Origin of the sequence: Fictibacillus sp. 7GRE50, from assembly GCF_015903875.1 — a bacterium.
GTDB classification, from domain to species: Bacteria; Bacillota; Bacilli; order Bacillales; family Fictibacillaceae; genus Fictibacillus; species Fictibacillus phosphorivorans.
The window spans coordinates 1-115,098 of the sequence record NZ_JACZDW010000003.1; the positions used below are offsets into that span (position 1 = coordinate 1).

Annotated in this window: 120 protein-coding genes, 1 other RNA gene, 1 pseudogene, 6 riboswitches and 2 other annotated features (1 of these 130 only partly in view); of the genes and pseudogenes, 84 read left to right on the forward strand and 38 right to left on the reverse strand. The window is 38.2% G+C overall.

The features are described from left to right. Positions 1-120 precede the first annotated feature (120 nt). Entirely contained in the window at positions 121-903 is a 783-nt protein-coding gene (locus IHV12_RS11215; RefSeq protein ID WP_197190920.1) for a class I SAM-dependent methyltransferase, read from the forward strand. Positions 904-934: 31 nt separating this feature from the next. Here IHV12_RS11215 and IHV12_RS11220 read toward each other — a convergent pair whose 3' ends face one another. Next, positions 935-1,489 carry an NUDIX hydrolase gene (locus tag IHV12_RS11220; protein WP_197190921.1) on the reverse strand — a complete coding sequence of 185 codons (555 nt, stop codon included), beginning with the start codon at positions 1,487-1,489 and terminating at the stop codon, positions 935-937. 82 nt (positions 1,490-1,571) lie between these two features. After that, on the reverse strand, positions 1,572-2,120 hold the full coding sequence (locus tag IHV12_RS11225; RefSeq protein ID WP_197190922.1) for a GNAT family N-acetyltransferase: 549 nt from the start codon (positions 2,118-2,120) through the stop codon (positions 1,572-1,574). 88 nt (positions 2,121-2,208) lie between these two features. On the opposite strand from IHV12_RS11225, the gene IHV12_RS11230 reads away from it, so the two are divergent. Both IHV12_RS11230 and IHV12_RS11235 read left to right on the forward strand, forming a co-directional pair. Next, positions 2,209-3,597: a bifunctional metallophosphatase/5'-nucleotidase gene (locus tag IHV12_RS11230; protein ID WP_197190923.1), complete on the forward strand. Its 1,389-nt coding sequence runs from the start codon at positions 2,209-2,211 to the stop codon at positions 3,595-3,597. A 149-nt stretch (positions 3,598-3,746) separates the two neighbouring features. Further along, positions 3,747-4,256 carry a hypothetical protein gene (locus IHV12_RS11235; RefSeq protein WP_197190924.1) on the forward strand — a complete coding sequence of 170 codons (510 nt, stop codon included), beginning with the start codon at positions 3,747-3,749 and terminating at the stop codon, positions 4,254-4,256. Between the two features lie 290 nt (positions 4,257-4,546). On the opposite strand, the gene IHV12_RS11240 is transcribed toward IHV12_RS11235, so the two are convergent. From IHV12_RS11240 to IHV12_RS11250, 3 genes are read right to left on the reverse strand one after another with little or no spacing between them, the layout of a single operon-like run. Continuing rightward, a complete protein-coding gene (locus IHV12_RS11240; protein WP_197128074.1) occupies positions 4,547-5,626 on the reverse strand; it encodes a Ger(x)C family spore germination protein in 1,080 nt (359 codons plus the stop codon). Further along, a complete protein-coding gene (locus tag IHV12_RS11245; RefSeq protein ID WP_197190925.1) occupies positions 5,619-6,713 on the reverse strand; it encodes a GerAB/ArcD/ProY family transporter in 1,095 nt (364 codons plus the stop codon). Before IHV12_RS11245 ends, IHV12_RS11240 begins: the two co-directional genes overlap by 8 nt. A 16-nt stretch (positions 6,714-6,729) precedes the next feature. Next, on the reverse strand, positions 6,730-8,241 hold the full coding sequence (locus IHV12_RS11250; protein ID WP_197190926.1) for a spore germination protein: 1,512 nt from the start codon (positions 8,239-8,241) through the stop codon (positions 6,730-6,732). 158 nt (positions 8,242-8,399) lie between these two features. Beyond that, positions 8,400-8,517, forward strand: a riboswitch (SAM riboswitch). A gap of 114 nt (positions 8,518-8,631) precedes the next feature. Between IHV12_RS11250 and IHV12_RS11255 the strand changes: the two genes are divergently transcribed. From IHV12_RS11255 to modB, 3 genes are all read left to right on the forward strand, one after another. After that, positions 8,632-9,432, forward strand: coding sequence for an alpha/beta hydrolase (locus IHV12_RS11255; protein ID WP_231620725.1), 801 nt, complete (start codon positions 8,632-8,634; stop codon positions 9,430-9,432). A 47-nt stretch (positions 9,433-9,479) separates the two neighbouring features. After that, positions 9,480-9,599: riboswitch (SAM riboswitch) on the forward strand. Positions 9,600-9,728: 129 nt separating this feature from the next. Next, positions 9,729-10,550, forward strand: a complete 822-nt coding sequence (locus IHV12_RS11260; protein ID WP_197190928.1) for a MetQ/NlpA family ABC transporter substrate-binding protein — start codon at positions 9,729-9,731, stop codon at positions 10,548-10,550. 314 nt (positions 10,551-10,864) lie between these two features. After that, the gene (gene modB / locus IHV12_RS11265; RefSeq protein ID WP_197190929.1) at positions 10,865-11,521 is read left to right on the forward strand and encodes a molybdate ABC transporter permease subunit; all 657 of its coding nucleotides are present in this window, start codon (positions 10,865-10,867) and stop codon (positions 11,519-11,521) included. A gap of 153 nt (positions 11,522-11,674) precedes the next feature. Here modB and IHV12_RS11270 read toward each other — a convergent pair whose 3' ends face one another. Continuing rightward, the gene (locus tag IHV12_RS11270) at positions 11,675-12,238 is read right to left on the reverse strand and encodes a hypothetical protein (RefSeq protein ID WP_197190930.1); all 564 of its coding nucleotides are present in this window, start codon (positions 12,236-12,238) and stop codon (positions 11,675-11,677) included. Positions 12,239-12,357: 119 nt separating this feature from the next. Here IHV12_RS11270 and IHV12_RS11275 point away from each other — a divergent pair, with 119 nt between their 5' ends. The 4 genes from IHV12_RS11275 (at position 12,358) to IHV12_RS11290 (ending at position 16,363) form a co-directional block, all read left to right on the forward strand. Further along, positions 12,358-13,455 (forward strand): DUF3626 domain-containing protein, encoded by a 1,098-nt coding sequence (locus IHV12_RS11275; protein WP_197190931.1) that lies wholly within the window; start codon positions 12,358-12,360, stop codon positions 13,453-13,455. Between the two features lie 87 nt (positions 13,456-13,542). Beyond that, complete coding sequence (locus IHV12_RS11280) at positions 13,543-14,055, forward strand: MarR family transcriptional regulator (RefSeq protein ID WP_370568667.1); 513 nt, start codon at positions 13,543-13,545, stop codon at positions 14,053-14,055. Between the two features lie 8 nt (positions 14,056-14,063). Continuing rightward, positions 14,064-14,292, forward strand: a binding site (T-box leader). A gap of 72 nt (positions 14,293-14,364) precedes the next feature. Then, the gene (tyrS, locus tag IHV12_RS11285; RefSeq protein WP_197190932.1) at positions 14,365-15,615 is read left to right on the forward strand and encodes a tyrosine--tRNA ligase; all 1,251 of its coding nucleotides are present in this window, start codon (positions 14,365-14,367) and stop codon (positions 15,613-15,615) included. Positions 15,616-15,664: 49 nt separating this feature from the next. Beyond that, complete coding sequence (locus IHV12_RS11290; RefSeq protein ID WP_197190933.1) at positions 15,665-16,363, forward strand: GNAT family N-acetyltransferase; 699 nt, start codon at positions 15,665-15,667, stop codon at positions 16,361-16,363. Between the two features lie 317 nt (positions 16,364-16,680). On the opposite strand, the gene IHV12_RS11295 is transcribed toward IHV12_RS11290, so the two are convergent. The 3 genes from IHV12_RS11295 to IHV12_RS11305 form a co-directional block, all read right to left on the reverse strand. Beyond that, on the reverse strand, positions 16,681-17,664 hold the full coding sequence (locus IHV12_RS11295) for a DUF2268 domain-containing protein (RefSeq protein ID WP_197190934.1): 984 nt from the start codon (positions 17,662-17,664) through the stop codon (positions 16,681-16,683). Positions 17,665-17,772: 108 nt separating this feature from the next. Beyond that, a complete protein-coding gene (locus IHV12_RS11300; protein ID WP_197190935.1) occupies positions 17,773-18,696 on the reverse strand; it encodes a S66 peptidase family protein in 924 nt (307 codons plus the stop codon). Between the two features lie 111 nt (positions 18,697-18,807). Beyond that, complete coding sequence (locus IHV12_RS11305; RefSeq protein WP_197191325.1) at positions 18,808-19,893, reverse strand: nitric oxide synthase oxygenase; 1,086 nt, start codon at positions 19,891-19,893, stop codon at positions 18,808-18,810. Positions 19,894-20,009: 116 nt separating this feature from the next. Here IHV12_RS11305 and IHV12_RS11310 point away from each other — a divergent pair, with 116 nt between their 5' ends. From IHV12_RS11310 to IHV12_RS11325, 4 genes are all read left to right on the forward strand, one after another. Further along, positions 20,010-20,480 (forward strand): NUDIX hydrolase, encoded by a 471-nt coding sequence (locus IHV12_RS11310; protein WP_197191326.1) that lies wholly within the window; start codon positions 20,010-20,012, stop codon positions 20,478-20,480. A gap of 21 nt (positions 20,481-20,501) precedes the next feature. Continuing rightward, positions 20,502-20,972, forward strand: a complete 471-nt coding sequence (locus tag IHV12_RS11315) for an HIT family protein (RefSeq protein ID WP_197190936.1) — start codon at positions 20,502-20,504, stop codon at positions 20,970-20,972. Positions 20,973-20,990: 18 nt separating this feature from the next. After that, positions 20,991-21,551 carry a GNAT family N-acetyltransferase gene (locus tag IHV12_RS11320; RefSeq protein ID WP_197190937.1) on the forward strand — a complete coding sequence of 187 codons (561 nt, stop codon included), beginning with the start codon at positions 20,991-20,993 and terminating at the stop codon, positions 21,549-21,551. A gap of 61 nt (positions 21,552-21,612) precedes the next feature. After that, a riboswitch (purine riboswitch) is annotated at positions 21,613-21,716 on the forward strand. Positions 21,717-21,887: 171 nt separating this feature from the next. Next, positions 21,888-22,751 carry a 5'-methylthioadenosine/S-adenosylhomocysteine nucleosidase gene (locus tag IHV12_RS11325; protein WP_197190938.1) on the forward strand — a complete coding sequence of 288 codons (864 nt, stop codon included), beginning with the start codon at positions 21,888-21,890 and terminating at the stop codon, positions 22,749-22,751. Between the two features lie 38 nt (positions 22,752-22,789). Here the strand turns inward: IHV12_RS11325 and IHV12_RS11330 are convergent, their stop codons facing one another. Continuing rightward, a complete protein-coding gene (locus IHV12_RS11330) occupies positions 22,790-23,218 on the reverse strand; it encodes a MarR family winged helix-turn-helix transcriptional regulator (RefSeq protein WP_197190939.1) in 429 nt (142 codons plus the stop codon). 167 nt (positions 23,219-23,385) lie between these two features. Between IHV12_RS11330 and IHV12_RS11335 the strand changes: the two genes are divergently transcribed. Then, on the forward strand, positions 23,386-24,627 hold the full coding sequence (locus tag IHV12_RS11335; protein ID WP_197190940.1) for an MFS transporter: 1,242 nt from the start codon (positions 23,386-23,388) through the stop codon (positions 24,625-24,627). Positions 24,628-24,922: 295 nt separating this feature from the next. On the opposite strand, the gene cyoE is transcribed toward IHV12_RS11335, so the two are convergent. The 4 genes from cyoE to IHV12_RS11355 form a co-directional block, all read right to left on the reverse strand. Further along, positions 24,923-25,837 (reverse strand): heme o synthase, encoded by a 915-nt coding sequence (cyoE, locus tag IHV12_RS11340; protein WP_197128058.1) that lies wholly within the window; start codon positions 25,835-25,837, stop codon positions 24,923-24,925. 195 nt (positions 25,838-26,032) lie between these two features. Beyond that, positions 26,033-26,500, reverse strand: a complete 468-nt coding sequence (locus tag IHV12_RS11345) for a DMT family transporter (protein WP_197190941.1) — start codon at positions 26,498-26,500, stop codon at positions 26,033-26,035. An 18-nt stretch (positions 26,501-26,518) separates the two neighbouring features. Next, positions 26,519-26,947 (reverse strand): DMT family transporter, encoded by a 429-nt coding sequence (locus IHV12_RS11350; protein WP_197190942.1) that lies wholly within the window; start codon positions 26,945-26,947, stop codon positions 26,519-26,521. A 63-nt stretch (positions 26,948-27,010) separates the two neighbouring features. Beyond that, entirely contained in the window at positions 27,011-27,328 is a 318-nt protein-coding gene (locus IHV12_RS11355) for an ArsR/SmtB family transcription factor (RefSeq protein WP_197190943.1), read from the reverse strand. Between the two features lie 129 nt (positions 27,329-27,457). Between IHV12_RS11355 and IHV12_RS11360 the strand changes: the two genes are divergently transcribed. The 14 genes from IHV12_RS11360 to IHV12_RS11425 all read left to right on the forward strand — a co-directional run bounded on the left by IHV12_RS11360 (position 27,458) and on the right by IHV12_RS11425 (position 37,174). Next, positions 27,458-27,712, forward strand: coding sequence for a hypothetical protein (locus IHV12_RS11360; RefSeq protein WP_197190944.1), 255 nt, complete (start codon positions 27,458-27,460; stop codon positions 27,710-27,712). A 948-nt stretch (positions 27,713-28,660) separates the two neighbouring features. Further along, on the forward strand, positions 28,661-28,906 hold the full coding sequence (locus IHV12_RS11365; RefSeq protein ID WP_197190945.1) for a hypothetical protein: 246 nt from the start codon (positions 28,661-28,663) through the stop codon (positions 28,904-28,906). A 61-nt stretch (positions 28,907-28,967) separates the two neighbouring features. Beyond that, complete coding sequence (locus IHV12_RS11370; protein ID WP_370568817.1) at positions 28,968-29,384, forward strand: MarR family winged helix-turn-helix transcriptional regulator; 417 nt, start codon at positions 28,968-28,970, stop codon at positions 29,382-29,384. Continuing rightward, positions 29,375-29,722, forward strand: coding sequence for a DUF3147 family protein (locus IHV12_RS11375; protein WP_197190946.1), 348 nt, complete (start codon positions 29,375-29,377; stop codon positions 29,720-29,722). Before IHV12_RS11370 ends, IHV12_RS11375 begins: the two co-directional genes overlap by 10 nt. Positions 29,723-29,757: 35 nt before the next feature. Beyond that, a complete protein-coding gene (locus tag IHV12_RS11380) occupies positions 29,758-29,952 on the forward strand; it encodes a DNA-binding protein (RefSeq protein ID WP_197190947.1) in 195 nt (64 codons plus the stop codon). 37 nt (positions 29,953-29,989) lie between these two features. After that, the gene (locus tag IHV12_RS11385) at positions 29,990-30,919 is read left to right on the forward strand and encodes a GNAT family N-acetyltransferase (protein ID WP_197190948.1); all 930 of its coding nucleotides are present in this window, start codon (positions 29,990-29,992) and stop codon (positions 30,917-30,919) included. 33 nt (positions 30,920-30,952) lie between these two features. Then, positions 30,953-31,864, forward strand: coding sequence for an alpha/beta fold hydrolase (locus IHV12_RS11390; RefSeq protein ID WP_197190949.1), 912 nt, complete (start codon positions 30,953-30,955; stop codon positions 31,862-31,864). Positions 31,865-32,009: 145 nt separating this feature from the next. Next, entirely contained in the window at positions 32,010-32,570 is a 561-nt protein-coding gene (locus IHV12_RS11395) for an AAA family ATPase (protein ID WP_197190950.1), read from the forward strand. Positions 32,571-32,744: 174 nt separating this feature from the next. After that, on the forward strand, positions 32,745-33,470 hold the full coding sequence (locus tag IHV12_RS11400) for a hypothetical protein (protein WP_197190951.1): 726 nt from the start codon (positions 32,745-32,747) through the stop codon (positions 33,468-33,470). A gap of 20 nt (positions 33,471-33,490) precedes the next feature. Next, on the forward strand, positions 33,491-33,898 hold the full coding sequence (locus tag IHV12_RS11405; protein ID WP_197190952.1) for a GntR family transcriptional regulator: 408 nt from the start codon (positions 33,491-33,493) through the stop codon (positions 33,896-33,898). Further along, entirely contained in the window at positions 33,895-34,749 is an 855-nt protein-coding gene (locus IHV12_RS11410) for an ABC transporter ATP-binding protein (protein ID WP_197190953.1), read from the forward strand. Before IHV12_RS11405 ends, IHV12_RS11410 begins: the two co-directional genes overlap by 4 nt. Before the next feature lie 6 nt (positions 34,750-34,755). Next, positions 34,756-35,685: an ABC transporter ATP-binding protein gene (locus tag IHV12_RS11415; RefSeq protein WP_197190954.1), complete on the forward strand. Its 930-nt coding sequence runs from the start codon at positions 34,756-34,758 to the stop codon at positions 35,683-35,685. Then, positions 35,678-36,928, forward strand: a complete 1,251-nt coding sequence (locus IHV12_RS11420; RefSeq protein WP_197190955.1) for an ABC transporter permease — start codon at positions 35,678-35,680, stop codon at positions 36,926-36,928. Before IHV12_RS11415 ends, IHV12_RS11420 begins: the two co-directional genes overlap by 8 nt. A gap of 57 nt (positions 36,929-36,985) precedes the next feature. Then, the gene (locus IHV12_RS11425; RefSeq protein WP_197190956.1) at positions 36,986-37,174 is read left to right on the forward strand and encodes a hypothetical protein; all 189 of its coding nucleotides are present in this window, start codon (positions 36,986-36,988) and stop codon (positions 37,172-37,174) included. A 116-nt stretch (positions 37,175-37,290) separates the two neighbouring features. Here the strand turns inward: IHV12_RS11425 and IHV12_RS11430 are convergent, their stop codons facing one another. Beyond that, on the reverse strand, positions 37,291-38,145 hold the full coding sequence (locus IHV12_RS11430) for an RNA polymerase sigma factor (RefSeq protein WP_231620727.1): 855 nt from the start codon (positions 38,143-38,145) through the stop codon (positions 37,291-37,293). A gap of 240 nt (positions 38,146-38,385) precedes the next feature. Between IHV12_RS11430 and IHV12_RS11435 the strand changes: the two genes are divergently transcribed. Further along, positions 38,386-39,156 (forward strand): serine hydrolase, encoded by a 771-nt coding sequence (locus IHV12_RS11435; protein ID WP_197190957.1) that lies wholly within the window; start codon positions 38,386-38,388, stop codon positions 39,154-39,156. 15 nt (positions 39,157-39,171) lie between these two features. Beyond that, on the forward strand, positions 39,172-40,092 hold the full coding sequence (locus IHV12_RS11440; RefSeq protein ID WP_197190958.1) for an aminoglycoside phosphotransferase family protein: 921 nt from the start codon (positions 39,172-39,174) through the stop codon (positions 40,090-40,092). Between the two features lie 28 nt (positions 40,093-40,120). Here the strand turns inward: IHV12_RS11440 and IHV12_RS11445 are convergent, their stop codons facing one another. Beyond that, positions 40,121-41,032 carry an NAD(P)-dependent alcohol dehydrogenase gene (locus IHV12_RS11445; protein WP_197190959.1) on the reverse strand — a complete coding sequence of 304 codons (912 nt, stop codon included), beginning with the start codon at positions 41,030-41,032 and terminating at the stop codon, positions 40,121-40,123. A 150-nt stretch (positions 41,033-41,182) separates the two neighbouring features. Between IHV12_RS11445 and IHV12_RS11450 the strand changes: the two genes are divergently transcribed. The 5 genes from IHV12_RS11450 to IHV12_RS11470 all read left to right on the forward strand — a co-directional run bounded on the left by IHV12_RS11450 (position 41,183) and on the right by IHV12_RS11470 (position 44,033). Then, positions 41,183-41,473, forward strand: a complete 291-nt coding sequence (locus IHV12_RS11450; RefSeq protein ID WP_197190960.1) for a hypothetical protein — start codon at positions 41,183-41,185, stop codon at positions 41,471-41,473. A 174-nt stretch (positions 41,474-41,647) separates the two neighbouring features. Continuing rightward, positions 41,648-42,127 (forward strand): DUF5662 family protein, encoded by a 480-nt coding sequence (locus IHV12_RS11455; protein ID WP_197190961.1) that lies wholly within the window; start codon positions 41,648-41,650, stop codon positions 42,125-42,127. Between the two features lie 82 nt (positions 42,128-42,209). Further along, positions 42,210-42,716, forward strand: a complete 507-nt coding sequence (locus IHV12_RS11460; RefSeq protein ID WP_197190962.1) for a sigma-70 family RNA polymerase sigma factor — start codon at positions 42,210-42,212, stop codon at positions 42,714-42,716. Next, positions 42,700-43,743 (forward strand): anti-sigma factor, encoded by a 1,044-nt coding sequence (locus IHV12_RS11465; protein WP_197190963.1) that lies wholly within the window; start codon positions 42,700-42,702, stop codon positions 43,741-43,743. Before IHV12_RS11460 ends, IHV12_RS11465 begins: the two co-directional genes overlap by 17 nt. Then, the gene (locus IHV12_RS11470; protein WP_197190964.1) at positions 43,728-44,033 is read left to right on the forward strand and encodes a hypothetical protein; all 306 of its coding nucleotides are present in this window, start codon (positions 43,728-43,730) and stop codon (positions 44,031-44,033) included. The genes IHV12_RS11465 and IHV12_RS11470 overlap by 16 nt, the downstream gene beginning before the upstream one ends. Before the next feature lie 48 nt (positions 44,034-44,081). On the opposite strand, the gene IHV12_RS11475 is transcribed toward IHV12_RS11470, so the two are convergent. Then, on the reverse strand, positions 44,082-45,734 hold the full coding sequence (locus IHV12_RS11475) for an ABC transporter substrate-binding protein (RefSeq protein ID WP_197190965.1): 1,653 nt from the start codon (positions 45,732-45,734) through the stop codon (positions 44,082-44,084). A 100-nt stretch (positions 45,735-45,834) separates the two neighbouring features. Between IHV12_RS11475 and IHV12_RS11480 the strand changes: the two genes are divergently transcribed. Further along, positions 45,835-47,100, forward strand: coding sequence for an MDR family MFS transporter (locus IHV12_RS11480; RefSeq protein ID WP_197190966.1), 1,266 nt, complete (start codon positions 45,835-45,837; stop codon positions 47,098-47,100). Between the two features lie 259 nt (positions 47,101-47,359). Here IHV12_RS11480 and IHV12_RS11485 read toward each other — a convergent pair whose 3' ends face one another. Further along, positions 47,360-47,680 (reverse strand): hypothetical protein, encoded by a 321-nt coding sequence (locus IHV12_RS11485; protein ID WP_066394515.1) that lies wholly within the window; start codon positions 47,678-47,680, stop codon positions 47,360-47,362. Positions 47,681-47,851: 171 nt separating this feature from the next. Here IHV12_RS11485 and IHV12_RS11490 point away from each other — a divergent pair, with 171 nt between their 5' ends. Genes IHV12_RS11490 through IHV12_RS11500 form a run of 3 tightly spaced genes read left to right on the forward strand, consistent with a single transcriptional unit; the run spans position 47,852 to position 49,053 of the window. Beyond that, entirely contained in the window at positions 47,852-48,094 is a 243-nt protein-coding gene (locus IHV12_RS11490; RefSeq protein WP_197190967.1) for a zinc ribbon domain-containing protein, read from the forward strand. Between the two features lie 26 nt (positions 48,095-48,120). Beyond that, entirely contained in the window at positions 48,121-48,411 is a 291-nt protein-coding gene (locus IHV12_RS11495; RefSeq protein ID WP_231620728.1) for a hypothetical protein, read from the forward strand. Between the two features lie 33 nt (positions 48,412-48,444). Then, positions 48,445-49,053, forward strand: coding sequence for a pyridoxamine 5'-phosphate oxidase family protein (locus IHV12_RS11500; RefSeq protein ID WP_370568801.1), 609 nt, complete (start codon positions 48,445-48,447; stop codon positions 49,051-49,053). Between the two features lie 8 nt (positions 49,054-49,061). Here the strand turns inward: IHV12_RS11500 and IHV12_RS11505 are convergent, their stop codons facing one another. Then, positions 49,062-49,847, reverse strand: a complete 786-nt coding sequence (locus IHV12_RS11505; RefSeq protein WP_197190968.1) for an aminoglycoside 6-adenylyltransferase — start codon at positions 49,845-49,847, stop codon at positions 49,062-49,064. 239 nt (positions 49,848-50,086) lie between these two features. Beyond that, positions 50,087-51,424 carry an FAD-binding oxidoreductase gene (locus IHV12_RS11510; RefSeq protein WP_197190969.1) on the reverse strand — a complete coding sequence of 446 codons (1,338 nt, stop codon included), beginning with the start codon at positions 51,422-51,424 and terminating at the stop codon, positions 50,087-50,089. 277 nt (positions 51,425-51,701) lie between these two features. Here IHV12_RS11510 and IHV12_RS11515 point away from each other — a divergent pair, with 277 nt between their 5' ends. The 6 genes from IHV12_RS11515 (at position 51,702) to IHV12_RS11540 (ending at position 57,151) form a co-directional block, all read left to right on the forward strand. Then, positions 51,702-53,891: an FUSC family protein gene (locus IHV12_RS11515; RefSeq protein WP_370568802.1), complete on the forward strand. Its 2,190-nt coding sequence runs from the start codon at positions 51,702-51,704 to the stop codon at positions 53,889-53,891. A gap of 302 nt (positions 53,892-54,193) precedes the next feature. Beyond that, positions 54,194-54,634, forward strand: a complete 441-nt coding sequence (locus IHV12_RS11520; protein ID WP_197190970.1) for a GNAT family N-acetyltransferase — start codon at positions 54,194-54,196, stop codon at positions 54,632-54,634. Beyond that, on the forward strand, positions 54,618-55,043 hold the full coding sequence (locus IHV12_RS11525) for a flavoprotein (RefSeq protein WP_197190971.1): 426 nt from the start codon (positions 54,618-54,620) through the stop codon (positions 55,041-55,043). Before IHV12_RS11520 ends, IHV12_RS11525 begins: the two co-directional genes overlap by 17 nt. Before the next feature lie 9 nt (positions 55,044-55,052). Beyond that, entirely contained in the window at positions 55,053-55,541 is a 489-nt protein-coding gene (locus IHV12_RS11530) for a dihydrofolate reductase (RefSeq protein WP_197190972.1), read from the forward strand. Positions 55,542-55,638: 97 nt separating this feature from the next. Then, positions 55,639-55,858: a binding site (T-box leader), on the forward strand. 41 nt (positions 55,859-55,899) lie between these two features. Further along, entirely contained in the window at positions 55,900-56,355 is a 456-nt protein-coding gene (locus IHV12_RS11535; RefSeq protein WP_197190973.1) for an HIT family protein, read from the forward strand. Beyond that, the gene (locus IHV12_RS11540; RefSeq protein ID WP_197190974.1) at positions 56,348-57,151 is read left to right on the forward strand and encodes a protein phosphatase 2C domain-containing protein; all 804 of its coding nucleotides are present in this window, start codon (positions 56,348-56,350) and stop codon (positions 57,149-57,151) included. Before IHV12_RS11535 ends, IHV12_RS11540 begins: the two co-directional genes overlap by 8 nt. A 33-nt stretch (positions 57,152-57,184) precedes the next feature. On the opposite strand, the gene IHV12_RS11545 is transcribed toward IHV12_RS11540, so the two are convergent. Further along, a complete protein-coding gene (locus IHV12_RS11545; RefSeq protein ID WP_197128015.1) occupies positions 57,185-57,556 on the reverse strand; it encodes a cyclic-phosphate processing receiver domain-containing protein in 372 nt (123 codons plus the stop codon). Positions 57,557-57,928: 372 nt separating this feature from the next. Here IHV12_RS11545 and IHV12_RS11550 point away from each other — a divergent pair, with 372 nt between their 5' ends. The 17 genes from IHV12_RS11550 to IHV12_RS11630 all read left to right on the forward strand — a co-directional run bounded on the left by IHV12_RS11550 (position 57,929) and on the right by IHV12_RS11630 (position 77,093). After that, entirely contained in the window at positions 57,929-60,211 is a 2,283-nt protein-coding gene (locus IHV12_RS11550; RefSeq protein WP_197190975.1) for a DEAD/DEAH box helicase, read from the forward strand. Continuing rightward, positions 60,195-61,460: a ribonuclease H-like domain-containing protein gene (locus IHV12_RS11555; protein ID WP_197190976.1), complete on the forward strand. Its 1,266-nt coding sequence runs from the start codon at positions 60,195-60,197 to the stop codon at positions 61,458-61,460. The genes IHV12_RS11550 and IHV12_RS11555 overlap by 17 nt, the downstream gene beginning before the upstream one ends. Before the next feature lie 412 nt (positions 61,461-61,872). Next, entirely contained in the window at positions 61,873-62,433 is a 561-nt protein-coding gene (locus IHV12_RS11560) for a DUF1273 domain-containing protein (protein WP_197128012.1), read from the forward strand. 82 nt (positions 62,434-62,515) lie between these two features. After that, complete coding sequence (gene gpsB, locus IHV12_RS11565) at positions 62,516-62,830, forward strand: cell division regulator GpsB (protein WP_197128011.1); 315 nt, start codon at positions 62,516-62,518, stop codon at positions 62,828-62,830. A gap of 75 nt (positions 62,831-62,905) precedes the next feature. Further along, positions 62,906-63,314, forward strand: an RNA gene (rnpB, locus tag IHV12_RS11570) — RNase P RNA component class B. Positions 63,315-63,448: 134 nt separating this feature from the next. Next, positions 63,449-64,597 carry a THUMP domain-containing class I SAM-dependent RNA methyltransferase gene (locus IHV12_RS11575; RefSeq protein ID WP_197190977.1) on the forward strand — a complete coding sequence of 383 codons (1,149 nt, stop codon included), beginning with the start codon at positions 63,449-63,451 and terminating at the stop codon, positions 64,595-64,597. Positions 64,598-64,986: 389 nt separating this feature from the next. Further along, the gene (locus IHV12_RS11580; RefSeq protein WP_197190978.1) at positions 64,987-65,199 is read left to right on the forward strand and encodes a hypothetical protein; all 213 of its coding nucleotides are present in this window, start codon (positions 64,987-64,989) and stop codon (positions 65,197-65,199) included. Between the two features lie 95 nt (positions 65,200-65,294). Next, positions 65,295-66,815, forward strand: coding sequence for a carboxypeptidase M32 (locus IHV12_RS11585; RefSeq protein ID WP_197191330.1), 1,521 nt, complete (start codon positions 65,295-65,297; stop codon positions 66,813-66,815). A 185-nt stretch (positions 66,816-67,000) separates the two neighbouring features. After that, positions 67,001-67,408: a CoA-binding protein gene (locus tag IHV12_RS11590; RefSeq protein ID WP_197128007.1), complete on the forward strand. Its 408-nt coding sequence runs from the start codon at positions 67,001-67,003 to the stop codon at positions 67,406-67,408. A gap of 227 nt (positions 67,409-67,635) precedes the next feature. After that, positions 67,636-69,576, forward strand: a complete 1,941-nt coding sequence (gene parE, locus IHV12_RS11595) for a DNA topoisomerase IV subunit B (protein WP_197128244.1) — start codon at positions 67,636-67,638, stop codon at positions 69,574-69,576. 13 nt (positions 69,577-69,589) lie between these two features. After that, positions 69,590-72,034, forward strand: coding sequence for a DNA topoisomerase IV subunit A (gene parC / locus IHV12_RS11600; RefSeq protein WP_197190979.1), 2,445 nt, complete (start codon positions 69,590-69,592; stop codon positions 72,032-72,034). A 305-nt stretch (positions 72,035-72,339) separates the two neighbouring features. Next, entirely contained in the window at positions 72,340-72,846 is a 507-nt protein-coding gene (locus tag IHV12_RS11605) for a metal-dependent hydrolase (protein WP_197190980.1), read from the forward strand. Positions 72,847-72,929: 83 nt separating this feature from the next. Continuing rightward, positions 72,930-73,445 (forward strand): type 1 glutamine amidotransferase domain-containing protein, encoded by a 516-nt coding sequence (locus IHV12_RS11610; RefSeq protein ID WP_197128004.1) that lies wholly within the window; start codon positions 72,930-72,932, stop codon positions 73,443-73,445. A gap of 113 nt (positions 73,446-73,558) precedes the next feature. After that, positions 73,559-74,383, forward strand: coding sequence for an EcsC family protein (locus IHV12_RS11615; protein WP_197190981.1), 825 nt, complete (start codon positions 73,559-73,561; stop codon positions 74,381-74,383). Positions 74,384-74,582: 199 nt separating this feature from the next. Next, on the forward strand, positions 74,583-74,816 hold the full coding sequence (locus IHV12_RS11620; protein WP_197190982.1) for a hypothetical protein: 234 nt from the start codon (positions 74,583-74,585) through the stop codon (positions 74,814-74,816). 85 nt (positions 74,817-74,901) lie between these two features. Next, positions 74,902-76,395 (forward strand): amidase, encoded by a 1,494-nt coding sequence (locus IHV12_RS11625; protein WP_197190983.1) that lies wholly within the window; start codon positions 74,902-74,904, stop codon positions 76,393-76,395. A gap of 140 nt (positions 76,396-76,535) precedes the next feature. Beyond that, entirely contained in the window at positions 76,536-77,093 is a 558-nt protein-coding gene (locus IHV12_RS11630) for a cysteine dioxygenase (protein ID WP_197128000.1), read from the forward strand. A gap of 52 nt (positions 77,094-77,145) precedes the next feature. On the opposite strand, the gene IHV12_RS11635 is transcribed toward IHV12_RS11630, so the two are convergent. Beyond that, positions 77,146-77,769, reverse strand: a complete 624-nt coding sequence (locus IHV12_RS11635) for a sterol desaturase family protein (protein ID WP_231618145.1) — start codon at positions 77,767-77,769, stop codon at positions 77,146-77,148. Then, a pseudogene (locus IHV12_RS22660) lies at positions 77,759-78,457 on the reverse strand (GntR family transcriptional regulator). The gene IHV12_RS11635 and the pseudogene IHV12_RS22660 overlap by 11 nt, the downstream one beginning before the upstream one ends. A gap of 228 nt (positions 78,458-78,685) precedes the next feature. Between IHV12_RS22660 and IHV12_RS11650 the strand changes: the two are divergent. The 3 genes from IHV12_RS11650 to IHV12_RS11660 all read left to right on the forward strand — a co-directional run bounded on the left by IHV12_RS11650 (position 78,686) and on the right by IHV12_RS11660 (position 82,659). Beyond that, complete coding sequence (locus IHV12_RS11650) at positions 78,686-80,188, forward strand: spore germination protein (RefSeq protein WP_197190985.1); 1,503 nt, start codon at positions 78,686-78,688, stop codon at positions 80,186-80,188. Beyond that, positions 80,185-81,396: a Ger(x)C family spore germination protein gene (locus tag IHV12_RS11655; protein ID WP_197190986.1), complete on the forward strand. Its 1,212-nt coding sequence runs from the start codon at positions 80,185-80,187 to the stop codon at positions 81,394-81,396. The genes IHV12_RS11650 and IHV12_RS11655 overlap by 4 nt, the downstream gene beginning before the upstream one ends. Before the next feature lie 147 nt (positions 81,397-81,543). Continuing rightward, positions 81,544-82,659 carry a GerAB/ArcD/ProY family transporter gene (locus tag IHV12_RS11660; RefSeq protein WP_197190987.1) on the forward strand — a complete coding sequence of 372 codons (1,116 nt, stop codon included), beginning with the start codon at positions 81,544-81,546 and terminating at the stop codon, positions 82,657-82,659. On the opposite strand, the gene IHV12_RS11665 is transcribed toward IHV12_RS11660, so the two are convergent. After that, entirely contained in the window at positions 82,653-84,491 is a 1,839-nt protein-coding gene (locus tag IHV12_RS11665; RefSeq protein WP_197190988.1) for a terpene cyclase/mutase family protein, read from the reverse strand. The genes IHV12_RS11660 and IHV12_RS11665 overlap by 7 nt on opposite strands. Before the next feature lie 149 nt (positions 84,492-84,640). Between IHV12_RS11665 and msrA the strand changes: the two genes are divergently transcribed. Then, positions 84,641-85,165, forward strand: a complete 525-nt coding sequence (gene msrA / locus IHV12_RS11670; RefSeq protein ID WP_197190989.1) for a peptide-methionine (S)-S-oxide reductase MsrA — start codon at positions 84,641-84,643, stop codon at positions 85,163-85,165. Between the two features lie 93 nt (positions 85,166-85,258). Here the strand turns inward: msrA and IHV12_RS11675 are convergent, their stop codons facing one another. Continuing rightward, positions 85,259-85,768 carry a TetR/AcrR family transcriptional regulator gene (locus IHV12_RS11675; RefSeq protein ID WP_197190990.1) on the reverse strand — a complete coding sequence of 170 codons (510 nt, stop codon included), beginning with the start codon at positions 85,766-85,768 and terminating at the stop codon, positions 85,259-85,261. A 95-nt stretch (positions 85,769-85,863) separates the two neighbouring features. Between IHV12_RS11675 and IHV12_RS11680 the strand changes: the two genes are divergently transcribed. After that, positions 85,864-86,205: a VOC family protein gene (locus tag IHV12_RS11680; RefSeq protein ID WP_197190991.1), complete on the forward strand. Its 342-nt coding sequence runs from the start codon at positions 85,864-85,866 to the stop codon at positions 86,203-86,205. A 26-nt stretch (positions 86,206-86,231) separates the two neighbouring features. On the opposite strand, the gene IHV12_RS11685 is transcribed toward IHV12_RS11680, so the two are convergent. The 3 genes from IHV12_RS11685 to IHV12_RS11695 all read right to left on the reverse strand — a co-directional run bounded on the left by IHV12_RS11685 (position 86,232) and on the right by IHV12_RS11695 (position 88,084). Continuing rightward, on the reverse strand, positions 86,232-86,939 hold the full coding sequence (locus IHV12_RS11685) for a DUF421 domain-containing protein (protein WP_197190992.1): 708 nt from the start codon (positions 86,937-86,939) through the stop codon (positions 86,232-86,234). A gap of 134 nt (positions 86,940-87,073) precedes the next feature. Next, positions 87,074-87,253: a hypothetical protein gene (locus tag IHV12_RS11690; RefSeq protein ID WP_197190993.1), complete on the reverse strand. Its 180-nt coding sequence runs from the start codon at positions 87,251-87,253 to the stop codon at positions 87,074-87,076. A gap of 69 nt (positions 87,254-87,322) precedes the next feature. Then, positions 87,323-88,084, reverse strand: a complete 762-nt coding sequence (locus IHV12_RS11695; RefSeq protein ID WP_197190994.1) for an SDR family NAD(P)-dependent oxidoreductase — start codon at positions 88,082-88,084, stop codon at positions 87,323-87,325. Positions 88,085-88,192: 108 nt separating this feature from the next. Here IHV12_RS11695 and IHV12_RS11700 point away from each other — a divergent pair, with 108 nt between their 5' ends. Then, positions 88,193-88,561 (forward strand): MerR family transcriptional regulator, encoded by a 369-nt coding sequence (locus IHV12_RS11700; RefSeq protein WP_197190995.1) that lies wholly within the window; start codon positions 88,193-88,195, stop codon positions 88,559-88,561. Between the two features lie 21 nt (positions 88,562-88,582). Then, positions 88,583-89,647: a P1 family peptidase gene (locus IHV12_RS11705; protein WP_197190996.1), complete on the forward strand. Its 1,065-nt coding sequence runs from the start codon at positions 88,583-88,585 to the stop codon at positions 89,645-89,647. Between the two features lie 75 nt (positions 89,648-89,722). Here the strand turns inward: IHV12_RS11705 and IHV12_RS11710 are convergent, their stop codons facing one another. From IHV12_RS11710 to IHV12_RS11735, 6 genes are all read right to left on the reverse strand, one after another. After that, positions 89,723-91,069, reverse strand: a complete 1,347-nt coding sequence (locus tag IHV12_RS11710; protein WP_197190997.1) for a GntP family permease — start codon at positions 91,067-91,069, stop codon at positions 89,723-89,725. A 17-nt stretch (positions 91,070-91,086) separates the two neighbouring features. Then, complete coding sequence (gene gntK, locus IHV12_RS11715) at positions 91,087-92,625, reverse strand: gluconokinase (protein ID WP_197191332.1); 1,539 nt, start codon at positions 92,623-92,625, stop codon at positions 91,087-91,089. Positions 92,626-92,668: 43 nt separating this feature from the next. Further along, entirely contained in the window at positions 92,669-93,400 is a 732-nt protein-coding gene (locus IHV12_RS11720) for a GntR family transcriptional regulator (RefSeq protein ID WP_197190998.1), read from the reverse strand. 195 nt (positions 93,401-93,595) lie between these two features. After that, positions 93,596-94,384, reverse strand: a complete 789-nt coding sequence (locus IHV12_RS11725; protein ID WP_197127984.1) for a polysaccharide deacetylase family protein — start codon at positions 94,382-94,384, stop codon at positions 93,596-93,598. A gap of 187 nt (positions 94,385-94,571) precedes the next feature. After that, on the reverse strand, positions 94,572-95,885 hold the full coding sequence (locus IHV12_RS11730) for a homocysteine synthase (RefSeq protein ID WP_197190999.1): 1,314 nt from the start codon (positions 95,883-95,885) through the stop codon (positions 94,572-94,574). Between the two features lie 116 nt (positions 95,886-96,001). Next, positions 96,002-96,106: riboswitch (SAM riboswitch) on the reverse strand. A gap of 42 nt (positions 96,107-96,148) precedes the next feature. Continuing rightward, on the reverse strand, positions 96,149-97,048 hold the full coding sequence (locus tag IHV12_RS11735; RefSeq protein WP_197191000.1) for a sulfite exporter TauE/SafE family protein: 900 nt from the start codon (positions 97,046-97,048) through the stop codon (positions 96,149-96,151). Positions 97,049-97,261: 213 nt separating this feature from the next. Beyond that, positions 97,262-97,366, forward strand: a riboswitch (SAM riboswitch). Between the two features lie 347 nt (positions 97,367-97,713). Here IHV12_RS11735 and IHV12_RS22665 point away from each other — a divergent pair. The 11 genes from IHV12_RS22665 (at position 97,714) to metH (ending at position 109,971) form a co-directional block, all read left to right on the forward strand. Beyond that, complete coding sequence (locus tag IHV12_RS22665; protein ID WP_231620749.1) at positions 97,714-97,809, forward strand: YezD family protein; 96 nt, start codon at positions 97,714-97,716, stop codon at positions 97,807-97,809. 95 nt (positions 97,810-97,904) lie between these two features. Then, complete coding sequence (locus IHV12_RS11745) at positions 97,905-98,612, forward strand: phosphoadenylyl-sulfate reductase (RefSeq protein WP_197191001.1); 708 nt, start codon at positions 97,905-97,907, stop codon at positions 98,610-98,612. A 26-nt stretch (positions 98,613-98,638) separates the two neighbouring features. Next, positions 98,639-99,835: a sulfate adenylyltransferase gene (gene sat / locus IHV12_RS11750; protein ID WP_197191002.1), complete on the forward strand. Its 1,197-nt coding sequence runs from the start codon at positions 98,639-98,641 to the stop codon at positions 99,833-99,835. Further along, positions 99,801-100,400 carry an adenylyl-sulfate kinase gene (cysC, locus tag IHV12_RS11755; RefSeq protein ID WP_197191003.1) on the forward strand — a complete coding sequence of 200 codons (600 nt, stop codon included), beginning with the start codon at positions 99,801-99,803 and terminating at the stop codon, positions 100,398-100,400. Before sat ends, cysC begins: the two co-directional genes overlap by 35 nt. Before the next feature lie 24 nt (positions 100,401-100,424). Then, entirely contained in the window at positions 100,425-102,053 is a 1,629-nt protein-coding gene (locus IHV12_RS11760; protein ID WP_197191004.1) for a nitrite/sulfite reductase, read from the forward strand. Between the two features lie 14 nt (positions 102,054-102,067). Next, complete coding sequence (locus tag IHV12_RS11765; protein ID WP_197191005.1) at positions 102,068-102,289, forward strand: DUF3906 family protein; 222 nt, start codon at positions 102,068-102,070, stop codon at positions 102,287-102,289. Between the two features lie 12 nt (positions 102,290-102,301). Further along, on the forward strand, positions 102,302-103,087 hold the full coding sequence (cobA, locus tag IHV12_RS11770) for a uroporphyrinogen-III C-methyltransferase (protein ID WP_197191333.1): 786 nt from the start codon (positions 102,302-102,304) through the stop codon (positions 103,085-103,087). After that, positions 103,088-103,840, forward strand: coding sequence for a sirohydrochlorin chelatase (locus tag IHV12_RS11775; protein ID WP_197191006.1), 753 nt, complete (start codon positions 103,088-103,090; stop codon positions 103,838-103,840). It begins immediately after the preceding gene. A 15-nt stretch (positions 103,841-103,855) separates the two neighbouring features. Then, positions 103,856-104,494, forward strand: coding sequence for an NAD(P)-binding protein (locus IHV12_RS11780; RefSeq protein ID WP_255552593.1), 639 nt, complete (start codon positions 103,856-103,858; stop codon positions 104,492-104,494). 1 nt (position 104,495) lies between these two features. Continuing rightward, positions 104,496-104,611: riboswitch (SAM riboswitch) on the forward strand. A gap of 64 nt (positions 104,612-104,675) precedes the next feature. Next, positions 104,676-106,526, forward strand: coding sequence for a bifunctional homocysteine S-methyltransferase/methylenetetrahydrofolate reductase (locus IHV12_RS11785; RefSeq protein ID WP_197191008.1), 1,851 nt, complete (start codon positions 104,676-104,678; stop codon positions 106,524-106,526). Then, on the forward strand, positions 106,519-109,971 hold the full coding sequence (metH, locus tag IHV12_RS11790) for a methionine synthase (protein ID WP_197191009.1): 3,453 nt from the start codon (positions 106,519-106,521) through the stop codon (positions 109,969-109,971). Before IHV12_RS11785 ends, metH begins: the two co-directional genes overlap by 8 nt. 39 nt (positions 109,972-110,010) lie before the next feature. Here metH and IHV12_RS11795 read toward each other — a convergent pair whose 3' ends face one another. Further along, positions 110,011-110,139 carry an NAD(P)-binding protein gene (locus IHV12_RS11795; protein WP_197191010.1) on the reverse strand — a complete coding sequence of 43 codons (129 nt, stop codon included), beginning with the start codon at positions 110,137-110,139 and terminating at the stop codon, positions 110,011-110,013. Positions 110,140-110,283: 144 nt separating this feature from the next. On the opposite strand from IHV12_RS11795, the gene IHV12_RS22885 reads away from it, so the two are divergent. Together IHV12_RS22885 and IHV12_RS22890 are read left to right on the forward strand one after the other, a co-directional pair. After that, positions 110,284-110,778, forward strand: a complete 495-nt coding sequence (locus tag IHV12_RS22885) for a serine hydrolase (RefSeq protein ID WP_197191011.1) — start codon at positions 110,284-110,286, stop codon at positions 110,776-110,778. A 29-nt stretch (positions 110,779-110,807) separates the two neighbouring features. Beyond that, positions 110,808-111,092 (forward strand): serine hydrolase, encoded by a 285-nt coding sequence (locus tag IHV12_RS22890; protein WP_197191012.1) that lies wholly within the window; start codon positions 110,808-110,810, stop codon positions 111,090-111,092. A 44-nt stretch (positions 111,093-111,136) separates the two neighbouring features. On the opposite strand, the gene IHV12_RS11810 is transcribed toward IHV12_RS22890, so the two are convergent. Beyond that, positions 111,137-112,399, reverse strand: coding sequence for a YeeE/YedE family protein (locus IHV12_RS11810; protein WP_197191013.1), 1,263 nt, complete (start codon positions 112,397-112,399; stop codon positions 111,137-111,139). Between the two features lie 163 nt (positions 112,400-112,562). On the opposite strand from IHV12_RS11810, the gene IHV12_RS11815 reads away from it, so the two are divergent. Continuing rightward, entirely contained in the window at positions 112,563-113,210 is a 648-nt protein-coding gene (locus IHV12_RS11815; RefSeq protein WP_197191014.1) for a hypothetical protein, read from the forward strand. A 350-nt stretch (positions 113,211-113,560) separates the two neighbouring features. Here IHV12_RS11815 and IHV12_RS11820 read toward each other — a convergent pair whose 3' ends face one another. After that, complete coding sequence (locus IHV12_RS11820) at positions 113,561-113,761, reverse strand: endonuclease (RefSeq protein WP_197191015.1); 201 nt, start codon at positions 113,759-113,761, stop codon at positions 113,561-113,563. 122 nt (positions 113,762-113,883) lie between these two features. Continuing rightward, positions 113,884-115,098: the 3' portion of an aldehyde dehydrogenase gene (locus tag IHV12_RS11825; RefSeq protein ID WP_197191334.1), read on the reverse strand. The gene runs 171 nt beyond the window's last position; only the last 1,215 of its 1,386 coding nucleotides appear in the window; its start codon lies off the right edge, out of view — the gene reads right to left on this strand; its stop codon occupies positions 113,884-113,886.

A 115,098-nucleotide genomic window follows, 5' to 3' on the forward strand; every position in this document is an offset into this window, starting at 1 on the left:
ATTTTTATAGGCTCTTTTTTTTCTGCCATTAGACGGCTGTTCATTTATATCTAATGAAGGATTTTTATACCTTATTATGGAATGTTTACTATGACTATACAAAGAGTAGGAGATCTAAAGATGAATACCGTTAAACACAATAGCAAAGCTTGGGACAAAAAAGTTGAAGATGGTGTGAGCTATACGAAGGCTGTATCTAAGGACATAATTGACAGAAGTAAGTTAGGAGATTGGCGTATTACCGTTACAACAGAAAAACCAGTTCCTAGACGGTGGTTTCCGGAATCGTTGACAGGACTAAAGGTTCTCTGTCTCGCTTCTGGAGGCGGACAACAAGGCCCCGTGTTAGCTGCCGCAGGTGCAGACGTTACTGTAATGGATATCTCAAAGAAACAGTTAGAAAATGATGAGATGGTAGCAAAAGCAAATAATTTGAGTCTGACGGCTATCCAAGGAGATATGTGTGATCTCTCCATGTTTAGCGAAGGGGAGTTTGACTTGATCGTTCATCCAGTGGCCAATGTATTTGTAGAGGATATTTCTCCTGTATGGAAAGAAGCATCACGTGTGTTAAAAGATAGAGGGGTACTCATATCTGGTTTTACAAATCCATTGTTGTTTATTTTTGATGATGAAGAAGATCAAAAGGGAAATCTAGTCGTCAGTAACAGGATTCCTTATTCAACGCTCGATTCTATGACTGAAAAAGAGAAGTCTGACTATCTTATGTCTGATGAAACGATAGAATTCGGGCATACCTTAGAGGATCAAATACAAGGACAGATTGATGCAGGCTTTGTGATTGCTGGATTATATGAAGATGACTTTGGTGGAAGAAGACCGATTGATACTTATATTAAAAGTTTCGTTGCAACACGTGCTGTAAAAATGAAGGTTGAATAAAGAAAAGAGGACTAGCTTAGATGTAATATTACTAAGCTAGTTTTTCTTTGGAAAGGTAGTTCTTTGCTAAAAAATAAGCACTTATTGTAAACAACTGTGTAATTTTTTTATCTTCTATTAATCCTTCCATCTCATGAAAAGGGATCAGCTTAAGCGTTAAATCTTCATTTTCATCTAAGTTTTGAGAAGAAGACTGGAAAGCATCCAAGATTAGAAATGTTATAACCTTGTTGGTTTGGGTAGCAGGGTTCACCATGAATTCTCCGAGTACAATTGGTTTGTAAAGGGAAGTAAAACCTGTTTCCTCTTGAACCTCTCTGATAATGCCTTCCTCAAAGGATTCACCTTGTTCGACTTTTCCAGCTGGAACTTCTAAAAAGAAGTCTTTACCTGGATGACGGTATTGTTCTACAAGTACGACTTGTTTATTTTTCGTTAGAACAAATGCATTTACCCAATTTGGATACTCATGAACATAATAGTTATCGATTTTCTGCCCGTTCGGCAGTTCACAACTGTCATTTCTTAAATGACCAAACGGCGTTTTGTAGATATAATCTGAAGTTATGGTTTTCCATGTTGCCAAGAATTTTGTCCCTCCTCATGGTTAGATAAATTACGAAAAAATAAATGAAACAACCGGATAGTCTATTAGAATCTCCCTGGTCTTATCCTCCTAATATGGTTGACTCCCACTCTTCTCGCAGAATTCCCATACGAATCGAGTCATAATATTCTCCGTTATAATAGCGGCACTTTCTCATTCTGCCTTCCATTTTCATGCCAAGCTTTTCGCCAACTTTAATCATTCGCTCATTTCCTGACCATGTTGTGTAACCAACACGGACGAGTGGTAGCGAGTTAAACAGATGATTGATCCACAGAATAATAGCTCTTGTTCCATATCCACCGCTCCAATAGGTAGGATTGTAGATACCGATGCCCATCTCTAACCAGTGGGAGGGCTCGTGTTCCCAATAGTAACTCACTGTTCCGATCAACTCACCAGCCACTTCAATTGCCCAGCGCTGATCGTGATTGACATAGTGATCTTTGTTCCACATAAATTCATCAAAAGGAATTTGTTTGTGCTCAAAATATGGAGCGTCCCATTTTTTCCATTCAGGAGCTTTGTCGCTATATATTAGTTCCCAAAGTCTTGGAAGGTCTTCGTTAGTAATCGGTCGAATCTTTAAATCGTTATCTTGATATGACATTCAATTCCTCCGTATTTTTTGAACATTTACTTTTTATTTTATGATACCATTATTTGTAAAGGTAATCTTATATAATTTTGGGGGATTTATGAAATTAAAAATCATACATACGAACGATCTTCACAGTCATTTTGATAACTTTGCGAAAGCAGCAACGATAATTAATCAACATAAAGACGAAAACACTATACTAGTTGATGCAGGTGATTTTGCAGATTTTAAAAGTATTGAACTACAAGGAACAAGAGGAATGGCCGCGGTCGAGCTTCTAGATGCAGTTGGCTATGATGCTTTAACGATCGGCAACAATGAAATGTTTAATGGGGCAGAGACGTTAGAACATATGGCTGTTCAAAGTTCCGTTCCGTTTATCAGCAACAACCTATTTAGAAAAGACGAGACTGCGATTCCTGGTGTTCGTTCAAGTGTAATCCTTTCTAAAAATGGACTACGAATTTTCGTAACTGGCGCATCACCTGACTTAGGTGCTTTTAATGAAGGCTTAGGGTTTCATAGTGAAAACTATATCATCGCCATTGCAGAAGAGTTGGAGCGTAATCGAGGAAAGTACGATCTGTGCATCCTTCTGAATCATGTCGGAACGGTAGCGGATATGGATCTAGCAAAAGAGATTTCTGGCATTGATGTAATCGTGTCCTCACATGATCATGTTCTCTATCAAGAAGCGAAGGTTGTTAATGATACATTCATCGTAAGTGCTGGAAACTTTGGTGAACATATTGGTGTATTAGAAATTGAAGTGAAGAAATCATATAAAACCCTTTTACAATCTGCCGTCTATAACACAAAAGATTCCAAGCCAGACGAAGAAATTGTAGCTATCCTTAAGAGAAGTAAAGAAACAGCGATCGAGATATTAGGAAAACCACTATATACGATTAATGAACCGGTATGGCACGATGTGATCGGTGAGAATCCGATCACAAACCTTATCGCAGATGGATTAAAAGACATGCTGAATACTGACATAGGCATGATAAACAGTGGCATTGTTAACGCAGGAATCTTTTCTTACGTTTCTAATAAAAAATTGATTGAGATCTGTCCATCTCCCTTAAATCCAACTTCCTTCGAGATTCAAGGTAAATACATATTGGAAGCCATTCAACAATCACTTGATGTTCAACACTGCTTATTAGATGGAAGAGGGCCTGGCTTCAGAGGGAAGTATATAGGGAGACTGCATATTTCAGGTGCACAAGTGGTATATGATGGATTGAAAGTGGTCGAAATGAGGATTGGCGGTGAACGAATAGAGAAAGAAAGATGGTATTCCGTTGCATCTTCAGATTATCTTCAACGTGGATCAGGCTATCCTTCACTAGCCCACAACCGAAATGAGTTCTACCGACCAGAAGAGATCAAAGAAGTGATTAAAATGTATGCCATCAAGCCCGAATTTGTAAATCGTGCTTATGATAAAAGGATTAAAGAACTACTTAAGATTAAGGGGTAATCAAGATGGAATGGTTAACTTTTTTAATGGCTGCAACAGCCTTCATTTTTGTGTTTCAAGAAATAGAAAAGCGAAAGAAAATTGAAAAACGACTTCAGCAGTTGGAGGAACAACAAAAATAAGATCGATATTGAAGCGGGGTGGCTGCTATGGAAAGATGTGTGTATTTTAAAGATACCTTTTTCTCGTCAGGCAGAACGGATATTTACAATGCAGAGCAACAGAAACGAGGAGTTCTCGATCTAAAAAGCGCCTTTTCTTCAGGCGTGAGTATCGAGAATGAATCTGGAAGGGTCCTCGTTGAAGGTAGTTTTCCTTTCATGTCAGGAAAATGGATCGTGAAGCAATCTGATGATAAGGAATTAGGCGTGGTAAAATCTGCATTTGCTTTCTTCTCCAAACGTTATCGGTATATAACGAATGGCCATACATATGAAATTGAAGCTCCCGCTTTTTCAAAAGAATATACCATCTTTGATGAAAGTAAGTCGGAAATTGCGACGTTTAATAAAGTAAATGGATTTTTCCAAGCTCCTGCTTATGAGCTAAAAAACAACTCAGATGCTTTATTAACAGAAGAGCTAATCGCTGTTGTAATGGGAGTCAACGCGATCGAGAAACGCAACCAATCTTCTGCAGGAGCAGGAGCTGGGAGTTAATATCGATTAATTAAGATAGCTTTTATTCAACTAAACTAATATGTTGAATAAAAGCTTTTTATTTTATATCGTGATGTCCATATGAAGTAGACATCACCATGAAATGTGCACACGATAAAAACACTTTGATAGTTGTCAATCATATATCCATGGTAATTGGAAAAAATTTCACGGTAAACGCCAATATATTCACGGATAAACGCTATATATTCACGAATAAAATTTTTTAAACGATTTTCGACAAAAAAGCCATTTCCCCACTCAAGAAATGAACGATAAAATTAACAACGTTACTCTGTAATCCCTGCCTGAGTAATTTCCACCTTCATATTAACGTTGATCGGCATGTCAGGGTACTGTTCATCCCACCGTTTAAAATCAAATCCTCTTGTTCTGCTCCTCGCCAAATCGCCTAACCCGATCGTATCTACATTCAATTTTTGAAGTTTTTCTACAATCTTGTTCGTTCGCCTATCCATTGCTTTCTCGGTTGCTCTTTCTAGTTGTTCGATGAGTGACGGATCGCTTACAGGAATCTTCGGCGCTTCACTTACGCGTCCTTTTATTTTAACGAAAATGTCTACGGATGGAGATCGTTTCACGTCTTTAAAACGATATTCTACTTTAGATGACAAATTTTGAATCGTAAAGAATTGATCGTTTTTAAATTTCACTTCATAGATGCCTTTTTCAAAAGGTTCCATCAGTAGCTTTAAGAGAAAGGAATCTTCGAGCTTCAGTTGCCCGACCATTTTGTCGTCTTTTAAGAGGGCTGTACCTTTTACTCGTATTCGATCCCCCTGCATTTCCAAGAGTGGCAAGTTGGGATCCATGCCTTTTCCGTAATACGTATACAAAAAATCATGTAGATTTGACTTTGGTATGTTCGCGTTCATATTTTGATTTAGAAGCTGGAGCAAATACTTTGATGGCGTTTCACTAAGCGGATACTGCTCTTTTAACAATGTTTTCGTACTTCCTTTAACGACTGCCAAATATAGGTCTCGACCTAAGGAAGGATCACGCTGAAGTGTGTCAACTAGATCATATATGCCTTTTTCAGCTAATCGGTCATTATAAAGAGCAATTTCTAAGCGACCGATCTCAAATGGTTTTGGAGATTCAGCTTGTTCTAGAGCTCTTGCCATCTTGCTCGTATTCGTGGTTGCTGTAAACACTTGAGAAATTGGAGGAACATCTTCTCCTCGCTGTGGAATGGCTACCATCCCGTTCAACTCTACTTGGTTATTCGATTTATAATCATATCCAACTGCTGATACGAGTTGAACATCTTCTAGGATTTTTTTGCTTGGAAAGCAGCCAGTTAATAGCATTAATGTGAAGATAATGAGAAGCTTCTTTTTAGTCATTTTTTGTTTTCCTCACTTTTCCTGAAATCAGCTGGATCACAAATAAAAACGGTATATAAGCATAGAGAATATAAAAACCTACTTGAGAAACTTTCGTATTTAGTATGTCTACTTGTTGGCGATCAACGACTAAGATGCAACATATGAAAATAACGAAAAGCATTGTGCGCAGCGCACTTTTTTGTTTGATCTTATATAAACGGTGAATTCCGCGGCTCACAGACCACAAACCTATACAGATGTTAGGAAGAACGACGAAAAGCCAAAGAGCGATACCGGCATATTCGAATCGCTGTGCGAATGGGAGGTCTACAATTTTCCATAGTGTTAGTGTCGCCCAAATCGTATGTTGAAGTTGTTCTTGATTAAAATAGACAAAAGATACGAATACAGTAATGAGGTAAGTGAACATGGTAAATAGATTTCCTAAGTGAGCCCACTTTTGTGATTTTTCAGGTTGTTTTAAAAAAGGTAAATACAACAGTATGAGCTCGAATCCTAAATAATCAAGAGTAACTCCTTTAGTAGCAGCCATGAGGTCGCTAAATGAATGATCTAAAATAGGAAAAAGATTTGTATAGTGTGCATTTTTAAGTGCGTAATATTTTAATAAAAATAGAGGGAGGGTGATAAAAAAGCCTAGTACGGATAATCCTGCGACAACGCGGATTCCTCCAATAACATACGAATAAGCTAATCCTAAGAGGATGATGGCTATAACAGCCGTATTCAGCTCGGGAAACACCCAGATTTGGATTACTTCAATATAAGTCCTAAGTACGGTTAGAATCGTAGAACTAAAATAAATCAAGAGAAGAAAACTTAATGAGCCGCCAATCCATCTGCCGAACAAGTTTTTATGTACGCCAATGATATCACCGTTCTCTTTTGAAAGAACACGATAGATCATCCAGATCAGTACATTAAATGAAAGACCTCCGATGATTACAGAAATCCATGCATCATGTCCTGCTGATTTAGCGATATAACGCTCAAATCCTAGAATTCCCACTCCAATCTGCATGGTTGTAACCATATAAAAAGCCATATAAGGTGATATCTGCTTGTTTTCACTGATCTGAGACATAAATACCCCTCATTTTTTAGTCCTCAATGTCATGCTTTGCTGTTGCCCGCTTTTTATTCATCCTTGCCTTATCCTGTGGTCTTAATAAAGATGGTCGGCTATTTTGCATACTGAACGGCAGTCGTACAAGAGCATCTTTTAGATCATTTGCACGAAGCGGATATAATGGTGCGATATAAGGTCTTCCTAGAGATGTTAGTTTCAGCAGATGAGAAACGATAAAAGCGAAACAGATACCAACACCTAGAACCCCTAAAAACTGGGCAAACAATAAAAAGGGAAAACGCAATAAACGAATCGTGTTACTCATCTGATAGACAGGTGTTGTAAAAGAAGCAAGAGCGGCTAAAGCAACAATTATTAACAAAACGTTACTTGTTAATCCTGCTTGTACCGCTGCCGTTCCGATAACGATACCTCCTACAATACCGATTGTTTGACCGACCTTAGAAGGCAGCCTGGCACCAGCTTCTCGAAGCAACTCGATGGAAAGTTCTAGTACGATAGCTTCCAGTATAGGTGGGAAAGGAATATCATTACGTGAAGCAACGAGTGTAGCTAATAGATTTTCCGGAATCATTTCATAATGAAACGTTAATACTGCTACATACAGAGGCGTTGATAACACGGAAAACATGACAGCCATGAGTCGAATCAATCGAAAGGCAGAAGCGAGCGTCCAATTTAGAAAATAGTCTTCGAAAGCGGAGAAAAATTCCACGATGGTTGTTGGACCCGTTAACGCATGGGGAGATCCGTCAGCCATAATCGCCACTTTTCCTTCAGATAAAACACTCGCTACCCGGTCTGGCCGTTCTGTATCAATGAGCTGTGGAAAAGGAGAGTTCTCATTGTCGGAGATCATTTGATTGATATAAGAACTATCTACAATATGATCGTACTCGATATCATTGACTCGCTGAATCGCCGTGTTCACATTTTCTTCATCCGCGATTCCGTCGATATAAATGATGGCTACTCTCGTTTTTGAGAGTTTCCCAACCCGTACTTCCTTAACTGTGAATTCAGGAATAGGAAGTCTTTTACGAATAAGGTTTAAATTTGTGTCTAGTGATTCAACAAAAGCTTCCTTTGGACCTACAACACTAAACTCAGTTTCAGGGATAGAAATCTGCCTGTTTTCGGTCGATAGACTTGGAACAAGCAATCCTTCTGGGTCCTCTTTATTCATTTGAATAAGAATAAACCCTTCTGTTACTTTGTTAGCGATGTCATGCACATCATTCGTTTTGACCATCCCATCTAACGGCAAATGCTTTTGTATGTCATCTAAGTTCTTTAATTGAATGTCTGTTATATAGGGTAATAAATCCCGATGAACAAATTCGGGATTTACAAGTGTTTTATAATAAGAGATATAAAATGTGCTGAGTGATGATTGCTTAACGGTAGAAAAGTCTGCTGAAGCTCTTAGCTTTTTCATGAGCTCTGGGAATGTCAATGTACCTTTTGTAGGATCTGTATTTGATTCTTGTTGTTTTTTCTTTTTCTTCTTAAAAAATATCATTGAAATCACCCGTTCGTTGTTACGTCATGAACTACTACATTTCTTTATCATCTCCTCGTCATTTAATAATATTCTGTTGGCAAACTTGATCATGGTTTGTTTTTTTATTGACAACAATTAGCAAGTAGCCTATGATTATCCTTAAATTAATAATGAAACTCTTATTAAGAGCAGGCGGAGGGAATTAGCCCAATGAAGCCCGGCAACCATCGGATGAACTATGTTTTGACCGAAACGGTGCTAAATCTAACAGCAGTTATTGCTGAGAGATGAGAGAACGAACGGATTGTATGTATGGAACCGTGTTCTCTAAGGGAACACGGTTTTTTTGCGTTTATCATACTGGTTAAGTGAATTTCAATAGAGAGAAAAGGAGTGGGTGATATGGTTATGTCGGATTGTATATGGTGGAAAGACAGAAAATTGGCTCACACCATTCATTTTCCTAATTGGAGTGATGCAGGTGAAAAGAAGTTTCCGCTGATCATTATTTGTCACGGTTTTACGAGTACACGAATTGGAGTAGATCGTCTGTTTGTTAAAACGGCTCAAGAACTCGTTAAACTTGGGTTTGCTGTATTGAGATTTGATTATGCTGGCTGTGGTGAAAGTGAAGGGGAATATGGAGATAATGAGTTTGCTTGTTTTATCGATCAGACGAAGGAAGTTATTTCTTTTGGTAGCAAACTACCTAACATTGATCAAAATGCAATAACGTTAATCGGACATAGTTTAGGCGGTGCGGTAGCGATTTGCACTGTAGCTGATGATGATAGGATTGGGAATGTGATCACTTGGTCTGCAGTAGGGAATCCATTTGAAGATATTAAAGAAATAGTTGGTTATAACGGAGAGCACCCCGTGATTGATCATCTAGGGTATGCGATAACCGAAGAATTTTTACTTTCGCTTCAAGCTTATTCACCGTTAGAAGACATCAAACAGTTTCGTGGTAACGCACTGTTCATCCATGGCTCGGACGATCCAGTAATATCTTCAAGATATTGCTCTCACTATTTTGAAGAATCAAGAAAGAGGAAAAATGGTAGAAGCTCAATAGTACTAATAGAAGGTGCCAATCATACGTATTCTTCAATTGTCCATTTCGATAAATTAATTTCTTCCACTTCTGAATGGTTAGTAAAGAATGTTAAAGTTTCTGTTCAGAATAATTTGAAAAAAAGTGTTTGACATTTTACAAAATTCCTGTGATAATACAAAGTAATTTGATAGGAATACTCTTATTAAGAGCAGGTGGAGGGAATTAGCCCTATGAAACCCGGCAACCATTCATGTTGAATAATAATCAATATGAAAACGGTGCTAAATCTAACAGTGGTCACACTGAGAGATGAGAGGATTATCGGAATCGTTTTTCGAGAAGCCTTCTGTCTCTGTTATGAGAACAGGAGGTTTTTTTGTACCACCTCTTAAAGAGCATCTATTATCAAAGAACTTATAGAAACTAAAGGATAGGGGATCAGATCATGAAAAGAATCATCGAAGTATTACTCGCAAGTTTCGCAGTATTTTTATTAGCGGCTTGTGGCTCATCAACAAGTGATGGAGAGAAAACAGAAAAGCTAGTAGTTGGAGCATCAAATGTACCACACGCAGAAATTTTAGAGGAAGCGAAGCCGCTTTTAGAGGATAAAGGCATTGAATTAGAAATCGTTAAGTTCCAAGACTATATCTTACCGAATAAGTCTTTATATGAAAAAGAAATTGATGCGAACTATTTTCAGCACATTCCATATCTAACACAGCAAGTGAAAGATAACCCGAAGTATAAGTTTGAAAATGCAGGAGCTGTTCACTTAGAGCCGATGGGCGTTTATTCGAAGAGACATAAGTCATTAAAGGACCTACCAGAAGGCGGGAAGGTTATCTTAAGTAATTCAATTGCTGAGCACGGGCGTATCTTGTCAATCTTTGAAGCAGAGGGACTGATCAAACTAAAAGAAGGAAAGGGCTACGAAGCTCAAATAAGCGATATTGTAGAAAATCCGAAAAACTTAGAGTTTGTGGCAGACATTGATCCAGGGCTGTTGACTAAAGCATACGAGAATGATGAAGGCGATGCGATTGTGATCAACACAAATTATGCAATCGATGCGGATTTGAACCCGAAGAAAGATTCCATCGCACTTGAAGGTTCAGATTCACCATTTGCGAATATTATCACAGTTCGTGAAGGCGACAAAGAGAAGAAATCTATCAAAACCTTGTTAGAAGTGCTTCATTCGAAAGAAATTACCGATTTTATTGATAAAGAGTATAAAGGTTCAGTGCTAGCTGTTAAAGAATAAGGATGAATGAGCTGACTAGATGGTGATATCCACTCATCTAAGCAGCTTTTTTCATTTACAGATGTTTTTAAGGCATCCGATTAACACCTTTTTTGAAAATTAAGTCTAAATAAGAAAAATTAAGTCTTACTCAGAAAAATTAGGTCGTTCTGATCATCAATTAAGTCAAACTAGACATGAATTAAGTCTAAACTCAAAAATAAAGGCCCTTCGACAATATCCGCATCTTTCATCACCAACAATTGGCGATATGATATGATGAAGACAGATGAATACAGCATATAAATCAATGGAATAAGCGGGTGGAAAAGGAAATGGCAATAGATTTTTGGTCACCTGTCAAATTATCACTTGGCATAGCGGTGACAGCTTCACTGATTGTAATCCTAGCCGGCTTGTTTTTCGGAAGGATCATGGCTCACCAGAAGTTTAAAGGGAAAACGTTAATCGAAACAATATTCCTACTTCCACTCGTACTACCCCCAACTGTGGTAGGTTTCTTGTTAATCGTTTTGTTCGGTCGAAATGGTCCCGGGGGACAGCTCGTAGAGTGGCTCTTTAATCAGCCGATCATGTTTACATGGTGGGCAGCCGTTATTGCGTCTGCAGTTGTGGCATTTCCACTCATGTATCAATCCGCAAAAGCGGGGTTTGAATCTATTGACGCAGACATCGAAAATGCAGCGCGAGTAGATGGAGCCAACGAGTGGGATGTATTGCGAAAAATCTCTGTTCCATTATCTGTTAGAGCTATCACATCAGGTGCTATTTTAAGTTTTGCTCGCGCATTAGGTGAGTTTGGTGCAACATTAATGTTTGCCGGAAACATACCTGGAAAAACACAGACGATATCCACCGCAATCTATATCGCGATCGAATCAGGAAATATGGATCTTGCATGGATGTGGGTAGGAAGTGTTATTGGTATATCATTCTTAATGCTTGTTGCTGTAAATCGCATAAGAGCTTAGTAGAAAAAAGAATCTGTAATGATTGTATTTTGAAACTACAAACATGGGTATGGTAGGCGGTTCTGCATTAGTATTAAAACCAGTGAATAAAGAAAACACAGCTTCTCTAAAGAGGGCTGTGTTTTTTTTAGTTCAAAATCCCATGTGAAATACTTATTCGTTTTTTTCTATACTTACCGCAAACTTACTATGAGAAAGGTATTTTAATCGAATGGATTTGCCTTTGAAATGATCTTTGTAAGACTTAGCCGTTATATTCAAATGTGCAACATTAACTTTTTTACTATCAATCATTATGGAAGAGACATAGTCAGGACCATTTTTCGAGCCATACGTTAAGGTTGAAGGAATTCCTTCTATCACGTTGAATTTTCTAGCTTCATAGTCACCAATATCTTCGTAGAGTTGAAATACGGTGTGTGAAAAAGTAATCGCAGCTGCAATGGATCCAATGACTACAACCGGAATAAGTAGGCGTTCTACCCAGTTGTGTATTCTTGAATAACTGGCAACAAAGCCAATAAATAATGATAGTAGAGACATGGCTAAAAAAAGGAAAAGCTCCGTCAAAACAAGGTGATCTTGAAATACTGTCGAAGATAAAAATAAACTTATAGCAGAGAATAGCAGAATCACCAAAAGTAAGATGAGAGGAAATGTACTCGGAGTCCTAAAGCTTCGAGATCCTGTAATTCTTTTCTTTTTTCGATAACCCATAATGATCCTCTCCTTTATAAAATATATTCCTTAAAGCTAAACCACTATTCATGAGCGTGAAGAGTCACTTCATTGGTTCTTGAATAACATCATTTACCGACGGAAACGGAGATTATTATATGAAATTAACTGGAGCCCAACAATCTGCAATAGATTATGTTGAGCGTTATGCTGCAAGACATAAGGACGATGCTCAAACGACGATTCAACATTTATTAAGAATGTCTAATATAACCACTGAAGTATTTCATAAGGCAGTCCATAATGTTAAAGAGCATGCCCGAATTGCTCTTCACTTTCATCCGGATCGGCCAAACTCTTCAATGAATTGTATTGCCGAAGCGTTACATCAAGAAGGAATATACAAGAGTCAGTTTGAAACGTTGCTTTCAAACGGAAGTGTATCTGCCTATCCCGGAGGTTTACGTGATCGGTGGGAAGAACAATTATTTGGAGGAGCTTACCAGATAAAAGGAACGACCCTTAATGAGCGAGCAAAATATGGTGCGTTAAACATTATGATGCATGCCGATGGGCCAGCGCCACGGTTTGGTTCGTGCTACTTCTTACTCAAGCCTGAAGTTTCAAAGCGAGCTACATTTACATACCTTGATTCTCATCAAAATCCAAAAGAAAAAGGAACTTTTAGAGAGTTCGATATGATACTTGCAGCATTATTTGAGGAAATCTTCACGAGAGATTATGCGCTCGGAGAATCAAATCTTATGATAGGTTCATTGGTCCAGCATCTTGTTCAAAAAATAAAATTACCGTTTGAAGACCCAGCTAAAAAACAAGTGTATCGAAATCTAAATCATTATATCGAAGCACAAGTTCACGGTGATCTTGTATTAAAAGAAGATGTGGAAATTCTTGTTGCAGACCCTTCATTTATTGGAACGAAGGTCGGAGTTACGCTTACAAGTCTTTGTGCAAAATATGATATTAAGCTTTATTTTCATTCTGGATTTCAATTGTCTGTAGATCATGTTCCTTCAGATTTTAGAGGTTCTGAAATGCCGTCCTTAGCAAAAAGAATCGCTAAAAATCAGGTGATTGATGCATATCTTATAGGTGAAGCTGTAATGGATTTAACGAGAAATCCAGTGACATGGAGCGACAGAGGAACGCAGAAAGAAATAGTACAAGAGCTTAAACTTCTATGGCATGTGTTGGTGAAGTATGGAAAACCTTATAGGAAAAGAAGATCAGTTTGAATTGAATAACATCTTGCATTTACTATTTTTATCTGTTACTATCGTTTCAATGCTAACGATTATGAAAATTGATAAGGAGTGGATCATATCTATTCTTTTGATGAGTACGGTGAATTGTTGCCGGAAGAGAAGGACACCATCAATCAATTGACTAAAGCACCGATCGAATCACTCAATCTGCATTCTATTACAGTGGTTACAAATCTGTATCGAGCTGCTCAGGGATTGCGTAATAAGATGGAGCGAGAAGTATTAGCAAAGCATGGGTTATCTTGGACGTCATTTTCTATTCTGTATGATTTGTGGATATGGGAATCCGTTGAAACAAAAAAACTAGCATTATCCGCTGGAGTTTCAAAAGCAACCATAAGTAACATTACGAATACATTGGAAAGAAAAGAATTATGCTTTCGTAAGGTGGATAATCGCGATCGACGCATCACGTGTGTTGTTCTGACTGATAAAGGCAGAAAAGTGATGGAGGAACTGTATCCAAGGTTTCATGAAGGTGAGGTTGAAGTCGTTTCTTCCTTGTCCGTTGAAGAGCAGAAATTAATCTCAGGCTTGCTAAGAAGAGTTATTCGAGAGAACGACTTTTAAATTTAATAAAAAATGCGATGACAGGAAACGCAGTAGCAATGATCTCCCTGTTTTAGAGAGCTGGTGGTTGGTGTGAATCAGTACAAAGATCATGTGAATTACATTTCCAAGAGCTTTCTTCGTCACTTATATTAGAAACAGACGAAGAACGGGAAAACCGTTATTTAACTTGAGTGGAAGAATATTTGTTCTTCAATTAGGGTGGTACCGCGTGTGAATTTAGACCACGTCCCTTGTGTTATAGGGATGTGGTCTTTTTATAATTTCTTGAGAATTAGGTTTTTACAATAATTAGAGGAGGAAATAAGGATGATTCCAGTTTTAGAACAACTAACAGAGCAACAGCAAAATGAAGTGAAGAGGCAAATGGCAATCTATAAGCAAGGCGTTCAGGATATAATCCCTACCGAAGAGTTAGAAACAAAAGTGGCAAAGTCCATTTTAGAGAATCGTCCACTGAAAATTAAACTTGGACTTGATCCTTCAGCACCAGATGTACATCTTGGTCACACAGTGGTGTTGAATAAGTTAAGACAGTTTCAACAAAACGGTCATGTCATTCAATTGATCATTGGAGATTTTACAGGCAAGATCGGTGACCCTACAGGAAAGTCTGTTGCGAGAAAACAATTGACAACAGAAGAAGTGGAGCACAACGCGAAAACATATTTCGAACAGTTTGGAAAAATCATAGATATGGAAAAAGTAGAGCTGCACTACAATTCTAAATGGCTTTCTAAGCTGAATTTTGAAGATGTAATAAACCTTGCTGGTAAAATTACAGTGGCAAGACTGTTGGAGCGGGATGATTTTGATGAGCGTATCTCAACAGGAAAGCCGATCTCACTGCACGAATTCTTCTACCCGCTCATGCAAGGTTACGACTCTGTTAGGTTAGACTGTGATATTGAATTAGGTGGAACGGATCAACACTTTAACATACTAATGGGAAGACACTACCAAGAGAAATTTGGAAAAGAAAAGCAGGTTGCTATGCTTATGCCCCTCTTAGAAGGTTTAGATGGCGTTGAAAAAATGTCTAAATCCAAGAGAAACTATATTGGTATTGATGAAGCTCCCAATGAAATGTACGGAAAGTCGATGTCCATTCCAGATACGCTGATGATCAAGTACTTCGAACTCGTAACGGACTTAGACAAAGAAGAGATTGATACAATAAAGTCAGATGTTGCAACTGGGAAGCTTCACCCACGTGATGCAAAGATGCTTCTAGCTCGTACGATTGTCCGCATTTACCATGGCCAAGAAGCAGCGGAAGAGTCAGAGAAGGATTTTATCTCCGTGTTTCAACAAGGCTCTCTGCCATCTGATATTCCGGTCATTCAATGGGACGGCCCTTTAGAAATGTCAATTATAGACTTAATTGTTGAGTTGAAGATGCTTTCATCAAAAAGCGAAGCTCGTAGAATGATCCTCAACCGTGGTGTTAAAGTAGATAATGAGAAAGTGGAAGATGCAAGTTCTTGCCTCATCTTATCTGAGGGTATGGTCATTCAAGTTGGGAAGCGAAAGTTTGTCAAAATTACATTGAATAAATAAAGTAATAGATATTTTAACATGCTTTAAAAGAAAAAGGCGGTTATCAAAAATGGAAATCACTTGGAAAGAAGTCACTTTTTCAAATCAAGAAAATTTGAAAGAAGCACTTACTTTGTATCACAACTCTTTTCCGATTGAGGTTCGGGAACCAGAATCGGTTTTTCTTCAAAGTCTGAAGAATGCTGAAGCGAACCGGCCAAATCATTATCGTTTTCTAGTTGGATATCTGGAAGATGAGTTAATCAGTGTTGTTACAGCTCACTATTTAGCTGACGTAAATGCAGGATTTATCGTGTATCTAGTAACAAATCCTCAAATAAGAAGTAAAGGGTTAGGAGCAAAATCTCTTCAAAAGATTGAAGAAGTTCTACAACAAGATAGTATTCATGCTGGAAATGAGTCATTAAAAGCAATCGTTCTTGAGACTGAGACGCAAGAGATGGTACACAGCGAAAAAGAAAAGGAAGACTGCATAAAGCGAACGAACTTCTTTATGAAAAACGGCTTTTATAAAGTGGAGGATTTTCTCTATTTTCAGCCACCTATACATGATGATGGCGTAGATGTACCTCTTCATTTATTCATGAAACAGGAAACAGAACATGAAATATCGAAGTCTGAAGTAAAACGAATAGTTAAAGCTATGTATGTTGAAAAGTATCATCATGGTAATGGTATTGCAAAAGAGGTTCTAAATCGTTCATATAGCAAGATGAATTTGGAAAACCATAATTTGTTTTGTGATTAAAAAGCGAGGTGTCCTGGCATAAAAAAACTACTTACTATAATGGTTTGCGTTATGTTCTTATCTGCGTGTCAAAAAGAAGAAAACAGAAAGTATGTTCATTGGGGAGAAATAACGGAGAATGACAAAAAACGTTTAACTGAAAACGGAATCGATTTTAAAGTAAAAAACGAAAATCTTTACATCCCTGAAGATCAAATGAAAAAGGCTGTAGCTTGTTGTACTTGATTAAACAGTAATGACAGTTACAAGTATAAAACACAAGGCACTTCCGATTGGGAAGTTGCCTTGTGTTTTTTTGGTTAAGCTATAACATTTCGTTATCTAAATATATGATGGTATTTACTTCCTTGAACTATTTCTTCTGCTCCAAGTTTGGTCCATTCTTCAATTGAAAGATGTGAATGGTTTTCTAAGTAATTTTTTGTCATTTCATAACCTACCTTATAATTCGACCATTTGGGAATCTTTTTCACAGCATTCCCATCAAAATATTCATTATATAAATATGGATCTAATGAATTCGCATTTGTACTTAACTGGGTCAAAACATGATTAAAGTCTATCTCAGGTAAAGGCTCTGTCCAGGCTGTTCTATGATAAGGGTAGATGACAGTAGCAAAATTATCTGCTTTACCTTCAAAGATAAATTTGTCTATTATAGTGAAGTTTAAATCAGTTGTACTTTCTAAATTTTTTGTATGATGATATTCGTGTGCAATTGTATACTTTAATGCATTCTCTAAAAAAGAAGGGTCAATTTGTATTAAAATCGCATTTTCGCTTAACGTCCATCCGGTTACACCTTGCATTCCCTGAATCGCTAAAGTGCTTTCGGGATTAACCGGCATACTAAAAATCGTTTTGTTTGTTCCAGGGAGTTGTTCAGCAGATTTAATTAATGCTTCCTTAATATATGAGTTTATTACTTTTTGATTTTGAAGGAGCTTATTCGTATTATCTGCAAGTTTTTTTGTATCACTTGTAGGAGTGAAAAAATCAAAATAACCGCTCTTTATGTTTGCCTTGACTTTAGAAGCTTTGTTTTGGAACGGAATTACCACTTTTTTGTTGTATTCTTTTTTGTTGTTCATTGAGGGAGTTTTCTCTACTAGATTCGTATAATCTAATACTTCCTCATAAAGGGGAATAATCTGAAAGGTTTGATGATCATGTGAAAAATCAAATGAAGTTTGCTCTGTTAGAGAATTTTTATTACTTTTGACTTGTAATGTCTTAGTCGTACAACTTATTAATAATAAAGAAATGAGAAGTAGAAAGATTGTTTGAAATACTGTTTTCATTTATTCAAAATCCCCCATAAATAAATTACCTCAATAATACCATAAATAGGGAATTCAAATAGATACATAGCGACCGAATTTGGTCATTATAGAAAAGAATATTTCGTATTAAATGATAACCGTCGGCTCCATAACAGTCAAAGTACGATTCACCGTATTCATGTTCACATTTACACCTAGTGGGATCGCCGCTTTATAATAGCCGTGAGCACTTGTTAAATTGGTCATGAGTGGTTTGCCGAGTGGAACAAGAAATTCATCGATTACATTTTCAAATGTTACTCCATATGCAGGTTCACATTTTGTACATTCTCCTATGATGATTCCGATACAATCTTCAAATTTACCTGCGAGCTTTAAGTGGTTTAAGTATCTATAGACGGTGTTTACGGGCTCGTGAGTGTCTTCAAGAAATAATATTTTACCCTTTGTGTCAATTTCATAAGGTGTGCCTAAACAATCTACGAACGATGTTAGGTTTCCACCTACAATAACTCCTGTAACGTTGCCTGCAACTTTACTTACAAGCGGAATAGTTGATGGATTCATGATCTGCCATGGTGCAGTTGTTCGGGTGATGCTATTAAAGAATTGATTGAAATTATAAGAAGGAGTACCGGACCGGAAATCCAAGAGCATCAAGCTTTGAAACGTAACGAGATCCGATAGTTGATACAGCACATTTATGAGAATGGTTATATCACTGTAACCTGAGATGATCTTTGGATTGGTTCTGATAATATTGTAATCGAGATAGGGTAGAATGCCTGCTACTCCCACACCACCTCGCGTTGGAAGAATCATTTTCACCTGATTGTTTTGAAACATCTTCATCAAATCTGAAGCACGTTGCTGTGGGGTTCCTGACAAGAAACCATTCGTCGCGTATACATAGTCTCCTACAATCACCTGAAAACCCATATTTTTTAACATTGTGATTCCTTGATTAATTATGTTCGCTTCGAGCGGGCTACCCAATGTTACAATTCCAATAGTATCGCCTTGCTTTAATTGCTGCGGTTTGATCGACATCCTAACAGCTCCTTTCGGAGAAACGAAATCCTATTCACTATTATATTGGGTATTAGCAAATCGTATGAAAAAACGTCCAGAAAACACGTTCTGAACGTTTTGTTATATCGTCTATTTTTCTTTCGAATACGGTTTAGGCTGGTAAAAATAATTGGGTTTTACGATATCATTTTTGTAAGGTTTATGAAAAATGTGAGTTGTTGCAGGACTCATAGGTGGAATGAGCCACGCCCAGTTACCCGTTACATTTCGGCCACTCTCTGACTCTTTTTCTTCGAACTTTTTGAACTGTTGAGCTGCTGTATGATGATCTACAATACTAACACCATCTTCTCGGAATGAATGAAGCACTGCGATGTTTAACTCAACAAGCGCTTTATCTTTCCATAAAGAGATCGAACTTTTCGTATCTATGCCCATGCATGAAGCAATCTGTGGGAGCATATTGTAACGATCTTCATCAGCTAGATTTCTTGCACCGATCTCAGTCCCCATATACCATCCATTGAAAGGAGCTGCCGTGTAACGGAGCCCGCCAATCTCTAAAGCCATATCTGAAATGAGGGGAACACCGTACCATTTTAGTTGAAGATCTTGAAACCATTCAAATTCAGGGTGACGTATCTCTACTTCTAGCGTTGAAGACTTTGGAAGTTCAAATAACTTAGGAACGTTATCATTTACTTGAATTACAATGGGCAAGATATCAAATTTTCCGTATTTGGGTTCCCAACCGAGCTCTATGCACTTTTCAGTAAATTCAACAGATGATGGATCTCCAATAATTCCAGCTTCTGTCTGATACCCAGCATATCGAATCAATTGATGATTCCATATTCGCGCATGGTGTTTCTTAGTTTGGGGAGGAAAAATGGTTATTGTTGGCCGAATTCGTCCATGGTTAGTCGCATAGTTCATGTGCTCTACGATTGCCATAAAGATTTCTGCTTCTGTTTCAACATGTCTTTGATCGAACGTGGTCATCTGGTCCCAAAACAATCTTCCGATACATCGATTGCTGTTTCTCCACGCTACTTTTGCGCCGTAATCAATTTCAAAAGCTAAGTGACTGTATGTACCTATTAATTCAATTTCTTGTGCGATTTCTGAAATTCGATCATCAATCTCAATCTGCGTTCTATTTAATTCCTGATAACAGGAAGTGATAAATTCTGTTGCTTCTTGTAAAAGATTCATTTCCAAAATAAAGCCCCCAACAAAAATAAGTGTATTATTATAATAGCCTAGTTTTCGAAGAATTACCGCTTGTAAGTGTTACAAAAATAGAACATGCAGGAGGAGAGTTGATGGGAATGAGAGCACCTTACCAGGTTTTGGTTATTCCTTTTGTATTTAGAGAACTTGGTATTGAATATGCTATTTTAAAACGTTCAGATATGGATTACTGGCAAGCAATTGCTGGTGGCGGGGAAATGGGTGAAACCCCTGAACAGTCTGCCAGGAGAGAAGCCTTTGAAGAAACAGGTCTAGGTGAAGATTGCGGGTTAATCCATTTAGATTCAAAAACTTCTTTGCCAGTAGAACACGTAGTAGGTCACTTTCTTTGGGGTGAAGAAGTCTTCGTTATACCGGAATATTCATTTGGTTTAGAAGTCTATGATCAGAAATTGAATCTATCGAAAGAGCACACTGCCTACAAATGGGTTATCTATGAAGAGGCTGTCTCCGCTTTAAAATGGGATAGCAACAAAACAGCACTATGGGAACTACATACAAGATTAAACATAATAAACAGACAAAAGGAAAATTATGTTAAACTATGAAAGTTGAAGGAGGTCATAAGAATGACTCATACAGGTTGTTTAATATGTGAACGGATTGAGATGATCAATAACAGAACAAATCCTTATTTTGTAGCAGAGCTAGAGACAGGTTTCGTCGTGATTGGAGATCATCAATATTTTAAAGGGTATACGCTATTTCTTTCAAAACAACATAAGACAGAACTGCATTTTTTAGAGACAGATATGAAGAAGACATTCTTAAATGAGATGAGTTTAGTAGCTGAAGCGGTTTATAACGCGTTTAACGCTGAAAAATTAAACTATGAATTATTAGGAAATGGTGATTCACATCTTCACTGGCATTTGTTTCCTCGGAGAGAAAACGACTCACCTGTAAAAGGACCTGTATGGTGGGTAGATAGAGAAGAGATGTTTGCAGATGAAATAAGACCGTCTCAAGATGAGTTGGAAGATATGAAGAACCGTTTGAATGCCGAACTAAGCAAATTGATTTCTGTGACAATTCGTTAAAGAAAGGACATGAATGCGATGAGTGATCATCCTATAATTGAAACGAACCGCTTGATCTTAAGGAAGGTAACTCTGGATGATGCGAAGGATATGTTTTCTTATCTATCGGACTCTGAAGTTGTAAAACATATGGGCCTCGAACCTTACCAAACAGTCGAGGATGTACATGGAGAAATAGAATGGTATCAATCCATCTTAGAAGCACATACAGGGATAAGGTGGGGAATCACGTTGAAAAGTTCAGATACAATCATTGGAAGCTGTGGATTTCTAAATAGGACACAAAAGCATTTTCGAACAGAAGTTGGATTTGAACTGAATAGAGAATATTGGGGTAAAGGTATTGCACAAGAAGCGTTGCAAGCTGTTGTAATACATGGATTTCAACACATGGAACTGGAAAGGATTGAAGCACTGATTGAACCTGATAATTTTCCATCACAAAAACTAGTAGAGAATATAGGTTTTGTTAAAGAAGGATTGCTCAGACATTATGAATTTACGTGTGGCAAATTTGATGATCTTCTCATCTATTCATTGCTTAAAGAAGATGAAATCCGAACATTAAACAAATTATAATTAAAAATGTTAAGTTTTATGTTGAAAACGAAACGGATTATTGTTATATTATCAAAGTAACATACATAAAAAACGAATTACTCGTATATGCTCGGTAATATGGTCTGAGTGTTTCTACCCGGTTCCCAATGAAAGAACTGGACTACGAGTTGAAGTAACAGGTTGAGTAGTTATACTTATAAAAAAATAAGTATGTCAGCCATTGATTTAGCAAATTTCCTTTGCTTAATGATACTTTGACTCTGTCGGTCTAGAGGTAGAACATATCTACATTCTCTAGGCTATTTTTATTGCGTATATACGTGTAATCCGTGACATCTGGAGGGTAAATTTACAATGAAGAAATACGGATTATTAGCAATCGCAGCAGTTTTATTTTTATCTGCATTAGCTGGGTTTAATTTTAACCAAACAGCATCCGGAAAAGGGAAAGTAAAACGTCCGATCATCATTCAAGGACCAATGCCGATTGAGGCTGAGAATTTTGCAAAGCGCTTAAAGAACGTTAAAGAAGAAACGTCTGGGAACTTTGTTTTCTATAAAGGAACACTGAATAACTATCCGGTAATTGTGGCCAAAACAGGTAAGGGTATGGAAAACACAGCAGCAGCTACTGCTATTGCAATCGAAAAATATAAACCTGTTGCTATCATCAATCAAGGTACATCTGGTGGACATGATCCAAGCTTAAACGTATTTGATATTGTATTAGGAAAAAGAACGGTAAATCTTGGGTCTTTAAAGACACCTCATAAAGAAGCGAATGAAGGGATACACCCTACATCATGGATTCCTATGGACTTGATGGCATCAGAAGGTAGTGCTGGGGAAGATCCAAATGCGGAAAAAGCACGTTTCTTTGAAGGTGATGCAAAGCTGTTAAAAGCTGCTCACGCAGTGAAAGATAAGTATACAAAAGGAAAAGTTGTAGAGGGTACGATCGGTTCTGCAGACGTTTGGAACAATGAAGTTGACCGTATCAACTGGTTCCACGAGAACATTGGAACTTCTGTTGAAGAGATGGAAGGTGCATCAGCAGCACAAATTTCAAAAGCTTATGATGTGGCATTCCTCGGTATCCGTGTCCTTTCCAACAATAAAACCAACGGTGGCCAATACGATCCTACAACAGCAGCTGCTAATCAAGACTATGTTTATGAAGTTGTAAAAGAATACATCTCCATGAAAAAAGGTAAATAAGGATAAGGAAAACCCCGCTAAACATGCTTTAGCGGGGTTTATTTTTCTAAAATAGCCTTATTAAATTTTTTTAGGAGATGACCAAACTGTTTGCGTTCTTCCTCCGTCCAATCAACTGTAAGTACTTCAAAACGATCAAGCCGAGCTTTTTTATACTCATTAAAATCTTCAGTCCCTGATTTCGTTAACTGTAGAAAGTAAGCTCGACGATCAACATGATCTGGAACTTTGTACACATATCCTTTTTTCTCAAGTGAAGCAGCTTGTCTACTGACTGTAGAGGTATCCAGCTGCAAGCTATCAGCGAGCGTCTTCACTCCAAGAGGGCCATGAACAGACAATTGATGCAGAAGGAGATAGGCTGATCTGTCAAGATTACCGATTTTATTTTTGGATGTGATCGAAGTGACGCGCCTTACAAGCACGGCCATCTCAAGTTCGATCTTTTCAAGTATGGGATTCTTCATCGTATTTGCCACCTTTACATTCAAAACTCTACCAACATAATAACCGATTAGAACATGTTTCAACAATAGGATGTGGGTTTGACAATAAAGTAGTTGTACTATACAATCATATAGTTGTATTATACAATAAGTTGTAATCAAAATAAAATTGAAAAGGAGATGTGAGAATGTCATCAAGCACACAAAGTGTTGGCGGCGCTAAGGTTTCAGGAGTTACGCTTGATAAACAAAGTTTATTTCATCAGCCAATCTCCGTATGGGCTGTTTTTTTCGCTTGTATAACAGCTTTCATGGGGATGGGATTGGTCAATCCTGTTTTACCTTCTATCGCTGAAAATCTTCAAGCATCACCAAGTGAAGTGACGTTACTTTATACGAGTTATAATGCAGTGATGGCTTTTGCCATGCTTATAACGAGTAGCGTGTCTTCTAGACTTGGCAATAAAGGAACTCTCTTGGCAGGGGTCTTCATTATTGCGACAGTATCCGCACTAGGGGGATTTGCTGATAACATATGGACACTAGTTGGTCTTCGTGCAGGTTGGGGATTAGGTAATGCTCTGTTTGTAGCAACTGCATTAGCTGCGATCGTATCCCTTTCGAGCAGCGGTACTGCTAAGGCTATTATTTTGTATGAAGCAGCGGTTGGTTTAGGAATCTCAATCGGACCTCTACTCGGAGGTACCTTAGGTAGTATTTCGTGGAGATCGCCTTTCATAGGAGTTTCGACTCTTATGATTCTTGCATTCATGATACTGTTGGTATTGATGCCTAAACCGAATGCGCAGTTATCTTTGAAAAAGAAAAAAACACCGTTATCTGCTCCGTTTAAAGCGATGAAGCATCGTTCGCTCTTAGTACTCGGAATCGTTGCGGCACTGTATAACATTGGATTTTTCACGATCATGGCTTACGCACCATTCGTTCTAGGGTTACATCCGAAGGGACTAGGTTATGTGTTCTTAGGTTGGGGAACTTTGCTAGCGATCACATCCGTATTTATGGCACCAAAGCTAGAAAGAACATTTGGAACGGTAAAATCTATGGCAATCATGCTGTTCTTATTTGTAGCTGACCTTGTAATCATGGGATTATTCACTTCGACTCAATGGGTTATCATTTCAGCGATCGTTTTTGCTGGAGCAATATTGGGGAATACGAATACCTTAATTACAACAGCTGTTATGGAAGCAGCACCTGTTGAGCGATCGACAGCATCTGCAGCGTATAGCTTTTTGCGGTTTTTAGGAGCGGCGATCTCTCCTTACATGGCGGCAAAACTAGCAGAGATCTTCAATCCACATCTTCCATTTTATGTAGCTGCAGGATTCGTGTTTTTATCAATCGTATTCATCGGTTGGAACTACAAACATCTAGCGCACGTAGATCGAATGGATACGGCGCATTAAAAAATAGTAGCGAAAAAGCCTGCTCCAACTATTGGAGCAGGCTTTTATAATTGTGGTGGATTAACGAATCCAGGAGTTTAAGGGATTAATCCACGAGATTTGATTCTGAATCCAAAAGTTTGTGCAATTTATCCACGAGTTTTGGTCCTAAATCCAAAAGTTTATGCAGTTTATCCTCGAGTCTACAATCCTCGACGCCGTTCGACTTTAATGGTAGTTCCCAAGCACTTACTGCTCAGTCAAAATAAGAGGACCAACAAATGAAAAAGGTACGGAGCAATTCCGAACCTTTTTTCTAATTTAATATAAAAATACCAACCAACGAGTAGACGATGACTGTTGAAAACAGGATCGTCATGTGGATTAGAGAATAGATAAAGAGCAGCTTTGCCCATTTCTCAGAATCCTTGTTTTTTTTGTAGCCATAGATGCTCAACACAAGCCAACCCACGTTCATGAGTAGTGCAACTAGCGTTAACCCTAAGCTTAACGGCAGGAACAAAAAGCTCGTTAAACTTAATAACACTAGATAGATGTTTGTTTGTGTATAGGTTCTTTTAACACCTTTTACAACAGGGAGCATCGGTATACGAGCTGCCTTATATTCATCGTGTCGGCGAATGGCGATGGCATAAAAGTGAGGCATCTGCCAGATGACCTGAATGATGAACAGTGCGGCAATCGCGGGGTGTGCAAGTGTCCCTGTCATTGCTGCCCAACCGATAAGGGGAGGCATCGCACCTGAAATACTGCCTACCTCAGTGTTATAAATCGTTCTTCGTTTCGTCCACATCGTATAAGGAACGACATAAAAGAAAAGACCTAAGAAACCTAGTAATGCCGCAAGCGGTGTGGTGAACGCAAGAGCGATAATCCCAAGCACAGCCATAATGCCAGCGAGTGTAATCGCAAATTTTGTATCGATCTCACCAGTAACCGTAGGTCTGCTCTTCGTTCTTTCCATGATTGCATCAATATCGCGGTCATATACATTATTTAACGTACCAGCAGCACCTATTACTAAAATGGTTCCGATCAATGCGAATACAACATCAAGTAACTTAGTGCCAGGATCGATATCGTACGTATATAATGCCAGCGTAAGTCCGGCAAACATAGGAACGAGGTTAGATTTAATGATTCCCGTTTTCACAGTTTGTGACAGAATCGCTGACCGTTTTTGTTTTTCTACTTTCATTGTTTTTTCCATACTATAAGACACCATCTTCACAATAATTCTCTCTCTATATTATCCATATAGTGTAACCTTAAATCCACTTCTATTAAAGCACTAAATGAATTCCCAGTTCAAATAATAGAACACCTTAAGAGACTTTACACAACGGTTTTGTGAACGTTCTGTGAGGTTTATGTGATAGAAATGTGATACAAACGCTTACGTGACTTATAATCGCATCGTTTCATTACTTTGCTTTTTATTACCGATATATATAAAACGAAGTGCAATGAACATCAAAAGAATCGCGAGCATGCGTTCCCAAGTGAAGGGAACGGATAGTCCTCCAAAAAATCCAAAATGGTCGATAACCATACCCGCGGTAAGCTGTCCAATGACGGTAGCAATGTTAGTAGCGATGACACCAATGCGTGGTACAGCAACTACTGTTAAAAATAAGTAACCAACCCCGAACCAAACGGCTGCAAGCTGCCACTTAGGCGCTTCAAAGACCTTTAAGATGTTACCTTCACCAAAGAAAAGAATAAGAATGGCTAGAAGGAGTGCACCTGAGAAAAATGTTAAAAACGCAGCTTCATACGTACCGGATTTTCTGCTGAAAGCTCCATTTATTGATGATTGAGCACTAAGTAATATACCACCTATGACTGATCCTAGAAGAATTATTATGTTCATGTTGTTATCCCTTCTTTCCTAAAAAATGAGCAGCAGTGAGATGGTCATGAGCGATACTGCAATAAGTTTTTCTTTGTTAACGGAAGCCTTTGAACTCCCTAACCAGCCCTTGTGCTCGATGAGTATACTCATAGCGATCTGACCGATGATAACAGAAATCATAGCAATGCCTACACCAACAATCGGTATCGCTATAATTAAGATTGTCAGATAGATGGTACCCAGGACACCACCAGAAAGTTCCCATTTAGGAGCTTGAAACGTATAGCTTAGAGAACCTTTACCTAAGAATAGAACGACGATTCCAAGTATAATGGCACCAACAAAAAAGTTGTAAAAGCTGCTTTCTAATTTTCCGATTGTTTTTCCAAGCTCGCCGTATATCGCCCCTTCAACACTTAGCGAAACACCAGCAAGTAATGCTAAAAGATAAGTCCATATTTTCATAAACAAAACTCCTTCATATTTACATATTTCAAATTATCGATATAAAAACAAAAAAAGAAGAACCTATAATTCTTCTTGTAAATAGGTGGCTAACTTTTGAATGTTTTTTTCATTTCTCCGATAGTACGTCCATTTGCCATGACGATCTGATTCCAGCAAACCAGCTTTCTGCATCATCGATAAATATTGGGATACAGTGGATTGCGATAGATTCGCTTTCTCCTGTATATCTCCCACACAGATACCGCCTTTCTCATTAATCGTTTTTGATAGATGAGCAGTGGGTTTATCAAAGTGTTGATGTGGATCTTTGAGCCATTTCAGAATATCGAGGCGAATGTCGTTGGAAAGCGCCTTAAATACATCGATTGGATTGTTCATGTTTTATACTCTAATCGGTTTTTCTCGATATGTCAATTTGTTAACACTCCTGAAAATTGGAAAAAAATGAAACATATCGGAAATATGAATCGTATTATTAAGTAGAAACCAAATAGGAGGGAAGTAAAGATGGAATCCATTTTATCCGTTCTTGTCCTCATAACGTTGATATTCTCCATTACATACGTCATACGGCAAAGGCGTTCACAAGGAATTAAAGGTCTGAGGACAGCATTAACATCAATCTGTTTTTTCTTAATCGCGATAGTTAATCTTTTAGCCTACTGGTTTGATTTCCTTGGGATATGGAGCTGGGGAATTTCGGTTGTTCTTTTACTGTTAGGTGCTTATTTTACTAAATACTTACGACTTCTTGAATCGTAAATATTTTGTATGTGCGGATTCTCTCAACTCTTTATTATGAAGTGTTGCGTATGCAACGCTTTTTATATTTAAGTGAATAGGATAATTTTTATTAACCTAGTGTAATCACTTGAATATTTGATCTACATCGTAACTTTTTTAGCTTTTATTTGTTTCCTTAATTGTTTTGGTAAAGGAACATACTTCATGTTTGTTTTCATGAAGAAATATTTGTGGAAGAACTTTACCGATAAGTAAGCAAAAAACAAACAAAAAAATGAAAAAATAGTCAAAGGATATGCGATGGTAAGTATAGGATAAATTTTGGTAAAATACGCGTAAATAATATAACCAATGCCAAAAAGAATCATTATGAAGTAATCTCTTTTAGGATTTAGTTTTTCTTCTCCAAAATTACTATGTATGTTCGAGAATTTCTTGACTTGGTACCAAATCTGTTGGGCAACAAATAAGGAAAATATCAATAAAAATAAAAGGAAGAAAAGAATTTGAAAATAAGATAGTAAAATTTTTGGACAACGACGAAATTACATAATGAACCAACAACACCTAAGCAAGCTGTATAGAGTATGGGTTCTAATATCATGTTTTCCGTATTTCTAAGTAATATCGTAAGTGACCAAACATTAATGATTACGACCAGTGGAATGGTAATCCAAAAGGTGGGTGGGTGAGGTGCAAGAACAATAAAAATGAGGGAGATTATATCCAACAAAATAAAAGTAAAAGCAAATATGCTATGTTTGACAAAATACATTACATTTAAATGCGTCTTATAACGATCAGGTAATTTTCTATATTTAATAGAACGGTCTATTTTCAATTTCACATTCTCCCTTCCTAAGAATCACCTGAAAAATACAATTAAAATAATGCTGTATATTTCCAGTTTACCAGTTGGTTATTAGTTTTTTCAATCTGAAATGCAAACGAAAGGTGACCTAATTAATGAGAAAACATATGGGCATCGCAGCTATACTAATCCTCTTAACCACCTTACTTATTTTACAATTCGTCATTGAGAACCGATTAAGTGAAATTGGTTTTATCATCCTTTTAGTCGGGGTACTTTTAGCATTTATAACAGCTTTCATTAGTACGAAAGGTTTCTGGCGTTCAACTGCATTCAGCGGTATCGGTTTGTTCTTTATTATCTTTATTTTTGGAGTTTTATCTTTCATCGGAGTCATATAAACCTTCTTTTATATCGTGTTAAAAGATATAATCTTAATAAACGATGTAAAAAGAGGTGCTTATCTTGTTTAGTTTGTCAAAGATAAATCAATATTGGACAGACATCTATTTCCATTTACATTATCCACATGGTGAGAAAATAACTCATCAAATGGTACGGATTCTACAATTGATTGATAAAAAAGAGAGGGTAGTTGTAAATGATGTAGCGACTCATCTCGATATCTCTCACAATACGGCGTCTGAGCATGTAAAGCGGATGATTCAGAAAAACTATATAGAAAAGAAACGTGATCAGGAGGATGAAAGAAAAGTCATTCTTCGGTTAACCGATTTTGGCACAAACGTACTTCATGAAAACACGAGTCTTGATGAAGAAAAGTTAAATCATATTTTTAGTAATATGGATGAAGTTGAAAAGGAGTTAATCTCAAAGGCATTCAAACTCCTAAGTGAGCGTGCAAAATCATGTATGTAGTTATGAAAATTTTAATTTCTGCAGGAGTTATAGCAGCTGTTACCGAAATTGCTAGAAGGTTTCCTAGTTTTGGTGGGGTGGTGGCTGCTCTTCCACTTGTCAGTTTGTTAAGCATCATTTGGCTTTATGTACAAGGAGAGCCAACCAAAACGTTAAGCAAATTCGCTCTTGGCGTTCTATGGGGATTTCCGGCGACTGCCGTTTTATTAGTGATTGTATATATTTCATTAAAGCACTCATTATCATTAATCACCTGTTTAGGTTTAGGTATAAGCGGTTGGTTTCTATGTATTTTGCTTCAAGAGGTAGCTATAAAATTAATAAAAACGATAATCTGAATACCAGACATTTAATTCCGTAAAGAGGTGAAAGTATGCAAAATACAAATCTCCCCACAAAATTAGGAAAACCCGCTGAAAGAGCTTTAGCCTCTGCAGGCATATCTTCAATCGAGCAACTTACAGATTGGAGGGAATCAGATCTTAAGAAATTACACGGAATAGGTCCGAAAGCGATGGGACAACTTCTTGCTGGACTGCATGAAAGAGGACTGTCTTTTAAGAAATAACACAGTGTTTTTTATACATATAAAGGAGAACGCTTACATGTTAGATCAGACTACACTTGTAAAAGCAACAATTAACGATGCAGTACAGTTAACTGCCATTATGAAAAAAACGTTTGATGGCGAAGCAGAAAAATGGCTTACGCATCTAGATACCATCGACTTCAATATACAGCCACCAGGATACACATCTGTTGAAATGACTAAATATATGATTAGAGAATTAGAATATTTCAAAGTAATGTACGATGGTTTTCTTGTTGGAGGAATCATAGCCACCATCTCAGGAAAGTCATACGGCAGGATTGATCGAATTTTTATTGATCCAGATTACCAAGGTAAAGGGATTGGTTCTTTAGTTATAAATTTAATTGAAAAAGAATTTCCTTATGTAAGAGCTTGGGATCTTGAGACGTCGACTAGACAGCTGAATAACCATTACTTTTATAAAAAGATGGGGTATGTTGTGACCTTTGAAGGTGAAGAAGAGTTTTGTTTTGTAAAACATATTAAGCAGCCGTTTCAACATGAGAGTATGATGAAAAATCAAACCTTATCTCATCATCAATATGAAAACTCTGATCTAAGTCATTCTGAATATTACCAAGTTACGATGGAACGTTGTTCGATAAGCAACAGTAACGTAAGTCAAATACATATGAGCAATTGCAATCTAAGTCGTTCAAAGTTTCAAAATATTAACTATAGAAATACAATGTTTGCCGATTTGAATTTATCTGATAGTGAATTCATTTACGTGACGTTAAGTGGTGCCCAATTCATAGATACAAATCTTGGGGACAAAGGGAATCCTCTTCTATTTAACAGGTGCGATCTTACTGGGTCCAAACTAGTAAATTGTGATCTTAAACATGTTGAAATTGAAAAATGTGATATTACCGGTATGAAGATAGATAACATTCCTGTAGAAGATTTGCTTCACTTGTACTATCAATCTAGTAAACATTAAGAACTTCATGAAAAAAAGAAAGGCGATGAAGAAATGATAAAGCAACTAAACGGTCAAGAAATTGAAATTAGAGGCAAAAAGTTATATGTAGAACGTTACGGTACTGATGATAAACCAGCTATCCTTTATCTTCACGGAGGTCCTGGGGAAGGATGTCATGATTTTTCCTTCCATCAAGCTGAAAGATTTGGAAAGCATTTCAATCTAATTTTAATAGACCAAAGAGGAGTTTGTCGTTCTGAAAACATAGAAAAGAATGAACCCTTTGGTTTTCAAGATTTAATCGATGACTGTGAAGCTCTTCGAGAACTTTTACATATAAAAAAGTGGTCACTTATTGGTCATTCATTTGGTGGATTTTTAGCTCTAGCTTATGTTCGGCAACATCCTGAATCTATAGAAAAAGTGATTTTCGAGGGACCAACTTTTGATTTTGAACTAACATCGAGAAGTCTTATCAGAAAAACTGCACATTTACTTAAAAAGTATGGCAAACACGAACTATACGAGAAAGGTTTGTTACTTGCTGAGGGGAATCATACCATTCGTGAATTAACAGAAGAATATATGAAGTTGAGTGATGAGTTAGGTGAGAACCGTATGGAGATCTATCGGCATAATCATAATAACCCAACGGATTATTATTCATTTTATTCTGAGGAAGAATGGGACGAATTCTATGACCGTTCAGAGCACCACTACAATTTGTTAAGAGAAGAAGGCAAGATTTTTGATTCTTTGTTAGAGGACATAAAGTTTGTTGAAAATCCGATGTTGTTACTCGTTGGAAAATATGATGCTTGTACGTGTGATAAACATTTTGAGGTGTTCGAACGAGAGGCTATTAACGGAGAAGTATTGATCTTTGAAGAAAGTGGTCACACTCCTCATTACGAGGAGTCAGAAAAGTTTAAGCAAGTTGTCATAGATTATCTGCAATCTTAGGATTAGAAAGACCATGTTTCGCTGGTCTTTCTTTTAAATTTAACGGCCTTTTTAAAATCCGTCTTCTAAGCTGTTTTGAAGAAGAGGTGTTTTTCATTCGTTTGTGTAACTAGAGAATAAACATTTAACATATAGAGGTGAAGAGATGAAACTCGTATTATTATTTGGCCCGCAAGCGGTTGGGAAGATGACTGTTGGGCATGAGTTAGAGAAAGTCACAAAATTAAAGCTTTTTCATAATCACATGACGATCGATCTTGTTACACCGTTTTTTGAATATGGTTCTGATGAGGGAAGAAGACTGGTGAACTTGTTTCGTTCAGAGATTTTTCAAACATTTGCGAAGAGTGATCAATATGGAATGATATTTACATATGTATGGGCGTTTAATTATAAGGAAGATTGGGAGTTTGTTGAAGGTGTGTGCCAGGTGTTTGAGAAGGAAGGAGCAGAGATCTATTTTGTCGAACTTGAATCTGATCTAGAGACAAGACTTAAGAGAAACACGACTTCTCATCGTCTTGAACATAAACCTTCCAAACGAGATTTAACCTGGTCAGAAACGGATGTAAGAACATCAATGGAAATGTATCGATTAAACTCTTATGAAGGCGAGTTGAAAAAGAAAAATTATCTGCGTATTAACAATACAGATTTAAGTGCGGATGATGTGGCCAATCTTATCTGTCATACTTTTAACCTATAATAATACAAGTAGAGACATCTCAAATGAGTTGTCTCTACTTTTTTTTGAACTATCAGCGAATAAAGCTCATAACAAAATTCCCTTGGAAAAAGTGTGGAAAAACAATCACGAATGTTATATAGTGTGTATATAGATATAAACACTATAACAGTTACAAAAAGGTGGATGATGTTTATGAACCGGTGGCAACAAGCATTTCGGCTATCAAAATTTGAATTAATACATTCAAAGAAAAGTATTTTATTTTTACTTTTTTTATTAGCGCCATATTCGTTTTTCTTGACGATGTCTATTGGTTCTTACTTAGAAGAACACTTTATGCTTTATGATATTTTCTTTTTACTTACTTTTGGTGTTGCAGCCATATGGGCTAAACCAAAGGAATATCAATACCAAAAACTTTCTGACAATATGTGGGCACAACCTTTTACAGTATTTCTTAACCAACTTCCTATTCCAAGAGAGATTGTGGTAAGAAGCCGATTTATTATTTATTTTATTTACTCACTTCCGTTCCATCTAGCAGTATTAGTGATCATGTATAGCTTTGCTCCTGAATTGCGACAAACGTTACCGCCTCTTGAGTTTATAGCATTTTCACTCATCTGGCTTAGCTTTGGGATCTGTTATGGAAGTGTATATCCGGCGAGTGATTCAGGCGATAAAGTCACGAACGTGAAGATGGCGTTTTACGCAGTCGTTTTATTGGGAAGCTTCTCGTTAATATTATTTGCTGTTCCTTATCTCTCGAGTTACGGATTAGTTGGTCTCACTATTGTGCTTGCAAGCAAATGGCCCCTTGTTTCATCTGTGATATCCGTCATCGCAGCGGGTGTAAGTGTTGTATTTTGGATGAGTTATATGAAAAAACACATGAATAAATTGGATTATTTTCAGTAAAGAAGGGAGGAAGCATTTTAATGGAACTTCCTATTAAGCTTTCTAGAGATTCCAGGGTTCCCATCTACCACCAGATAGAAGGACAAATTAAAGCACTAATAGTTAGTGGTAAGTTACCAGCAGGTTCAACTCTTCCTTCCATTCGAGCACTTTCAAAAGATTTAGAGATCAGTGTCATTACTACTCGGCGTGCTTATCAAGATTTAGAGTACGGAGGGTTTATCAAAACAACGCAAGGAAAGGGTACTTTCGTTGCTGAAGTGGAGGTAAAAAAGATGGAAAAATTAGCTGTATCATCTGTTTCTGAAGCGATTGAAAAAGGTGTAGAGACCGCTCTTCGACACAATTACTCAGTAGATGAAATTCGATCAGTGTTTGAAGAAGTGCTAGCAAGACTTAAAGATAACGATCGAGGTGGTAGTGAATGAAGCTTTGTACACAGATTGAAAGAGTAGAGAAAACAGTAGATGATTTCACAGTGGGTCCAATAGATTTAGATATTGAACTCGGTACGATTACGGCACTAATTGGTAACAACGGTGCAGGGAAAAGCACTCTCATAAAAATGATGATGAACCTAGTGAAACCGGACAACGGCCTTCTGTTGCATTTTGGTACAAATATAAAGTCCAGCGAACATTGGAAACAAGATGTTGCATATCAACCACAATCTGTTTTAGGTTGTGATTTGTTAACTGGAAATCAACTAAGAGATTTAATGGCACCTTGGTATAAAAACTGGGATCAAGAAATGTTTATGGATCTTGTAAGAACTTTTGAAATCGACCTTAATAAACGTTTTGGAAAAATGTCTAAAGGCATGCAGCAAAAACTTAACATTGTTTTAGCTCTCTCTAAGAACACAAAACTTTTAATTTTAGATGAACCCACTGCCAATATGGATATACCTTCAAAACAAAAATTAATGAACATTCTTGTGAAGTGGATGGAAAGAGATGAGAGAGCGATCGTTATTGCTACCCACCAAGTTGATGATATTAAGAAGTTAGCAGATTATATCGTAATCATGAACGAAGGCAAAATATTAGGTAAATACGAGAAAGAAGAATTAGTGTACCGATACAAGCGCTATTGGTTTGAAGATGGGTTAGGGATTGAAAAGATTCCTGGTGAGATCGACCGTTTGAACGATCGCTTACTCATTTCTAATAATGTAGATCAAACAGACACATTCCTGAAGAAAAATGAAATAAAAATTATGCAATCAGAGGTTTTAGAAGTAGAAGAAATTATTACTTACATGCTAATGGGGAGGTAAGAGAAGATGAATGAGCGCATATTGAAAGTAGAGCGATTAGGGAAATCGTTTAAAGATAAGAGAATTATTTCTGATATCTCTTTTGAAGTTCATCGTGGTGAGATCATGGGGATTCTTGGGCCAAATGGTGCTGGGAAATCTACAACGATCCGGAACATTATGGGCATTATGTATCCAGACGAAGGATCTATTCATTTTCATGGAAATGCTGAGATTCCTCGTCATAAGATAGGCTATTTACCGGAGGAAAGAGGTTTATATAAAAACGTAAATGTGATGGATATCTTGCTTTATTTCGCTGAACTTAAAGATTATCCACAAAAAAAGGCGAAGAAGCGTGCTCTAGAGTATTTAGAGAAGTTCGGACTTGCTGGTAAAGAGAACACAAAGGTAGAAGAGCTTTCAAAAGGGATGGGGCAAAAAGTTCAATTGATCGCGGCGATTATTCACGAACCAGAACTGCTTATTTTAGATGAACCATTTTCAGGTCTTGATCCTGTAAGCCAAGAAGTATTTAAAGAAGAAATTAAAGAACTTGCAGCCAATGGCACAGCAATTCTCCTGTCATCTCATCAGATGAACATGGTCGAAGAACTATGTGATCGATTATTTATGATCCATCGAGGCAAGAAAGTGATTTATGGTGAGATGGAAGATGTAAAGAGGGAATACGCAAACTTCAAATGTACGATTATTGGTGACAACCCTGAAGAATTGTTGCGTAATATCCCCTCTGTTCATCGCGTTGAAAGTAAAGAGGATCGAGCGATTCTTTACTTAGAGCAAGACGTACACATCCCGACCTGGCTTAGAGAGCTGCCAGTTGAGTTGAATGTATATGAATTAATAATCGATCGTGTATCTCTTCATGAGATTTTTATTGATATCGCTTCTGATAAAAACATGATTGTGAAAGAAGGTGTGAAGTATGCGTAACAGCTGGAAAGTAGCTAAGTGGGAACTTAAGCGGAACATGAAAAATAAATCTTTTATTATCTCACTCCTCTTGACGCCACTATTATTTATCGTGTTCGCTAGTTTCCCTACACTCCTTGAAAAGCTGGAAGGAGAACCTGATTCAGAGAACGTTACAGTATATGTGAAGGATGAACTAAACCTTTTTGATGAAGTTAATGGTTTGGTCAAATCCCAAGATTTATCTTGGAAGATGGAAGAAGTAACAGGTGATTCAAAAAAGTTACTTAAAGAGATAGAATCATCCGAAAACCAAGCTTATGTGGCATTGACAGATAATGCGGTAAAAACAGGAGAAGTGAAGGTTTTCACAAGTAATGAAATGCCTGACACCTTTTCAAGTGAAGTGCAGTTTCTACAAGAGCCACTGCGTCAGGTGAAATTTGATCAGCTTAACCTTTCTCCTGAAGTCGTTCAATCGATAACAAAAGGGATAGAGATCAAGTCAGAAGAAGCTTCAACACAAACTGATTCAGGCTCTCTAAATCCGTCAGATAAACAGAGTGCGGATGACAGCTCAATGGAACGCATCATCCCAGGAGCATTTGCTGGTATCGTCCTTTTTTCAATCGTTATGACAGGTATGATGATCTTCCAGAGTGCCTCTCAAGAAAAGAAGGAAAAAGTAGCTGAGATTGTATTATCCTCCGTAACACCTGGAGACTTAATGCAAGGGAAAATCATCGGTTATTTCATATTAGGACTTGTTCAAGTAGGAACTTGGCTATTACTCGTTGTTCCGATTGCAGCATGGAGATATGAGCTACCAGTCATGGAATATCTCTTTGTAGCGGAACTATTGCTCTTGCTAGCGATCTCTATAGCCGGTTACTTGATGTTTGCTGCTATTTTCGTTGGTATTGGTGCAACGGTTGAAGATATGACAGCTACAAGCAATTTTCAAGGAATCGTCATGATGCTACCGTTTCTTCCGCTTATATTTCTCGGCCCTATTTTGGCAAACCCGAGCGGAATCATTGCTCAAGTTGCCACATATTTTCCACTTACATCTCCAAGCATCCTTATCCTTCGCCTTTCCTTATTGGATGAATGGCCGTGGGTTGAGATCATTATTGCATTAGTTATCTTATTAGCTAGTATTTGGCTGTTGATGAAATTAGCTGGAAAAGTGTTTAAGACAGGTATTTTACTTTATGGAAAAAATGCGACACCAAGTGAGATTTGGAAGTGGCTGCGCTACTAGACCGTTTATTGATGAAGACTCATTAAATTAATAAAAAATAAGAAAGGAGTTATGCCGATGACAAAATTATCTTATAGCGGTTTGAAGTATGGAGAAGCTGATGTTCAAATAACAATAATGGTTGATATACAAAATGATTGGTGTGAAATTACACACACCAATCAAGTGTCACAAATAATGAATAAAACAACAGGTGAATATATCCAAGTGAATCGAAATACGTTAAAGTGTGAGATTGTTTCCTAATTAAATCTATTAAACTTTGTGTGACTGGACATACCAGTCACATTTTTTTGAACTTCAAGTTTCTTTATGGTTGCATATTTAGTCTTTTAACTAAAAGAGCATTATTCCGAAATGTATCATTTCTCTTCCCAGTTAAGAGGAGGCTTATTTAATTGTGGCTTGTATCCCAATTCTTTTGAGGCAGCCACAATGAACTCTTTTCTAAAGAAAAAGCTTCTGTGGTAAACAATCTTGTTATTTTCGACTTCTTGATATTGAATATCGTGTACAAGCTGACCTTGATCCGTTTCAGCCAATACCACAATGACATGTTTACCCCATAGCTCACATTCAATAGCATGATGTCCAGGTAAGCCGTATGAAAGTGACCCATTTATGATTTCCTCTTTGTTTACTTCTAGGAAACCTAATGATGCTTCGTAATGTGCTTGATCACTTATAAGAGTTAGCACTCCTTTTAGATCACCATGATTAAATGCCTTCAAATAGGCTTGTATCGTCTTTGATTGTTGAGGTGAATTTTCAAGCTTCGGTTTAATCGAATGATCTCTATTGGTTTGTAATTTATATTTCATTCTTCTCACTGAAGCATAAACAGCGCCAGGCGTTGTTTTTACGATACTCGCAACTTCATCAGCTTGAAAGCGAAAAATCTCCAAAAGAAGAAACACTGCAGTTTGTCGTGGGGAAAAAAGGGCATCTAATTTTACTAGAGCTTCTTCTAACTCCAGATTGTCCGACAATTCTTCAAAAGCTTCATTGTTTTCATGTAGTTCGCCGAGTGTTCTTTTTTCTTTTCGACACTGGTCGATCCAAGTGTTGGTTGCGATGCGAAATACATAGGATTTTAAGTTAGTTGGATGCCATCTTGTAAAAAGACCACCAAGTACTTTTAGTATCGTTTCTTGATACAAGTCTTCACCATACCCATGGTGAACCCGTAAGATATCTGCAATAATTCCATAGTGCATCACTGAAGTCTTGGATTTCTTCGTCTAGTTTTTGACGTAAATCATTGGACTGCGCGTGAAGAGTTTTCGTTAACTGAGACATGTTATTGCTCCCTTCTATTTACCGTTCACTATGTACAACGAATATTCTACTGGAAATTATACGCTTTTTACGAAATTTTTTAAAAAAGTTAGAAATGAAGTGTGTTATTGTTGAATTGGATAAAAGTTACAATTATATTATGTGAAGGAGTAAACTAGATGCAAAATGTAGTAACATCATTAAAGACTGTTGAATCCGATCAAGTAGGTATAATCATCTATTCAACGAAACTGCAAGAAGTTGTATGTTCATTTAATCCTGACTTGATCGTTCCTTTAGCTTCGGCCGCAAAAGTAGTAGTTGGATATTGCGTAACAAAATGGGTGGAGAGAGGCTTGTTTCATTGGAATGACTTAATTGAGGATTTTCAACTCGATAAAGAGGAGAACAGTGCCATATTATTTCCACATTTTCAAGGTATACTGTCTTTGTCTTTAGGTAATCTCGTTGAAGTGATGATCACATGTCACGATAGTAAAGCTGCTGATAGCATTGTGAATTACTGTGGAGGGTGGAAGAAGTTAAATGCAGAGCTTAGTCGAGAGTACAATCACTTCAATCTCACTTCAAATCCCCGCGATCTTGAAAATAGCGGAGAAATCGGTGAAGTGCTTCATATATTAAAAGCGATATATAAAGGATATCACGCTGAACCTCAATTGTGGTTACCAGTAATGAACGGTCTAGTTCGTCCACAAGATCACCTTGACGGAATTCCAAACCATATGTTGAATCACATGAGCGGTGGTTTAGAGAATTTAGTGGTGGATATAGGAATTTTAGGAGAATTCCATCAATATCCGTTGCTCTATGTACTAGGAGTTAATGATATCCCGAATCGTTATTCAAACACTTTATCTGATGAAAGAATAGTAGAGTCTATGAAGTTGTTGTACCACGAATACACCAACAAAGAAAAGAACAGATGACAATGGAGTGATGTGATGAGTTACAAACTTCCTGATACATTCATTAAACAGATTACAGGTGTTCATGGAGAAAAGGCTAGTGAATGGTTAGGTCATTTTGAAGAGATACTCACTGACTGCGAAAAGATCTATAATCTTCACATCCAACAGCCTTTCAATCTTTCATACAATTTCGTTGCTCCGGCTTTAAGGAGTGATGGAAGTGAAGTGGTTTTAAAAATTGTGATCGATCAGAAAGAATTCGAAGCGGAATTACGCGCACTTCAACTTTTGTCTGGTGAAAGTACAGTTAAAGTGTTAGCGTTTGAGAAGGAACGAGGAATTATGATCCTTGAACGAATAAAGCCAGGACAAACATTAGCTGAATTAGAAGATGATGATCAGGCTACTATAATTGCTGCCAATGTGATGAAGAAGTTAATGATTCCTGCCCCAGTTGATTCTAATCTTCCGACGGTTATTGATCGTAAAAATAGTTTGAAACGAATCTATCAAAATTACAACAGTTATCTATCTGTTTCAAAAGCAACCATTGAAGAGGCTTTATTTATTACTGAAGGATTAAACACTTCTATAGAGAAGACATATTTACTTCATGGCGACCTTCACCACTACAATATACTAGCAAATGGAGATTCTTGGACTGTAATCGATCCAAAGGGTTTAGTCGGAGACCGTGAATATGAGGTTGTTCAATATTTGCTGAATAAATTACCTGAACAGCGAATGGAAGAGATAACAGAAAAACGAATTGAAATTTTTGTAGATGTACTGAATCTGAATAAAGAACGAGTTTTGTTAAGAGCCTATTCACATGCTGTGTTAGCTACTTGTTGGACAATTGAAGATGGTCAAATGCAGGACAGCTTTTTAAATACCATTCAGGTCTTCAAAAACTTAGTGAGTAAATACAAAAATAATAACGCACTTCTCTAGATTGAGAAGTGCGTTTTTTGGTTGGGTTTTAAACCACTCTTATGACAACATTACCTTTCTTACGTCCAGTTTCAACGTATTCATGAGCTTCTGAAATTTGGTCTAGCTTATAATAACGATCGATGACGGGTATCATTTGACCAGATTCAATTCGTTTCTTTAAGAATTCTAGATCTTCTGTACGCTCTTTTGCAATACCTTGCCCATCAACGGTTACGAATTTACCGTTAGCTGTTAATGCATTTTGACTTTTAGACGTTGATGTTTTTCCTACAGCGTCAAAAATGATATCGTATTTTTTATCCGAGTTTGTAAAATCCTCTCTTGTATAATCTACGACATGATCAGCTCCTAATGATTTAACCAGTTCTAGATTGGTTGAACCGCACACAGCTGTTACTTCAGTATCAAAAAACTTGGCAAGTTGGACAGCGGCTGTTCCTACAGCTCCAGAGGCACCATAAATCAGAACCTTTTGTCCGCTTTGAATCTTCCCTTTTCTTAAAAAATGCAGCGCTGTAGTCCCTCCAAAGGGAATGGCAGCGGCTTCTTCAAAAGTTACATTCTGTGGCTTATGTGTGACAATTCCGTCTTCAGGGAGGCATATATACTCTGCATGTGCGCCAAATCGCATTCCGGTCATGGCATACACGTCATCTCCTTTTTTAAACCGAGTAACACGTTGGCCAACTTCTTCTACAACTCCTGCTAATTCAACTCCTAAAATCGGTTTTCTCGGTTTTCGTATACCAAGGATTAAGCGCATCGGAAGCCAATATAATAGAGGACTATTAAAGCCACGAACTCTGACGTCCCCAGTTGTTACGGTAGTAGCATGGATTTTGATCAGTATCTCGTTTTCTTTATGCGATGGTTTTGGAACTTGTTGTAGGCTAAGTACTTCTGGCGTACCATACTTCAGACATAATACAGCTTTCATAGTGAACCTCCTGTTAAATTCGTTTATTCATCTTATGTTGATGATTGAATTAAAAATGCTTTATAAGTTTGAAGGTATAAGAAGGAAAAATGAGACTTTTAAGGAATGAAATATGAATCGCAGATTATAGACATAAACGGAGGACAGCTTATGAAGTCACTGAAACATTTTTTCTTTAAACGATCCAAAAACAATGTCGGAGAGCTTTGTGGACTTATTGTGATCTTAACGATTATTCAATTTGTGGATTTTGAACGTATTTGGGATGAGCCCCTTAACTTTTTCCTTTTCATTTTAGGAAGTGGGACCTTGTATCGAATACTTGACGAACTCTTTGAAAAGATCCTTGGAGATAAAAACATAGTTATAGGAAGCCGCTACACATTCGTTACAATTTTTATATTTGTATTCGTAGTGAATATGTTTGAAAATCCGCTATGAAATTAACACTTTTAGATAGTTTTTTTACGGCAAATGCTATTGTGTTCATTCAACATTTGTTTGAAGGAATGAAGTACAAAGGAACTCTATTGAAACTATTAATGATTGAAGTTATTATTTTTACGTTGATTCTATTTTATGGGAGTAAATTATTAACTTAGTGGGTGAAAAAACATGCCGGCATACGGAAAATATCTTCTTTATATCGTTGAACATAAATTGAATGTTTTTATAGAATGCTGGAAGTTAGGACTTTATGTTCAAGCGTTTACACATGATCTATCTAAGCTTCATCCAGCTGAGTTTTTTACCTATGCAAAGAAATTTTATTCAGATGAGAAGCCAAGTGAAGTGGAATGGCAATATGCTTGGCTTCATCATCAACATCACAATAAACATCATTGGAATTATTGGGTGGTTGATCCGCTTAAAAAAGAAGCGGTTCCGATTCCCCGAAAGTATGTATACGAGATGATCTGTGATTACAAATCGTTCTCAAGAAGATGGGGAAGAAAACGATCAGGACCCACCATTTCGGATCGCTTGATCGCCAATCTTCTAACGGATCGTGTAATTTTGCATCCGGACACAAGGAATGAATGTGCACAAATAATTGAAAAGTTGGAACCCAAGAATGCTCAGAAATCAATCTGAGTATTTTTTATTGAAAATAATTGTAAAATATTGCAACTTTTTTTATGGTTAAAACGTGGTTGATTTGAAAGGGGGAGCGGTTGTGGAACTGGAGGATGTATATAAACACTATATGAATGACCTGTACCGCTATTTGTATTCTCTTTCGAAAAATCACCATGTTGCGGAGGATTTGGTGCAAGAAGCATTTTACCGAGCTTATCTAACCTTGGCAGACTATGAGATTAACAACATTAAAGCTTGGTTGTTTAAAGTTGCGTATCATGCATTTATCGATCACCAAAGAAAGAATAAAAAAACGATTGTTACGGATGAGATTAAAGAAAATGTAGATATGAGAGAAAATACACCAGAAAGTAAGATGCTAGAAAAGGAATCATTTTTATTATTAATGGAGGACTTAAAGTGTTTAAAAGAGATTGAAAAACAAGCTGTTCTGTTGTGCGATTTGAATGAATTTAGTTATCAAGAAGCAGCTGAAATTTTAAACATAAAGCTGAACACGTTAAAAAGTCATATTTCAAGAGGGAGAAAAAAGCTAGTGGAACGTGTAAAGGAAAGGATGAACCTAGATGAGCGACGAGCATAAACAGAATCAAAATAATGACGAAAGTTTATATAAAGCTTACATGATGAAAACGAAAAACGACATACATACCTCACCATCTCTTTCTGAAGAAGAGCAAAGAGAGATCATTCGAGTGGGGGCAAATACAGCTCGAAATGCAACCGTTATGATTAGCCTGGCAATCTTACTTCTAATGTTACCCATCATGACATTAATCACTTACTTGTATTATGGCATTGGTGGTAAAGCAAACACGATGATCGATGTAGTAGGGAAGGCAATTTATATAACTGAACCAAATGTCAGTTTAGAAGAGATGGAAATAGAAAGTGAGATTGGGCTTTTTTCCATGAATGTGACCTTTGATACGTTTAAGCGTATTGGCAGTGAAGATTATTTAGCTGAGAAGGTGGATGTATATTTTGGATTAGATAAGCCGAAGTTTCCTGAAAAAATATCATTCTTAGAGCAGCTTCCTCCGATGGGTTATGGAATTGATGTGGTGAAGGATGGCCAGAAGATGTATCATCCCGATGCAATGATTCCATTCAATACAATTGAAGCAGAAGATGTGTTGAATAACCTTCCCGACGGTACAGTTGCCGAAGCTTACCTTTCGTTTTCAGAATTAATGAAGCCTAATGAAATTGAAAAGGCTTTACCGAAAGAAATGGAGGTACGATGGTTAGCTGTTGATACAGGATTAGAAGCAAAGCAACTGGACAAAGAAGGTGTTCCGATCACTCCAATCGGCTATCCGGCACAGGTAGATCCTACAACTTGGTCACCTTTTGACGGGGATCAAACGAATGAGGAAGTATTTCTAGATATATTAAAGTTGTTAGAGAGAAATGAACAAACTGCTGAAATTGTATCAAAGATAAAATCTCTTGAAATACAAGATCGCCGAAAATATGTGGAAAACAATGGAATCCATGTTTATGGTGCAGTTGTAACAGGACCAGTTCCAGAGTTGAGAAAATTAGAACAAGTGAAAGTAGTCCGAGCAATAAATGTAGGGGAGGTAAAATTATGGAATTGGAAATAAAAAAGAAAAGGAAAAGAAAGCTGCAGACGTTAACAGGATTTACTTCTTTTGTAATTGGATTACTCGCTCTAGCTGTATTAAACATTGGGCTATTAATAGAAACGATGGATATTCCTGATTTAATTCTGTTCCACTTACCCTTCCTTGGTGTTTTCTTAGGTTTAGTCGGATTGTTTACGAAGAATCGTTCCAAACAGTTCGCTTGGTGGGGAATAGGAATCAATCTTTTTATCCCTATATTTATTGGATTGATGTTTGGATTATCGTGGACCATAAACGCTAAACCATAAATTACGGTGAGGGAAAGGATCTGAAATCTCAGATCCTTTTTTCTTTTACTAATCCATTGTAGGCCGTAACCATAGTTTAGAAAAATCAACATATCCGAAATGCTTGATGTTCACGTTCATCAATTCAGTTGAAAAAGGAATATACCTTTTTTGATAATAAAGTGGAATCATAATGGCTTCATCAATAAGTTCTTTTTCGACTGCAATATTCAAATCGGTCCAATTCTCAAATGGTGTATGAACATATTGAGAAAGACGTTTTTGCCACCTCTTGTTTTTCCCTAAAATTAAAGGCAATGGAGCAAACCCATTTGTTAAGAAAAAATAGAAAGATAGATCTTGATTCAACTCGAAAATTTCACCATGTATAAACATGTCTGTTTGGTCAGTTAGTTGTTTATTAAAAATAGCGTCTTCAAACGATACTTTTATAACTTTAACTGGGATGTCATATTGTGCAAACGTGTCAAGAAGCCATCTGGAAACTTCTTCTGTATGCTCCGCTACCCTAATAATGAGAGGCTCTGTAAATTCGGGCCTGACTGCTTTAGGTATCGAATAGGGTAGGCGATTTCCGATCATGCAGCTGTTGTCGTTCGGTATGGCTCTTGATTCATATTCAGGTATCTTATGGCGATTCACCGCTAGTATTTGATGAATGTAATGCCGAACACCAATTTTAGAAATCTGTGATCCTTTACGGTACGCATTCATAATTAGTGCACCAAAGCCTGAATCGCTCTCTACTTGAAAGGTATCATGATGATCAGGTTCTAAAGATGAGTGATAAACGATCGGAAAATCTTTCGGAACTTTAACGAATTCTACAGCATCAAGCAATGGCCGCTCTTGAAAATGGTCTTTAAAAGCGGTAAGAGTTGTTTTTTGGTCGGTGTCCACTTCGACTAAGAACCCTCCAGTTCCATATATTCTTCCTTTGCTTTCTTTGTATATACTCGAAGTCATTGTGCTTAACAATGGAAGAATATAGCTGCAGCCTCCAGGGGACAGAATATCGACCACTAGTGGCGCTTTAGAAACAATATCCTCTATCGGTGTCCATAACTCTCTGTTTTGCTCATGAAATCTTAGTTTCTCTAAACAGTTGATTACATCTGCTGCTGTTAGAACAGATCCGTCGTGAAAGCAGACGTCTTTTCTTAAATAAAGTCGTAGTTTCGTAGGTGAAACATCCCAGCTGTGAGCAAGTTCAGGTAGGATTTCCCCTTGATCGGTTAAAGATATGAGTCGGTTAAATACATTTGATACCATATTTGCGCTATGTGCATCTGCTGCATCTAAAGGGTGTAGAGTTCTAAACGGAAAGCGCTTTGGAACGACGAGTTTGTCTTTCGCTTTCTGTACGAAACCAAATTGGGTATGAAATTTGTTCATCAATCTTATCTTCGTATCCGTCGACCAATCATACATCAAATATTTACTACTGATTTCAACCGGTTCATGATCCAACTTGAGAAGAACTTCATCTTCAAAGTTTTCTTCGATATTCTTCAGCCATTGTAGTCGTGAAACATTTCCTCTTCCTCGACCTGAAGTAAAAGTTAACCATCCTTCATCGTTCCATTTCTTTAAATATCGGGTAGTTTGCTTTTGACTGATCTGAAGTACTTCAGCAATCTCTTCTGTTCGTATATGACCTGATGGAAAGTATCTCCATAGAATGAGAAGTTTGTTATCCATGTTCTCCTCCAGTTTAAAAGTAGACATGTTTTGTTTAATTGTCCATTTTTATCTTTAGTAGTCTAGTTTAATATTACAATACAGAGAAGGAGGGGACAACATGGGATGGAGAGAATACCCCCAAAATATTAAAGTACGGTTGATCACATCGTTCTTTAATCGTGCCGTTTCATCGGCCGTCATGCCATTTATGGCCTTATTCTTTGCTACTGAAAAGGGCAAAGTTTGGGCAGGAACATTTTTAATTTTAACGGTTGTCATCGGATTTGTTGTCAATTTAATCGGTGGCTACATATCCGATCGTTTTCCAAGAAAGAAAGTGTTGATGACGACTTCTTGCTTAAATGCAATCATGTTTTTACTCATGACCGTTAGCTTACTTCCGGATCAAAATTGGATTCTGCTCTTCGCGATCGCTTATATTGGATTCATCATTACGAGCAGCTTAGGCAGACCTGCCATGCATGCGATCATCATGGATTCGACAACACCTGAAAATAGGAAAGAAGTATACACGCTTGATTATTGGATGATTAACTTGTCGATGGCGATCGGAGCCGCTTTAGGTGGATTGCTGTATGTGAGTCATCAGATTGAACTTTTCGTGATGTTGACCGTTACGTCAATCAGCATCCCTATTGCTTATGGAATTTGGCTGCGTGATGAGTTCACTGGTTTTCTGGAAAAAACACACGAGAATGTGTTTCTGGACTTGTTTCAAAACTACAGAGTGGCTTTAAAAGATTCAGCATTTGTTAAAGTCGTGATTGGTGGAACATTTATCTTTTCTGCTGAATTTACACTAAATAGCTATATTGGTATCCGTTTGGCTGAAACATTCGACTCTTTTCATATTGGTAACTTTGAGATCACTGGGGTTCGCATGCTCAGTATGCTAAACATTCAAAATATGTTGATGGTTGTTTGTTTCACGTTCTTGATCAACCGAATTATGGATCGTTTTTCTAAGAAGAATGCCTTATTGATTGGGTTGTTGTTATATGGGATCGGTTACGTGACCGTTACGTCAGCGAACGCTTGGTATGTTCTCCTTCTATTTAATGTAATCGCTACAATCGGTGAGTTGATCTACTCTCCGATTAAAGAAGCTGAAAAAGCTAACATGATCCCTAGCGATAAGAGAGGATCTTACTCTGCCTTTGCTAATGTATCATTCAGTGGAGCGGATATGCTAGCTCGTTCGACGATCATCCTTGGCGCGTTTTTAGTACCGGTAATGATGAGTGTATATATGGGAGTCGTGATCATGATCGGTGCGTTCTTCATGTATTCTGGACTTTTTTTAAGAGAAAAGGTAACCGAAAAAGCTGTGAAAAAAGAGGTAATAGCTCAAGTTGTAAAATAAACATAGTTGAATACAGGAACTTAAACAAATAATGTCCACCACAATTGAACAAAATCAATCTATGTTTGATTCGTATGTACATCTATCATTTATTACGAGGTAATAACAAATAATTACGAGGTAAATTACAATAAATACGAGGTAATTCAAGTTAATTCCGTATATAAAATTATTTATCCGATTTTCGACACACTTTGACAAGCGCCTTGAGATTAAGAATAGAAAAAGAAGCTTGGAATCTATTCCAAGCTTCAATCTTTTACGAATTTGATTCTTTTACAGAAGCGATCTCGATCTTTTCTACAAACATGTTGAAAACGCTGCGTTTCTCTTCAAGCTTTTTCAGCTGTTGCTTCAACTCATTGTACTTTTCCTCAAAAGGCTCTTGATAAGTTTTTTTGATGTTCTTGATCATTTCTTCATTGATCGTTGATTGGATGACTTGTTTGGTGATTCCAAATTTATAAGAATAGAGTTGAAGTTCTGTTTTCACTTTTTCGTATTCTTCGTCTATTTCTTTCTTTTGTTGCTCAATCTCATCTTTCCATTCAAGCAGAGCATCCTTTACATACGGCTCCATGTTTTGCCTCCTTACAGTGTTCGTGCTTCTGTCATTTCTTTTTTATGTACTCTATACACTATTAAGAGAGAACCATTCATTTATGGGGGTATTTTCACTCGTTGACTAAATTTTTCCATCAACCTATTATTGATTTAACCATGTAATTAAAGAGCAGAAAGTATTTGTTAAATGAGCAGAGTAGAAGAAGCAATCAAAAGCAGATTTAAATGTAACAAGTGTAGCCATTCGCGCTGCAGAACAAAAGAACTAGCCATGACTGGTTCGGGTTTAAGTAAATTTCTCGACATTCAGCACAACCACTTTTTATTCGTATCATGCGAAAATTGTGGATTTGTAGAGGTGTATGATCCTAATGTTCTTGAAGGGAAAAAAGGACAGTTGGGATCTGTACTGGATCTTTTATTCGGATAAAAACTCTAAAAGAGGTGTTGTGAAGCATGCCGGTATTTGGATGGATTTTCCTTGTAATCGTGTTGGGCGGAATCATAGTTGGTTCTCTCGTTCATAAGTATCGTTACCGTAGCATGAATCTCATCTATACTGCGTTTGGTCAGGAAAACTATTTTAATGTTACTGCTAAGCTCAAAGCAGATGGTGTGCCATATAAGGTGAGGATACCGGGGCAGGCATTTGGTGATAGAGAACGGTCAATCATTGATAACACGCAATACGACATTTTCGTCAATAAAGCAGATGCACATCTAGCGGCGGATGTTCTTAGAAAATAAGGGGATGAAACGAAAGTGAAAACTTTAAATTATGTGAAAAGCCAAGAGGAACTGAGGCTTATGCTCGGAACTCCAAGTCTTAGAGGGCAGAATAAAGTTATTTCTAAGATTGATGAACATTGCAAAGACTTTATCGCTCATTCACCATTTGTTACCATTGCTACATCAGATCATGAGGGGAATTGTGATAGTTCTCCAAGAGGAGATGAACCTGGATTTGTATATGTAATGGACGATCATCACCTTGTAATTCCAGATCGACCAGGGAATAAGCGAGTAGATTCAATGTTTAATATTCTTTCAAATCCGAAAGTAGGTTTACTATTTCTAATACCAGGAATGGGTGAGACGCTTCGGATTAACGGTGAAGCTTTTATTATTAAGGATGAAGAAGTACTCGTAAATATGGCAGTGGGCGGAAAAGTTCCGAGTCTTGGAATTCTTGTAAAAGTAGAACAATGCTATATGCACTGTGGGAAAGCGTTTAAACGATCCGGACTTTGGGAACCTGAACGTTGGGAAATCAAAGAATCTCTCCCGAACGCGGCAAAGATACTAGCAGCTCATGTGAATCTACCTGAAATGACTGAAGAAAGAATTGCAAATGACCTAATAGAAGGCTATAAGAACAAGCTTTACTAGTTAAAAGTTTATACGTTATTCTTTGGTTTTAACAACTCAAGTAATGAATCATCTAGTGTATATATTGAACTCTGCATTACGGTATGTATAAACAATTCTTTTAATAAAGAAGCGGATTCAACCAAATTGTCACACGTAATATCTTTTGGATAAGTTGAAAAGTATTTCTCTAGGAAGTTACTATTTAACGAGTCGTAAGCTTTAAACTGATGAAGTTTTTTATCCTCATTCAATGCCTGTACGATTAACGTATAATCTCTCATCGACTCTAGCATCTTTAGTGCATATACGAGATTCTTGCGCTTCAACTCTTTGTCTAATCTTATGTAACAATAAACAAATTCGAAAACAGGATCTTCGAAAGTAGCATACTTTACCGTTTTGTTTGAAAAAGTACGGTCCTCTTTTTCCATCTTCTCAGAGACTAAGCCTGTTTTGTCCAAAACTACTCTCCACAACGGAGATCTTACACTTAATAAATTCCTCGGAAGAATTGAAACATTGAATTCCAACGAGTTTTCTAGAATAACAATCAATAGATAAATATTTTTTGAAAACTGCTTCTCTTTGATGATAACGGGATTCAAACCTTTGTAAAATTGTTGAATATTATCTTTCGCTCTAATGACTTCATCCTCAGTGGACGAAGCTACCATTAAATCAATATCCGAGAATTCGTCTTTATAACCCGTTACACCTGAACCTAATTGAACAACACCTTCAACCATTGGTAGTACATTTAACATATCGATCGTACGCTGAAAATAAGAATCTCTCTCTGTTGGCGTATACATAAGACACCTCGCATTATTTATATCTTTTCATGTTAACATAATTTGTAAAACCCTATTATGTTTTTTATGTAATCACTATTTTCCTAAAGAGTATTGCGTCTACTTTAATCGTTGCTTTGAGTAGAAAGTACCTGTAACGGAAATGAACAACTTCCAAAAGAGTTTACGAAACCAGCCAAGTAAAAAAACAATAGTTAACCGTCATCAAAATAACGGATAACTATTGCAATTGTTAATTTTTAAAAAAGTGGTGGGACACTCTGAGGATGGTTAAATACATTCTCAGGATCATATTTTGTTTTTACTCTTTGCAGCCTAGCAAAGTTAGTTGCCCAATATGCTTTTCCGAAGTTCTGAATGTTTTCATCTGGGACGTTTACATAAGAACCTATCGTATAAGGTTTTAACTGCTGACGCACAGATTCGACTGATGCAAGACTACTCGCTTCTTCAGATTTATCAACCCATGTTGCGTTCCATTCTGTGTAAAACAAAGGATCTCGCCAATAGAAGGCTGTTTTGTCTTTAGGCACGCTGCTTATCGCACCGCCCCAATTGGTAAAATAGAAATTAGATTCTGTTCCAGGTGCTTCTTCTAAAAACTGTTTCATTACCTTAATCGGTTCTTCTGGCCAAAGATTAGTCGCCCAAGAAGATGAGAATTTAAAGTTTTGATCAGCATAAGGTGGCTCAGGTGGGTCAAGGAAATCAATACAATCTGGGTAGAAGAGCGTTTCTATGACTACTTCCGAAGGTGTCCCAGCATTAAGTAAAGGTTGTATGATTTGAATCAATTCAGGTCTTGAACCTAAGAAAAGGCCGGTTACCTGACATAATCCATTTACTTTGCTATAGATCTCTATATAACTGCCTAATCGTGAATCTACAAACGGCATTAAATTCTGCCATGCTTCGAATACAGTTTCGAGTTGTTCCCAAGGCCAAATAATGTTAAAGACCGTTGCGGTTTCAGGTGCACGATGCACTTTAAACGTATATTCGGTATTGTAGCCAAACGTACCACCACCGCCTCCTCTAGAAGCCCAAAACAAGTCTTCGTTGCAAGTTGGACTAGCTTTAAGAATCCGTCCTTTTGCATCAACGGTCTCTAGTGCAAGAAGGTTATCAGATATTACACCAATTGTACGTGAGAGTAACCCGAATCCTCCACCGGTTGTTATACCACCGATTCCAACGGTCGGACTATCGCCAAACACCGCCATAAAACCTTCTTTAGCAAGACCTTTTACAAGAGGTCCGACTCGAATTCCAGGTTGAACAGTAGCAATTCCCTTTTTCTTATCTAAGTGCACTTTATTCATATCACCTGTGTCGATAACGATTCCACCCTTGACCACATTGAACTCTTTGTCTAGAGCATGTCGGCCACTTCTGACCCTTAAGGGAACATCGTTCTCTCGAGCCCATTTAATTGCATTACTGACGTCACATGCATTTTGTGCGAATACGAATACAAGAGGATATGTGTTGACATAAGGGTTCCAGTTTCGAACGGCTTCCTTATAGCCCGGGTCACCTTTAAAGATTATTCTTCCTGTTAACTCTGTAGATCCCATTAATTCCACTCCCGGCAAAGACATATTTGTAGTTATATAAATGTATGCAGGAAATGAATAGTCGGTTAAAATCTTTTATTAAGCCGAGCTCAGTCAGAAACAGATATAAGGATTGTCCTAGAAAAAGTATAGATAGTAAGTTAGAAAAAGTGACGAATAAGGGAATGCTATAACTAGAATTAGATATCTGTAAGGGGTTTGTAAAAGCAGTTCATTTGGTGAAAAAATATCTACATGATATCATTTTCAATTATAGTTTTAGAAAAGGAGGGGAACCGTGCAACGAATATATAACAAGCACCATTGGTTAGCGAAAATGGTAGCAGCTGACCCTGGATATGTGCGGTTGCAAAAAGCAGGAAGGGCGACTGCTAGTTTAATTCTTGCTGTATTCACGACCCTTCTTGTCATGCGATACACTGGTCACTCTGGAGGCATCACACCAGCGATTGTTTCCGGTATGCTTGGGCTGATGGGCATCATGGTCGTTATGGATGATACAAAACAAGAGATGCGAATAACCACGCTATGGCTCGGAGTTTCTGCTATGTTGGGCATTACAATTGGTTCTCTTGTTGCAAACAATGCGTATTACATAGATGCAGTTTTAGTGTTAAGTGTCTTTAGCAGTTTTTATTTCTCAAGATTTGGTACACGTTATTTTTCCTTGTTCATGATCTTCTTTATGACCGTTTATTTTTCCTCTGTTTTAAAGTTATCCAGTGACCAGTTGCCGTGGTTTTATGTTGGAATATGGTTCGGTGTAGCTTATGCCTTTATCCTTAATTTCTTCTTGTTTCAAGATACGGCGAAAAATTTAAAACGAAGTATTCATTCGTTTCATATACAAAGCAACCTGACTCTTAAACTCCTGATCGAAGCGATGCAAGATAAAGAATCAAGCCTTAAACGTAAGGAAGAATTAGAGAAGAACGTTTCCAAGCTAAGAGATTATGCACTAATTGTTTCTGGTTATATCACCGAGCATGATGTAAAAAAAATATGGCCAGGTCTCTTACCAAGTCAACTTCGGCTTTACGTGTTTGATACGGGTATGTTGATTGAAACGTTAGTGGATTCGGTACGAGGATTGAAAAAGGCAGATGCTCTTCAAGTTGATGAGATTAAGCAACTTCTCATTGCTGTGACGGTTGCTGTTCGTGATGTCGAAGTACTCGCTCCACATGTGAAAGAGCAAAATATTCTTCCTGCTGAAAAATCGGTTCAGCAACTTCGCATGTTAATCATGAAACTTTTTGAACGAGAAGCGCCTCCACAAGGGTGGATCTATCTTATCCGCCGAATTGAATCAATCGCTAATCATGTGATAGAAGGTGCTGTAACGATACAGCAATCTCTCTATTCTCAATCGGAAGATAAAAAAGAAGAAGAGACCGTCGATAAAGTGGGCGAAGAAGATACGAAAACAGAGGACAAAGCGTTAAAGCCGTCTACTAAAAAAGCATATCAAGCACTCGTAGCAGCAATTCTATCTATTATTGTTGGTTTGATCATCTCACCTGCACAGCCCTATTGGGTTCTTCTTACAGCATTTGTCGTACTACTTGGGACTGAGTCCATCGGACGGATTTATACGAAAGGATATCAGCGTTCTTTAGGCACGATTATAGGGGCAGTTATCGGTTTTGTCCTTGCTAAACTTCTTTCCGGACAGACCGTTTTGGAAGTCATCTTTCTTTTTGTGGTTGTTTTTCTAGCCTTCTATTTAATGACGGTTTCGTACACATTGATGAGTGTGTTTATCACTATGTTGATCGCTTTTATGTACGATCTTTTATTAGGTGGCATTACGTTTTCACTGATTGGATCCAGAGTTCTTGATACGATTGCAGGGGCATCCATAGCGTTAGCTGTCTCATATTTGATCTTTCCGAAGAAAACGAAAGTAAAAGTTGCTGAATCGATCAACGAATTCTTAGAAGAACTTGCTCCTTTTGTGACCGAGTACGTGAGAGGATTTAGAGAAGATGTAAATGTTAAGAATTTGTCCGAAAGTGCGTTTAAGCTGGATTTAAAACTTCAGGCGATCAGGGATGAAGCGCAATCCTTTCTCCAACGCCCAGGATCACCGATTTACGCTGATATGGTAAGTTGGATGACAAGGTTAGCTGCTATCAATTATTACGCAAAACATTTGGTCGCTTCTGCTTACAGAAAAGGATTTGATTATCCTGAAGAACTGCTCGAAGGTTTTATTCAAATCGAGACGAAGATAAAGAACAATATTGATTCATTATCTAATCTTGTAACAGAGAATGAAGGTGAATATGTTCTTCAAACATTAGAGGAAGAACGAGAGAAGTTCGAGCGTCTTGCGCCTAGCCGTAAGCAATCTCAGCGTGATCTAATTCATCACCTCTATTATATATGGCGCATCAACCAATCCATTGTTGAGTTAGGGAATGAGTTGGGAGGAGTAATAGAGAACCAAAATAGAGATAAGTAATGGATGAAAAAAAGATAAAGCTGACAACAAGCTTGCGTTGATTGATAATAAAACGTTTGAGTCAGGTTTGGTATAGGTAAGCTATATTGTGTTATTGAACCGAGCAGCAACTTTTAGAGTTGCTGCTTTTCATTATTCGTGAGGGAATCTGGAAGGAATCACATAAAAGGTAAAGAAGTTATTCTGAGCATAGATTGGAGGTAGAATATTAATGAAATCGTTGAAATCAATAGATATTCAAAGAGCATCTCGAGAAGATCTGCAAATGGTTATGAGTCTATTAAAAGATTGTGCACAATGGGTTGAAAGATAGAAATATTGATCAATGGAGATTTTTGCTCGGTGGTGGTGAAGATACAGAGATCAAACGTGCAATTGAGAGAAACCATACATACAAGGTTACAAGGAATGAACAGGTGGTTGCTACATTTACCTTATCACCAGAACAAACAGAGTGGGACGAGCACATATTCGGTAAAAATGAAGTCCATGCTTCTCTCTATTTACACCGATTAGCTGTGCGTCCGTCTTTTATGAACAAGGGGATTGGTAAAGAAATTGTGAATTGGATTCAAGCAAATGTTGAACAGGGTAGAGAGTATATCAAGTTAGATTGTGTTGCAAATAATATTAAATTAAACCAGTTTTATGTTGAAAATGGATTCGAATATATAGGTGAGTTTGATAATCATAGTAAATATATGAAACCCCTTTTTAGGAGGAAAGATGAGAGAAACTTTTAATCAGTTTTACAAAGAATTTATTAAAAGTTGGAGTACCTTTTCTATCAAAGGTATAGAGGATGTAATTTCGTCAAAATACACAGCTCGGGAAATTAGAGGCAAGGATGTTTATGACTTTGGCTATGAAGAATCGATTGATGGATGGAATCATGCATTTAAGGAATTAAGTGAAAAGCAAGCAACGTGGATTCTAAAAGAAGACGTAATCTTAACTTTAAAAGAAGATGAAGTGATGGCAATTCTTTGGGAATCTCTAATTATTGATGATAAACCAATTGAAACGGCTAGTTTATTTTTCCAGACTTTTAGATGGGAAAATGATTGCTGGAAATTAGTCAGAAGTTACATAGAGGCAGGGATATCGATAGAAAAGATGCTGAGTTTAGAGATCACCTCAAAAGAAAGGTAAGATTCGGTTATGAACTTTTCAATAATAGCTGCTATGGACGAAAATAGAGTGATAGGCAAAGACAATGATTTACCTTGGAGGTTGCCAAAAGATTGGAAGTACGTACAAAAGATTACGATGGGAAAAACCATCGTTCTAGGTAGGAAAAACTTTGAATCTATTGGTAAAGCGTTGCCTGGAAGGAAGAACATTGTACTTACGAGAAAAAAAGATTTCTCACCTCAAGATTGTATCGTTGTCCATTCTATTGACGAGGTGTTGAAAACTTGTGACTGCGATGAAGAAGTCATAATTTTTGGTGGAGAGGAAATCTATAGGCAGTTTATGCCGATGGTAACTAAAATGTACCTTACAAAAATACACCATGCCTTTGAAGGAGATACTTTCTTTCCAGATTTCAACGAAAGAGATTGGAAAGAGGTTTCTAGAGTCAAAGGGATCCAGGACAAAGATAATCCGTACATCTATTATTTTCATCAATACATTAGGGAATTGTGAAAATTCAATTCATCACTAACAGCTTACATAAAATCAGAAAAAACAGACTTGACAGAAATTTCTAATCATCTTATCATTAGTAAAAGTTTTCCATCGTTTAAACGTGATGATTAGGAGTAGTAAGGATCTATTTGTTGTTTAGAGAGCTGCTGATTGGGTGCAATGCAGTCAACATATATCCTGAACTCGCCTAGGAGTGGACAGACTAAAATGAAGTCTGTACGGTTAACCTCCGTAATTAGGTTCTGAGGTTTGCATGGATTCTTTGCAAACAAAGAAGAGTGGTACCACGTTAGGAAAATCCTATCGTCTCTTTATCGAGATGATAGGATTTTTTTGTATTAAGGGGGAGATAGCAATGAGTAAGGATTGTTTTATTTGCGACAAACATAGAGGCACTATTGATACAGTTGGTGTAAAAATATTTGAAGATGATTATGTTTATGTGGGCCATATCGATAAAGGTGTTCGCCCTTCTTACCTAGGGCATATCATGATCGATCTGAAACGACACGCACCAGGTCTTGGTGATCTGACGATTGAAGAAGCCAATGCATTCGGCCAGATCATGGCTCGAGTGAGCAAAGCAGTGAAAGAGACAGAAAATGCTGAGCACATTTATGCACTCGTATCAGGTAATTCTGTTGCACATCTTCATATGCACATCGTTCCACGATATCCAAATACACCGGAAGAGTACTGGGGACCGAATGAAGTCTATAGTTGGGCAGATGCTCCGTTTGGAATGAATGAAGATGTAGTAAAAGTTTGCGAACGAGTGAGAAATTATTTGGAGGAGAATAGTGATGAATAGTCCTAATATGAAGTGGGTTGGAAGCGATAAAACATTTATAGATGAATTAGATATAACAGAAGTACAAAACGTAACCTTGGGCAGGTTCGGAGGTAATTCTAAAGCAGGTTCATATAAAAATGAAGATGGATGCTTAGTGTGGGCGAACGAAGCAGAAAACTGGGAGTTTACAATGGTACTTGATGGTCATAAAACAGCACAAAGTGTTGAATTGGTTCTAAATCACTTTGAAAAGAATGAGAATGAAATTAAGTCTGTTCTCTCTGAATCTGCAAGTGCAGCTCTTAAAAAGCTAGATTATCTTATACTTAATATCTTTCAAGATCCTGATTTTATGGATTCTTGTCGAAAAACAACAGGCGAAACGGCATGTCTGATCGTTGTTCGAAAAGGAAAATATTTGTGGTGGTTCTCAATTGGCGATTGTATTCTTCATCTTTTCCATCCTGAGCTGATTGCACTAGGTGAAAGACAGCTTGTTCAGCGTAGTTTTTATGAGTGGGTCGGTGAAGTAAACACATTTGAACTTCCAGTACCTTGTTATAGCTCAGGTAAAAAAGAAATGAGAAAGGGACTTAATCATATTTTCATGACGACGGATGGGCTGACTGAATGTCCGGGTGTTGCGTTTGAAGATGCTGGAGAGATACAAAAAGCATTGAGCCATAACGGTATGGAAGAAGGCGTTCGATTCCTATTAGATGAAATAAGAAGAAATAATGTAAGAGATAGCACGACCATCATTGCATGGTCTGTTGATATAGAGGAAACAGCTAGTTTGCCAAGTGATCTGTAAAGCTGTTTCCTCCTATTCTAGTATTGGGATTTATTATTTGATATCAATATAATGCTGAAGCACGCGTGGCGGGATATATTTTAGTGGGAGTGGGCGTAAGGAAACGATAATGGTGTGGGGCATGATTGAGTCTTTTTGAGCTTGTTTAAGGCAGTTGTACATGTTCTTGCCTCCAACAGAGTTGGCAGAATGTATGGTTATTCGGTTTGCAAATAACTTTTCATTAACCATCATTTGTACAAGCATCATGCCGTTTCTCGTTCTGCTCAGTAAATCATGATCCAATGATAAGTGTTCAATATCATGGTTCCTCAGAAGATCCAAACATTCATCTATTGTTTCAACGAAGACATATCCTTCAGGCGGGCTCCGATAATCATCCATAAAAACACTAATCTTTTTCATTTTCTTGCACTCCCTTCCTTAACGGAGGGTGACTAAGAAAAGTCAAAGGCCCTAAGTTATTTTAATATATTAATTATAACACATTATTCCAAAGCAAGTTTTACATGGGGGATTATGAAATCTAAACTAATTCTTTACTACGTTACAATAAACGTTATTTAAATATTTATGCTTATGAAATATTAAAGTATTAAATTCTTCATCAATTTCTATTTTCCTTCAAGAAACGTCTATTTTTTATCAAAAATTAACAAATAAAATTTGAAATTATACAAAATTGTTGAAATGCCTCAATTAAGACTTGAACATTCCCTTTAAGTCTCTGTTTCATTACGAACAGATATTCGTTAAAATAGAAGTGAGGTGGTAAACATGTTTCGAAAAAAATCAATCCAGCAAGTTATGGACGTTTTACGAGAGCCAGAACTAGCTAAACAAATTGTTCAATGGAAAACTATCGAGCCACGAGAGGCGGTTTCAGTGCCACTTCCTGACTCTTTGCATCCAACTATTCAATCTGCTCTTTCTAAAAGAGGGATTTCTTCCTTATATATTCACCAATTATCTGCCTATGAAGCTGCTTTACGTGGTGAAAGCTTTGTAGCTGTTACACCTACCGCGTCTGGAAAAACGCTCTGCTATAACCTTCCTGTTTTACAGGAGGTCGCAAATAATCCCGAGGCAAGAGCTTTGTATCTTTTTCCAACAAAAGCTCTGGCACAAGATCAGAAGTCAGAGATGAACGAACTGATTGATGAGATGGGTTTGGATATAAAAAGTTATACGTATGATGGGGATACTCCAGCAAATATTCGACAAGTGGTCAGAAAAGCTGGAAACATTGTTATGACGAATCCCGATATGCTTCATGCTGCTGTTCTTCCTCATCACACAAAATGGGTATCGCTTTTTGAAAATCTGAAATATGTAGTGGTAGATGAGTTACATACATATCGAGGCGTTTTCGGAAGTCATGTCGCAAATGTGATACGTCGACTGAAAAGGATCTGTGACTTTTATGGCAGTGACCCCATTTTTATCTGCACATCTGCAACTATTGCGAATCCAAAAGAGTTGGCAGAGCAACTTACTGGAAACCCGATGACTCTGATCAACAACAACGGAGCACCAGCCGGTCGTAAGCATTTTCTCTTTTATAATCCGCCCGTTGTGAATAAACCGTTAAACGTAAGGCGAAGCGCCACACTTGAAGCTAGAAATCTAGCGAAGCTATTTTTAGAAAACCATATTCAAACGATCGTTTTCGCACGCAGTCGTGTACGAGTGGAAATATTGCTTACTTACTTGCAAGAACTTGTAAAAAAAGAGTTTGGTACAAAGTCCATACAAGGTTATAGAGGGGGATATCTTCCTAAACAGCGACGCGCCATTGAAAAAGGACTTCGTAACGGAGACATCATGGGAGTCGTTTCAACAAATGCATTAGAACTAGGCGTAGATATAGGTCAGCTTCACGCTTGTATTTTGACAGGTTATCCGGGATCGATCGCTAGTGCGTGGCAACAAGCTGGACGTGCGGGGCGACGTCAGGATGAGAGCGTTGTAATCATGGTTGCTTCTTCCTCACCACTCGATCAATATGTGATACAGCATCCAGATTACTTTTTTGAACGATCACCAGAGTCTGCTCGTATGAATCCTGATAATCTCATTATTTTAGTGGATCATCTAAAATGCGCATCGTATGAACTTCCGTTTCAAGAGAATGAGAAATTTGGTGATCAAGAGATACAGGATGTTTTAGAATTTTTAGTTGATGAGCAAGTGCTCCATAAAAGAGGAAAGCATTTTTACTGGATGAATGATTCCTTTCCTGCTCATAACATTTCACTTCGCTCTGCATCACAGGAAAACGTTGTGATCATCGATCAAAGTAATGTCGCTGACGTGAAAGTGATTGGCGAGATGGATCGTTTTAGTTCGATGACACTTCTTCACGAAGAAGCGATCTACCTTCATCAAGGTACACAATATCAGGTTGAGAAGCTCGATTACGAAGAAAAGAAAGCCTTCGTTCGGGAAGTGGATGTTGATTACTTTACAGATGCAAACCTTGCTGTATCGCTAAATGTACTAGAAGTAGACAAAGAAATGACAGATGAGCAAAATGCAAAAGCCTACGGTGATGTTATGGTAGTCGCAAAGGCAACTATCTTTAAAAAGATTAAATTTGAAACACATGACAATATTGGGTCAGGACCGATTCATCTACCGGAAGAAGAGTTGCACACTTCTGCCACTTGGCTAACGTTTAAAAATAACGATTTAAGTGAAGAGAAACTCGAAGCGGGCCTCCTTGGAATCGCACACGTACTGCGACATGTCGCTCCATTATTTGTTATGTGTGATGCAAATGATCTTCATGTTGTACCGCAAGTTAAAGCGGTACATAATCAACAACCTACAATCTTTATTTACGATCGATACCCAGGAGGAATAGGTCTGAGTGAAAAAGTGTATGGCTCTTGGGATACTGTTCTTGACCAAGCGCTCTCTATGATCCAACGATGTCCTTGCGAAAGTGGCTGTCCGTCTTGCACGGGTACATTAGAAGAAGGAAACAACAGCAAGAATCTAGCTGTAAAGCTGATTTCTCAAATTAAAGGAGCGACAGAGCATGTCGATTCAAAGTAAACTAAATCGACTAAAAAAACATATGGTAAATCCGGTTTCAACGCCTCCTGTACAGAGCAAGCAACCACTTGAGGATTCATCAGGTAACAGGATTGATCATGCGGATTATTGGGAGAAATTTGGGGCGTCAGCTTATTTTTTCGAAGAGGATTATTGCATCATCCGAAAAGTAGAATATCCTCTTGACACAAAGTGGGGGCGTTATCGGTTTTCTGACGTTTTGGACGCTGTGTCGAAATGGCAGGATATTGATGCTGAGCACCCTTTACATGCAAGGGATTTAGAAGCCTCTGACCTTTTGTTCTTTGATACAGAAACAACTGGTTTAAGTGGTGGAGCTGGGAATACGATCTTTATGCTCGGTATGAGTCAGATCAAGGGAGATCACGTTTTAGTGCACCAGTTCTTCCTACCAGGACCAGGATCTGAAGTTGCTCTTTATCATTACTTCTTAAATCATGTGAAAGAACTGAGGAATCTAGTAACGTATAACGGAAAATCCTTTGATTGGCCACAAGTGAAAACGCGGCATACTTTAATTCGTGATTTTGTACCTTCATTGCCAGAGTTTGGTCACTTTGATCTTCTTCATGGCGCTAGGAGGCTTTGGAAAGATACGTTACCTGCGGTTAAGCTTTCTGTAGTGGAGAAAGAGATACTTGGCGTGAATCGGATTCATGATACGCCTGGTTATCTTGCGCCAATGCTCTATTTTCAATATTGCAATGAAGGAGATCCTTCGCTCCTTGAAGGAGTTTTTCAGCACAACGAGTGGGATGTTCTTTCGCTCATCACGCTATATACTCATATGTCTGGGGTTGTGACAGGTAATGGTGTTCGTACCGAAAAAGAAACGTATGAATCTGCGAGATGGTTTGAAGCTTTAAACGAACAAGAACAAGCGATGTCTCTTTATAACGAGGTTCTGGAAACGGGAAATTCACATACATCTCAATCAAAAAAATCATTAGCTGCTCTAAACAAAAAGTGTAATGAGATAGAAATCTCTGTCCAGTATTGGTTGGAATTGCTTGAAGAAGATCATTTAGATGAAGAACCAGCTGTTGAACTTTCTAAGTATTTTGAGCACATACAAAAAGATTACGATAAAGCTCTTCATTTTGCTGTTATGGCCTATTCAAGGTGGAAGGGCAAAAAAAGGTTAACAAAGAGGAAAGAAGAACAGGAAAAACAGCGTTTTTTGAAAAGAATCGAACGATTAGAACAACGCGTCATCCAATATTCGTAAAAATTCGTCAAATTTATGAATTCCTGCAAAATATCTCTTCTCAAACGGCATTGTTTTTTGTAGAATATAAGAGGACATGAAAATGTTCTTAAGAAAATAAATTCCCCCTTTTTTTTATTCCCCGGGTAAGCGCAAAAAACGTCATAAAACCTTATATTTCTGCTAGGTTTTCGTCATATTTCCTGACGATTCGATTGTTTTCGCAAAATAACCCGGAATAGGGATAGGGAAATATATATTTTAAGCTATGGAGAGATGGTACGTGAAGCAGTGGATTGTTGTTCTATTTTTTGTAATCGTCGGGTTAACAGTAATGATTGGCAATCAAATCAGTCACACAACACAAAACTTTTAATGAAGCCCCGGCTATAGACAGAGCCGGGTGTTTTTCATTAATAGGAGGTATTTTCACATGCTTCAAACACTGCTTGTCAGTGGCTACAAAGCTCATGAACTGGGGATTTTTAGTGACAAACATGAAGGGGTATACTATATAAAGAAAGCGATTGGACAAAAGTTAGTCTCGCTACTTGATGAAGGACTTGAATGGGTGATCATCAGTGGGCAGCCTGGTGTTGAAATGTGGGCTGCAGAAGTGGTGTTTGATCTTCAAGCAGAATACCCCGATCTAAAACTTGCAGTTCTTACACCGTTCTTAGAGCAAGAAGCTCGTTGGAAAGAAAACGTTCAAGAAAAATATCATGAAATTTTAGCTGGTGCCGATTTTGTTGATTCAGTCAGCCGAAAGCCATACGAGTCGCCAGGGCAGCTTCGTGTTAAAAATCAATTTCTTGTGCAAAAAAGCGATGCCGTGTTGCTTTTATACGACGAAGAAAAAGACGGTTCGCCGAAGTATTATTTACAGGCAGCTAAACAAAAGCAGGAAATGGACAATTCGTACGAAATATTTTATATTACTCCTTATGACTTGGATGTTCTTGTACAAGAGGAACAATACAATCGTAATGAATAAATGAATCTAAAGTCGAAAAAAATTGACATTTAGGTCAGGTAGTGAAAAAATAATTTTAGAATCTTTGTGTGAGGTGATTCACATGAGTGAACAGCGTTTTCATTTAACGGCGAAAGAAATTTTGGAAAAAGACTTTAAACAAGGCTTTCGTGGCTATGATCAAGACGAAGTAGACAAATTCTTAGATCTTATTATTAAGGATTATGAAAATTTCCAAAAAGAGTATGATGCAGTTGTGCAAGAAAACAATCGACTGCGTAAAGAAGCTCAAAATACTACTGATCATCAGCAAACACGCAGAATGTCTTCAGTAACTTCAAGCACGACGAACTCCGATATTCTTCAGCGTTTGTCTAACTTGGAAAAACATGTTTTTGGCAGCAAATTGTACGATTGATTCCAGTTATTATCCATTTGTTTTTATCCATTCAGCATGCTATAATGAATCTTGCTTTTAAAACTTAAATCAATAGCGTTCGGGTAATCGCTGGATCAGATTTTCTGGTTTAGAGGAAAGTCCATGCTCGCACGGATCTGAGATGACCGTAATGATCGTGCCTGGCCAAAAAATAAGCCAGGGTAGATTGGTTTGCTTGTATAAAGCTTACTGGACTAACGGCAGGGAACGCACCTAAGTCTTCGGATATGGTGTTAATACCTTGAAAGTGCCACAGTGACGTAGTCCCGATGGAAACAAAGGGAGTGGAACGAGGTAAACCCCACGAGCGAGAAACCCAAATTATGGTAGGGGAGTTTCCCATTTCGGAATTGAACGATTGGGAGAACAAGAAGCCAAGGCTTTTTGTAGATAGATGATTACCACCGGTGTACGAGGCTACCAGCCGTTTGTAGTACTAAGGAACAGAACATGGCTTACAGAACGTTATTGGTACCTAAATTAAAGCTGAATGAGGGCCCCGTTTACCGGGGCTTTTTCTATTTACATAAAAAAGTGTCCTCAAATAAGGGTATACTTATTACTATAGAAATCGATGAAGATTAAGGAGTTCATATTATGACACAATTAAGACTGCTGGCAACAGCAGCTATGGGATTAGAGGCTCTTGTAGCCAATGAAGTTCGCGCGCTAGGTTTTGAAAATGTGAAAGTTGAAAACGGGAAAGTTTATTTTGATGGTGATGAGAAAACTTTAGTAAAAGCTAACTTATGGTTAAGAACGGCAGATCGCGTAAAATTAGTGGTTGGTGAGTTTAAAGCAGAGACGTTTGATGAACTTTTTGAGCAAACGAAGGCACTTCCTTGGGCTGATTTTATTCCTGAAGACGGGGAGTTCCCCGTAATCGGCCGGTCCGTAAAATCAAAGCTATTTTCTGTATCCGACTGCCAAGCAATCGTAAAGAAAGCAGTAGTGGATAACTTGAAAACGGCGTATAACCGTAAAACATGGTTCCCTGAGGACGGAGCATTGTATCGAATCGAGGTGGCGATTCATAAGGATATCGCGACATTAACTCTTGATACGAGTGGTACAGGTCTACACAAGCGTGGATACCGTGAGTTGCATTCAGGTGCGCCGATTAAAGAAACGATGGCTGCAGCCCTTATTATGCTAACAAATTGGACGCCAGACAAGCCTTTCGCTGATCCATTTTGTGGTTCAGGCACATTGCCGATAGAAGCAGCGATGATCGGCCAAAACATCGCGCCTGGTTTAAATCGCGAGTTCGCTTCAGAAAAATGGAACTGGATCGATAAAAAGGTTTGGTATGAGGCAGTTGGTGAGGCTCAAGATGTTGCAAAATATGATCTACCTCTTGAGATTCAAGGTTCTGATATTGATCATAAGATGATCGAACTATCTAAGAATAATGCTATCGAAGCTGGATTCGATGATTTTATCACGTTTAAACAGATGCAAGTTCGCGATTTCACGACTAGAAAAGATTTCGGTTGTCTTGTGACGAACCCGCCTTACGGTGAGCGACTAGGTGAGAGAGAAGAAGTAGCACAAATGTATCGCGACCTAGGCATGGCGATGAAACCGTATGATACATGGAGTGTGTATGTGATTACTTCGAACGAAAAGTTTGAAGAATATTATGGCCGTTCAGCAACGAAGAAGCGTAAGCTGTACAACGGTGATTTGAAGACGGACTATTATCAATACTTTGGAAAACGTCCACCTAGACAGCACCAGAGTTGATGAGTGTGTTTTGAATACATGCATATATGGTTATGGGGAGCCCCGAGTGTCGAAAATTGTAGACTCGCGGATAAAAATTGAAAATTTGTGGATTGAGAAGCAAAACTTGTGGATTCAAGGACAAAACTTTTGGATTCTACCGCCCAAACCAATAAAGAAGGCTGACTTTTTTGATCGAGTCAGCCTTTTTTATGTGAATCATACACCTTAATAGCAATAAAACTATAATAATTTCACGTACCGTACATATTTAATAATTTTTATTAAAAAAACATTAGGAAATAGCAATTTAAAACCGAAATTAAATAACACAATACATACTCACTACTACATTGATCATCACCAATTACAGAAACAAAGTTTAAAGACCTCTTATACACGTACATACTATGCCTAACCATAAAACGAAGGCAGGTTATATTATGTACACACAATTCAGCCATTTAGATAGCATTCAAAAGGCATTACAGAACATACAACCACACCTGGAAGATCATCATAAAGCCGAAATTCAAAGTGTCCTACATCAATCAATTGGTCACGCAAACAATATTGATCCTTCTTTTGCAACGTATGCAGAACTTTTTAAAGAAGATTTTTAGAAAAAAATAAAATCGACCAGCAGGACTTTTTTATTGCGTCACGAATTCATATAGCGGTATGTTTTTTATGAAACCGTGAAGGGATGGAAAAGCAAATGACGCAAACAAAAGTAACTGTTGAAAAAGAATTCTTAGATTATGTGAAAAAAATGGTACACATCAATGAAGCCATCGGCCTCATGTATTGGGACCTTCGTACAGGCGCACCTAAAAAAGGGGTCGAGCAACGTTCTGAAGTAATCGGGACATTATCTTCGGATGTTTTTGCGATGTCTACTTCTGAAGAAATGAAGAGTTATATCGAAGAACTTTCTAAGTCTGATATACAAGACTCTCTTTCTGATGTTACGAAGAAGACGCTAGAGGAAGTAAAAAAAGATTACGAGCGTAATGCCAAGATTCCTCCTGCAGAGTTTAAAGAGTATGTCATTTTACAATCAAAAGCAGAAACGGTCTGGGAAGAAGCGAAGAACGCTTCAGACTTCTCCTTATTCCAGCCATACTTAGAAAAACTTGTTGATTATAATAAGAAGTTCATCGGCTATTGGGGCTATGAAGGGAATAAATATAACACACTCTTAGATATGTATGAGCCTGGTGTTACAGTAGAAATCTTAGATGAGACGTTCTCTAAACTTCGTGATCGAATCGTACCTCTTCTTCAAAAAGTTACAGAAGCAGGACAGCCAGATACGAAGTTCTTATTCGAACATTTCCCGAAAGAAAAGCAAAAAGAATTCAGCATGCATGTTCTAAAAGACATGGGTTATGACTTTGATTCTGGTCGTTTGGATGAAACGGTTCACCCGTTCGCAATCGGATTAAACCCGGGAGACGTTCGAGTAACAACGAAGTATATGGAAAACGACTTCCGTACGGCTGTATTCGGAACCATTCATGAAGGTGGACACGCACTTTATGAGCAAAACATTTCAGATGAACTCGTTGGAACACCACTTGCTACTGGAACATCTATGGGCATTCACGAGTCTCAGTCTCTGTTCTGGGAGAACTTTGTCGGTCGTCACTTTGGATTCTGGAAAAATCAATATAATATGTTAAAGACGGTTTCGGATGCACAGTTTAACGGAGTAGAGCTTGAAGATTTCTACCGCTCTATTAACGTTGTCGAGCCTTCGCTCATTCGTATCGAAGCTGATGAGATGACATATCCACTTCATGTTATCGTTCGTTATGAAATCGAAAAAGGCTTGTTTAACGACGAAATCGAAGTAAAAGACCTTCCGCGCATCTGGAATGAAAAGATGCAAGAATATATCGGTGTTACGCCTAAGAACGATGCGGAAGGAGTGCTTCAGGATGTACACTGGTCAGGCGGAAGTTTTGGGTACTTCCCGTCCTATGCTCTTGGATACATTTATGCAGCACAGCTGAAAAATGCGATGATAAACGACATTCCTGATTTCGATGCACTTATGGAGTCTGGAAACCTTCTTCCGATCAAAGAATGGTTAACGAAAAATGTGCATCAGTACGGAAAGATGAAGAAGCCGATTGAAATCTTAAAAGACGTAACAGGTGAGGGTCTAAACCCAGATCATCTGATCGCTTACTTCGAAAAGAAGTATAGTGATATTTACCGCTTAGAGAAATAATGAATTATAGCCGGCGGTTCTCGATAACAAGATTCGAGATTGCCGGTTTTTTTCACTTAGTACGTTAGTATAAGTTCAACTAAGGCTTGAAAAGCTTGGCGTCTGCCAAGTTTTCTTTATGAAAAGGTTTCATTTCTACATAATTTGTCTAAAACTATATAAAAAGACACTAGGAGGACATAAAGATGGGAGCTGCAACGACACAAGATATCCAAAACCTGTTAAAATTAAGAAAACGCATTGCTGTAGTTGGTCTATCTGATCAACCCTTTCGCACATCTTATATGGTTTCAGAATATATGCAGAATGCCGGTTACGAGATTATCCCTGTAAATCCTAATGTCAGAGAGGTTTTAGGGCAAAAGGCGTTTGCAACGCTCGAAGAGATCGAGGGGCATGTAGATATTGTTAACGTGTTTAGACGCAGTGAATATTTGCCTGAAGTTGCTCGTTCTGCTGCGAAAATAAAAGCTGGTTTCTTTTGGGCACAGCTCGGTCTTTATAGTGCAGAAGCAGAAGAGATTTTGCAAAGTGCGACGATTCCTTATATTATGGATAAGTGCATTAAAGTGGAACATGCTATGATACGGTAGTAATGAACCACCCGCAATCATACGGGTGGTTTTCCCATGCTTATCTTGTAAAGTCACTTTTTATTAGAAAAATATTCTTTTCGACACTAAAGGTTTTCAGTCGATATACCGAGAAATAAGAGGAGAATATACAGACAACAGTAGTATAGAAACAAACGTTCTGCTATTATAGTAGTACTGCAGCAACGTGAAAGGAGCAACACAACTTGGCTAGTAATAAGTCATTAATGGAGTATAACGATGATGCCATACAGGTGCTCGAAGGTTTAGAAGCCGTTCGAAAACGTCCAGGTATGTATATTGGAAGTACGGATGCTAGAGGATTGCATCACCTCGTATATGAAATTGTAGATAACGCCGTTGACGAAGCATTAGGCGGATTCGGTGATTACATACATGTGAAAATTCACAAGGATAATAGTGTGTCAGTATCAGATGATGGCCGCGGAATGCCAACGGGTATGCATAAGCTCGGAAAACCAACACCAGAAATCATCTTTACTGTTCTTCATGCTGGTGGAAAGTTTGGTCAAGGGGGATACAAAACATCTGGAGGATTGCATGGTGTAGGTGCTTCTGTTGTAAACGCACTATCTGAATGGTTGGAAGTAACCATCCATCGTGACGGAAAGACTTATCGCCAACGTTTTGAGAATGGCGGAAAACCTGTAACAACTCTTGAAGTGATCGGAAATACGCGTAAGTCTGGAACGACCGTACACTTTAAACCAGACCCGACCATGTTTTCTACGATCAACTATAACTATGAAACGTTAAGTGAACGTTTACGAGAAGCCGCATTCCTGTTAAAAGGGATCAAGATTGTACTTGAAGATGCACGTAACGGAGAAAAAGACGAATTTCAGTTCGATACAGGTCTTGAGGCATTCGTAAAATATTTGAACGAAGATAAAGACTCTCTTCATACTGTTGTTAGTTTTGAAGGCATACAAAATGAGATCGAAGTGGATTTTGCTTTTCAATATAACGATGGTTATGCAGAAAACGTATTATCGTTCGTAAATAACGTTCGAACAAAAGATGGCGGAACGCACGAATCGGGTGCGAAAACGGCTATTACTCGAAGCATTAATGAATACGCTCGAAAAACGAACATGTTAAAAGAAAAAGATAAAAACTTAGATGGATCTGATATCCGTGAAGGTTTAACAGCTGTTGTTTCCGTTCGTATTCCCGAAGAATTTTTGCAATTTGAAGGGCAAACGAAGAGTAAACTAGGAACAAGTGAAGCACGTTCTGCTGTGGATGCGGTTGTAGCGGTTAAGTTAGCGTATTTCCTTGAGGAAAATCCTGCAATTAGTGAAATGCTCATCCGTAAAAGTATTAAAGCCGCACAAGCACGTGAAGCAGCACGTAAAGCACGTGAGGATGCTCGAAACGGTAAAAAGAACAAACGTAAGGATTCGATGTTAAGCGGTAAATTAACTCCAGCTACATCAAAGAATCCTGAACGTAATGAACTTTATCTTGTCGAAGGTGATTCCGCAGGAGGTTCAGCTAAGCAAGGGCGAGACCGTAAATTCCAGGCGATCCTTCCACTACGAGGAAAAGTAATCAACACAGAAAAAGCAAAGCTTGCTGATATCTTCAAGAACGAAGAAATCAACACAATCATTCATGCGATTGGAGCTGGAGTGGGCTCGGATTTTACTTTAAAAGATGTGAACTACGATAAGATTGTAATCATGACTGATGCAGATACAGATGGTGCACACATTCAAGTTTTATTACTCACTTTTTTCTATCGATACATGAAGCCGCTTATTGAAGAAGGAAAAGTGTTCATCGCACTTCCTCCACTTTACAAAGTAAGCAAAGGGACTGGTAAGAAAGAAGTCATCGAGTACGCTTGGGATGAAGACGAGCTTAGAGAAGCACAGAAAAAGATCGGAAAAGGCTATATCATCCAGCGCTATAAAGGTCTAGGTGAGATGAATGCTGACCAATTATGGGAAACTACGATGGATCCTGACACACGTACGTTGATCCGAGTAAGAATTGATGACGCTGCCCGTGCTGAAAAACGTGTATCTGTCTTAATGGGAGATAAAGTAGAACCGCGACGAAAGTGGATCGAAGAACACGTTGCGTTTGGCATAAACGAAGAAACGAACATACTAGATAACGAGAACTTGTCAGCATTCTGAGGAGGTTTAAAGATTGTCACTGCTTGAGAAATTTAGAGAGCTGCCGTTAGAAGACGTAATCGGCGACCGCTTCGGAAGATACAGTAAATACATCATTCAGGAGCGTGCATTACCTGATGCAAGAGACGGCCTGAAGCCCGTTCAGCGCCGTATTTTATATGCGATGTTCGCAGAAGGAAACACGAACGAAAAACCATACAGAAAATCAGCAAAAACGGTCGGAAACGTAATCGGTAACTATCACCCACATGGTGATTCTTCCGTTTATGAAGCAATGGTCCGTATGAGTCAAGACTGGAAAGTAAGAAATGTGCTTATTCAGATGCACGGTAACAACGGTAGTATCGATGGAGACCCTGCAGCTGCCATGCGTTATACAGAGGCGAGGCTATCAGCTATCGCTTCTGAGCTACTCCGTGATATTGATAAAGAGACAGTAGAATTCGCACCAAACTTTGATGATACAACCGAAGAACCGGTCGTATTACCAAGCCGTTATCCGAATCTATTAGTCAATGGATCAACAGGGATCTCTGCTGGTTATGCGACAGATATCCCACCACATCACCTTGGTGAAGTAATCGATGCAGTTACGATGCAGATCGATAACCCGGATGTTTCTCTTGAGGAATTAATGACGGTGATTAAAGGGCCAGATTTCCCAACCGGCGGAATCGTTCAAGGTCTAGATGGCATTAAGAAGGCGTTTGAAACAGGAAAAGGTCGCTTTGTCATTCGTGCAAAAACGGAGATCGAGAGCTTAAAAGGCGGCCGTCAGCAGATCGTCATTACTGAAGTTCCTTTTGAAGTGAACAAAGCGAATCTCGTTAAGCGCATGGATGAGTTGCGTTTAGATAAAAAAGTAGATGGTATCGCCGAAATACGCGATGAGACGGATCGAACGGGTCTAAGAATCGTGATCGAGCTTCGTAAGGACGGTAATGCAGAAGGAATTCTAAACTATTTCTTTAAAAATACCGATCTTCAAGTCTCTTACAACTACAACATGGTAGCGATTCATAATAAGACACCGAAGCTGATGGGTTTGAAGGCGATTCTTCATTCTTACATTCAGCATCAAAAAGAAGTTGTTACTCGAAGAACACGATATGACCTAAGAAAAGCGGAAGAACGTTCACATATTGTTGAAGGTTTAATTAAAGCTATTTCAATTTTAGACGAAGTAATTGAAACGATCCGTGCTTCTAAAGATAAACGAAATGCAAAAGACAACATCATTGAAAAGTTTCAGTTTACAGAACTACAAGCTGAAGCAATTGTTACTTTACAGTTGTATCGTTTAACGAATACAGATATCACGACGCTTCAATCGGAAGCTGAGGAATTAGCGAAAAAAATTACGTATCTTCGTTCACTATTAGACAGCGAGAAAAAGCTGTTTAACGTTATCAAAAAAGAGATGGCCGAGGTTCAGAAGAAATACGCTGATCCACGCCGAACAATCATTGAAGCGGAAATTGAAGAGATCAAGATCGACATGGAAGTCATGATTCCGTCTGAAGATGTCATGGTGACTGTTACAGAAGACGGCTATGTAAAACGCTCTAGTGTTCGTTCATACAGTGCTTCTAACGGTGAACCGCCAGGCATGAAGGATACCGATTCACTTCTGATGGCGTCTCAGCTCAACACAACAGAAACGCTACTTATGTTCACGAACAAAGGAAATTACGTTTACCTGCCTGTGTACGAGATGCCTGAGATCCGCTGGAAAGACATGGGGCAGCACTTAGCAAGTCTTGTTGGCCTAGATAAAGATGAAAAACTGATTAAAGCATACCCGATTAAAGAGTTTGCAGAGAATCAATATCTAATCTTCTTTACTAAGCAGGGTATGGCGAAGAAAACAGAACTCAAGTCTTACAAAGCGACACGTTATAACCGTCCACTGATGGCCGTTAAGCTAAAAGCAGATGATGAAGTCGTAGACGTTTCGTTAACAAACGGAGTGCAAGATGTTTTCATTGCGACACATTTTGGACTAGGATTATGGTTTGCTGAAGATGAGATCTCAATCGTTGGACAAAGAGCGTCTGGCGTTAAAGGCATAAATTTAAAAGCTGGGGACCATGTGGTTAGTGGATTTGCACTACCAGAAGACCCTGAGAAGGCACAAGTTGTTATTGCTACACAGCGTGGTGCACTTAAAAAGATGAAGATTTCAGAATTTGAAAGAACATCGCGTGCTAAACGTGGTCTTGTGATGGTGAGGGAGTTAAAATCGAACCCTCATCGAATCGTGGGTATGAAGTTAATTACAGCAGATGGAGTACAGTTTGTACTAGAAACAAGCTCAGGTAAAGTTGAGACAATTTCTACATTGAATTACAAACCAGCTGATCGATATAACAATGGTTCGTTTGTTGTGGATACCGGAGAAACAGGGCCGATTACTCGAATTAAATCATTGGTTTCAACTGAACAATCAAAAGAGTAGCGTTTGCTGCTCTTTTCTTCTTTTTTGAATGTATTAATTCTTTGTAGTTCATGAAAGTAGTTGATTTCCGTTCCAGGATACTCGCTTTCCATGGGGCGTACGGTGAGCCTCCTGCCGCTTTGCGCCTTTAGGAGTCTCCACCTGACCGCTCGTCCCATAGGAGTCTCGCACCTTGCACTCCAATCAACTTATCAAAGAAGTCAAGAATTAAAAATCATGTAAATAAGAACTCTCTATAATTAGTAAATGAAGAAGATAAAACAGTAAGGGAAACGACACAACGAGAGAAATGAGAGATACATAACATGAAGAGCAACACACATCTACTTGGAGGCGTTGTTGCAGGGGCCTTTTATAAGGCTTTCACTGATCTGCCTCCAGAGACTCTGCAGCATGAACTGACTTTTTTTGGTGCGGCTGTTTTTGGCAGCTTGCTTCCAGATCTTTGTCATCCAGGATCATATTTAGGGAAGAAAACCGTTTTTTTATCAAAAACAATTTCTAAGACATTCGGGCATCGTACGATTACTCATAGCTGGATGATGATTTTAGTATTATTTTTGTTGCCACAATGGATAGATTGGCGTTATGAAGAAAGTTTAAGCATCGGCTTGGTAGTAGGAGTACTTTCGCATCTTATTCTAGATGCTGCGACATCTAGGGGTATTCAACTTCTTTATCCGCTACCTATTCGCTTTCGTTTTCCTTTCTACACGAAAACAGGCTCAAGAACAGAAACGAACATAGCGTCATTACTCGGATTATTAGCCGCTGTCTTGATGATTCATCTATATATTGTGTCCCTGTTTTAAAGCTAGAACTTAAAAAAGGGTTTAATTTACTTCCTCAATGGTAATACAACAATTGTATACAAAAAATGAGGAGTGGTTAAGTAATGGCTAAAATTGCAACAGTACTCGCAAACATGTTTGAAGATGTAGAATATACGGAACCGGCAAAAGCTTTTCGAGAAGCTGGCCATGAGGTAACCGTTATAGGCTCAGAAAAAGGGGCAACACTTGAAGGAAAACAAAAGGAAGCTCAAGTGACGACAAATGCCGCAATTTCAGAAGTGTCGCCTAATGATTATGATGCGCTTTTCATTCCCGGTGGATTTTCGCCTGATATTTTAAGAGGTGATGACGAATTCGTTCAGTTTACGAAACATTTTGCTGATGAAGGGAAGCCTGTATTTGCAATCTGTCATGGTCCGCAGCTCTTGATTTCTGCAGAGGTTCTAAACGGAAGAAGCATTACCGGATTTAAGTCCATTCATGTTGATCTAAAAAACGCTGGAGCAACAGTTAAGGATGAAGAGGTTGTCGTTTGTGGAGGTAACCTTGTAACGAGCCGCCAACCAGATGATATTCCTGCCTTTATTCGAGAGTCATTAAAAGCCCTGCAACAATAAGCTAATACAAAATGAACCGTCTAGAAATAGCTTCTAGACGGTTTTTCAATGTTGAAACTAAATCTAGCACACAGCGTACAATAGGTATGAACATATAGATAGGATGAAGAACGATGGAATCGAAAGAGTATTTATTAAAAGAACTTCAACAGATCGAGAAATGGGAAAAAGATCAAAAAGGGTTATGGTTCTGGGAGCGAATTACTCGCCTACCGTTTAAGCTGCTAGATAAAGTGACACCAAAATTCATTCAAAATAAGATTGGAACACTGCTTGATGAGATTGGTGGATACATACAAAACGGTGGTCAATATCTATCTAAAGAGCAATCGGTTTTTCAGTTCTTCGAAAAACAAACAGGTAGATCGATACATGAATTAGCCGACTTTAAAACCATACCCGTTGAAGAAATGAAGAACGTTTCCTTTGAGCTTGCAAATAAACGAAAAAGTGCTGCAACTCTACAAGGAGCCAGTACTGGAATTGGAGGTATCTTCACACTAGCGATTGATATACCTGCTATATTAGCAATCTCTTTAAAAACTTTACAAGAAATCGCGATCATACACGGATATGATCCAAATAATAAGGAAGAACGAGTCTATATCTTAAAATGCCTCCAATTTTCTACTTCTGATTATGTAGGCAAAGAAGCGATTCTTAATGAACTTGCTGCAATCAGTAAGGATGAAATGAAATCAAGAGAAGTCGTTTCTCAAATACAAGGATGGAGAGAGGTCACATTAACATTTACAGAGTCATTTGGTTGGAAAAAGCTGTTTCAGATGGTACCTATAGCAGGAATTATATTTGGAGCATTCGCCAATCGTTCAATGATCAGTGATCTTGCAGAAACAGGAACCATGCTTTACCAAAAGAGAAGGATTGTAGAAAGACTAAATTCTGCTTCTAACCCTATCGTTGAATCGCAAAATTAGTAAAAGTGAAATATACGGAAAGGACATTTTTCTACTACGTTAGAAAATGTCTTTTTTTGTAGTCTGGTCATCTAGTATACAAACCATAGAGAATCGTATTTCAGTTTAGAAGGACTAATGAACGTGTATGTTGAAGAGTACATGTAATCTCATAAGAAATATATGTAAATAATAGAACTCAAGAAGGTGACAAGGAAACGTGGAACATATTGATAAAAGAAATCGATTAGAAGAAAAACCTTTTAGTTATCGAGAAACAAAAGAGCACAACGTATTTTTAGATTATTACGGAAAACAAGTGAAAATTCTTAAAGGAAAGGAAGCAGAAAAGTTTTTAAATAGAATCAAAGCAGCAGACAGCGAAATGGCAGAACAGCTGATTATGGCTAAAATAACCGGTAATTTCAAAAGGAGTAATGAACGTAAAGCATGACATGACTTCAATTCCTTGAGATGAAACAAATTCTATTAAACAATGATTTTTAAGTCATACTCATCAAAGTTCAGGAGTGAAGTAGATGAAAGGGTTCAATTACAAAGATTATGATGGATTAGGGCTTGCAGAGTTAGTTAGAAAAAAAGAAGTCCAGCCGATTGAACTGCTTGAAGAGTCCATCAAAAGGATTGATACTCTAAATCCGAAAATCAATGCTGTTATAAATACGATGTATGAAAAGGCACGGGTGATGGCTGACAATGAACAAAGTGGACCGTTTTCAGGTGTACCTACGCTGTTAAAAAATATTTCACAAGAGGTGGAAGGTGAACCGATTACTGCTGGCTCGAAAGCTTTCCTTTCTTACCGGGCAAAGATAGATTCTGAATATGTACGAAGATTAAGAAAAGCTGGCGTTGTATTGGTCGGCCAGACGAACGTTCCGGAGTTTGCGTTAGTCGCTTATACCGAACCCGTTCAATACGGTCCAACCCGGAATCCATGGAATCTGAAACATACGCCTGGCGGTTCAAGTGGAGGTTCAGCAGCTGCTGTCGCCTCTGGTATGGTTCCTTTTGCCGGTGCTAATGATGGAGGTGGTTCCATTCGAATTCCGGCATCTTATTGTGGTTTGTTTGGATTAAAACCAACAAGAGGAAGAACCCCCGTCGGTCCTAACTTAGGCCGTTCCTGGCAAGGAGCGTCAGCTGAACACGTCCTAACACGAACCGTTAGAGACAGTGCTGCCATGCTGGATCAATTGCATGGTCATGAGAAAGCAGGTGCCTTTTATACTCCAAAATATAAAGGCAGTTTCCTAGATGCTTCTAGTACTCCAATTGATGGGAAGTTAAGAATTGCTTTTTCTGTTACATCGCCGATCAAAACAGAAGTTCATCCTGAATGTCGAGATGCAGTGCTTAATTCTGCAAGAATATTAGAGTCTATGGGGCACGATGTGGAAGAAGTTGATGCTCCTGTTGATGGGCTTAAGCTAGCAAAAAGTTATTTAACAATGTACTTTGGTGAAACGGCGGCTACTTTAACGTCTCTAGAAAGTATTCTTGGCCGAAAAGTGACCTACCGAGATGTAGAACCTTCTACTTGGCTGCTTGGTTTGCTAGGAAAAGCAACTTCAGCAGAAGAATTTGTACTCAGTATTAGAGAATGGGATATTGCAGCTCTCCAGATGGAGACCTTTCATGAAACTTATGATTTTTACATAACGCCTACGACGGCTTTTCCCCCGGCTATGATTGGAGAACTTCAGCCGACCGCTTCTGAACAATTTCTTATTCGTACTGTTGGTAGAACCGGTCTTGGTGGGTTATTAAAAAAGGCAGGAATCGTCGATCAGATTGCTCGAAAAAATCTTGCTAGAACTCCTTTCACTCAGTTGGCGAATCTGACTGGACAACCGGCTATGTCCGTTCCGATGCATCTTACAGAAGATGGACTACCGATAGGAGTGCAGGTCATTGCGGCAAGAGGTCACGAGAATTTGTTGCTGCAATTAGCTGGAGAGCTTGAACAATCGGAACATTGGATAGATGTGCGTCAAAATCCTTTATTTTAAATCGTCTAGCACCTGCTAGGCGATTTTTTTATTAGCGAACAAAATTTACTATCATTCACATAAGTGGCAAGTTCATGTTCATACAATAAGAGGGGTTCTTCGCTATCTTTCATTCTTAATAAACTTTAGAAGGAGGTAACATGGTGAGAACGATTCAAAAGTCAATGAACATACTCGACTTATTAAGCGATCCTTCAAAGGAAGATCTCAAGACAGCGTTGATTTCTTTAAATATAGAGCTCGAGGATGTTCAAACAGAACTTAAAATTTCAGAGAGTAAACCGTATTATAGAAAGCTGTTATATCAGAACGAAGATGTAGAATTATTGGTAATGAATTGGTCACAATTAGAGTGTGCTCCGCATGATCACGGTTTTTCTCAAGGATGGATCAAAGTGCTAAGTGGTTCTTCCGAAAATACTGTTTATGAGATTAGTGAAAATGGGTTGCCTTCTGAATTATTTACATCGACTCACACTAAAGACCAGATTTTCTACGCACCTAAAAGAGGAATCCATAAGATGAAGGCTGAAGAAAATAGCGCTCTTGTCACACTCCACCTCTATTCGCCACCCATTAGTGGTATGAAAGTATATGATCTTGAAAAATGTTCAGTGTGTATCGTCTCTGATGATTGCGGAGCATGGTGGCCAGATGAGCAGCGACAAAAGTTAAAAGAGATACAGTTGAATTCTTGAGTAACTGATACGAAGTCCAATTAAAGGAAAAGTTTAATTGGACTTTTTCTATTCACTCTTTACTCCTTTTTTCTAAGTCTTTAGCAGTATCGCTCAATTCCACCTCTTTTTCATCCTTTAACGTCCCAAACAATACATCGATAAAGGGAGTTGAAACGCCGTACCAATAGTTCTCGTTCTTATAATGATGCAAAGTATGTGTCTTCTTAATCCATCTGCCAAACCTGGTTTTCGGTTTCAGCGGCCTATGAGCCACATAATGTTTCCATTCATAGACGAAAAACATAAATAAAAGACCGATAGAAAAAGACAAGGTGTACTGAATTGCTTGTGTGAAGAAAAAAAAGAGGGTGGATAAAAGAAAGAGGCTAGGGATGCTATACCAAATTGGCAGGAATAACAACTTTAATTCATTTGGCTTTTTATGATGATCATAGTGTAATCTCTTTATTAATTTGAACAGAATTGTATTTTTAGGTGCTTTAATATGAAAGAAAAAACGATGCGTGAGATATTCGCTGAACATGTAAATCAAAATACCTAGTGGAAAGAAAAGTAGAACTGTTGTCGTAAGGTTCATCGTAAACAGAAAGCTGGTTATTAAGAAGAAAATAATTATCATAACTACTATATCAAAATGCAAGAAAAAATCTCGATATATTCCTTTACTCTTCATTGTTCTTTCCTCCATTCATCTTTTTCTTCCAAAGATTTAGACTATCTTCCATCATGGATTGCGTTATTTTTTCAGTTCCTTCAATGTCACCGATTAATATTGATTCTAACAGGGCTACGTAATACTGTTTAGATAACGATCGAGAAGAGGAATCTTCGAAGTATTGGAGTGCCATTCTGTAATAAACATCTTTAAAGCTATTCAGGATTAGGCAATAGATCGGGTTAGGAGATAATTAAGCCATTTCTTGCTGCAGATGATAATCAAAAAGAGCATATGAAGCTGGTTCATCTTTCAATTCATCCAGAGATGAAAACAAAGATATTAGTTTTACTCGGTTATATTTAACCGCATCTTTTATATATGTTGGGGTTAAAGAAACCCTAAGTTCAAGCATATACACAATAAATTCATCAGGAATTTCGTCTTGCAGTTGAAGAATGGTAACGATCGTCATTAAGTTTCCTTGTTTCCAATATTCATTTACCGTGGCTGGCATTCCCTTGTGAAAAACGATCCAGCCATCCCGCTCTAATCGCTGCAAAGCCTCTCTAATTGTTGGTCTTCCTACATTGTAAATCGATGATAAATCTCTTTCAGAAGGGATTGATTCATGAATTTCTATCTTTCCTTGTAGAATGGATTGGATGATTTGTTGGCCAATCATTTCGGAAGAACGCTTGTTCATGGTAAGTTACACCTCATTCTTATGGTAATACCAATTATTGATGTTGGTATTACCAAATATATGAATGCAGTTGAGTTTCATGACATTATTCAAAATCAATCATGATTCTAAAAACCACCTGTCCTTAGATGCAGGTGGTTTTTGTGTCTTGCCATTTACCTAGCCTGTATAAAACAGAAGGCAGTTACAAAAGCTGAGAACATCAATGATTTAGAAGGAGGGAAAGAGATGAGCCAGCAATTTTTCAAAAGAAAACGTCACGATTCCTCTTCATCAACTGAAAATTATGACCATCTTCATGTATCCTCTGATCTAAAGACGAATGTAGCAGAAATCAAGAACATTCTGGGAGAGAGTATCGATGTAAAAATCGTAGAGTTTTTAGAGATGCCTATTCCTTTTGGCATTTGTTACATCGAAGGATTGATCAACAAACAACAACTTGAATTATCCATTATTGAGCCTATAAAACGCACACAACTAGCAAATAAAACGTTACAACCGAAAGAACTTATACATCAAACAGAAGTTTCTGCAATGATAAGTCCATGTCCTCATTTCGATTTGATCATAACCCCTGTCTTAAAAGGCCAGGTCATTATTTTTGTAGATGGGATGACAGAGGCATACTCTATTCCCCTTGAAACGTGGGAGACACGCGGTGTAGAAGAACCTGAAGCACAAACAATGGTAAGAGGTCCACGTGAAGGATTTATTGAAACGCTTCAGACCAATACAACCTTGCTGAGACGCCGAATCTCAAACCCTACTTTACGCTTTAAGCCGTTTGAAGTAGGAAAAATAACGAAAACAACGATTTTAGTTTCCTATCTGGAAAGCCAGGTCGATCAAGAAGTCTTACAAGAAGTGATAAAAAGGGTATCGAATCTAAACACTGACAAAATATTCGAAAGTGGAATGCTTGAAGAATTAATCGATGAGAACGGATACTCTCCTTTTCCTACCTTTCAATCTACAGAACGACCAGATGTAGCAGCTGCAGCACTATCTGAAGGTAACGTTGTAATCATGTTCGAGGGTACACCATTTGTCCTTATCACACCAACAACCTTTATATCTTTTTTCCAAGCGGCTGAAGATTATTACCATCACTTTGATCTTTCAAGCTTTATTCGTGTGATTCGGGTTATCTCTTTCATGATATCATTAGCACTTCCGGCGGCATATATTGCTGTCACTACCTTTCATCAAGAGTTGGTTCCCACTAATCTTCTAGTAAGTTTAGCCGCTCAAAGAGAAGGTGTACCGTTTCCAGCATTCGTTGAAGCACTTGTTATGGAAACAATCTTTGAAATCTTGCGTGAAGCCGGTATTCGAATGCCCCGTCCAATTGGTTCTGCTGTTTCGATTGTAGGAGCGATTGTAATCGGTGAATCTGCTGTAGCCGCAGGACTTGTTTCCCCAGCTATCGTAATTGTCGTTTCATTGACAGCAATTTCAAGCTTCGTCTCACCTTATTATGGGTTTAGTGGTGCTGCACGTTTGCTAAGGTTCGTACTAATGATTTTAGCAGCAACAACAGGCATTTTTGGAATGATTTTTTTCATGATTGGTCTACTGATCCACCTATGTTCGCTAACGTCCATGGGAAAACCTTACTTCTCACCGTTAGCGCCGTTTCAATCGGGAAAACAAAAAGACAGCCTACTCCGTCTACCTTTATGGTGGACACAAACGAAACTGCATAGAAAATGGGTAAAAAAATCATGAGGAGATGGAATATAGTTGCTGTAATCATCTCATTCTCATTGATACTATCTGGATGTGCTGGTCGAGTAGAGCTTAACGAACTCCTAATTGTATCCTCTATTGGTGTGGACTATAAAAAGAATAAAACGATCGTTCATTTTCAAGTGGTGAATCCAGGAGGCACAGCAGGTGGGCAAGGTGGTGCACCATCAGGAGGATCTGGGGGATCGGTTTACACGTATACCGTTTCAGGTGAGACCCTTTATGATGCTGTTGAAAAAGGAAGAAACATTTTACCTCGAAAATTGCTTTTTTCACATATTACAAGTGTCATTATTGGTGAAAAATATGCAAGGACTGAAGGGTTAGCTCCATTATTTGATTTTATGGAGCGAAACCATGAAGTTCGGGATAATCTCATCATGTTTGTTGCAAAAAATTCGACTGCCAAAAATATTCTCTCTATTTATACGCCAATCTTTAAGAACCCTGGTGAATCATTAAAGAACAGAGTGCGCTTAGCTGCCACCTCTACTGGTATATCAGATGGAATTAAGGAGAAAGATGTCGTTCGTTGGCGATATGGTGAATTTAGGGATCCGGTCATTCAAGGCGTAGAAATTGTTCAGATAAATGATAGTCAAAGCGAAACATCCAATTTAGAAAATATAAATGCAAATGATAAAACTTATCGAATTACTGGACTGGCTGTCTTCAACAAAGAAAAAATGGTGACCTGGTTGAACAATGATCAAACGAGAGGTTGGTCTATTATCAATCAAAGAGTAAAGGATATCTTTATTTTGAGTCACAAATGTGATAGTCAAAAAGGTAACGTAGGATTTATGGTAAAAGACGTTGACTCGAAAACAAATGTACATTATACAAATGGAAAATTGAAATATGTAGTAAATGTAAAAGGGAAAGCCATTCTACAAGAAGTGACATGTGCAGTCGATGTTGGTGATCCAAGGACCCTTATTGAGATGGAAAAACGAGTAAATGAGGAGCTAGCACGTCATATAAAAAGCACGGTGAAAAAGGCACAGAAAGAAAAGACGGATGTTTTTGGATTAGGGAAGTTACTTTATAATAAGCATCCTGAAGTCTGGAAGAAATACAAAGAAAATTGGAAAGAAGAGTTTTCCGATGTGGAACTAGAAACAAATGTATCCATAAAACTTGAATCTGTAGGAGCGAGGGTGGAAACCATTCATGAGCAAAAATAAACCCTATCGTATTACACTTACAACTTTTTGGATCTTCTCAATGTTGAATTTGGCAACATTCCTCTCCAATAGACACTGGCTTCCTTTTTCAAAATGGATCAATGCTATATATTCACCACTATATAAACTGATGTTTGGAGGATAAACATGAACCATACTATAAATCGATGGCAGCTTGTTTTAATCGTAATCAGTTTTATAATGGGTAGTTCCTTGCTAATGGCACCTAATTTAACCGCCTTTTTCTCTGCTCAGGATGCATGGATTTCTATGTTATTTGCGGTAATAATCGGTTTGACCTTAAACATAATTTGGATATTGATTCTGAAACGGTACCAGTTTCGCTCTATTTTTCGTATCACTGAAGTAGCTGGAGGTAAGGTAGTTGGGACGATATTAAATATTATCATCATCTTTTATGCTCTACATTTAGCTTCCTATGTGGTTAGAAACCTTAGTAACTTTATGATCTCAAATGTTATACCAGAGTCAAGTCCATGGACTTTTCAGATTATGATTATTCTACTTGCAGCATATTCCTGCTTTTATGGGTTGAATAACATTGGTCGTGTAAATGAGTTTTTAACGCCTTTTATGATTCTCTTTTTCATTTGTTCGTTAGCCCTGACTACGAATCAGTTCAGATTTTCACACTTGCAGCCTTTTTTCGAACAAGGGATGTTAAAAATCTCACAAGGTGCATATACGACGACTGGATTTCCATTCATCGAGATCATTCTTTTAGGAAGTGTTCTCACATATGTGAAAAACAAAGAAAAACTCTCCAAAAACTATCTGGGAGGAATCTTGTTTGGAGGATTAGCTCTTATCTTAACCGTATTTATTGCTGTAGGTGTTGAAGGAGCTTATATGGTTAAACGGCAAAGTTATCCTACTTATGAGTTGATGAGAGATATTTCAATCATCAATATTTTTGAGAGAGTAGAGGTCATCATTGGTGTTGTATGGATATTTGGAATTCTTGTTAAGATTGTCATTTGTCTATTTACAGCACTAAAGGGATTACAACATCTATCTAAGTTTCCGAACTATCATCCCTTTTTACTTCCAGCCGGATTATTAATATGGGCGTTGAGTAACCATAACCACTCAAATGCAATGGAATTTACAGATTTTGTAGGGAGAAATTGGACATTATGGTGGTTTACTTTATATCTGATCTTACTTGTTGTGTTAGGTATAGGTATTTTGCGAAAGAAGGATAAGAATATGGATCAGGATGCAGATGATTCCACTCAATAGTATTTTCTATAATAGTGAGAGAGCGCAAGTAACGGCCAGATTTTATCATAACTATGGTAATGGATATAAAAAGCGCCAGGTAAGCCGGCTCCTGTTGGATAGCTGGCTTCTTTCTTTTTAGTTAGCAACCAATTAACAGCTTTTTTCATACTGAGATTAGGCTGGTCCGAGATAGCCGTTAATGTGTTAAGCGCCCAAGCTGTTTGAGAGTGTGTACTTTTGTTTAGGCTAACATACATTCTCTTCGTATCACTCTCACAAGACTCGCCCCAACCTCCATCTTCATTTTGAATCGATAGCAACCAGTTTTTCGCTTTTTGAATTTCTTTATCATTTTTGTGAACGCCACAGGCGATTAGACCTGTAACGGCAGCCCATGTCCCATAAATATAACAAACTCCCCATCGTCCATACCATGAACCATCTAATTCTTGATTGGCTCGTAGCCAGTTCACACCTTTTGTTATTGAGAGATGATCTTGATTCAAGCCATGGTAATTTCCTAAGAACTCTAAAGTCCTGCCTGTAATATCCGGAGTGGACGGGTCAACTAGAGCGTCTTTTGCGTGCTTTATGGGTAGGCTTCCGATTAAATACCGATTTGTATTCTTTTCAAAGGCTGCCCATCCGCCATCATCGTTCTGCATAGATAGAAGCCATCCAAGCCCTTTTTCATAGCTTGAATAATAAGAAGAGTGGGTACGACAGTATTGCGCAGTGGTACGGAGTGACACTTGAGTATCATCTAGATCTGGGTGCTGCGTATTACCTATAGAAAAGCCCCAGCCTCCTGGGATTGCATCAGGATTATGAACAGACCAATCACCATATTTATTCTGCTGTTGTGTAAGTAGAAATCTTGCTCCTTTTAATACGTGTGCGTTTGTATGTGGAACACCCGCTTCAAGCAATGTATAAAGCATGAGAGACGTATCCCATGTAGTGGATGGTGAATTCTGCAGATGCAACGTATCATCTACCTCACAAAACATATTCATCAACCCGTTCAGAGCGTTTTGAATAACCGGTGATGATGTATCAAATCCTTCTGAAAGCAGACCGTACACCATGAAAATAGTGGTTAACCCATAACTAAGAAGTGTTCCATCAGGTTCGATATGGTTTTGAATGTATGAAAGTATATTTTCTTTCTTCGTCTTCATGTATGATTCTCTAATGTTCAACAAGGAGAACAGATTTATCCAATCTTCAATGTTGGAACCTTGATCTGATTTTCCTAATGATACTGATAGATCAGGTGTGTAGCTTGAAGTTAGTTTCTTTTTACCTTCAATCATTAACAGAACAGGAGCAAAGTGGGCTCTAGCATAGCTGCTGATATCATAACGGTTAATGGGAGAAGTAAGAGGCAGTGAAAAGAGAATGGCTGGATCGATTGGTAGCTCTGGCCAGTGATATAAACCGTTCATAGCTAAAAAGACTTTTGTTAAAAGGTCAGCATTTTTTAATCCACCATTATTTATAATGAATTGTTTGGCGTTTTGAAGTGATTCTTCAGTGTGTGGAGGGAGCTTTGAATACAAAAGAGCTGTATAGGCTTGGATCGTAGCTGACAAATTCGCCGGTTCCTCATCAGGATATATACGCCATAAGCCATCGTGAGACTGTTTGGAAAGGATTCGATCGGTTATCCTTTTAATAAGGTTTTCATTTTTGTAGTCTATGGTTCGTAATAAAATGAGCATATACGCATCTGTGATCACAGAATTCTCAAAACAAAAACGCCAAGTTCCATCCGTTTTTTGGAGGGAAAGAAGCTCATTACACCGTTTATAAATTTCAGATTCAATTTCATTAAAATTAAAATTCAAATTCCTCACCGCACTTTATCCATAGTGCTTACAGTGTATGTCGTATATAGGTTATCCTATGAACAGGTAAGTGCAATCACTGTTCTTTTTTGAATTATCACGATAAAATCTTTTTATGAATTGAGTTTTTGTTTTTAGGAGGAATTAGTTTGAATAATAAACAGCTTGCAACATTCGCAGGGGGTTGCTTTTGGTGTATGGTCAAACCGTTCGATGAGCTACCTGGCATTCATGGTATCGTATCTGGTTACACAGGTGGAGAACTTAACAACCCAACCTATGAACAGATTAAAACAGGTGAGACCGGGCATCGTGAAGCGGTTCAAATCACATTTGATCCGGAGGTTTTTCCGTATCAAAAATTGTTAGATCTGTATTGGCCGCAAATTGATCCAACGGATGATGAAGGACAGTTTATCGACCGAGGAACACAATATAGAACGGCGATCTTTTATCATACGGAAGAACAAAGAGAACTTGCCGAACAATCTTTAAAGAATTTAGAAGAAAGCGGAAAGTTTAAAAAGCCGATCGTAACAGAAATTTTACCAGCAAGCGTGTTTTATGAAGCTGAAGAATATCATCAAGATTTTTATAAGAAAAACCCAAAAGCATATAAAGAAGAGCGCGAAACTTCAGGCAGAGACACTTTCATTGAGCAGAATTGGAAATAAGAGGACTGTAATATTATTATGTAAACTTATAAAAGAGACTTTTTTGAAAGTCTCTTTTTTGAGATACACAAACAAGAACATTTGAGTAGATAATTATATTTTCTCAAGAAACCATATCAATGCTTGCTTAGCATCCTCAGGAGACATACCGATTGATACATTTTTCAATGCGGCTCGCAATAGGGAAGAAAGGAGTACCTCTATTCCTGGTATATCTTCATTCATTATTTCATTAAAGAGTACAGCAAAAAGATCTTGATTTAAGCTAACGTCAGGTTCGCTTAAAAGTGTACATACATTTAACTTAACAGCCGCGTTAAATCCGATAATCATAGAAGATTTAAGAGATGATAATGAATCTTCATGAACCTCAGCAGCAGCCTCCATTCTGCTTGTTATTCTTCGTTCTATTTCTTCCCGTACAACTTTATACAATTCTAACTTGTTACTAAAGTGATGATAAAGAGCTCCTGTTGTTACACCTGTGGTTTTGGCTAACTGTTGGACATTTACTTTTTCATATCCTTGAGTACCAAATGCTTTAATAGCTTCCTGTAATATTTTTTCTCTCGCTGATCCTGGAATTGGTATATTTGATTTCATGTGGTTATTTTACCATGTTGACAAGATAACGTAAATGAATTACGATTTACGTAAATCATTTATGTGTAAAAATATGGAATTGGAGGAATGTTTATATGAAACTAGTTTTTCATTCTCAACCAGTTAAAGATTTGAATAAAGCGGTCATTTTTTATAGGGATAAATTAGGCATGGACGAGGCATGGAGAGAAGGAGATCATACTGTATCGTTTAAGACAAACACTGAAACTCAGATTCTTTTAGAAGATGATGAATTCGAACGTGAATTTGGCCCTGGAAGTGTGTTCTTAGTAGATAGTGTGGATGAATACTTCAAAGAAAACCAAAACTCTCTTCGCTTTGTTAAAGAACCATGTGATATCCCGCCGGGACGATATGCTATTTTCACAGATGATTCAGGAAATCCGATTAGAATTATTGATATGTCAAAACGATAAAAACACGTTGTTAATTCAGGAAGTGTTTACTCAACATCCATAGGAGAATGTAGTTTATCGTCATGGATATCTATATACAGTTTATTGTTGCTAGTAAGTAGTGCATAAACTACACTTTCAATTGTAAGATTACGTTTCTTGAGTTCCGAGAACAGCCATTCTTTAGAGATGTTATTCTCTTTTAAGTTGTTCAGTAGAATCTCACCATCCATCATCAACTCGATGGGGAGCTTCACTTCTTCTTTAAAGATATGTAAGTCTTTACGGGTGACAGCAAGGTGCGCTTCTTTTTTCTTTACAGAGAGAAGTCCGTTATTCTCAACGAGTGCGTAGTCTACATCGTCTATGGAGAAAATATCTTTTTGCCTAAGTTGCTGATTTAAATAATCAAGGGTGTAACGCATTTTCCTCATATTATGCTCTAATATTTTTCCGTTCTCAATAACGACAGTAGGATCTCCTGCTACGTATTTGCGAGCTCTTTTACTCTTTAAGGAAAGAAATGCAGAAAGATAGATCAGAAGAACAAAGATGAAGAACACGAGAAAGATATAACGCGCTTTTACTTCTAAGGCAAATGCTAAGTTTGCAGTGACAGAACCAAGCGTGACGACAGCGATAAAATCAAAGATCGTCATTCTTGAAACGGTTTGTTTGCCTAAAATACGAGCAGCAAAAAATATAGAAAAAAAGGCAATGATAGATCGAATAATTACATCAACATAAGGATTCAAGTAGGTCACATCCCTGAAACAACAATTTAAATACTACCTTATCTTTTTATCCAACTTATTGTGATTTAAGTCGATTTAATTGTTAAGAGTTATAAAAAAAAAACGCACAGAATCATTCCTGTGCGTTTTCTTGCTTACTTCTTGTTCTTTTTATACTGATTCAATACATGAACCATACCTTCTTCAATAAGTTCATTCGCTGGTTTATCAAGTTTTTTAGCTAATATCTTAATTTCAGTGTATAACGAATGGCTTAAAGTAGTATTCACATTTTTTCGATCGTGGTTCTTTGTTCTTATCTCGCTTGAATACATGTGCATACCTCCAACAGGAGACTTCTTAATCTTCTTGATTCAGTCTATCATAATTCAGAGGTGGTAAGACTATTTTCTTTGTCTAGCTGCATACGGATAGATTGGGTCTTTTAAGTGAAATTCATAGGTTTCACCATCAACGATACCCACAACTTTTTCGCTATCATATAAATTCAGCAAAAAATCCGCCATCTCTTTACTTGTATGAAATTTAGGAACTGTTCCTTCATACTGAAACTCGTCGAGATCCATGGAACGCTTTGCAAATTCTGTTTCCGTAGCAGCTGGAGCTAACACTTTTGCTTGCATGGCTTGTCCTTTACTCTTTAATTCTTGTGCGAGTCCTTCTGTAAAGGCACTCACATAAAATTTGGATGCACAATACGTTACGGCGTCTGCAACAATCGTGTAGCCTCCGCCAGAAGATATGTTGATAAGCTGTGTTCCTTCAACCTCAGCATAATCTCTAACAAAAAGAGAAGAAAGAACGGTTAATGCTTCAATATTTAAATGAATCATAGTTTCAATTTTATCTAAATTTTGCTCTCCAACTGAAGCGAAGTTCCCAAAGCCCGCATTGTTAATCCAAGTTTCAATCTCATAATCCTTAAGACTTTCGTAGAAATCATGTACTTTCGCGGTTATTGATAGATCAACTGTGTAAACAACAACGTCAAGATCTGGATACATAGACAATACGTTTGCTCTAAGTTGCTCTAATTCTTCTTTTCTCCGAGCTGCAATAATTAAATTCTTACCTCTAGCAGCAAATGCAAGTGCCGTTTCGTATCCAATTCCAGAGCTCGCTCCCGTAATTACTGTGTATTTCATTAAAATCACTCCTCAAATTTATTCATTTGATAATTCCTCTTGTGTTTTATTATACTGATTAGAGTAAACTCTAAGTCAAGAAACTAGATATCAGTTGGAGTGATAGACATGTATACCATTGGAGAAGTTGCTAAACTCCTTAACATTAGTACACATACTCTGCGATTTTATGAAAAAGAAAAGATTATTTCACCAGAGCGAACAGTTCGTGGTGATCGACGTTACTCTGAATACCATGTTCAATGGCTGCGTTTTGTTATCAAACTTAAAGAAACGAAAATGCCGCTTGCTCAGATTCAGGAATATGCTTCTTTATTTTTACAGGGTGATCAAACTACTCATAAGAGGTTGAACTTATTAAAAAATCACCAAGATCATGTTCAAAACCAGATAAAAGTATTAATGGAAATTGATAATATGTTGCGTAAAAAGATATCAGCATATGAAGAATATCTTCGTAAGCAAGATTTCAACTAAACATAAGGAGGTGCTACTTACATGACACAGAAACGGATTAGAGATTTCGGGGTGAAGATTGGTAAGATAGAAACCGGGGCTTTTAACTCAATTACAGATGTCGAAGGAGTTACAGTAGGGCATGTAACGCTAAGCGAAGGAGCTATGCAAACAGGGGTTACTAGCATCATTCCTCATGACGAAAATACATTTATGGACAAACTTATCGCTTCGAGTCATGTGATCAATGGATTCGGGAAAACGATGGGAACCATTCAGATGAAAGAACTAGGGGTGTTAGAAACTCCTATCATACTGACTAACACGTTGAGTATAGGAACCGCCGCAGATGCCTTAATTCAATATATGTTAGATAAGAATCCTGAGATTGGCCAGACAACAGGTACAGTAAACCCTATCGTTGGTGAATGTAATGACATGTTTTTGAATGATGTAAGAGCACAATTTGTAAAAAGAGATCATGTCGTAAAAGCTATAGAAAATGCCGGAAAGGAAGTAAAGGAAGGTAGTGTTGGAGCAGGAACGGGAATGCTTTGCTATTCCTTAAAAGGTGGAATCGGTACGTCTTCAAGATGTTTTTCAATCGACAATGAAACGTTTACGATTGGAGTACTTGTATTGTCAAACTTCGGCATATTAAGCGACCTGCTGATAAACGGTAGAGCTATCGGACAAGAATTAAAGGAAGCTTTACTAAAATCGTGGGAAGAAAAGGACAAAGGATCTGTCATGATTATCGTAGCTACAGATCTACCCGTTTCTGAAAGACAACTGAACAGAATTATTAAGAGATCTGTGACAGGTTTGTCAAGAACGGGTTCGATTATTACGCACGGCAGCGGGGAAGTGGTGATTGGTTTTTCGACAGCAACTAAGATTCCTCATAATAAACCGAATCAGATTACTATGATTCCAACGATACATGAAGAAGATATGGATCTAGCATTTCGTGCTGTTGGAGAAGCTGTAGAAGAAGCAGTGTTAAACTCGCTAGTAACAACTACACATGTCAAAGGTCGAGACGGGAATGAACGGCCAGCGTTCAAAGATCTTCTAGAAGAATTCGATATACAATTATCGGAATGATAATTAAAGCTTACAACGCACAATACATAAAGAAATCCCTATCGAAGATCATTCGATAGGGATTTCTTACATTTGTTATACAAATAGATTTAATAGAAGGATGAAACCTAATCCAGCCACTGAAATAATGGTTTCTAATAAAGTCCATGTTGCAAACGTTTCTTTCATACTTAAGCCAAAATACTCTTTGAACATCCAGAAGCCTGCATCATTCACGTGTGATGCTATTAAACTACCAGCTCCTGTTGCAAGGACAACTAACGCAAGGTTAACATCGGTTTGACCTAATAATGGGATGACTAGACCCGCTGTTGTTAATGCGGCTACCGTTGCAGATCCTAACGAAATTCGAAGGATGGCTGCGATAATCCATGCTAGTAAAATCGGGGAGAACGTAGTGTCTTTGAACAACTCAGCTACATAATCGCCAACGCCACCATTGATCAATACTTGTTTAAAGGCTCCGCCTCCACCGATGATTAATAGCATCATTCCGATATGAGTGATAGCTGTCGTACATGAATCCATAACTGTTTTAATCGGTATATTTCTTGCTAATCCCATCGTATAAACTGCTACGAGTAATGAGATCAGCATGGAAGTAGATGCGTCACCAACAAAGCGGATCACTTCAAATGTCTTTGAGTCTGCGATACCCATCGTGTTCTGAACAAGTGTGATTACAGTAGCGATAGACATTAAAATGACTGGAAGCATCGCTGTAAACACTGAGATACCAAATGAAGGTGTATCTTCTAATTTAAATACTTTCTGTTCACCTAGAGAAGCAATATTTCCTGTTTTGTTGAATGAGTCAGGAACAATCTTTTTTGCAATCTTTGTAAATACTGGTCCTGCAAGAATTACAGTAGGGATCGCAATAATAAAACCATAAAGCAATACTTCACCAATATTAGCACCAAATTCTCCTGCAATTACCGTTGGACCCGGGTGAGGAGGTAAGAATCCGTGTGTTACTGAAAGAGCTGCTACCATGGGAATACCTAGAAAAAGAATGGAAACGCGTAATTGTTTTGAAATGGCAAAAACGATCGGAATTAATAGAACAAGACCTACTTCAAAGAATAAAGCGATACCTATAATGAAAGAAGCAACAACAATCGCCCATTGAATTTTCTTTTCCCCGAATTTCTCAATGAGTGTGATAGCAATCCGCTGAGCACCGCCGGCATCAGCAATTAGTTTACCTAGCATGGCACCTAGACCGAAGATTAACGCCAGATGTCCGAGCGTTCCACCTAAACCTGCTTCAATCGATTTAACGATTTCCCCAAGTGGCATACCTAGTGCTAATGCAACACCGAATGATACGATGATTAAAGAAATGAATGTGTTTAATTTGAAATACATGATCAATAATAACAATGCTAAAATTCCACAAGCTACGATAAATAATGGCATGATAGATCCCCCTAATACTAATTTTCTCTAGTGATTAAACTTCTTTGATACGTTGCAATACGTGAATAATCTTCTTCAAGTTTTCTAGATAGACTGATAAAGATCGGTAACAATTCTCTATATTCTTTTACCGCTTCTTTATTTGGAGAGTGAGTATAAGTACTCCCGATCATTTTTGAAGCCGCTTCAAACGATTCAATTTTTCCTGTTGCATACAAGCCCAAAATACATGCACCTAAACAAGAACTTTCGTAAACCTCTGGCACCGCTACCTCTGTATCAAAAATGTCTGACATCATCTGACGCCATGTTTCTGATCGAGCAAAGCCTCCCGTTGCCTGTAATCGGCTCACAGGTTCATCCATACATTCAACCAAAGCCAAATAAACGGTATAAAGATTATAGAGGACGCCTTCAAGTGCCGCCCTGATCATATGCTCTTTTTTATGAGACAACGTAAGACCGAAGAAAGATCCTCGAACATCTGAATTCCAAAGTGGAGCGCGTTCACCAGCGAGATAAGGGTGAAACAATAAACCATCAGCTCCAGGTCGCACACGTTCTGCTATCTTAGTTAAAATTTCATAAGGATCTATTCCCAGACGCTTTGCTGTTTCAAGTTCTGAAGCTGCGAATTCATCCCGTATCCAGCGCAGGACAACACCGCCGTTGTTAACTGGCCCACCGATGACCCAGTGATTCTCTGTTAGTGCGTAGCAAAAAATTCTGCCTTTCTCATCAGTCTTTGGCTGATCAATGATTGTACGAATCGCACCACTCGTACCAATAGTTACGGCTATTTCGCCTTTACCAATCGCATCTACACCCAGGTTTGACAGCACGCCATCACTTGCTCCAATAATAAATGCTGTTTTCGGATCGATTCCGATCTGCTTGGCTATATCTTGATGACAATCATTGAAGATCGTTGTTGTAGGGACTAGGGTTGATAATTGATTACGATTAATTCCTGCAACACGTAAAGCTTCTTCATCCCAATCCAGCTTTTTCAGATTCATCATCCCCATCGCTGAGGCTAGAGAATGATCAACAACATATTCGTTAAATAGGCGCTGAAAGATGAATTCTTTAATCCCAATATACTTTTTGGCTCTAGCTGCAATATCAGGCTGATCATTTACAATCCAAGCGATTTTACTTAATGGACTCATCGGATGGATAGGAGTGCCTGTTCGTTTATAGATCTCATGTCCGTTACATTGTGTTTTTATTTTTCGTGCCAAAGCTTCACTGCGATTATCTGCCCAAGTGATGCAAGGTGTTAATGGCTGATCATTCTCATCCATTGCAATCACGCTGTGCATGGCACTGCTAAATGAAATGAACGAAATAGCGCTGGATGGAATAGAAGAACGTTTGATAACATTTGTAAGGGTTTGCAAAACCGTTCGGAAAATTTCTTCTGGATCTTGTACCGCTGTAGAAATATCAGGCGTGTGAAGCGGGTACCCAATGTTTTCTTGTGAAAGAATTTCACCGTTTTCATTAAACAACACTGCTTTAGTACTTGTAGTTCCGATGTCGACTCCTACCATATAGCTTTTTCTATGTTGTGAACCGTCGATATCCATCATTTATTTACTCCTTTTCTTGCTCCCGTGCTTTCGATAGCATTTGTTGTGACATCCATAAATCATCTACTTTTCCTTGAACATCATCAAAATTTTGATGCAGCGATTGAATCATAATTTCTCTATTTTTTGATGAAATCGCATCAATATAGAGTTCATGGTTTTTCATGATTCGAGAAAGGTCATCGTACTTTTCATTGAAATGCATGCGCATGGATAATAAGATGAAGCTTTCCATAACTGGTTTTGTATTGTTCCAGATCATCGTGATGTACGAATGGTTGATAGAACGAATAATTGTTTCATGAAACAAGACATCCTGAAGAGCGAACTCATCAGCATCTTTGTACTTAATTGCAATCTGCATCATCTCAAAAATTTTTGTAAGTTCTTTAACAACGTGCGCCGTGTCGTTTTTAACAAGTCGTTCAAACACGAAAGTCTCAATAAGAAGCCGAACATCATAAATTTCTTCAATTTCTTTTTCAGTTAAGCCGACCACAACTGCACCCATACGCTCTAAACGAATTAAGTTTTCATTCGATAGAACCTTAAGTGCTTCTCGTATAGGAGAGCGGCTAACATTATATTCAGCAGCTAATTTATTTTCAGAAAGAGTGGTACCGCTTTCAATGAGTCCCGAGATAATCCGCATTCTCAGCTCACAAGCGACACGTTCCCCAGTAGAAGCTTTGGAAAGCCACTTTTCAGGATAAAGAAGTTCCATAGAATCGTTCAACTTAATAACCTCCTTTTGTAGAACGAGTATACTTGTATACAAGTAGTATTATAGTACAGTGATTATAAAATGCAAGCGCTTTTATTTAATGTTAAAAACAAATAGTGAGCAAGCGTCTAAACAAAGTGATCAGTAGGGAGGTCTAAATAAAAAAGAAAAGAACAATCTAATCATTAAAATTGTTCTCCTCATTCTTTATTCGATTAATAAGGGTACTTCTTCTTTCTTCATTTCAGTTTCATGGAACTCATTGTATCGTGGGTGCATTTTTAATAGTTCATCAACCGTTACAATTTCATAACCCATTTCCTTAAGCTTGGGAAGTATAATCTTTAATGCAGCAACCGTTTGACTGCGATTACCTCCAGAATCATGCAAAAGAATAATATCTCCGTTTTTTAAATTCGTTAGGATGTGTCTGGCTATCCTTTCAGATCCTGGATTTGTCCAATCGCGGGGATCTTGATGCCAAGACCATAGGATAACTTTGTATCCTTCTTTTTTTAAGACTTTTAAACTGTTCTCTGTAACTGTACCGCCTGGAGGTCGAAACAATTTTATGTAATCTGAATGATGAGCAGGATCGAGAAGGTGCTCGGTCTTTCTTGTTTCAACCACAACTTTATGCCTTGAAATGGTGTGGAAACTAGGGTGATTATACGTATGGTTGCCGATTTCATGTCCTTCTTTTAGCTCTCTTTTCACGATTTCTGGATACTTCTCAACCCGCTTTCCAATAAGAAAGAATGTTGCATGAACACCTTCCTTTTTAAGAACATCTAAGATCTGAGTGGTGTATACGGGGTCTGGGCCATCGTCAAATGTAATCGCAACTTGTTTCTTTTTTGAAGGAACTTCCCAGATTACATCTCCATATTTCTCTACTTCAAAACGATTTACTACACCTGCATTGACTTTTGGTCCGAAAAAAAGAATGTGACATAAAAACATGGAAACAATCATTTTTACAATGGTAGACATCATGAGCCCTCATTCTAAAATTTGTTACCAATAGTATTTGTAAGGAGAAACTGATTTATGACAAAGCTGTATCTGTATACAAGGTTGTTCTTAAAGCTGATTTCCGTTTAAGGTGCTCGCTAACAGGAGAAGAGTCTTGGCAACAAAAAAGCTGCTCAAAGGATTTCTTGAACAGCTTAATCGTTGTAATCTACAATCCACTTGGAGAAAGTGAGATCGCTTTTAATGCGTGATCTAAGTCATAGATTAGATCATCTACTGTTTCAATTCCGATCGAAAGACGGATTAGTTCTGGGCTTACGCCTGATTTTCTTTGTTCTTCTTCAGATAGTTGTTGATGAGTGGTGCTAGCTGGATGGATGATCAATGATTTTGAATCTCCCACGTTTGCCAGGTGAGAGAAGATGCTAACATTTTCGATCAACTTTTTACCTTCGTCTACACCGCCTTTAACCCCGAATGTTAAAATTGCACCCGCGCCTTTAGGGAGGTATTTTTGGGCAAGTTCATAGTAAGGGCTGCTTGGAAGCCCTGCGTAATTTACCCAATCGACCGATGGATGACTCTCTAGGAACTTCGCTACTTTCAATGTATTTTCAACATGACGTTCTATACGCAGAGCAAGTGTTTCCAATCCTTGAATAAATAGAAAGGAGTTGAACGGTGCGATAGACGAACCTAGATCTCGAAGCAGCTGAACACGTGCTTTTAGAATATAAGCAAGTGGACCAAATGCATCCGTATACACAATTCCTTTATAGCTTGGATCTGGCTCAGTCAAGCCTGGGAATTTCCCATTGCTCCAATCAAATTTTCCAGAATCGACGATAACTCCACCTACTGAAGTACCATGTCCTCCGATGAACTTTGTTGCAGAATGAACAACGATATCCGCTCCATGTTCGATTGGGCGACAAAGGTAAGGCGTAGCCAACGTATTATCTACAATAAGAGGAACTCCTGCGTCATGTGCGATGTCAGCAATCGCTTGAATGTCGGCTACATCGATTTTTGGATTCCCGATGGTCTCAATGTATACGGCTTTTGTTTTTTCTGTAATAGCGTCTTTAAACGATTGAAGATTATCAATTTCAGCGAATTGTGTCTGGATGCCGAGCTTGGGGAGAGTGACAGAGAACAGGTTATACGTTCCACCATATAGAGAGGTGGAAGCGACGATTTCATCACCAGAGCCAGCGATATTGAATATAGCATTTGTAATGGCAGCCTGGCCAGAAGCAAGAGCAAGAGCACCAACACCGCCTTCAAGTTTTGCAATGGTCTGTTCAAACGCATCTTGCGTTGGATTCATCAAACGCGTATATATGTTTCCGAACTCTTTTAGGGCAAATAAGTTCGCTGCGTGCTCTGTTGAATTGAACTGATAGGAAGTGGTCTGGTAGATCGGAACAGCACGAGCTCCTGTAGTCGGATCAACTTTTTGACCTTCATGTAATGAAATCGTTTCAAACCCATACTGTCTTTTTGCATTTTGATCAGTCATTTTCAAATCTCTCCTCAACGTCATTTTTTTGTATCCAATCGCATTCAGTTTCAACTTATCCCAGAAAAAAAGACCTCTTCCAAAAGAAGAGGTCCCGATGATTTCACCCGATCGAAGTCTCATCTTTCAGAACATTAATTGTTCTGCTGAAATTAGCACCATGCGTTTCCGCTGGTTGCCGGGCATCATAGGGTCAGTCCCTCAGCCTCTCTGGATAAGAAGATTTGAATATTGAATTAAGATTTATAATACATAGGTCATTATCAATAGTCAACTGAATTTTTTAAAAATTTCGGATTTTTATTTTCCGGATTACTTTTAACTGCATAAATAACTCCAACCGCCCAAAAAGCAGCAAGAACAAAGTAGATTGGTAACAACATGTTATGTGAAACCCCTAGTGTATGAAGAAGGGTGCGGGTATTGGTGATAATAATCAATCCACCAACAAGTACTCCGAGTATGTGAGAGGGAATGAGTCGCACTAGCCATGCAGCAATAGGAGCCGCAATCACTCCTCCTAGCATCAATGCACCTACCCATAGCCATTCAACTTGTTCCCAGCCGAGTGCGATGAAGAATCCGACTGATGCAGATACTGCTACAGCAAATTCACTTGTATCTACAGAACCGATCACCTTCCTGGTTTTCATGTCTTGTTTTGCCATTAGGACTGGAGTGGTGACCGGGCCCCAGCCTCCTCCACCTGTAGCATCTAAGAAACCTGCTAATAATCCAAGTGGAATAAGTTGTTTCTTCGTAAATGGTGTACCATTCGCTGTTGCTTTCTTTTCTCCAAGTTTAAACAGAAAACGATATAAGATATAAATTCCAAGGATAATTAGAAAGATAGAGATATATGGCTTTACTAGATCTCCAGGAAGGTTGCTTAAAAAACAAGCACCTACAAATGCGCCGATTGAACCCGGCAGAATTAAGCGAGTAACGACTTGGCGATCAACGTTTCCAAACTTAATATGAGAAGCGCCGGATGCCGCAGTGGTAACGACTTCAGCAAGATGTACGGACGCAGATGCAGCTGCAGGAGCAATTCCAGCTACTAACAGCAAAGATGTAGATGTAACTCCATAAGCCATACCGAGTGATCCATCAATCAACTGTGCAAAAAGACCAATTAGAGCTAATACAATCAACTTTTTCATACTTTTCCTCCTCAAAATAAAAAGGCCCTTAACAAGTAGTGTTAAGAGCCTTCGGTTTACCGATCAGCGATACAGATTAAATTTTAGTTAATACTATATGATTCAAAAACATAAAAAGTCAACTGTTTGTTTAAATTTTTTGTAAAAATAGAAAAATGAAAAAATAGGTCTTGATATCATTTTCAGATATGTTATGATTTTATAAAATTTAAACTCTTATCCAGAGTGGTGAAGGGAACTGGCCCGATGAAACCCGGCAACCTGCGATTGTAAGGTGCTAACTCCAGCAGAATGTATTTACATTTTGGAAGATAAGGTAATATGTTTACCTCCACTATCTTTCCGAAATGGGAAGGTTTTTTTGTTTTTTGGCTTTTGTTGCTCTTGAAAGTGGTTGATATCCGTTCCAGGATGCTCGCTTTCCGGGGGTCGTGCGGTGAGCCACCTCGACACTTTGTGTCCTTAGGTGTCTCACCTGTCCCGCTGATCCCCCAGGAGTCTCGCACCTTGCACTCCAATCAACTTTTCAATGAAGCCAAAACATAAATCAACAAAAAACAACAACTTTTTGAAAGAGCCTTTGAAAAGATATGAATGTTAGAAAGGGAGGCAGTGGAGTGGCGAACGAAAATAGTGCAAACGATTTTCTTCCTCAGCTTCAACAAATGCTGAGCAGTATTAAATTTGGATCAATCACTTTAGTCGTTCAAGATGGAAAAGTGATTCAGCTTGAAAAGAACGAGAAGGTAAGAATTAAATAATTCGCTGACTAGAAAACTAGAGGCGGTTTTAACGAATGGGCAAAGCCCTAAAAACGTTAAAGCCGCTTTTTTTATGGCGAAAAGGAGGTAGCAGATTGCTAACGTACGAAACATGGGACGAAAAAACCCGTGATTTTGATAGTGAAAACCCCACAAAAGGCGCGCTGCATGCTTTGAAGTGGGCTTATGAAACGTATGAAGATGATCTGGTTTATGCGTGTAGCTTCGGAATTGAAGGAAGCGTCTTAGTGGATCTTGTTCATCAAATAAAGCGTGATGCTCAAATTGTTTTCCTTGATACCCATCTGCATTTTTTAGAAACGTATAAAGTGATTGAAGAAGCGAAGAAAAGATATCCATCTCTTCGCATCAAATTGAAAACACCGGCTTTATCTCTTGAAGAACAGGCGAGTAAGCACGGTGAAGAGCTTTGGAAATTAAATCCTAATCAATGCTGCATGATTCGAAAAGTGATTCCTTTAGAAGAAGAACTAAACGGAGTAACAGCCTGGCTTTCAGGTCTACGCCGTGAACAGTCACCTACCCGCCAGAACACGCAATTTGTTAATCGGGACGAACGATTTAAAAGCATCAAGATTTGTCCGCTCATTCATTGGACGTGGAAGGATATTTGGCGGTATGCACATAAACATGACTTGCCGTATAACAAACTACACGACAATGGGTATCCAAGTATAGGCTGCGAGCCATGTACACAGGCAGCTGTTAACGCAGTCGACCTTCGTGCCGGTCGATGGTCAGGTACAGGAAAACGAGAATGCGGGCTTCACGAGAATAAATAGAGAAATACTAGGAGGAGAGAGACATTATGAGTACGATTCAACCACATGGAGGGCAATTAATCACTCGGTTCAGGCCTGAAACACCACAATACAACCTTAAAAAAGAAATTATTCTTGATGCAACTGCACTCAGCGATCTTGAATTGATCGCGATTGGAGCTTATAGTCCGTTAACAGGATTTTTAAACCAAAAAGATTATCAATCCGTTGTCCACGATATAAGGCTCAGCGATGGAACGGTTTGGAGCTTGCCCATCACGTTACCGGTAGATTCTGATACAGCATCAACACTTATAAGAGGTGAAGAAGTTCGTTTAACATACGATGGTGTAACCTACGGGATTCTTAAGGTAGGTGATGTTTATACTCCTGTTAAACAAATTGAAGCAGAGCGAGTTTATAAGACATCCGACCAAAATCATCCAGGAGTTAAGAAGCTGTTCGAACGACATTCTGTTTATGTAGGTGGCGAGATTACACTTGTTAGACGTATTAAGAAAAATTTGTTCCAAGAGTATCATCTCGATCCGAGTGAAACGAGAAAACGATTTAACGAATTAGGTTGGAGCACTATAGTAGGTTTTCAAACGAGAAATCCCGTTCACCGGGCTCATGAATATATTCAAAAAGCCGCACTTGAAATTGTAGACGGACTCTTCTTAAACCCGCTCGTAGGGGAAACAAAGTCTGATGATATACCAGCTGATGTTCGAATGGAAAGCTATCATGTTCTTCTAAAAAACTATTATCCTATCGACCGTGTGTTTCTTGCTGTATTTCCTGCAGCGATGCGATATGCAGGTCCTCGTGAAGCCATTTTTCATGCGATCGTCAGAAAAAATTACGGCTGCACACACTTTATCGTAGGTCGTGATCATGCTGGAGTAGGAAATTATTACGGAACGTATGAAGCACAAGAGATCTTTTCACAGTTTACAGAAGATGAGATCGGCATCCAAACATTGTTTTTTGAACATAGCTTTTATTGCAATAAATGCGAAGGTATGGCTTCTTCGAAAACATGTCCACACCCAATGGAAGAACATGTCATCTTATCTGGAACAAAGGTAAGAGAGCTTCTTCGTAATGGAGAACTTCCACCTAGTACGTTCAGCCGAAAAGAAGTAGTAGAGGTATTAATAAATGGACTAAATCGAAATGATGCAAATCATAGAATAGGAGATTCAAATGAGCAAACCGCACAATATCATTTGGCACGATAGTTCAATTACGAAAGAAGACAGAAGAAAACAAAATAACCATTCCAGTTTTGTTCTTTGGTTTACTGGTCTCTCAGGTTCTGGCAAATCAACTATCGCCAATACGCTCGCAAAAGAACTGTACGAGAGAAACATCCGAAACTATGTATTGGATGGAGATAACATTCGTAATGGATTAAACCGCGATCTTTCATTCTCTGATGAAAATCGAAGTGAAAACATTCGACGCATTTCTGAAGTATCAAAGCTTTTTGTAGATAACGGAACAGTCGTACTTACAGCTTTTATCTCTCCCTTTATACAAGATCGGGAAATGGCGAAAAGAATCGTTTCAGAAGAGGAATTTATAGAAATTTTTGTTTCATGTCCGATTGAAGAATGTGAAAAAAGAGATCCAAAAGGTTTATATAGCAAAGCGAGAAAAGGTGAAATTCCTGACTTTACTGGAATTGATTCACCTTATGAAGAACCGATTTCACCAGATTTCACCATATATACTAACGAACAAAGCGTTTCTGAGATTGTAGAGAGCATCTTAAATCTTCTGGAAAAAAGGAAGCTGATTTAACTAAATAAAAAGGAGAATGAGAGAATGGCATATCAAAAGACGTGGGCAGAAAATCCGAAGATTAATAAGACCGAACAAAAAAAGCTCGTAAAAGACGGCTTAAAAATATTTGAAGATATTCCTTATTACGCAGAAAACGGCTTCTCCTCTATCCCGAAAGAAGAATGGGATAGTTTCAAGTGGGCAGGACTCTATCTGCAGCGTCCTAAAGAAGATGGCTATTTTATGATGAGAGTCAATGTTCCATCTGGCATTTTAAGTTATGAACAAGTAAAAGCATTGGCTCATATTTGCAAAGATTACGGAAGAGACGTATTCGATATCACGACACGACAGGCCATTCAATTTCACTGGCTGACGATTGAAGAGATTCCAGATATCTTTAATCGGTTAGAAGGAGTTGGGTTGTCGAGCGCGGGTGCATGCGGGGACATCACAAGAAACATCATGGGGAACCCAATCGCGGGCATCGATCCACACGAACTCTTCGATACCACTGAAATTGTAAAGGAAGTTTATGAGTTCTTTCAGCATAATGAAGATTTCTCTAATTTGCCGAGAAAATACAAAATGTCCATTAGTTCAAATGTAAACAATAGTGCTCATGCTGAGATCAACTGTGTGGCCTATACTCCAGCTTTTAAGGAAATTGAAGAAAAAGAGATTCCTGGCTTTCACATAAAGATCGGCGGCGGTCTTTCATCTAGACCATTCTTAGCACAGCCCCTTGATGTGTTTATTGAACCGCATCAGGTAAAAGAAGTGTCGATCGCAATTACTACGATTTTCCGTGACTACGGTTATCGGGAGAAACGACACCTTGCACGTCTGAAATTCTTAATGGCCGATTGGGGACCAGATAAATTCAAAGAAAAGCTATTAGAATATACCGGACCGCTTCACTCTAAAGGAAGAGATGCTCTTAAAACTTGGAACGGAGGTTACTTCTATGGCGTTCATTCTCAAAAGCAAGACGGATTAAGTTATATCGGCTTTAACGTACCTGTTGGTCGACTTCATGCTGATGAAGTTTTAGAGCTTGCTGAAATTGCTAAGAAATACGGAAACGGTGAAATTCGAACGGTAAATTCTCAAAACTTAATTATTCCAAATGTGAAACACGAAAACGTCGACTTGCTTTTAAAAGAGAGCATTTTCAAACGTATTACTACTCAGCCTCTTTCATTTATAGGACATTCCGTCTCTTGTACAGGGATCGAGTACTGCAACTTAGCACTCGTTGAAACGAAAGAAAGGATGCGTAAAATCGCTGAGAACCTTGATCAAAAAATAACACTAGATGTTCCTGTTCGCATTCATATGGTTGGCTGCCCTAACTCATGCGGACAGCGTCAGATCGCAGATATTGGTCTTCAAGGTGTATTGTTAAAAACGAAAGAGAAAAAGATGGTTCAAGCCTTTGAGATTTATGTAGGAGGCACACTTGATGATGGCGGAAAGTTTAACGAAAAGCTTAAAGGAAAGTTTCATGCAGATTCACTTGACGAGGTACTTTTACGATTCCTTACTGTATTTAAAGAAAAGAAACTTCCATCCGAAAACTTTTTTGATTATATAGACCGTGTCGGGTTGGAACATCTTCAAATAGAACTGGACCGAATCGCAGAAGAGTTAGAAGAAAAAGTCTCATAAAAGGGGGTCAAGCTATGTATTTATACCGTTTTGAAGTGATTTTGAAATCAGAGGTTATTCCTGTTGTGATAGCCGCTTCAACAGATGAACAGGCTTTTCAGTTGGTTGACATCGAGCTCGAAAAGTACTTTTTGAAACAGCCTGAAGTTGATGAAATCTCTCTTTATGAAAAGAAACGAATTCGTACGGGGAACGGCTTTGTGCTCTATGAACGAGAAATGATTTTAAATCCTTAAGGAGTGATGATGATGGGAAAAGTGTATCTTGTCGGAGCTGGTCCGGGAGATCCAGGGTTGATAACCGTAAAAGGTCTGCGTTGTATTCAGGAAGCGGATGTCATTTTATATGATCGATTAGTGAACAAAGAATTGCTCTCTTATGCAAAACCTGATTGCGATTTAATTTATTGCGGTAAACTGCCAAACTACCATTTCATGAAGCAAGAGACGATCAACAGTTTCTTAGTTAAACACGCTCAGAAAGGAAAAGTAGTAACTCGCCTAAAAGGTGGCGACCCCTTCGTGTTTGGAAGAGGAGGAGAAGAAGCAGAAACACTTGCCAAAAGCCGCATACCGTTTGAGGTCATTCCAGGGATAACATCAGGGATTGCAGCACCCGCTTATGCGGGTATTCCTGTTACGCATCGAAACATGGCTTCAAGCTATGCGGTCGTCACAGGTCATCGTAAAAAAGGCGAAGAAGATGAACTGAAATGGGAAAGTCTAGCAAACGGTATTGATACATTAGCGATCTATATGGGAGTGGCTAACCTAGGTTATATTTGTGAACAGTTAACGAAAAATGGGAAAAGCAAAGAAACACCAGTTGCTCTCGTTCAATGGGGTTCCTTAGAAAGTCAACGAACCGTTACAGGTACACTCGATACGATTGAGGAAATTGTAATAAATGAACATATTGAGAATCCGAGTATGATCATTGTAGGTGAAGTCGTTCGTCTTCGCAGTGAACTGAAATGGTTTGAACAGCTGAACGATGAACGGAATAAGCTTGCTGAAGTAAGAGAGGCTTTATAAATGAAGGCATTGCTCTTTATCTGTCACGGTACAAGACTGGAAAAAGGACGTATGGAAGCAGAAGAATTTGTGAGACTGTGTATGGCACAAATTGATGTGCCCATTAAGGAGATTTGTTTTCTAGAGCTTAGTGAACCCTCTATCGCTCAAGGTTTTGAAACCTGTATAGAAAAAAGAGCTACAAGCATCTCTGTCATTCCTGTGTTCTTATTAAGTGCGAACCATATAAAAATAGACATACCGAAAGAGCTTCAGCAACTGCAGACTACATATCCAGAAGTTGAAGTGAATTACGGACGTCCTTTCGGTGTACATCAAGCCATTTCACATTTGTTATGGGAGAAGATCATTAAAAGCGCAGTTACGTTAAGAAAAAATTCACATATCCTTTTAGTGGGTAGAGGTAGCACCGATCTAGATGTTAAGCGCGACCTAGAAGCAATAGCATCTAACGTTCAAGATCATTATGGAATTCCTAGTATTCAAGTTTGTTTTTTAACTGGTTCAGAACCAAGTTTTGAAGAAGCACTTTGGAGTAGCAGTGAATTATATGAGCAAGTTATCGTTGTGCCTTACCTTCTATTTTCAGGACTATTAATAAATGGAATGAAACATACGATAATTCGCCATCAGCAGCAAACCACACAAAACGTAACTCTTTGCGAGACGCTTGGCTACCATCCTATTCTGAAAGACGTTTTACTCACACGAATACATGAAACACTTGCAACAAAGAAGTATGCATGTTCTTAAAAAGAGAGGAATGCTATGTATCCTATTCACATAAATTTGTCTGGTAGAACGGTTGTAGTAGCTGGCGGTGGTCTAGTAGCACATCGTAAAATTAATGATTTATTGAATGAAGAGGCAATAATTACAGTAATCAGCCCAGCAGCTGTCAAAGAAATTCAAGAATGGCATGCTGAACGAAAGCTGACTTGGATCGAAAGAGAAGTGGAACGTGCTGATTTGGAAGAAGCGTTTCTAATCATTGCTGCAACCAATAGTAAAGAGATTAATTCTTGGATTGCAGAACTAACAAGTTCGAAACAGCTAGTGAATGTTGTTGACCAACCAGACCTGGGTAACTTTATTGTTCCTAGTGTTGTAAAGAGAGGGAAACTCATTTTATCAGTTTCTACTTCTGGAGCTAGTCCAAGTTTATCTAAATCGATAAAAAAAGAGCTTCAACAAAAATACAGTGAAGACTATGAAACGTATTTAGATTTTTTATTTCAATGCAGATCGATCATTAAGAAGGAATATCCGGAAAAAAATCGAAAAGACTTATTAACAAAGCTAACAGATCGGTCCTTTTTATATAACGAAGAAAAGCAACGCACGTATAAACAGGAATTATTAAAGAAAATAGATCGCAATTTAGTAAACGAACCAATAAAAGAATAAATCCTTATCAAGAGAGGTAGAGGGAGCGGCCCTATGAAACCTCAGCAACCAGCAGCTACTAGCTGAAAAGGTGCTAATTCCTGCAAGTTCGGTTTGTTGAACTTGTAAAGATAAGAAGACCCCGACGCACAAAAAGTCTTCTTTTATAGAAGGCTTTTTATTTTTTATATAGGAGGCTGTCATGAGTTTAATCACAGACTTAAAACAAAACAAGATATTAATCGGTGATGGGGCGATGGGAACCCTTCTGTATTCGTACGGATCCGACTTTTGTTACGAAGAGTTAAATCTTTCTCAAGAAGAGCAGATCTATAATATCCATCGTGCTTATTTAGATGCAGGTGCTGATATCATTCAAACCAATACGTATGCAGCGAACTATTCAAAGCTCGAACGCTATGGGCTTCAAGATCACGTAAAAGAGATTAATAAAGCGGCTGTTCAGATCGCCAGAAAAGCTGCTCATAAAGAATATGTTGTAGGTACGATCGGTGGCATACGCGGTATAAAACCAAATAGCATTTCTCTTGATGAGATCAAGCGCAGTTTTCGCGAGCAGCTGTATTGTTTGTTGATGGAGAATGTAGATGGCATCCAATTAGAAACCTATTATGACCTAGAAGAACTAGAAACGGTTTTAAAGATTGCTAGAAAAGAAACATCACTTCCGATTATTGCTCAAGTGTCATTACAGGAGGTCGGCTTTATGCAGGACCGCACTCCCATTTCAGAAGCTTTGACCTCTTTAGAGAACATTGGTGCTGATGTTGTGGGATTAAACTGTCGTCTAGGGCCGTATCACATGCTGATGACACTTGAAGAAGTTGCATTACCAAATCAGGCAATTCTTTCAGCGTTTCCTAATGCATCGCTTCCTTCTTATACAGATGGCCGTTTTAATTATGAGGGGGACGCTGACTATTTTAAAGAATGTGCCCATTTGTTCAGGCAGCAAGGAGTTCGTCTATTAGGAGGATGCTGTGGTACGACACCTGCTCATATACATGCCTTCTCTAGTGAACTAAAAAACTTAGAACCTGTAACAGAAAAAGAAGTGAAACAAAGAAAACGAAAGATTGTCATTCAATCTGCATCAAAATCTAACTATGTACCTCTAAGTGAAGAAGTAAAGAAAAGGCAATCCATAATTGTTGAATTAGATCCACCACGTAAATTAGATACGTCACGTTTTATGGAAGGAGCAAAGGCGTTAAAAGAAGCGGGTATCGACGCACTTACCCTCGCTGATAATTCGCTTGCATCACCACGTGTTTGTAACGCTGCATTAGGGTCGATTGTCCAATCCCAACTTAATCTTCGCCCGCTCATTCATATTACGTGTCGTGATAGAAATTTAATCGGTCTTCAGTCTCATTTAATGGGGCTTCACACGCAGGGCATTCATGAAATACTCGCTGTAACGGGAGATCCTGCAAGCGTCGGAGATTTCCCAGGTGCGTCGTCTGTATATGATGTCACGTCATTTGAACTGATCAAGCTCATCAAGCAGTTTAATGAAGGGTTATCTCTATCAGGAAAAGAGCTTGGAGAAAAAACATCTTTCACGATAGGAGCTGCTTTTAACCCTAACATCCGATCCATCGATAAAGCGGTTGAGCGGTTAGAGAAGAAAATTGCATACGGTGCAGACTACTTTATCAGCCAGCCTGTATTTTCAGAGCAAAGACTTATTGAAACGTATGAGGCAACAAAACATATTGATAAACCGATCTATATTGGAATCATGCCTTTAACCTCTTCCCGCAATGCAGAGTTTCTTCATCATGAAGTTCCAGGCATCAAACTATCGAACGCTGTGCGTGACCGCATGGGTAAGTACACAGATGATCCAAAACAAGCGTGCGAAGAAGGTTTATCAATTGCGAAGTCGTTATTAGACATAGCTATGGAACTCTTTAACGGCATCTACCTGATCACACCATTTATGCGTTACGAACTAACCGTTGAATTAGCACAATATGCAAGAGCTAACTCTGCATCACTTTTATCCAGGAGGTCACAGAATGCCTAAGTCATCAATAGAAAAACAGCTAAAATCAAAGATTTTAATCATGGATGGCGCGATGGGAACGATGCTTCAAGAAGCCAATCTCACTCCAGAAGATTTTGGCGGTGAAGCGTATGACGGTTGTAATGAGTATTTAAATGTAACGGCACCCCATGTTATCGAATCCATTCATTATAAATATCTTGAGGCGGGCGCTGATATCATTGAAACGAATACATTCGGCGGCACGAATCTTGTACTGGATGAATACGAACTAGGATATAGAGCATATGAGATCAATAAGCTGGGAGCAGAAATTGCAAAGAAAGCAGCTGATGCTGTTTCAACAGAACACTGGCCACGTTTTGTTGCGGGCTCACTCGGACCAACGACAAAAACGCTCAGTGTTACGGGCGGAACGACGTTTGATTCGTTAAGAAATGCTTATGCTGAACAAGCACGAGGATTGATTGACGGAGGTGCAGATTTTCTTCTCTTAGAGACAAGCCAAGATATGCTAAATGTAAAAGCTGGCTTTCTAGGAATTGAGCAAGCTATTGAACAAACGGGAAAAAGAATCCCACTCATGGTTTCTGGAACGATTGAACCGATGGGAACCACACTTGCGGGTCAGTCGATTGAGGCTTTTTATATATCGTTAAAACACATGAATCCTCTTGCCGTTGGGTTGAACTGCGCAACAGGACCTGAATTCATGCAAGATCACATTCGCTCTCTATCAAGTCTAGCAACATCAGCAGTGAGCTGTTATCCGAATGCAGGACTTCCAGATGAAGAAGGAAATTATCATGAAACTCCAGACTCATTGGCTACTAAACTATCTGGGTTTGCAGAAAAAGGATGGCTGAATGTGGTGGGTGGTTGCTGCGGTACTACACCTGCTCATATTAAAGCATTATCAAAAGCTATGAAGAACTATCAACCACGTGACTTGCAAGTAAACGAAACTCATATGGTCTCTGGAATCGAACCATTCATTTACGATGACCCAACGTTAAGACCGATTATGGTAGGAGAAAGAACAAATGTTATCGGTTCACGAAAATTTAAACGGTTGATTGCTGAAGGGAAATTTGAAGAAGCGGCTGAAATTGCAAGGGCTCAAGTAAAAGGCGGTGCTCATGTACTCGACGTTTGTTTAGCTGACCCTGATCGAGATGAATTAAGTGACATGGAAGCGTTTATGAAAGAAGCGGTTAAGAAGGTTAAAATTCCCTTTGTGATCGATTCTACGGATGAAGATGTTATTGAGCTCGCTTTAAAGTATTCACAAGGTAAAGCCATCATCAATTCTATTAATTTAGAAGACGGTGAAGAACGGTTTGAGAAGGTGATCCCGCTTCTTCATAAATATGGAGCGGCAGTCGTTGTCGGAACGATAGATGAAACAGGTATGGGTGTATCTGCAGAACGAAAACTGGAAATCGCTAAGAGATCGTATGACCTTTTAGTGAATAACTATAACGTTTCACCTTCAGACATCATTTTCGATCCACTCGTTTTTCCAGTAGGAACAGGTGATGAACAGTACATTGGATCAGCTAATGCAACGATTGAAGGCATTCGGCTAATTAAGGAACACTTTCCACAATGCTTAACCATTTTAGGTGTCAGTAACGTATCATTTGGATTGCCACCGGTCGGTCGTGAAGTATTAAATGCAGTGTATCTCTACCATTGCACAGGAGCGGGACTCGATTACGCGATCGTAAATACTGAAAAGCTTGAACGTTTTGCTTCCATTGCACCGGAAGAAATTGAGATGGCAGAAAATCTATTATTTCGAACAACAGAAAAAGCATTATCTGTTTTTACAGACTTTTATAGAGGAAAAAAGAAAGAAACAAAATCTAAGCTGCCTGATATGAGTTTAGAAGAGCGACTACACTATTATATTTTAGAGGGGACGAAGGATGGATTAATTCCAGACTTAGAGATCGCATTACAAAAGTATGCTACTCCATTAAGCATCATCAATGGACCATTAATGGATGGCATGAAAGAAGTGGGAAGACTATTCAATGAGAACCAGTTAATCGTTGCAGAAGTCCTGCAAAGTGCAGAAGTCATGAAAGCATCCGTTGCTTATTTGGAACCTTACATGGAAACGAATGATGAATCAGCTTCAAAAGGAAAAGTGTTACTTGCGACAGTTAAGGGTGACGTTCATGACATCGGTAAAAACCTTGTAGACATCATTCTAAGCAACAATGGATTTAAGGTGGTAGACCTAGGGATCAAAGTAACGTCACAAACGTTAATTGAAGCGATTAAAAAAGAAAAACCAAATATTATCGGACTTTCAGGATTGCTCGTGAAATCTGCTCAACAGATGGTGTTAACGGCAAACGATATGAGAGAAGCGAAAATCTCAACACCCATTTTGGTTGGCGGTGCTGCATTATCAAGAAAGTTCACAGACACTAAGATATCGAAGGAATACGAAGGAATGGTTCTTTATGCAAAAGATGCGATGGAAGGTCTCTCGTTTGCCAATCAGATTCAAACACCAAAAGAGTTCGATCGACTGGCTGTGGAGTTTGCGGAGAGAAAAAAAACAATAGCTCTAAACTCTGAAATCAATGAAAGCTCTACAGGGGTTGCAACTGCTGTTAGAGTCCGATCAAAGGTTTCAAGAACTGCTCCCGTTTTTGTTCCGAACGATACGGAAAGACACATTTTAAAAAACTACTCACTCTCACATATTCAGCCTTATATCAATCTACAGATGCTGCTCGGACATCATCTTGGCATAAAAGGTAAAATAACTAGATTGCTTCAAGAAAAGGACGAGCGGACCCTTGAAATGAAATCATTGATTGATCATCTGTTAAAAGAAGCGAAAGAAAAGAATTTGATTCAACCTTCAGCTCTATATCAATTCTTTCCAGCACAAAGTGATGGAGAAAAGATTCTGATCTATGATCCGATTGATCAAAGAACAGTCATAGAAACTTTTGAATTCCCAAGACAAAACAAAGAGCCTTATCTTTGCATTGCAGATTATTTACGGTCAAAAGAAAGCGGGAAAATGGACTATGTTGGATTCTTTTCTGTTACAGCAGGGACAGGTATTCGTGAACTTGCTGCAGAATATAAGAAAGAAGGACGATTTCTTGAGAGCCATGCACTTCAAGCATTAGCTTTAGAAACCGCAGAAGGGTTCGCCGAACTTGTTCACCAACAGATGCGAGATCGCTGGGGCTTTCCTGACTCGGTAGATTTTACAATGAGAGAACGATTTTCCGCTCGTTATCAGGGACAAAGGTTTTCATTCGGTTATCCCGCTTGTCCAGAACTAGAAGATCAGCAAAAGTTATTTAAACTGATACAGCCAGAAGATATTGGTATTCAACTGACGGATGGGTGCATGATGGAGCCGGAAGCATCTGTTTCTGCGATTGTTTTTGCTCATCCTGAAGCACGGTATTTTAATGTGTTAAGTTAGAATAAAGCACCTGATTGAAGTTTCAGGTGCTTTACATCGTCATAACTCGTCTAGAACGTATCTTTTCTGGAGAATGAGAGTAACCGTAACTTGAAAAGCATCTCTAAGAGCATAAGCAAGCTGTAAACCAGAGGTACCGCTTCCGACAATACAAATCTGTTTCTTCAAGATTATCGCTCCTTCTCTCTATTTTTTGGAGAACATATTGAACTCGTAACGCTCTCAGTCTATTTTTGATTCTGAGACTTTTTGTTTAAATTCATATAGGTATAAATTAAAAGAACGCGTGTTGAAGAAAGCGGGGAAGCGGGTATGATAAATCAAATCGAACAGTCATTATCTGAATTATTTTCTTCTGGCAAAGGAATGTATGGTTGTTCTTTGTATGATCTTGAAACTAAAGAGAGCTTTGCTTTTCAAGAAAATGAATCCTTCTATGCTGCTAGTATTATAAAGGTTCCTATCATGGCTGCTGTTTTTGCACACGCATATGAAGGAAAGTGCCGTTTAAAGGATAAAATTCAAATTCATGAAGAAGACTTTGTACCTGGCGATGGTATATTGAAGCATTTATCTGCAGGTATGGAATGGACAATTTATAATCTACTTGTGCTAATGATTATTGAAAGTGATAATACTGCAACAAATGTCTTGATTGATTTAGTAGGTATAGAAAACATAGCATCACATATGACACGATGGGGATTCAGAACGAGCCAGCTGAATCACAAGCTGCAAATTTCACCCGACAGAAAATCTGGTGAATTCAACGTTATAACACCGAATGAAATAAATCTCAGTTTTTAATCCATTTAGCATCAGGGAGAGTTGTTTCCATGAATGCATGTGACAGGATGATCAAGATTCTTAAACAACAGAAGATGAATGATTTACTTCCGTGTTTACTTCCAAATGAAGAAGGTGCAATTGGAATGATTCCGAATTGGGAAGCAGCTCACAAGACAGGCTATGTTTCAGGGGTGGAACATAATGTAGGATTATTCTATTTTCCAGGTCATACATACGCAATTTCTATATTGAGTAAAAACGTTCCAAACCGAACTGAACCAAAGCGGATTATGGGGAAAATCGGACAACTACTATTCGAGGTTTCAAGATAAGAAAAAAGCTAATGGATGCTTGTAATCCATTAGCTTTTTCTATATTAACAGATTGAATCTGTAGATTTAGGATTCTTCAATCCGAATAAAGGTCTAATAAACAGTGCTAAAAAGGTGCCGAACATCGCCATTACAGCCCAGACCCAGCCATGAAGACTAAATGATGCAATGCCACCAAAGTATGCACCAATATTGCAACCGAAAGCTAATCTTGCGCCATATCCCATTAATAGACCACCAACAATAGAAGCACCGGCTACTCCTGGCTTGATTTTTCCAGGCTTAAAAGTTCCTTGAAATGATGCCGAGATAAACGCGCCTAGCATGATACCGAAATTAAGAACACTCGTAGAATCAGTGAGAACACTCTTAGTAAGAGCTTCGCCATTAGGTCCAGCAAAATAACCCCAGCTGGAAACATCCACGCCAGTTTCCATTAAGAACTTGCCACCCCATAGTGCAAATGCTGATGTAATACCCCAAGGATTTCCTCTGATCGTTAATACTAAAGCATTAAGTAAAGCCAGAACAATTGCAGCAGTAAACAACGGCCAAGATCCACGAAGAATCTTTTTCCAACCAACAGTAGTAGGAAGAGGCTTCATCATTGGAGGATTTTTCTTTTTAGAGATTAATATTGTAATCCAATAGATCAATGCAAATAGTGCCATCTGAAGTATCCAAGCACCAAAGTATCCAAAACCAGTTGTTTCAGCAAGGGAAATCGGCTTGAATGAAGGTGTTTCTTCCATCCAGAATGTAAAATGATAAGCTCCCAATAATGAGCCTGCAATAAAGGAAAGTAGAGTCAAAACCATTGATGAAGAGCCACCGCCTAATGAATAAAGCGTACCAGATGCACAGCCATTTCCAAGCTGCATACCAATACCGAACAAAAAGGCACCAAAGATTACACTTACACCAACAGGTGAAACGTATCCTTTAGGATCTGTCCCAGTAAAACTAAAACCTGTGCTTAAAATGATTGCGAATAAAGTGGTTGCAACGGCAAGCATCAACATATGTGCTTGAAGTCCTTGAACGTTACCGACTGATACTAATCTACGAAATGCTGAAGTAAAGCCGAATCGTGCATATAGCAAAGCTCCACCAAGCGCTAACCCAATTATAAAAAGGCTACCTTGTGTCCAGTTCGCAACTTTAATTGTAAATAAAAGCAAAACTATTGCTGCAAGGACTCCAAAAATTACGTAAGTCCTTTGCATAGGCTGTAATTTCGCAACAACAGTGGTAGGTTGAAATACTCGTTGTTTATTTGATGAAAGATAAGTCTCTTTTTGTTCCATAACTATAAAACCTCCAAATCCTATGAGTTATGTCGGATTTAAAGCATTATACTATGAATCCATAAATATGAAAAGTTATTTCGATTTATTCCACTATTGTCCATGTCGAAAAAGTGAGTTCTTTCATTAAATATTATGAATAGGGATGAAGGGAGACTGCAAAATGGCTAAAAGAAGAAATAGATTTCATACAGATTGTTTTTCTTGCGATGACGATTTACAAAGAGCAGGACTCGGATCTGGGATTGCAGTAAAAGAATCATCGTTTCAAGCTTTAACGACTGCAACAACAACTTTTCCAGTACTTATCACTCTAGATGACGCTGTAACCACTACAGGTATTGAATTCTTAAGGAACGGTGTCTCATCAGGACTACAAACGACAACGGGTGGAATTTATGATATTGCTTATATTGTTAGTTCTACAGTAACGACAACAACAGGTGTAGCAAATACATTGTTATTTGAACTTGTAACAAGCACAGGGAGGGTAATTGCTGACTCAACTGCTACTCAATTTTTCCCAGCGGCGTCAGTAGCAGGTTTTTCAGCAAATACAAACCTAGAACTGGCACTAAATGCAAGGTTGTTTCCAGGTGAATCAGTTTCAATCGTCTTACGATCAATTACGCCGTTAATTTCTGCAGGGACGATTACAATTAATACAGCCTCATTGTTTATTTCACCGACACCAACCATTGAAGGGTTCAGAGAAGAGTCATCGAATTGTTGTATCGAATCAAGCATTCATCATTGTAAGAAAAGTAGTTTATTTGGTGGTCAGAGAAATTCGCAGTATAGAAAAAGATAATAATATTTTGCTAATAATATTTTGCTGCGTCTTGAAGTGAATTTTAAGATGTGGCAAATTACATAGCTTAACATCTAAAATTTTCGTTTTCGTCTCACTATCTTAAGTAATCTTTGGTTTTGAGACTTGTTTCATTATGTTTTACATAGTTGCCGAGAATAGATATTACGTTAACTAGTTAAAAATAATTAATAGTAAGTTAATTATTTAAATGAACACTTTCCTCTTGTTAAAACAATTGTGACGGTTTCAATTATTCTATGAGCTTGTGCTAACATCACGTAAATCGACGTTTTTTATGTGTCTTTCAAAATACAAACACAAATCCAAAAGTTGCGATTGGTGTTTTCTTAACTAAATTTTCTTTTCATTACATAATAACGTCTCAACCAGCTGCTGTGTGGTTGTCTTTCTACGTTATGTTGTTGCAGAACACTATTGATATATCTTGCTGTCACATTTGCCTCTAATGCGATCTCATTGCTGGTCATTCCACTCTGAAATCGTTCAATAATGGTAGGAATACTCATGGTGCACTTCTTTTTTCGCATACCAATCCACTCCTTTATTCACTTTCTTTTATTAAAACGAACATTTGTTCTCTAGTCGAGTTTTTGGCACTTTGGCCCACAAAAAAGACGCTATCTCAAATGATAGCGTCTAGAAATAAGCTTTATTTCATTAACTTTTTAATGATTTTCAAGCCGAGTTTTGCGTTCGGATATCGAAAACTAAAGTCGAATTTATTCGTTTGATTGAGCACACTTTTGTTATGAGAAAACGCAACGAAACTGGACTCACCATGATAACTTCCAATCCCGCTCTCTCCTACTCCACCAAACGGCAGATATGGTGTGGCGATGTGCATCAATGTATCGTTGATCGATCCACCACCAAATGAGATGTTACTCACTACTTTTTCTTCAGTATCTTTGTTAATCGTAAAAAGATATAGTGCGAGTGGTTTTGGACGTTCTACAACAAATTCAATCACTTCATCGATGTTTTCATATTCCATGACTGGAAAGATGGGTCCAAAGATTTCATCAGTCATAACAGGTGATGAAGTGTCAGATGGTGCTATTAAAGTTGGTTCGATCTTTTCACTGATTTCATCGTATCGACCACCGAAAAGTATTTCTCCTTCTGATAAGTAACCTTTTAAACGATTAAAATGACGATCATTTACGATCTTACCGAATTCTTCGTTTTGCAGTGGGTTTTCTCCGTAAAATTCTTTAATTACTTCTTTAAATGTCTCAATGAATGGTTGACGTATGTTTTTGTGTAGAAAGATATAGTCTGGTGCTATACATGTTTGTCCAGCGTTCGTGAACTTACCGAACGCTATTCGCTTCGCAGCAAGCTTGAGGTCTGCTGTTTCATCTACAATACAAGGGCTCTTGCCACCTAGTTCTAATGTGATAGGTATAAGTCTCTTACTAGCCGCTTCCATCACAATTTTACCTACTGGTACGCTGCCTGTGAAGAATATATAATCCAATGGTTGATCGAGCAAGATCTGATTGGTTTCAACTCCGCCTTCTACGACTGCAATAAAGTCAGGATGATAGTATTCTTTGATCAATTCATCCAATAGTTTTGACGTTTGTGGCGTAAGCTCGGATGGTTTTAAAATAGCCGTATTACCAGCTGCGATAGCACCGATTAATGGAGCAAGTTGCAGTTGGAATGGATAGTTCCAGGGTGCGATGATTAATGTGACGCCATAAGGTTCGGCGATGGTATACCCTTTTGAGCCAATATGGGTTTTTGCTGTTTTTACTTTTTTAGGTTCCATCCATTTTTTGAGATGTTTTTGAGTGTGACGAATCTCTTCTAATAAAAAGCCGATCTCCGTTGTATAGGCTTCTGCTTCAGATTTATT

Excerpts from the sequence above, each read along its gene's own strand:
- IHV12_RS11325 (WP_197190938.1), top strand. The coding sequence starts at position 21,888 with ATGAAGAAATACGGATTATTAGCAATCGCAGCAGTTTTATTTTTATCT.
- IHV12_RS11710 (WP_197190997.1), bottom strand. The coding sequence starts at position 91,069 with ATGCCATTATTTATCGTAGCTTGTGGAATTTTAGCATTGTTATTATTG.
- IHV12_RS11410 (WP_197190953.1), top strand. The coding sequence starts at position 33,895 with ATGAAGCTTTGTACACAGATTGAAAGAGTAGAGAAAACAGTAGATGAT.
- IHV12_RS11545 (WP_197128015.1), bottom strand. The coding sequence starts at position 57,556 with ATGAAAAAGATTAGTGTTTTTATGGATGATTATCGGAGCCCGCCTGAA.
- cyoE (WP_197128058.1), bottom strand. The coding sequence starts at position 25,837 with ATGGAAAAAACAATGAAAGTAGAAAAACAAAAACGGTCAGCGATTCTG.
- IHV12_RS11385 (WP_197190948.1), top strand. The coding sequence starts at position 29,990 with ATGTTAGATCAGACTACACTTGTAAAAGCAACAATTAACGATGCAGTA.
- IHV12_RS11365 (WP_197190945.1), top strand. The coding sequence starts at position 28,661 with ATGAGAAAACATATGGGCATCGCAGCTATACTAATCCTCTTAACCACC.
- IHV12_RS11625 (WP_197190983.1), top strand. The coding sequence starts at position 74,902 with ATGAAAGGGTTCAATTACAAAGATTATGATGGATTAGGGCTTGCAGAG.
- IHV12_RS11705 (WP_197190996.1), top strand. The coding sequence starts at position 88,583 with ATGACACAGAAACGGATTAGAGATTTCGGGGTGAAGATTGGTAAGATA.
- IHV12_RS11785 (WP_197191008.1), top strand. The coding sequence starts at position 104,676 with ATGAGTTTAATCACAGACTTAAAACAAAACAAGATATTAATCGGTGAT.
- IHV12_RS11480 (WP_197190966.1), top strand. The coding sequence starts at position 45,835 with ATGGGATGGAGAGAATACCCCCAAAATATTAAAGTACGGTTGATCACA.
- IHV12_RS11225 (WP_197190922.1), bottom strand. The coding sequence starts at position 2,120 with ATGTCATATCAAGATAACGATTTAAAGATTCGACCGATTACTAACGAA.
- IHV12_RS11400 (WP_197190951.1), top strand. The coding sequence starts at position 32,745 with ATGAACCGGTGGCAACAAGCATTTCGGCTATCAAAATTTGAATTAATA.
- IHV12_RS11630 (WP_197128000.1), top strand. The coding sequence starts at position 76,536 with ATGGTGAGAACGATTCAAAAGTCAATGAACATACTCGACTTATTAAGC.
- IHV12_RS11430 (WP_231620727.1), bottom strand. The coding sequence starts at position 38,145 with ATGCACTATGGAATTATTGCAGATATCTTACGGGTTCACCATGGGTAT.
- IHV12_RS11390 (WP_197190949.1), top strand. The coding sequence starts at position 30,953 with ATGATAAAGCAACTAAACGGTCAAGAAATTGAAATTAGAGGCAAAAAG.
- IHV12_RS11700 (WP_197190995.1), top strand. The coding sequence starts at position 88,193 with ATGTATACCATTGGAGAAGTTGCTAAACTCCTTAACATTAGTACACAT.
- IHV12_RS11765 (WP_197191005.1), top strand. The coding sequence starts at position 102,068 with ATGTATTTATACCGTTTTGAAGTGATTTTGAAATCAGAGGTTATTCCT.
- IHV12_RS11485 (WP_066394515.1), bottom strand. The coding sequence starts at position 47,680 with ATGGAGCCGTATGTAAAGGATGCTCTGCTTGAATGGAAAGATGAGATT.
- IHV12_RS11450 (WP_197190960.1), top strand. The coding sequence starts at position 41,183 with ATGAAGTCACTGAAACATTTTTTCTTTAAACGATCCAAAAACAATGTC.
- IHV12_RS11725 (WP_197127984.1), bottom strand. The coding sequence starts at position 94,384 with ATGATGTCTACCATTGTAAAAATGATTGTTTCCATGTTTTTATGTCAC.
- IHV12_RS11290 (WP_197190933.1), top strand. The coding sequence starts at position 15,665 with ATGGAAATCACTTGGAAAGAAGTCACTTTTTCAAATCAAGAAAATTTG.
- IHV12_RS11320 (WP_197190937.1), top strand. The coding sequence starts at position 20,991 with ATGAGTGATCATCCTATAATTGAAACGAACCGCTTGATCTTAAGGAAG.
- IHV12_RS11275 (WP_197190931.1), top strand. The coding sequence starts at position 12,358 with ATGAAATTAACTGGAGCCCAACAATCTGCAATAGATTATGTTGAGCGT.
- IHV12_RS11380 (WP_197190947.1), top strand. The coding sequence starts at position 29,758 with ATGCAAAATACAAATCTCCCCACAAAATTAGGAAAACCCGCTGAAAGA.
- sat (WP_197191002.1), top strand. The coding sequence starts at position 98,639 with ATGAGTACGATTCAACCACATGGAGGGCAATTAATCACTCGGTTCAGG.
- IHV12_RS11695 (WP_197190994.1), bottom strand. The coding sequence starts at position 88,084 with ATGAAATACACAGTAATTACGGGAGCGAGCTCTGGAATTGGATACGAA.
- IHV12_RS11405 (WP_197190952.1), top strand. The coding sequence starts at position 33,491 with ATGGAACTTCCTATTAAGCTTTCTAGAGATTCCAGGGTTCCCATCTAC.
- IHV12_RS11760 (WP_197191004.1), top strand. The coding sequence starts at position 100,425 with ATGGCATATCAAAAGACGTGGGCAGAAAATCCGAAGATTAATAAGACC.
- IHV12_RS11245 (WP_197190925.1), bottom strand. The coding sequence starts at position 6,713 with ATGTCTCAGATCAGTGAAAACAAGCAGATATCACCTTATATGGCTTTT.
- IHV12_RS22885 (WP_197191011.1), top strand. The coding sequence starts at position 110,284 with ATGATAAATCAAATCGAACAGTCATTATCTGAATTATTTTCTTCTGGC.
- gpsB (WP_197128011.1), top strand. The coding sequence starts at position 62,516 with ATGAGTGAACAGCGTTTTCATTTAACGGCGAAAGAAATTTTGGAAAAA.
- IHV12_RS11250 (WP_197190926.1), bottom strand. The coding sequence starts at position 8,241 with ATGATATTTTTTAAGAAGAAAAAGAAAAAACAACAAGAATCAAATACA.
- parE (WP_197128244.1), top strand. The coding sequence starts at position 67,636 with ATGGAGTATAACGATGATGCCATACAGGTGCTCGAAGGTTTAGAAGCC.
- IHV12_RS11495 (WP_231620728.1), top strand. The coding sequence starts at position 48,121 with ATGCCGGTATTTGGATGGATTTTCCTTGTAATCGTGTTGGGCGGAATC.
- IHV12_RS11675 (WP_197190990.1), bottom strand. The coding sequence starts at position 85,768 with ATGAAATCAAATATACCAATTCCAGGATCAGCGAGAGAAAAAATATTA.
- IHV12_RS11445 (WP_197190959.1), bottom strand. The coding sequence starts at position 41,032 with ATGAAAGCTGTATTATGTCTGAAGTATGGTACGCCAGAAGTACTTAGC.
- IHV12_RS11555 (WP_197190976.1), top strand. The coding sequence starts at position 60,195 with ATGTCGATTCAAAGTAAACTAAATCGACTAAAAAAACATATGGTAAAT.
- IHV12_RS11465 (WP_197190963.1), top strand. The coding sequence starts at position 42,700 with ATGAGCGACGAGCATAAACAGAATCAAAATAATGACGAAAGTTTATAT.
- IHV12_RS11525 (WP_197190971.1), top strand. The coding sequence starts at position 54,618 with ATGAGAGAAACTTTTAATCAGTTTTACAAAGAATTTATTAAAAGTTGG.
- IHV12_RS11350 (WP_197190942.1), bottom strand. The coding sequence starts at position 26,947 with ATGAAAATATGGACTTATCTTTTAGCATTACTTGCTGGTGTTTCGCTA.
- IHV12_RS11345 (WP_197190941.1), bottom strand. The coding sequence starts at position 26,500 with ATGAACATAATAATTCTTCTAGGATCAGTCATAGGTGGTATATTACTT.
- IHV12_RS11415 (WP_197190954.1), top strand. The coding sequence starts at position 34,756 with ATGAATGAGCGCATATTGAAAGTAGAGCGATTAGGGAAATCGTTTAAA.
- IHV12_RS11425 (WP_197190956.1), top strand. The coding sequence starts at position 36,986 with ATGACAAAATTATCTTATAGCGGTTTGAAGTATGGAGAAGCTGATGTT.
- IHV12_RS11635 (WP_231618145.1), bottom strand. The coding sequence starts at position 77,769 with ATGAAGAGTAAAGGAATATATCGAGATTTTTTCTTGCATTTTGATATA.
- IHV12_RS11240 (WP_197128074.1), bottom strand. The coding sequence starts at position 5,626 with ATGACTAAAAAGAAGCTTCTCATTATCTTCACATTAATGCTATTAACT.
- IHV12_RS11295 (WP_197190934.1), bottom strand. The coding sequence starts at position 17,664 with ATGAAAACAGTATTTCAAACAATCTTTCTACTTCTCATTTCTTTATTA.
- IHV12_RS11305 (WP_197191325.1), bottom strand. The coding sequence starts at position 19,893 with ATGAATCTTTTACAAGAAGCAACAGAATTTATCACTTCCTGTTATCAG.
- IHV12_RS11575 (WP_197190977.1), top strand. The coding sequence starts at position 63,449 with ATGACACAATTAAGACTGCTGGCAACAGCAGCTATGGGATTAGAGGCT.
- IHV12_RS11820 (WP_197191015.1), bottom strand. The coding sequence starts at position 113,761 with ATGCGAAAAAAGAAGTGCACCATGAGTATTCCTACCATTATTGAACGA.
- IHV12_RS11535 (WP_197190973.1), top strand. The coding sequence starts at position 55,900 with ATGAGTAAGGATTGTTTTATTTGCGACAAACATAGAGGCACTATTGAT.
- IHV12_RS11815 (WP_197191014.1), top strand. The coding sequence starts at position 112,563 with ATGGCTAAAAGAAGAAATAGATTTCATACAGATTGTTTTTCTTGCGAT.
- IHV12_RS11780 (WP_255552593.1), top strand. The coding sequence starts at position 103,856 with ATGTATCCTATTCACATAAATTTGTCTGGTAGAACGGTTGTAGTAGCT.
- IHV12_RS11235 (WP_197190924.1), top strand. The coding sequence starts at position 3,747 with ATGGAAAGATGTGTGTATTTTAAAGATACCTTTTTCTCGTCAGGCAGA.
- IHV12_RS11810 (WP_197191013.1), bottom strand. The coding sequence starts at position 112,399 with ATGGAACAAAAAGAGACTTATCTTTCATCAAATAAACAACGAGTATTT.
- IHV12_RS11590 (WP_197128007.1), top strand. The coding sequence starts at position 67,001 with ATGGGAGCTGCAACGACACAAGATATCCAAAACCTGTTAAAATTAAGA.
- IHV12_RS11690 (WP_197190993.1), bottom strand. The coding sequence starts at position 87,253 with ATGTATTCAAGCGAGATAAGAACAAAGAACCACGATCGAAAAAATGTG.
- IHV12_RS11680 (WP_197190991.1), top strand. The coding sequence starts at position 85,864 with ATGAAACTAGTTTTTCATTCTCAACCAGTTAAAGATTTGAATAAAGCG.
- IHV12_RS11455 (WP_197190961.1), top strand. The coding sequence starts at position 41,648 with ATGCCGGCATACGGAAAATATCTTCTTTATATCGTTGAACATAAATTG.
- IHV12_RS22665 (WP_231620749.1), top strand. The coding sequence starts at position 97,714 with ATGCTGAGCAGTATTAAATTTGGATCAATCACTTTAGTCGTTCAAGAT.
- IHV12_RS11420 (WP_197190955.1), top strand. The coding sequence starts at position 35,678 with ATGCGTAACAGCTGGAAAGTAGCTAAGTGGGAACTTAAGCGGAACATG.
- IHV12_RS11315 (WP_197190936.1), top strand. The coding sequence starts at position 20,502 with ATGACTCATACAGGTTGTTTAATATGTGAACGGATTGAGATGATCAAT.
- IHV12_RS11775 (WP_197191006.1), top strand. The coding sequence starts at position 103,088 with ATGAAGGCATTGCTCTTTATCTGTCACGGTACAAGACTGGAAAAAGGA.
- cysC (WP_197191003.1), top strand. The coding sequence starts at position 99,801 with ATGAGCAAACCGCACAATATCATTTGGCACGATAGTTCAATTACGAAA.
- IHV12_RS11615 (WP_197190981.1), top strand. The coding sequence starts at position 73,559 with ATGGAATCGAAAGAGTATTTATTAAAAGAACTTCAACAGATCGAGAAA.
- IHV12_RS11395 (WP_197190950.1), top strand. The coding sequence starts at position 32,010 with ATGAAACTCGTATTATTATTTGGCCCGCAAGCGGTTGGGAAGATGACT.
- IHV12_RS11355 (WP_197190943.1), bottom strand. The coding sequence starts at position 27,328 with ATGAACAATCCAATCGATGTATTTAAGGCGCTTTCCAACGACATTCGC.
- IHV12_RS11270 (WP_197190930.1), bottom strand. The coding sequence starts at position 12,238 with ATGGGTTATCGAAAAAAGAAAAGAATTACAGGATCTCGAAGCTTTAGG.
- IHV12_RS11660 (WP_197190987.1), top strand. The coding sequence starts at position 81,544 with ATGAACCATACTATAAATCGATGGCAGCTTGTTTTAATCGTAATCAGT.
- IHV12_RS11260 (WP_197190928.1), top strand. The coding sequence starts at position 9,729 with ATGAAAAGAATCATCGAAGTATTACTCGCAAGTTTCGCAGTATTTTTA.
- IHV12_RS11530 (WP_197190972.1), top strand. The coding sequence starts at position 55,053 with ATGAACTTTTCAATAATAGCTGCTATGGACGAAAATAGAGTGATAGGC.
- IHV12_RS11585 (WP_197191330.1), top strand. The coding sequence starts at position 65,295 with ATGACGCAAACAAAAGTAACTGTTGAAAAAGAATTCTTAGATTATGTG.
- IHV12_RS11310 (WP_197191326.1), top strand. The coding sequence starts at position 20,010 with ATGAGAGCACCTTACCAGGTTTTGGTTATTCCTTTTGTATTTAGAGAA.
- gntK (WP_197191332.1), bottom strand. The coding sequence starts at position 92,625 with ATGGTAGGAGTCGACATCGGAACTACAAGTACTAAAGCAGTGTTGTTT.
- IHV12_RS22890 (WP_197191012.1), top strand. The coding sequence starts at position 110,808 with ATGAATGCATGTGACAGGATGATCAAGATTCTTAAACAACAGAAGATG.
- IHV12_RS11435 (WP_197190957.1), top strand. The coding sequence starts at position 38,386 with ATGCAAAATGTAGTAACATCATTAAAGACTGTTGAATCCGATCAAGTA.
- IHV12_RS11300 (WP_197190935.1), bottom strand. The coding sequence starts at position 18,696 with ATGTCGATCAAACCGCAGCAATTAAAGCAAGGCGATACTATTGGAATT.
- IHV12_RS11505 (WP_197190968.1), bottom strand. The coding sequence starts at position 49,847 with ATGTATACGCCAACAGAGAGAGATTCTTATTTTCAGCGTACGATCGAT.
- IHV12_RS11605 (WP_197190980.1), top strand. The coding sequence starts at position 72,340 with ATGAAGAGCAACACACATCTACTTGGAGGCGTTGTTGCAGGGGCCTTT.
- IHV12_RS11580 (WP_197190978.1), top strand. The coding sequence starts at position 64,987 with ATGCCTAACCATAAAACGAAGGCAGGTTATATTATGTACACACAATTC.
- cobA (WP_197191333.1), top strand. The coding sequence starts at position 102,302 with ATGGGAAAAGTGTATCTTGTCGGAGCTGGTCCGGGAGATCCAGGGTTG.
- modB (WP_197190929.1), top strand. The coding sequence starts at position 10,865 with ATGGCAATAGATTTTTGGTCACCTGTCAAATTATCACTTGGCATAGCG.
- IHV12_RS11510 (WP_197190969.1), bottom strand. The coding sequence starts at position 51,424 with ATGGGATCTACAGAGTTAACAGGAAGAATAATCTTTAAAGGTGACCCG.
- IHV12_RS11490 (WP_197190967.1), top strand. The coding sequence starts at position 47,852 with ATGAGCAGAGTAGAAGAAGCAATCAAAAGCAGATTTAAATGTAACAAG.
- IHV12_RS11610 (WP_197128004.1), top strand. The coding sequence starts at position 72,930 with ATGGCTAAAATTGCAACAGTACTCGCAAACATGTTTGAAGATGTAGAA.
- IHV12_RS11255 (WP_231620725.1), top strand. The coding sequence starts at position 8,632 with ATGTCGGATTGTATATGGTGGAAAGACAGAAAATTGGCTCACACCATT.
- IHV12_RS11335 (WP_197190940.1), top strand. The coding sequence starts at position 23,386 with ATGTCATCAAGCACACAAAGTGTTGGCGGCGCTAAGGTTTCAGGAGTT.
- metH (WP_197191009.1), top strand. The coding sequence starts at position 106,519 with ATGCCTAAGTCATCAATAGAAAAACAGCTAAAATCAAAGATTTTAATC.
- IHV12_RS11550 (WP_197190975.1), top strand. The coding sequence starts at position 57,929 with ATGTTTCGAAAAAAATCAATCCAGCAAGTTATGGACGTTTTACGAGAG.
- IHV12_RS11360 (WP_197190944.1), top strand. The coding sequence starts at position 27,458 with ATGGAATCCATTTTATCCGTTCTTGTCCTCATAACGTTGATATTCTCC.
- IHV12_RS11540 (WP_197190974.1), top strand. The coding sequence starts at position 56,348 with ATGAATAGTCCTAATATGAAGTGGGTTGGAAGCGATAAAACATTTATA.
- IHV12_RS11375 (WP_197190946.1), top strand. The coding sequence starts at position 29,375 with ATGTATGTAGTTATGAAAATTTTAATTTCTGCAGGAGTTATAGCAGCT.
- IHV12_RS11655 (WP_197190986.1), top strand. The coding sequence starts at position 80,185 with ATGAGGAGATGGAATATAGTTGCTGTAATCATCTCATTCTCATTGATA.
- IHV12_RS11230 (WP_197190923.1), top strand. The coding sequence starts at position 2,209 with ATGAAATTAAAAATCATACATACGAACGATCTTCACAGTCATTTTGAT.
- IHV12_RS11650 (WP_197190985.1), top strand. The coding sequence starts at position 78,686 with ATGAGCCAGCAATTTTTCAAAAGAAAACGTCACGATTCCTCTTCATCA.
- IHV12_RS11560 (WP_197128012.1), top strand. The coding sequence starts at position 61,873 with ATGCTTCAAACACTGCTTGTCAGTGGCTACAAAGCTCATGAACTGGGG.
- IHV12_RS11440 (WP_197190958.1), top strand. The coding sequence starts at position 39,172 with ATGAGTTACAAACTTCCTGATACATTCATTAAACAGATTACAGGTGTT.
- IHV12_RS11215 (WP_197190920.1), top strand. The coding sequence starts at position 121 with ATGAATACCGTTAAACACAATAGCAAAGCTTGGGACAAAAAAGTTGAA.
- IHV12_RS11735 (WP_197191000.1), bottom strand. The coding sequence starts at position 97,048 with ATGAAAAAGTTGATTGTATTAGCTCTAATTGGTCTTTTTGCACAGTTG.
- IHV12_RS11470 (WP_197190964.1), top strand. The coding sequence starts at position 43,728 with ATGGAATTGGAAATAAAAAAGAAAAGGAAAAGAAAGCTGCAGACGTTA.
- IHV12_RS11730 (WP_197190999.1), bottom strand. The coding sequence starts at position 95,885 with ATGACTGATCAAAATGCAAAAAGACAGTATGGGTTTGAAACGATTTCA.
- tyrS (WP_197190932.1), top strand. The coding sequence starts at position 14,365 with ATGATTCCAGTTTTAGAACAACTAACAGAGCAACAGCAAAATGAAGTG.
- IHV12_RS11330 (WP_197190939.1), bottom strand. The coding sequence starts at position 23,218 with ATGAAGAATCCCATACTTGAAAAGATCGAACTTGAGATGGCCGTGCTT.
- IHV12_RS11475 (WP_197190965.1), bottom strand. The coding sequence starts at position 45,734 with ATGGATAACAAACTTCTCATTCTATGGAGATACTTTCCATCAGGTCAT.